Source organism: Rhizobium sp. P44RR-XXIV (assembly GCF_001999485.2).
GTDB lineage: Bacteria > Pseudomonadota > Alphaproteobacteria > Rhizobiales > Rhizobiaceae > Rhizobium.
The window spans coordinates 229,148-344,242 of the sequence record NZ_MPVZ02000028.1 but is presented as its reverse complement, the minus strand read 5'-3'; the positions used below and the strand labels follow the sequence as shown (position 1 = coordinate 344,242).

At 58.5% G+C, this 115,095-nt stretch carries 106 protein-coding genes, 1 other RNA gene, 4 pseudogenes and 1 riboswitch (2 of these 112 only partly in view); of the genes and pseudogenes, 33 read left to right on the top strand and 78 right to left on the bottom strand.

The window, feature by feature from the left end:
* The 9 genes and pseudogenes from BSK43_RS18770 to aqpZ form a co-directional block, all read right to left on the bottom strand.
* Positions 1–159, bottom strand: partial view of a serine hydrolase gene (locus BSK43_RS18770; RefSeq protein WP_246662634.1) — the 5' portion only. Its footprint begins 1,008 nt before the window's first position; only the first 159 of its 1,167 coding nucleotides appear in the window; the start codon lies at positions 157–159; its stop codon lies off the left edge, out of view.
* 174 nt (positions 160–333) lie between these two features.
* A pseudogene (recN, locus tag BSK43_RS18765) lies at positions 334–2,004 on the bottom strand (DNA repair protein RecN).
* A gap of 12 nt (positions 2,005–2,016) precedes the next feature.
* A complete protein-coding gene (locus BSK43_RS18760) occupies positions 2,017–2,886 on the bottom strand; it encodes an outer membrane protein assembly factor BamD (protein ID WP_205910640.1) in 870 nt (289 codons plus the stop codon).
* Between the two features lie 284 nt (positions 2,887–3,170).
* Positions 3,171–4,127 (bottom strand): UDP-3-O-acyl-N-acetylglucosamine deacetylase, encoded by a 957-nt coding sequence (gene lpxC / locus BSK43_RS18755; protein ID WP_077469037.1) that lies wholly within the window; start codon positions 4,125–4,127, stop codon positions 3,171–3,173.
* Between the two features lie 333 nt (positions 4,128–4,460).
* Positions 4,461–6,195, bottom strand: a pseudogene (gene ftsZ, locus BSK43_RS18750) (cell division protein FtsZ).
* A gap of 103 nt (positions 6,196–6,298) precedes the next feature.
* On the bottom strand, positions 6,299–7,630 hold the full coding sequence (gene ftsA, locus BSK43_RS18745) for a cell division protein FtsA (protein WP_068398421.1): 1,332 nt from the start codon (positions 7,628–7,630) through the stop codon (positions 6,299–6,301).
* The gene (locus BSK43_RS18740; protein WP_205910639.1) at positions 7,627–8,535 is read right to left on the bottom strand and encodes a cell division protein FtsQ/DivIB; all 909 of its coding nucleotides are present in this window, start codon (positions 8,533–8,535) and stop codon (positions 7,627–7,629) included. Before BSK43_RS18740 ends, ftsA begins: the two co-directional genes overlap by 4 nt.
* A gap of 11 nt (positions 8,536–8,546) precedes the next feature.
* On the bottom strand, positions 8,547–9,473 hold the full coding sequence (locus BSK43_RS18735) for a D-alanine--D-alanine ligase (protein WP_077469043.1): 927 nt from the start codon (positions 9,471–9,473) through the stop codon (positions 8,547–8,549).
* A 299-nt stretch (positions 9,474–9,772) separates the two neighbouring features.
* Positions 9,773–10,459: an aquaporin Z gene (gene aqpZ, locus BSK43_RS18730; RefSeq protein ID WP_077469044.1), complete on the bottom strand. Its 687-nt coding sequence runs from the start codon at positions 10,457–10,459 to the stop codon at positions 9,773–9,775.
* 255 nt (positions 10,460–10,714) lie between these two features.
* Between aqpZ and BSK43_RS18725 the strand changes: the two genes are divergently transcribed.
* Positions 10,715–12,046 (top strand): MFS transporter, encoded by a 1,332-nt coding sequence (locus tag BSK43_RS18725; RefSeq protein ID WP_068398409.1) that lies wholly within the window; start codon positions 10,715–10,717, stop codon positions 12,044–12,046.
* Positions 12,047–12,135: 89 nt separating this feature from the next.
* On the opposite strand, the gene murB is transcribed toward BSK43_RS18725, so the two are convergent.
* The 17 genes and pseudogenes from murB to BSK43_RS18640 all read right to left on the bottom strand — a co-directional run bounded on the left by murB (position 12,136) and on the right by BSK43_RS18640 (position 30,741).
* Complete coding sequence (murB, locus tag BSK43_RS18720; protein ID WP_077469046.1) at positions 12,136–13,110, bottom strand: UDP-N-acetylmuramate dehydrogenase; 975 nt, start codon at positions 13,108–13,110, stop codon at positions 12,136–12,138.
* Complete coding sequence (murC, locus tag BSK43_RS18715; protein ID WP_077469047.1) at positions 13,107–14,522, bottom strand: UDP-N-acetylmuramate--L-alanine ligase; 1,416 nt, start codon at positions 14,520–14,522, stop codon at positions 13,107–13,109. The genes murB and murC overlap by 4 nt, the downstream gene beginning before the upstream one ends.
* Positions 14,519–15,640: an undecaprenyldiphospho-muramoylpentapeptide beta-N-acetylglucosaminyltransferase gene (gene murG, locus BSK43_RS18710; protein ID WP_077469049.1), complete on the bottom strand. Its 1,122-nt coding sequence runs from the start codon at positions 15,638–15,640 to the stop codon at positions 14,519–14,521. The genes murC and murG overlap by 4 nt, the downstream gene beginning before the upstream one ends.
* Positions 15,641–15,822: 182 nt before the next feature.
* On the bottom strand, positions 15,823–16,977 hold the full coding sequence (gene ftsW, locus BSK43_RS18705) for a putative lipid II flippase FtsW (protein ID WP_077469050.1): 1,155 nt from the start codon (positions 16,975–16,977) through the stop codon (positions 15,823–15,825).
* 1 nt (position 16,978) lies between these two features.
* Positions 16,979–18,390: pseudogene (gene murD / locus BSK43_RS18700) on the bottom strand (UDP-N-acetylmuramoyl-L-alanine--D-glutamate ligase).
* 7 nt (positions 18,391–18,397) lie between these two features.
* A complete protein-coding gene (gene mraY, locus BSK43_RS18695; RefSeq protein ID WP_077469054.1) occupies positions 18,398–19,519 on the bottom strand; it encodes a phospho-N-acetylmuramoyl-pentapeptide-transferase in 1,122 nt (373 codons plus the stop codon).
* Between the two features lie 11 nt (positions 19,520–19,530).
* Entirely contained in the window at positions 19,531–20,991 is a 1,461-nt protein-coding gene (locus BSK43_RS18690) for a UDP-N-acetylmuramoylalanyl-D-glutamyl-2,6-diaminopimelate--D-alanyl-D-alanine ligase (RefSeq protein ID WP_077469055.1), read from the bottom strand.
* Positions 20,988–22,451, bottom strand: coding sequence for a UDP-N-acetylmuramoyl-L-alanyl-D-glutamate--2,6-diaminopimelate ligase (locus tag BSK43_RS18685; RefSeq protein ID WP_077469057.1), 1,464 nt, complete (start codon positions 22,449–22,451; stop codon positions 20,988–20,990). Before BSK43_RS18685 ends, BSK43_RS18690 begins: the two co-directional genes overlap by 4 nt.
* 65 nt (positions 22,452–22,516) lie before the next feature.
* A complete protein-coding gene (locus BSK43_RS18680) occupies positions 22,517–24,271 on the bottom strand; it encodes a penicillin-binding protein 2 (protein ID WP_077469059.1) in 1,755 nt (584 codons plus the stop codon).
* Complete coding sequence (locus BSK43_RS18675; RefSeq protein WP_077469061.1) at positions 24,271–24,795, bottom strand: hypothetical protein; 525 nt, start codon at positions 24,793–24,795, stop codon at positions 24,271–24,273. The genes BSK43_RS18680 and BSK43_RS18675 overlap by 1 nt, the downstream gene beginning before the upstream one ends.
* Position 24,796: 1 nt before the next feature.
* Complete coding sequence (rsmH, locus tag BSK43_RS18670) at positions 24,797–25,822, bottom strand: 16S rRNA (cytosine(1402)-N(4))-methyltransferase RsmH (protein WP_077469062.1); 1,026 nt, start codon at positions 25,820–25,822, stop codon at positions 24,797–24,799.
* 14 nt (positions 25,823–25,836) lie between these two features.
* The gene (gene mraZ, locus BSK43_RS18665; RefSeq protein ID WP_077469064.1) at positions 25,837–26,277 is read right to left on the bottom strand and encodes a division/cell wall cluster transcriptional repressor MraZ; all 441 of its coding nucleotides are present in this window, start codon (positions 26,275–26,277) and stop codon (positions 25,837–25,839) included.
* A 429-nt stretch (positions 26,278–26,706) separates the two neighbouring features.
* An RNA gene (gene rnpB / locus BSK43_RS18660) (RNase P RNA component class A) lies at positions 26,707–27,106 on the bottom strand.
* A 66-nt stretch (positions 27,107–27,172) separates the two neighbouring features.
* Positions 27,173–28,366: an FAD-binding oxidoreductase gene (locus BSK43_RS18655; protein ID WP_077469065.1), complete on the bottom strand. Its 1,194-nt coding sequence runs from the start codon at positions 28,364–28,366 to the stop codon at positions 27,173–27,175.
* A gap of 82 nt (positions 28,367–28,448) precedes the next feature.
* Entirely contained in the window at positions 28,449–29,006 is a 558-nt protein-coding gene (locus BSK43_RS18650) for a transglycosylase SLT domain-containing protein (RefSeq protein WP_077469067.1), read from the bottom strand.
* A 266-nt stretch (positions 29,007–29,272) separates the two neighbouring features.
* Positions 29,273–30,034, bottom strand: coding sequence for an N-acetylmuramoyl-L-alanine amidase (locus tag BSK43_RS18645; RefSeq protein WP_077469069.1), 762 nt, complete (start codon positions 30,032–30,034; stop codon positions 29,273–29,275).
* Complete coding sequence (locus tag BSK43_RS18640; RefSeq protein WP_068398364.1) at positions 30,031–30,741, bottom strand: DnaJ family molecular chaperone; 711 nt, start codon at positions 30,739–30,741, stop codon at positions 30,031–30,033. The genes BSK43_RS18645 and BSK43_RS18640 overlap by 4 nt, the downstream gene beginning before the upstream one ends.
* Before the next feature lie 288 nt (positions 30,742–31,029).
* Between BSK43_RS18640 and BSK43_RS18635 the strand changes: the two genes are divergently transcribed.
* The 3 genes from BSK43_RS18635 to BSK43_RS18625 all read left to right on the top strand — a co-directional run bounded on the left by BSK43_RS18635 (position 31,030) and on the right by BSK43_RS18625 (position 34,233).
* The gene (locus tag BSK43_RS18635; protein WP_077469071.1) at positions 31,030–32,241 is read left to right on the top strand and encodes a pyrophosphate--fructose-6-phosphate 1-phosphotransferase; all 1,212 of its coding nucleotides are present in this window, start codon (positions 31,030–31,032) and stop codon (positions 32,239–32,241) included.
* An 80-nt stretch (positions 32,242–32,321) separates the two neighbouring features.
* Positions 32,322–32,957, top strand: coding sequence for a LysE family translocator (locus BSK43_RS18630; protein ID WP_077469073.1), 636 nt, complete (start codon positions 32,322–32,324; stop codon positions 32,955–32,957).
* Between the two features lie 133 nt (positions 32,958–33,090).
* Entirely contained in the window at positions 33,091–34,233 is a 1,143-nt protein-coding gene (locus tag BSK43_RS18625; protein WP_077469075.1) for a lytic transglycosylase domain-containing protein, read from the top strand.
* Between the two features lie 28 nt (positions 34,234–34,261).
* Here BSK43_RS18625 and BSK43_RS18620 read toward each other — a convergent pair whose 3' ends face one another.
* Entirely contained in the window at positions 34,262–35,650 is a 1,389-nt protein-coding gene (locus BSK43_RS18620; protein ID WP_077469077.1) for a serine hydrolase, read from the bottom strand.
* Between the two features lie 191 nt (positions 35,651–35,841).
* On the opposite strand from BSK43_RS18620, the gene BSK43_RS18615 reads away from it, so the two are divergent.
* From BSK43_RS18615 to BSK43_RS18600, 4 genes are all read left to right on the top strand, one after another.
* Positions 35,842–37,089 carry a DUF3419 family protein gene (locus tag BSK43_RS18615; RefSeq protein ID WP_077469078.1) on the top strand — a complete coding sequence of 416 codons (1,248 nt, stop codon included), beginning with the start codon at positions 35,842–35,844 and terminating at the stop codon, positions 37,087–37,089.
* Between the two features lie 50 nt (positions 37,090–37,139).
* The gene (locus tag BSK43_RS18610) at positions 37,140–37,760 is read left to right on the top strand and encodes a class I SAM-dependent methyltransferase (RefSeq protein WP_205910660.1); all 621 of its coding nucleotides are present in this window, start codon (positions 37,140–37,142) and stop codon (positions 37,758–37,760) included.
* A gap of 214 nt (positions 37,761–37,974) precedes the next feature.
* Positions 37,975–38,772 (top strand): GH25 family lysozyme, encoded by a 798-nt coding sequence (locus BSK43_RS18605; protein WP_077469082.1) that lies wholly within the window; start codon positions 37,975–37,977, stop codon positions 38,770–38,772.
* Positions 38,773–38,845: 73 nt separating this feature from the next.
* Complete coding sequence (locus BSK43_RS18600) at positions 38,846–40,093, top strand: lytic murein transglycosylase (RefSeq protein ID WP_077469083.1); 1,248 nt, start codon at positions 38,846–38,848, stop codon at positions 40,091–40,093.
* A gap of 544 nt (positions 40,094–40,637) precedes the next feature.
* Here the strand turns inward: BSK43_RS18600 and metF are convergent.
* From metF to BSK43_RS18580, 4 genes are all read right to left on the bottom strand, one after another.
* Positions 40,638–41,540: a methylenetetrahydrofolate reductase [NAD(P)H] gene (metF, locus tag BSK43_RS18595; protein ID WP_077469087.1), complete on the bottom strand. Its 903-nt coding sequence runs from the start codon at positions 41,538–41,540 to the stop codon at positions 40,638–40,640.
* 1 nt (position 41,541) lies between these two features.
* On the bottom strand, positions 41,542–42,567 hold the full coding sequence (locus tag BSK43_RS18590) for a metalloregulator ArsR/SmtB family transcription factor (RefSeq protein ID WP_077469089.1): 1,026 nt from the start codon (positions 42,565–42,567) through the stop codon (positions 41,542–41,544).
* 190 nt (positions 42,568–42,757) lie between these two features.
* The gene (gene ettA, locus BSK43_RS18585) at positions 42,758–44,407 is read right to left on the bottom strand and encodes an energy-dependent translational throttle protein EttA (protein ID WP_068398331.1); all 1,650 of its coding nucleotides are present in this window, start codon (positions 44,405–44,407) and stop codon (positions 42,758–42,760) included.
* Positions 44,408–44,533: 126 nt separating this feature from the next.
* Positions 44,534–45,280 carry a ribonuclease gene (locus tag BSK43_RS18580; protein ID WP_077469091.1) on the bottom strand — a complete coding sequence of 249 codons (747 nt, stop codon included), beginning with the start codon at positions 45,278–45,280 and terminating at the stop codon, positions 44,534–44,536.
* A 164-nt stretch (positions 45,281–45,444) separates the two neighbouring features.
* Here BSK43_RS18580 and BSK43_RS18575 point away from each other — a divergent pair, with 164 nt between their 5' ends.
* The 4 genes from BSK43_RS18575 to BSK43_RS18560 are packed head-to-tail and all read left to right on the top strand — an operon-like array spanning position 45,445 to position 50,232.
* Positions 45,445–46,377: an alpha/beta hydrolase gene (locus BSK43_RS18575; RefSeq protein WP_077469093.1), complete on the top strand. Its 933-nt coding sequence runs from the start codon at positions 45,445–45,447 to the stop codon at positions 46,375–46,377.
* 19 nt (positions 46,378–46,396) lie between these two features.
* On the top strand, positions 46,397–47,356 hold the full coding sequence (locus BSK43_RS18570; RefSeq protein WP_077469095.1) for a DMT family transporter: 960 nt from the start codon (positions 46,397–46,399) through the stop codon (positions 47,354–47,356).
* Between the two features lie 18 nt (positions 47,357–47,374).
* Complete coding sequence (locus BSK43_RS18565; protein WP_077469097.1) at positions 47,375–48,577, top strand: CaiB/BaiF CoA-transferase family protein; 1,203 nt, start codon at positions 47,375–47,377, stop codon at positions 48,575–48,577.
* Complete coding sequence (locus BSK43_RS18560) at positions 48,574–50,232, top strand: thiamine pyrophosphate-binding protein (protein ID WP_077469099.1); 1,659 nt, start codon at positions 48,574–48,576, stop codon at positions 50,230–50,232. Before BSK43_RS18565 ends, BSK43_RS18560 begins: the two co-directional genes overlap by 4 nt.
* 39 nt (positions 50,233–50,271) lie before the next feature.
* Here the strand turns inward: BSK43_RS18560 and BSK43_RS18555 are convergent, their stop codons facing one another.
* The 3 genes from BSK43_RS18555 to BSK43_RS18545 all read right to left on the bottom strand — a co-directional run bounded on the left by BSK43_RS18555 (position 50,272) and on the right by BSK43_RS18545 (position 51,954).
* Positions 50,272–50,613 carry a RidA family protein gene (locus BSK43_RS18555; protein ID WP_077469101.1) on the bottom strand — a complete coding sequence of 114 codons (342 nt, stop codon included), beginning with the start codon at positions 50,611–50,613 and terminating at the stop codon, positions 50,272–50,274.
* 89 nt (positions 50,614–50,702) lie between these two features.
* The gene (locus BSK43_RS18550) at positions 50,703–51,041 is read right to left on the bottom strand and encodes a TIGR01244 family sulfur transferase (protein WP_077469103.1); all 339 of its coding nucleotides are present in this window, start codon (positions 51,039–51,041) and stop codon (positions 50,703–50,705) included.
* 73 nt (positions 51,042–51,114) lie between these two features.
* Positions 51,115–51,954 (bottom strand): DUF4432 family protein, encoded by an 840-nt coding sequence (locus BSK43_RS18545; protein ID WP_077469105.1) that lies wholly within the window; start codon positions 51,952–51,954, stop codon positions 51,115–51,117.
* Positions 51,955–52,170: 216 nt separating this feature from the next.
* On the opposite strand from BSK43_RS18545, the gene BSK43_RS18540 reads away from it, so the two are divergent.
* Complete coding sequence (locus tag BSK43_RS18540; protein WP_077469107.1) at positions 52,171–53,643, top strand: L,D-transpeptidase; 1,473 nt, start codon at positions 52,171–52,173, stop codon at positions 53,641–53,643.
* A 107-nt stretch (positions 53,644–53,750) separates the two neighbouring features.
* Here the strand turns inward: BSK43_RS18540 and BSK43_RS18535 are convergent, their stop codons facing one another.
* From BSK43_RS18535 to BSK43_RS18515, 5 genes are all read right to left on the bottom strand, one after another.
* On the bottom strand, positions 53,751–54,899 hold the full coding sequence (locus BSK43_RS18535) for an iron-containing alcohol dehydrogenase (RefSeq protein ID WP_077469109.1): 1,149 nt from the start codon (positions 54,897–54,899) through the stop codon (positions 53,751–53,753).
* Positions 54,896–56,281, bottom strand: coding sequence for an aldehyde dehydrogenase family protein (locus tag BSK43_RS18530; RefSeq protein ID WP_136687100.1), 1,386 nt, complete (start codon positions 56,279–56,281; stop codon positions 54,896–54,898). The genes BSK43_RS18535 and BSK43_RS18530 overlap by 4 nt, the downstream gene beginning before the upstream one ends.
* A 162-nt stretch (positions 56,282–56,443) precedes the next feature.
* Positions 56,444–57,814 (bottom strand): glutamine synthetase family protein, encoded by a 1,371-nt coding sequence (locus BSK43_RS18525; protein ID WP_077469111.1) that lies wholly within the window; start codon positions 57,812–57,814, stop codon positions 56,444–56,446.
* 125 nt (positions 57,815–57,939) lie between these two features.
* Positions 57,940–59,511 carry an amino acid permease gene (locus BSK43_RS18520; protein WP_077469113.1) on the bottom strand — a complete coding sequence of 524 codons (1,572 nt, stop codon included), beginning with the start codon at positions 59,509–59,511 and terminating at the stop codon, positions 57,940–57,942.
* 125 nt (positions 59,512–59,636) lie between these two features.
* Entirely contained in the window at positions 59,637–60,404 is a 768-nt protein-coding gene (locus BSK43_RS18515) for an N-formylglutamate amidohydrolase (protein ID WP_077469115.1), read from the bottom strand.
* A 180-nt stretch (positions 60,405–60,584) separates the two neighbouring features.
* Between BSK43_RS18515 and BSK43_RS18510 the strand changes: the two genes are divergently transcribed.
* The 7 genes from BSK43_RS18510 (at position 60,585) to BSK43_RS18480 (ending at position 66,796) form a co-directional block, all read left to right on the top strand.
* Positions 60,585–61,457: a MurR/RpiR family transcriptional regulator gene (locus BSK43_RS18510; protein ID WP_077469117.1), complete on the top strand. Its 873-nt coding sequence runs from the start codon at positions 60,585–60,587 to the stop codon at positions 61,455–61,457.
* A 187-nt stretch (positions 61,458–61,644) separates the two neighbouring features.
* Complete coding sequence (locus BSK43_RS18505) at positions 61,645–62,748, top strand: ABC transporter substrate-binding protein (protein WP_077469119.1); 1,104 nt, start codon at positions 61,645–61,647, stop codon at positions 62,746–62,748.
* 73 nt (positions 62,749–62,821) lie between these two features.
* A complete protein-coding gene (locus tag BSK43_RS18500; RefSeq protein ID WP_077469121.1) occupies positions 62,822–63,712 on the top strand; it encodes an ABC transporter permease subunit in 891 nt (296 codons plus the stop codon).
* The gene (locus tag BSK43_RS18495) at positions 63,709–64,497 is read left to right on the top strand and encodes an ABC transporter permease (protein WP_068398287.1); all 789 of its coding nucleotides are present in this window, start codon (positions 63,709–63,711) and stop codon (positions 64,495–64,497) included. Before BSK43_RS18500 ends, BSK43_RS18495 begins: the two co-directional genes overlap by 4 nt.
* 11 nt (positions 64,498–64,508) lie before the next feature.
* Positions 64,509–65,570, top strand: a complete 1,062-nt coding sequence (locus BSK43_RS18490) for an ABC transporter ATP-binding protein (protein WP_077469123.1) — start codon at positions 64,509–64,511, stop codon at positions 65,568–65,570.
* A gap of 106 nt (positions 65,571–65,676) precedes the next feature.
* A riboswitch (FMN riboswitch) is annotated at positions 65,677–65,821 on the top strand.
* A gap of 89 nt (positions 65,822–65,910) precedes the next feature.
* Positions 65,911–66,387, top strand: a complete 477-nt coding sequence (locus tag BSK43_RS18485) for a 6,7-dimethyl-8-ribityllumazine synthase (RefSeq protein WP_077469125.1) — start codon at positions 65,911–65,913, stop codon at positions 66,385–66,387.
* A 58-nt stretch (positions 66,388–66,445) separates the two neighbouring features.
* Entirely contained in the window at positions 66,446–66,796 is a 351-nt protein-coding gene (locus BSK43_RS18480) for a VOC family protein (protein WP_077469127.1), read from the top strand.
* Positions 66,797–66,801: 5 nt separating this feature from the next.
* Here the strand turns inward: BSK43_RS18480 and phnF are convergent, their stop codons facing one another.
* The 4 genes from phnF to BSK43_RS18460 all read right to left on the bottom strand — a co-directional run bounded on the left by phnF (position 66,802) and on the right by BSK43_RS18460 (position 69,253).
* Positions 66,802–67,530 (bottom strand): phosphonate metabolism transcriptional regulator PhnF, encoded by a 729-nt coding sequence (gene phnF, locus BSK43_RS18475; RefSeq protein ID WP_077469129.1) that lies wholly within the window; start codon positions 67,528–67,530, stop codon positions 66,802–66,804.
* A gap of 1 nt (position 67,531) precedes the next feature.
* Positions 67,532–68,218, bottom strand: a complete 687-nt coding sequence (locus BSK43_RS18470) for a methyltransferase domain-containing protein (protein WP_077469131.1) — start codon at positions 68,216–68,218, stop codon at positions 67,532–67,534.
* A gap of 113 nt (positions 68,219–68,331) precedes the next feature.
* Positions 68,332–68,727, bottom strand: coding sequence for a VOC family protein (locus BSK43_RS18465; RefSeq protein ID WP_077469133.1), 396 nt, complete (start codon positions 68,725–68,727; stop codon positions 68,332–68,334).
* A gap of 100 nt (positions 68,728–68,827) precedes the next feature.
* Positions 68,828–69,253 (bottom strand): tautomerase family protein, encoded by a 426-nt coding sequence (locus BSK43_RS18460; RefSeq protein ID WP_077469135.1) that lies wholly within the window; start codon positions 69,251–69,253, stop codon positions 68,828–68,830.
* Positions 69,254–69,373: 120 nt separating this feature from the next.
* Here BSK43_RS18460 and BSK43_RS18455 point away from each other — a divergent pair, with 120 nt between their 5' ends.
* Positions 69,374–69,979, top strand: coding sequence for a TetR/AcrR family transcriptional regulator (locus BSK43_RS18455; RefSeq protein WP_077469137.1), 606 nt, complete (start codon positions 69,374–69,376; stop codon positions 69,977–69,979).
* Between the two features lie 66 nt (positions 69,980–70,045).
* Here BSK43_RS18455 and BSK43_RS18450 read toward each other — a convergent pair whose 3' ends face one another.
* From BSK43_RS18450 to BSK43_RS18430, 5 genes are all read right to left on the bottom strand, one after another.
* Positions 70,046–71,050 carry an ATP-binding cassette domain-containing protein gene (locus tag BSK43_RS18450; RefSeq protein ID WP_077469139.1) on the bottom strand — a complete coding sequence of 335 codons (1,005 nt, stop codon included), beginning with the start codon at positions 71,048–71,050 and terminating at the stop codon, positions 70,046–70,048.
* A 12-nt stretch (positions 71,051–71,062) separates the two neighbouring features.
* Positions 71,063–72,127, bottom strand: a complete 1,065-nt coding sequence (locus BSK43_RS18445) for a Gfo/Idh/MocA family oxidoreductase (RefSeq protein ID WP_077469140.1) — start codon at positions 72,125–72,127, stop codon at positions 71,063–71,065.
* Positions 72,124–72,963, bottom strand: a complete 840-nt coding sequence (locus BSK43_RS18440) for a carbohydrate ABC transporter permease (RefSeq protein ID WP_068398258.1) — start codon at positions 72,961–72,963, stop codon at positions 72,124–72,126. The genes BSK43_RS18445 and BSK43_RS18440 overlap by 4 nt, the downstream gene beginning before the upstream one ends.
* A 12-nt stretch (positions 72,964–72,975) precedes the next feature.
* Positions 72,976–73,929, bottom strand: coding sequence for a sugar ABC transporter permease (locus BSK43_RS18435; protein ID WP_077469142.1), 954 nt, complete (start codon positions 73,927–73,929; stop codon positions 72,976–72,978).
* Positions 73,930–74,130: 201 nt separating this feature from the next.
* Positions 74,131–75,390, bottom strand: coding sequence for an ABC transporter substrate-binding protein (locus BSK43_RS18430; protein WP_077469144.1), 1,260 nt, complete (start codon positions 75,388–75,390; stop codon positions 74,131–74,133).
* Between the two features lie 544 nt (positions 75,391–75,934).
* Between BSK43_RS18430 and BSK43_RS18425 the strand changes: the two genes are divergently transcribed.
* Together BSK43_RS18425 and BSK43_RS18420 are read left to right on the top strand one after the other, a co-directional pair.
* On the top strand, positions 75,935–76,819 hold the full coding sequence (locus tag BSK43_RS18425) for an N-acetylglucosamine kinase (protein ID WP_077469146.1): 885 nt from the start codon (positions 75,935–75,937) through the stop codon (positions 76,817–76,819).
* The gene (locus BSK43_RS18420) at positions 76,816–77,580 is read left to right on the top strand and encodes a GntR family transcriptional regulator (RefSeq protein ID WP_077469148.1); all 765 of its coding nucleotides are present in this window, start codon (positions 76,816–76,818) and stop codon (positions 77,578–77,580) included. The genes BSK43_RS18425 and BSK43_RS18420 overlap by 4 nt, the downstream gene beginning before the upstream one ends.
* Positions 77,581–77,715: 135 nt before the next feature.
* On the opposite strand, the gene metH is transcribed toward BSK43_RS18420, so the two are convergent.
* The gene (metH, locus tag BSK43_RS18415) at positions 77,716–81,492 is read right to left on the bottom strand and encodes a methionine synthase (protein WP_077469150.1); all 3,777 of its coding nucleotides are present in this window, start codon (positions 81,490–81,492) and stop codon (positions 77,716–77,718) included.
* 263 nt (positions 81,493–81,755) lie between these two features.
* Between metH and BSK43_RS18410 the strand changes: the two genes are divergently transcribed.
* Positions 81,756–83,012 carry an AGE family epimerase/isomerase gene (locus tag BSK43_RS18410; RefSeq protein ID WP_077469378.1) on the top strand — a complete coding sequence of 419 codons (1,257 nt, stop codon included), beginning with the start codon at positions 81,756–81,758 and terminating at the stop codon, positions 83,010–83,012.
* A 49-nt stretch (positions 83,013–83,061) separates the two neighbouring features.
* On the opposite strand, the gene BSK43_RS18405 is transcribed toward BSK43_RS18410, so the two are convergent.
* Together BSK43_RS18405 and BSK43_RS18400 are read right to left on the bottom strand one after the other, a co-directional pair.
* On the bottom strand, positions 83,062–83,550 hold the full coding sequence (locus BSK43_RS18405; protein WP_077469152.1) for a heme-degrading domain-containing protein: 489 nt from the start codon (positions 83,548–83,550) through the stop codon (positions 83,062–83,064).
* Positions 83,551–83,609: 59 nt separating this feature from the next.
* Positions 83,610–84,548 carry an ATP-grasp fold amidoligase family protein gene (locus tag BSK43_RS18400; protein WP_077469379.1) on the bottom strand — a complete coding sequence of 313 codons (939 nt, stop codon included), beginning with the start codon at positions 84,546–84,548 and terminating at the stop codon, positions 83,610–83,612.
* A 92-nt stretch (positions 84,549–84,640) separates the two neighbouring features.
* Here BSK43_RS18400 and BSK43_RS18395 point away from each other — a divergent pair, with 92 nt between their 5' ends.
* Positions 84,641–86,149, top strand: a complete 1,509-nt coding sequence (locus BSK43_RS18395; protein ID WP_077469380.1) for an oligosaccharide flippase family protein — start codon at positions 84,641–84,643, stop codon at positions 86,147–86,149.
* A 5-nt stretch (positions 86,150–86,154) separates the two neighbouring features.
* Here BSK43_RS18395 and BSK43_RS18390 read toward each other — a convergent pair whose 3' ends face one another.
* The gene (locus BSK43_RS18390; protein WP_077469154.1) at positions 86,155–87,315 is read right to left on the bottom strand and encodes a polysaccharide biosynthesis protein GumK; all 1,161 of its coding nucleotides are present in this window, start codon (positions 87,313–87,315) and stop codon (positions 86,155–86,157) included.
* A 332-nt stretch (positions 87,316–87,647) separates the two neighbouring features.
* Here BSK43_RS18390 and BSK43_RS18385 point away from each other — a divergent pair.
* The 3 genes and pseudogenes from BSK43_RS18385 to BSK43_RS18375 all read left to right on the top strand — a co-directional run bounded on the left by BSK43_RS18385 (position 87,648) and on the right by BSK43_RS18375 (position 89,560).
* Positions 87,648–88,612: pseudogene (locus BSK43_RS18385) on the top strand (polysaccharide lyase).
* 135 nt (positions 88,613–88,747) lie between these two features.
* A complete protein-coding gene (locus BSK43_RS18380) occupies positions 88,748–89,044 on the top strand; it encodes a hypothetical protein (RefSeq protein ID WP_068398236.1) in 297 nt (98 codons plus the stop codon).
* Positions 89,045–89,353: 309 nt separating this feature from the next.
* Positions 89,354–89,560, top strand: coding sequence for a hypothetical protein (locus BSK43_RS18375; RefSeq protein WP_077469156.1), 207 nt, complete (start codon positions 89,354–89,356; stop codon positions 89,558–89,560).
* 62 nt (positions 89,561–89,622) lie between these two features.
* Here the strand turns inward: BSK43_RS18375 and BSK43_RS18370 are convergent, their stop codons facing one another.
* The 13 genes from BSK43_RS18370 to BSK43_RS18310 all read right to left on the bottom strand — a co-directional run bounded on the left by BSK43_RS18370 (position 89,623) and on the right by BSK43_RS18310 (position 104,165).
* Entirely contained in the window at positions 89,623–90,501 is an 879-nt protein-coding gene (locus BSK43_RS18370) for a TIM barrel protein (RefSeq protein ID WP_077469158.1), read from the bottom strand.
* 151 nt (positions 90,502–90,652) lie between these two features.
* Positions 90,653–90,982: a hypothetical protein gene (locus tag BSK43_RS18365; protein WP_077469160.1), complete on the bottom strand. Its 330-nt coding sequence runs from the start codon at positions 90,980–90,982 to the stop codon at positions 90,653–90,655.
* A 75-nt stretch (positions 90,983–91,057) separates the two neighbouring features.
* Complete coding sequence (locus BSK43_RS18360) at positions 91,058–91,309, bottom strand: hypothetical protein (RefSeq protein WP_077469162.1); 252 nt, start codon at positions 91,307–91,309, stop codon at positions 91,058–91,060.
* 209 nt (positions 91,310–91,518) lie between these two features.
* Positions 91,519–92,151, bottom strand: a complete 633-nt coding sequence (locus tag BSK43_RS18355; RefSeq protein WP_077469163.1) for a hypothetical protein — start codon at positions 92,149–92,151, stop codon at positions 91,519–91,521.
* Positions 92,152–92,433: 282 nt separating this feature from the next.
* Positions 92,434–93,090, bottom strand: a complete 657-nt coding sequence (locus BSK43_RS18350; RefSeq protein ID WP_077469165.1) for a DUF4376 domain-containing protein — start codon at positions 93,088–93,090, stop codon at positions 92,434–92,436.
* A gap of 16 nt (positions 93,091–93,106) precedes the next feature.
* On the bottom strand, positions 93,107–93,526 hold the full coding sequence (locus tag BSK43_RS18345; protein WP_077469167.1) for a hypothetical protein: 420 nt from the start codon (positions 93,524–93,526) through the stop codon (positions 93,107–93,109).
* Entirely contained in the window at positions 93,516–93,956 is a 441-nt protein-coding gene (locus BSK43_RS18340) for a hypothetical protein (protein ID WP_077469169.1), read from the bottom strand. The genes BSK43_RS18345 and BSK43_RS18340 overlap by 11 nt, the downstream gene beginning before the upstream one ends.
* A gap of 2 nt (positions 93,957–93,958) precedes the next feature.
* Positions 93,959–98,806 (bottom strand): phage tail protein, encoded by a 4,848-nt coding sequence (locus tag BSK43_RS35750; RefSeq protein WP_246662633.1) that lies wholly within the window; start codon positions 98,804–98,806, stop codon positions 93,959–93,961.
* A 17-nt stretch (positions 98,807–98,823) separates the two neighbouring features.
* Complete coding sequence (locus BSK43_RS35745) at positions 98,824–99,843, bottom strand: hypothetical protein (RefSeq protein ID WP_246662632.1); 1,020 nt, start codon at positions 99,841–99,843, stop codon at positions 98,824–98,826.
* Between the two features lie 101 nt (positions 99,844–99,944).
* Complete coding sequence (locus tag BSK43_RS18325) at positions 99,945–100,373, bottom strand: hypothetical protein (RefSeq protein WP_077469171.1); 429 nt, start codon at positions 100,371–100,373, stop codon at positions 99,945–99,947.
* Entirely contained in the window at positions 100,370–100,990 is a 621-nt protein-coding gene (locus tag BSK43_RS18320) for a hypothetical protein (protein ID WP_077469173.1), read from the bottom strand. The genes BSK43_RS18325 and BSK43_RS18320 overlap by 4 nt, the downstream gene beginning before the upstream one ends.
* A 3-nt stretch (positions 100,991–100,993) precedes the next feature.
* A complete protein-coding gene (locus tag BSK43_RS18315; protein WP_077469175.1) occupies positions 100,994–101,638 on the bottom strand; it encodes a hypothetical protein in 645 nt (214 codons plus the stop codon).
* A 112-nt stretch (positions 101,639–101,750) separates the two neighbouring features.
* Positions 101,751–104,165 carry a phage tail length tape measure family protein gene (locus BSK43_RS18310; protein ID WP_077469177.1) on the bottom strand — a complete coding sequence of 805 codons (2,415 nt, stop codon included), beginning with the start codon at positions 104,163–104,165 and terminating at the stop codon, positions 101,751–101,753.
* A gap of 590 nt (positions 104,166–104,755) precedes the next feature.
* Here BSK43_RS18310 and BSK43_RS18305 point away from each other — a divergent pair.
* The 5 genes from BSK43_RS18305 (at position 104,756) to BSK43_RS18285 (ending at position 107,215) form a co-directional block, all read left to right on the top strand.
* Positions 104,756–105,244, top strand: coding sequence for a hypothetical protein (locus tag BSK43_RS18305; RefSeq protein ID WP_077469181.1), 489 nt, complete (start codon positions 104,756–104,758; stop codon positions 105,242–105,244).
* A 218-nt stretch (positions 105,245–105,462) separates the two neighbouring features.
* On the top strand, positions 105,463–105,861 hold the full coding sequence (locus BSK43_RS18300) for a hypothetical protein (RefSeq protein ID WP_077469183.1): 399 nt from the start codon (positions 105,463–105,465) through the stop codon (positions 105,859–105,861).
* 131 nt (positions 105,862–105,992) lie between these two features.
* Positions 105,993–106,409, top strand: a complete 417-nt coding sequence (locus BSK43_RS18295; RefSeq protein ID WP_136687098.1) for a hypothetical protein — start codon at positions 105,993–105,995, stop codon at positions 106,407–106,409.
* A gap of 17 nt (positions 106,410–106,426) precedes the next feature.
* The gene (locus BSK43_RS18290) at positions 106,427–106,822 is read left to right on the top strand and encodes a hypothetical protein (protein ID WP_077469186.1); all 396 of its coding nucleotides are present in this window, start codon (positions 106,427–106,429) and stop codon (positions 106,820–106,822) included.
* 63 nt (positions 106,823–106,885) lie between these two features.
* Positions 106,886–107,215, top strand: a complete 330-nt coding sequence (locus tag BSK43_RS18285) for a hypothetical protein (protein ID WP_077469188.1) — start codon at positions 106,886–106,888, stop codon at positions 107,213–107,215.
* 72 nt (positions 107,216–107,287) lie between these two features.
* Here the strand turns inward: BSK43_RS18285 and BSK43_RS18280 are convergent, their stop codons facing one another.
* From BSK43_RS18280 to terL, 13 genes are all read right to left on the bottom strand, one after another.
* Positions 107,288–107,593, bottom strand: coding sequence for a hypothetical protein (locus BSK43_RS18280; protein WP_077469189.1), 306 nt, complete (start codon positions 107,591–107,593; stop codon positions 107,288–107,290).
* 23 nt (positions 107,594–107,616) lie between these two features.
* A complete protein-coding gene (locus BSK43_RS18275) occupies positions 107,617–108,018 on the bottom strand; it encodes a hypothetical protein (RefSeq protein ID WP_015340441.1) in 402 nt (133 codons plus the stop codon).
* Positions 108,019–108,101: 83 nt separating this feature from the next.
* Positions 108,102–108,587, bottom strand: a complete 486-nt coding sequence (locus BSK43_RS18270) for a hypothetical protein (RefSeq protein WP_077469191.1) — start codon at positions 108,585–108,587, stop codon at positions 108,102–108,104.
* 3 nt (positions 108,588–108,590) lie between these two features.
* Complete coding sequence (locus tag BSK43_RS18265; RefSeq protein ID WP_077469193.1) at positions 108,591–109,022, bottom strand: phage tail terminator-like protein; 432 nt, start codon at positions 109,020–109,022, stop codon at positions 108,591–108,593.
* Positions 109,023–109,059: 37 nt separating this feature from the next.
* Positions 109,060–109,452 carry a hypothetical protein gene (locus BSK43_RS18260; RefSeq protein WP_077469195.1) on the bottom strand — a complete coding sequence of 131 codons (393 nt, stop codon included), beginning with the start codon at positions 109,450–109,452 and terminating at the stop codon, positions 109,060–109,062.
* A 21-nt stretch (positions 109,453–109,473) separates the two neighbouring features.
* The gene (locus BSK43_RS18255; protein ID WP_077469197.1) at positions 109,474–109,701 is read right to left on the bottom strand and encodes a hypothetical protein; all 228 of its coding nucleotides are present in this window, start codon (positions 109,699–109,701) and stop codon (positions 109,474–109,476) included.
* A complete protein-coding gene (locus tag BSK43_RS18250) occupies positions 109,698–110,054 on the bottom strand; it encodes a hypothetical protein (RefSeq protein WP_077469199.1) in 357 nt (118 codons plus the stop codon). The genes BSK43_RS18255 and BSK43_RS18250 overlap by 4 nt, the downstream gene beginning before the upstream one ends.
* Positions 110,054–110,551, bottom strand: a complete 498-nt coding sequence (locus tag BSK43_RS18245) for a DnaT-like ssDNA-binding protein (protein WP_077469201.1) — start codon at positions 110,549–110,551, stop codon at positions 110,054–110,056. Before BSK43_RS18245 ends, BSK43_RS18250 begins: the two co-directional genes overlap by 1 nt.
* 70 nt (positions 110,552–110,621) lie before the next feature.
* Positions 110,622–111,590, bottom strand: a complete 969-nt coding sequence (locus BSK43_RS18240) for a DUF2184 domain-containing protein (protein WP_136687096.1) — start codon at positions 111,588–111,590, stop codon at positions 110,622–110,624.
* Positions 111,591–111,593: 3 nt separating this feature from the next.
* The gene (locus BSK43_RS18235; RefSeq protein WP_077469205.1) at positions 111,594–112,064 is read right to left on the bottom strand and encodes a DUF2190 family protein; all 471 of its coding nucleotides are present in this window, start codon (positions 112,062–112,064) and stop codon (positions 111,594–111,596) included.
* 27 nt (positions 112,065–112,091) lie between these two features.
* Positions 112,092–113,207 carry a DUF2213 domain-containing protein gene (locus tag BSK43_RS18230; protein WP_077469207.1) on the bottom strand — a complete coding sequence of 372 codons (1,116 nt, stop codon included), beginning with the start codon at positions 113,205–113,207 and terminating at the stop codon, positions 112,092–112,094.
* Positions 113,208–113,261: 54 nt separating this feature from the next.
* Positions 113,262–114,653 (bottom strand): phage portal protein, encoded by a 1,392-nt coding sequence (locus BSK43_RS18225; protein ID WP_077469209.1) that lies wholly within the window; start codon positions 114,651–114,653, stop codon positions 113,262–113,264.
* Positions 114,654–114,701: 48 nt separating this feature from the next.
* Positions 114,702–115,095 carry the end of a phage terminase large subunit gene (gene terL / locus BSK43_RS18220; RefSeq protein WP_205910637.1) on the bottom strand. The gene runs 1,091 nt beyond the window's last position, so the window shows 394 of its 1,485 coding nt (coding positions 1,092–1,485); its start codon lies off the right edge, out of view; it ends in the stop codon at positions 114,702–114,704.

Sequence of the window (115,095 nt, the reverse complement as noted above, 5' to 3'; positions counted from 1 at the left end):
CGATGGCTGTTCGGCGGCGGCTACCGTGTGCGTCGGCCAAAGTCGGTCCGCGTGCGTGTAATTGCCGACCATGTGGGGCTGGTCTTTGAACGGCAGACCGACGGGATAACCGAGCTTCTCGCCATAATCCGCAGCATCGGGCCCGGTCTGAGAAAACACGGGAACGGCCTTCGGTTGTGGCTGCAAAGACGCAGCACTTGCCTGAATGGAAAGTGCTCCAAAAAAGATGGCGACAATGCTGCCCCAAAGCCTCACGTAAAAACCCTTCTCAACAGAAATGCGACGTCGTCTAGCAAAGCCCGGTAACAGGCATTTGACGAATTATCCCGGCAATCAGCCGTTGCCAGCCAGCAGCCGCTTTGCAGCCGCCCTCGCCTCTTCCGTCACCGAAGCGCCTGCAAGCATGCGGGCGATTTCTTCAGTGCGATCCTTCGGCTCCATGGTCGCAACGCGTGTCGAGATCTTTTCCGAGCCATCCGCGATTGGCCCTTTGGAGATCAGGAGATGGGTCGCATCGCGCGCCGCGACTGCGGTGCATGGGTAACGGATAGCACCTGGACCCGATCGGAGAGCCGCTTCAGCCGCTGGCCGATGGCATCGGCCACCGCACCGCCAACACCGGTATCAATTTCGTCGAACACCAGGGTCGGCGCAGACGAGATCGGCAAGCGCCACTTTCAGCGCGAGCAGGAAACGCGACAGCTCGCCACCGGAAGCGACCTTGGTAATAGGGCCCGGACGCGTGCCCGGGTTGGTCTGAACGTGGAACTCGACCACATCGATACCGTCAGCCGTGCCGGCGTCCGGATCGCTGGTAATTTCCACCATGAAACGCGCCCGCTCAAGCTTCAGTGCCGGCAATTCCGCCATGACCGCGGCGGCAAGCGCCGCGCCAGCGTGATGACGCTTGTCGGATAGGCTGCGCGCAGCGGCATCGTAGTCCGCCTTGGCGACAGCCAGTTCGCTATCCAGGCGCGCCAGCCTTTCCTCGCCGGCATCGACATCGGCAAGATCGGAGATCATTCTCACGGCCAATGCCGGAAGCTCGCTGACCGGCACGGAATATTTGCGCGAGGCTCCCCGTAGCCCGAACAGACGTTCCTCGACCCGCTCCAGCTCCCGCGGATCATATTCGGTCTTGCGGAGTGCGGCCTCGACTTCCATCTGCGCATTGGAAAGCTGATCCAGCGCCGCATCAAGCAACGCTACGGTGTCTTCAAGCAGGCCCGGAGCCTCGTGGCTCTTGCGCTCCAGCCTTCGCACCAGCGAGGCGATATGCGGCACGGGAGACGCGTTGCCGTTCAGAAACTCGGAGGCTTCGGCAATATCGCCGGCAATGCGCTCGGCCTTCATCATCCGCGCGCGGCGTTCTGCCAGATCATCCTCTTCGCCATCCTGCGGTGAGAGCTTCTCGAGCTCCTCGACGGAAGCGCGCAGATAATCCGCCTCGCGCGCCGCCTTCTCCACCTGCTCACGCTGCTTCTTCAGCGTCCGCTCGGTATCGCGCCAAACCTTGTGAAGCCTGCCAACAACTTGGGTCTCTTCGGCGAGGCCCGCGAAGGCATCCAGCAGCATGCGATGCGCGTCGGTATCGACCAGCGCGCGGTCGTCATGCTGCCCATGAATTTCGACGAGGAGCTGGCCTACCTGGCGCATGAGCTGCACGCTCAGTGCCTGATCATTGACGAAGGCCTTGGTGCGGCCGTCGGCCGACTGGACGCGGCGAAAGATCAGGTCGCCATCGTCATCGATGCCATTGTCGCGCAGGAGCTTGCGGGCCGCATGCTGCGTGCCAACATCGAAGACCGCAGTCACCTGGCCGCGATCCTCTCCATGGCGCACGAGATCTCCATCGCCGCGCCCGCCAAGGGCCAGCGACAGACTATCAAGCAGAATGGATTTGCCTGCACCCGTTTCGCCGGTCAAAACCGAGAGACCGGACTCGAAGGCAAGATCCAGCCGCTCGATCAGAACGATATCGCGGATCGAAAGCTGGATCAGCATCTTCGCTCAATCTCACGTCCCAAGAAGAAGTTTCTTGCCCGCTCTGGAAATCCACGAACCGGAGTTCTCGCTCGGCTCCACGCCACCCTTCTTCAGCAGCTTGTAGGAATCGGCATACCAGCGGCTGTCCGGATAGTTGTGGCCGAGAACGGCAGCTGCCGTCTGCGCTTCCGGAACGATGCCCATCGCATAATAGGCTTCCACCAGGCGTGCCAGAGCTTCCTCGATCTGGTTCGTCGTGGGATATTGCTCCACGACGATGCGGAAGCGCGAAATGGCTGCAAGATAGTCCTTGCGCTCAAGATAGTAGCGTCCGACCTGCATTTCCTTGCCTGCGAGCTGATCCTTGGCAAAGCGGATCTTTTCCTGCGCGTCGCTGACATATTGCGACTTCGGATAGTTGTTGACGAGCTTGGTCATCGCCTCGATCGTCTGCGCCGCAGCACGCTGATCCTGCGTGACGTCGACGATCTGCTTGGCATAGGACGAACCGACCAGATACTGGACGTAATCGGCATCCTCGGAGCCCGGATACTGCTTCAGATAGCTGTTGCCCGTCTGCACGGCATCGTCATAGCGACCTGTGCGGTATTTCACGAAGGTGCTCATCACCATCGCCTTGCGCGCCCATTCCGAGAAGGGCTGCTGCTGGTTGATGGCGTCGAACTTCTTGCCCGCCTCCGTCATGTTGCCAGCCTTGATGTTGGCAAGGCCCTGATTGTAGAGCAATTCCGGCGGATCGGTCTCGACACCGAGCTTGGTGATGTCGATATCCTTTTTGGTGTTACAACCCGTCACCACCGCACCGGTACCAGCGAGGAGAAGCGATACGAGCAGAGCCCGTGCTGTGACATTCATGCTTTCAGACCTTGCAAAACCCATCGGATCACTGTCCCACTAGCCGTCGTTGCGGAGACGGCATTCTCTCGCTGGCGTTTCTAGCCGCAAAAACACCATCAGGGCAACGCATTGATGATGCATTAACGCATTTTTGTGGCAAAGACCGCATATCGGCAGGCTTAATCACTGTTTTGACAATGAATTCTTTCGTTGGACGGCCTGACTTCGATGTTGCACGCCGACGAAAAATAAACCTTGCGAATCTCTCGCCAAAAAAAAGCCGCTCCTCATCGGAGCGGCTAATTTTTTATCTCTGTTCCAAAAGATCACGCCGACCAGGGCGCAAATTCCGGCGCATTGACCGAAACGAAATCGCGGCTGTGAGCACGCTGGCGCGGCGCCGCAGTTTCGACGACATCATAGGCGCTCGCATCGCTGAGCAATGCCTTCAGTGCGTTCGCATTCATGCGGTGGCCACCGCGATAGGAACGGTAGTGGCCAATGAACTGTGCGCCGGCCAATGCCAGGTCGCCAACGGCATCCAGCGCCTTGTGACGAACGAATTCGTCCTTCGGGTAACGCAGGCCTTCGACGTTGATGACGGTGTTGTCGTCAGAGATGACGACGGAATTTTCCAGTGACGAACCCAGAGCGTGACCCGAAGCCCACAGAGGCTCGACATCGCGCATGAAGCCGAAGGTACGAGCACGCGACAATTCGGTCTTGAAGGTCTCGGCGGTCAGATCGCCTTCCCACTTCTGCCGACCGATGAGCGGGCATGCAAAATCGATCTCGATTTCGAATCGCGTGCCGTCATACGGACGAAATTCGCACCAGGAACCGCCAGCCTCGATACGAACCGGCTTGATGACCTTGATATAGCGGCGCTTGACGCCGAGCGACACGATACCGGCCTGCTCGATGGCTTCGATGAACGGATAGGAGCTGCCGTCCATGATCGGCATTTCAGCGCCGGTGACTTCGATAACGACGTTATCGAGGCCAATCGCGTAGATTGCCGCCATGACATGCTCAACCGTCGCAACCGAGCGCAGCGGCGAGAAGCCGAGGACAGTGCAGAGGTCCGTGTTGCCGACCTGCGAGGAAACCGCGCGCAGCTCCGTTACGTCACCATTGTCATGCTGACGCTGAAAAACGACACCGGTACCAGCTTCTGCGGGATATAAGGTGATCGACACATTGGCGCCGGAATGAACGCCTATACCTGAGAGTGTCACAGGATTTGCAATGGTGGTCTGAAAACCCAGCAATCCGATTGCCATATAAATTCTGCCTTCGTCTATCTGATCCAGGCTGGGGCGGTCATTCTTCGGACACTTACCCATATTGCCGGTTCAGTCTGTTAATCCTGCCGCGGGCGCCACATACATTCATCGACGAATGTGATTCCGCAGGCTTGCTTGTTCTCTACATACTCGCCGAGGCATCTCATTCCAAATCACTGTTTCTTTCGCTTTGTTACGAAAGCAGCTGATTGAATTTGCTGGATAATTTCAGATACGGCATCAAGTCTAAAATAAGGAAATCCGGAGCTTTTCAGCCCCGGATTTCGTCAGGATGGTTAGCAACCTATTAAAAGGCTGTCCAATGTCGGATCAGTTCGACTGGCGGCGCAGGAAGGCCGGAATTTCGAGCTGATCGTCTTCATGGCTTGCCATGCGTGCCGACGGAACCTGCCGGCCCTGGTCGTCGAGCTGGCCGCGACGCGGAGCGTAGAGGCTAGCTTCCGGCGAAGGCGCGCGGCGCTGCTGCGGAGCAGCAGTGTTGGTGGAAGCCATCATATCGTCGAACGCCGGGTCTTCTTCACGGCGGCCAAGCGAGTTGGTGATGCGCTTCAGCAGGCCCATCGGACCGCGCTCTTCGGCAGCCTGAGCGGCAACCGGCTGGGCACGATGTTCCATTTCAGCCTTAACCACCGGCGGGAAGTCCTCCACCTTCGGCATGCGGACCTGCTCAGGAGCCTGACGGATGATCGGCTGCTGATGCATGACCGGAGCCGGCTGCGGCTGAACTGGAGCCTGACGGACAGGCTGGGCTTCAGGCGCGGCTGCGAAGATGCGGCTCTGCGGACGGAAGTTGTCTTCCTGTGCTGCGGGCTGCTGCATGACCGGCTGCTGCTGGACATGAGCCTGGCGGGCCATCTGGATTTCCAGTTCGCGTTCGAGATCGGCTTCCGCCGCACGAATTCGTCTGCGCGACAGGATCCACGGTACGGGGAGCTGGAGCAGCGGCCGGTGCGGTGTAGGCCTGCGCGACATGGGCAGGCTGAGCTGCGGCCGCTGCCGGAGCGGCGGCCGCGGAAGGACGGATAGCCGGCTTTGCCACCGGGCGGAACTCCATGCCCCGGTCGGCTGCTTCGTTCATTGCGCGGTCGATACCGGTTGCAACGACGGAGACGCGGATGATGCCTTCAAGCGATTCGTCGAAGGTTGCGCCGAGGATGATGTTGGCGTCCGGGTCGACTTCTTCGCGAATACGGGTCGCGGCTTCATCGACTTCGAACAGGGTGAGGTCACGACCACCGGTGATCGAGATCAGCAGGCCCTGTGCGCCCTTCATCGAGGTTTCGTCGAGCAGCGGGTTGGCGATAGCGGCCTCAGCAGCCTGCATCGCACGGCCCTGGCCGGAAGCTTCGCCGGTACCCATCATCGCGCGGCCCATTTCGCGCATGACCGAACGAACGTCGGCGAAATCGAGGTTGATGAGACCTTCCTTCACCATCAGGTCGGTGATGCAGGCAACACCCGAATAAAGAACCTGGTCGGCCATCGAGAACGCGTCGGCGAAAGTCGTCTTGTCGTTGGCGATGCGGAACAGGTTCTGGTTCGGGATGACGATCAGTGTGTCGACCGACTTCTGCAGTTCCTGGATGCCCATCTCGGCGAGACGCATGCGGCGGCCGCCTTCGAAGTGAAAAGGCTTGGTGACCACGCCGACGGTCAGGATGCCCTTGTTGCGGGCTGCCTGTGCGACAACCGGAGCAGCACCCGTACCCGTGCCGCCGCCCATACCGGCGGTGACGAAGCACATATGCGTGCCGTTCAGATGATCGATGATCTCATCGATGCACTCTTCGGCAGCTGCACGGCCGACTTCCGGCTGCGAACCGGCGCCGAGACCTTCCGTGACGTTGACGCCGAGCTGGATGATCCGCTCCGCCTTCGTCATGGTCAGCGCCTGGGCATCAGTGTTGGCGACGACGAAATCGACGCCCTGCAAGCCTGCCGTGATCATGTTGTTGACGGCATTGCCGCCACCGCCACCAACACCGAACACGGTGATACGCGGCTTAAGCTCGGTGATATCTGGCTTATGCAGCTTGATAGTCATTGTACCCGTTCCTTCTCTTTATGGCCGCATCGCCACGCCGGCCAATTCACTCGATTTCACTTGCCTGACGCTTGCCCCGGGAAACATTCCCGGGATCAGGCACTCAAAAACTCTCTTTCAGCCATTGGCCGACGCGGCCGATGCGGCTGTTGTTCCCTCCAAGCGACGAGAGCAGTCCGCTGCTCGGCGCATGTGTCTCCATGTCTGCGACCTGAGGATAGATCATCAGGCCCACCGCCGTCGAAAAGGCCGGCCCCTTGGCCGCCGTCGGCAAGCCGGATACGCCCATGGGGCGACCGATGCGGACATTGCGGGCAAGAACACGACGCGCCACATCGGGCAGACCGGTCAACTGACTGGCACCGCCGGTCAGAACGACACGCTTGCCGACGATCGGGCTGAAGCCCGAGCGCTGAATGCGATCGCGAATCAGTTCGAGGGTCTCTTCGATACGGGCCTTGACGATGCGCGACACCAGAGCCTTCGGCACCTGTGTCGGCTGGTCACGCTCGTCTTCGCCGATCGGCGGGATGGAAATCAGTTCACGTTCATCCGAGGAGTTTGCCAGCGCCGAAGCGTGTACCACCTTCAGCCGCTCGGCATCCTCGATACGGGTCGAAAGACCACGCGCAAGGTCGGTGGTGACATGATGGCCGCCAAGGCTGACCGCGTCGGTATGTACCAGCTTACCCTCGGCAAAGACCGAAATCGTCGTCGTGCCACCACCCATGTCGATCGCAGCGCAGCCAAGCTCGACTTCGTCGTCGACGAGCGCGGCAAGGCCGCTGGCATAAGGTGTTGCCACCATGCCTTCCACCGAAAGGTGTGCACGATTGATGCAGAGTTCGAGGTTGCGCAAAGCTGCGCGCTCAGCCGTCACCACATGCATATCGACACCGAGCGCATCGCCGAACATTGCCAGCGGGTCGCGAATGCCGCGTTCGCCATCAAGCGAATAGCCCGTGGCCAGCGAATGCAACACGGCGCGCTCCTGGCGGATCGACTGCTGGCAGGCCGCAGCCAGAACCTTCTTGAGATCGTTGCTTTCGACTTCCTGGCCGCCCAGATCGATGGTCGCGGTATAGATATCGCTACCGAGCCGGCCGGCGGAAACATTGACGATCAGACTGTCGACGGTAAGGCCCGCCATGCGCTCGGCAGCATCGACCGAAAGCCGGACGACACTTTCCAATGCGTCGAGATCGGCGATGACGCCGGTCTTGATACCGCGGGAACGTTGATGGCCGATGCCGATGATCTCGATATTATGCGTGCGGTTCGGGAGAACCTGGCTCTCCTCGCGCGGCGTCAGCCGACCGATCATGCAGACGACCTTCGTCGAGCCGATGTCGAGGACCGACACGATATGCGATCGCTTCGAAGACAACGGCTTCAAGCGCGGCAGGCCGAAATGGGACGAACCGAATAAGCTCATGTATCCTGCCCTGCTTTCTTCAAAGCCTTGTTTCTCGCATCGACGGCGGCCTGGCGGCGAAGCGTTGCGTCCGGGGTCAATTCTATTGCGGTACGATCGTCGAGACGAAGATCGACGGCAGCGATATCGCGCTGCAGAAGGTTCTGATCCTTGTCGAGATCGATGAGCCGCGCGAGCGCGCCGTCGATATTATCTTCCGGCAATTTGATGATCACGCCACTATCGAGATACAGATCCCAGCGGCGTCCGGCGACGCGCACAAAGGCCTTCACATGGTTGCGAATGTCGGGCCACTTGGCAAAGACATCATCGACAGAAGCGGCGGCGGTTTCAGCATCGCGACCGACAAAGAGCGGCAGTTTTGCAAACTTGTTATCCCGCAGCGGCGCGATGACGCTGCCATCCTTCTGGATCAGGGAAAGCTCGGAACCATGCTGCCAGATGGCATAGGCCTTACGCTCCGTCAGCTTCACTTCGACAGTCTTCGGGTAGACCTTGCGAACCTGGACGGTCTGCACCCATGGCAGGTTCGCGATCTTCAGGCGTGCCGCATCGGCATCAAGCGCAACAAGCGATGTCGTGCCGTCGAGGCCGAGCAGCTGCAGGATCTCGATTTCCGACGTCTCGTCGTTACCGGAAACCTTGACATCTTCGATGGCGAAACCGGCCGCAGACGTCGTCGCTTCCGCAACGGCCTGACCATGCCCACCGACCGACATGCCGTAGAGGCCCGTAGCAGCAAACAGCAGCAGGGCGGAAACCGTACCTGTGTGATTGGGAATATTGACGCGCCCGGAGCCAAGGCTGACCAGGAAGCGCACGGCGCGACGAAGCGGGCGCGGCAGAACGAACGCATCCTCGACATCATCGATGGCGAGAGGGACGCGATGACGGGACCGCCTCATATTTTTGACCGTCAGCGCAAACAAGACGCGTCCTCCACCATCCACCGGAGAAATTCACCAAAAGAGTAGCCGGCATGAGCGGCCATTTCAGGCACCAGCGAGGTAGGGGTCATGCCGGGCTGGGTGTTAACCTCAAGCCAGACAAGTTCACCTTCTTCGGAAAAGCGATCATCGAAACGGAAGTCAGATCGACTGACGCCGCGGCAGCCGATAGCTTCATGCGCCCTTAACGATAATGTTTGTATCTTTTGGTAAAGATTCGGTGAAATTTCCGCCGGGAGGACATGTTTTGATCCACCTTTGGCGTACTTGGCATCATAATCATAGAAGCTGTGGCCGAGCGGCACGATCTCAGTGACCCCGAGAACCTTGCCACCCATAACGCCGCAAGTCAGCTCACGGCCATGAATATAGCGTTCGACGAGCACTTCATCGCCATAACGCCATTCCGAAGAGGTAACGATCTGCGGCGGATGCGTCTGATCTTCCTTGACGATCACGACACCGAAGCTCGATCCTTCGCGCACCGGCTTGACGACATAGGGCGGCTTCATCGGATGTTCGCCGACAATATCGAAACGATCCATGACAACTGAGCCGGCAACCGGAATGCCGGCAGCAGCAGCGACCGTCTTTGCCCGCGACTTATCCATCGCAAGAGCCGAAGCGAGCACGCCGGAATGAGTGTAAGGGATCTGCAGATATTCGAGGATGCCCTGAATGGTACCGTCCTCGCCGAAGGGGCCATGAAGAGCATTGAAGACAACTTCGGGCTTCAGTTCCGCCAAGCGGCTGGCGACGTCATGATCGACATCGACACGGGTGACCTCAAAGCCTTCGGCTTCAAGGGCGTCAGCGCATGCTTTCCCTGAGGAAAGGCTGACAGGCCTTTCCGAGGAAAATCCGCCCAAAAGGACAGCCACATGCTTGCCACCCATCAATACCCCCGGTCTCACGATCTCTGTTTTGCGGTTACTCAGCCTCGCCTAACAGCGATTCTAGCTCCGCTTTCAATAGGCCGATTAGAACGACATTAAGGTTAATGAAGCGTTTACTTTCGTTAACTTTCCGCCGCTCGGCCGACGATCGAATTATTCGAATCAAACCGACTTAAAGAATTCTGCCATTGGAATCAGAGCGTTGCTACTTTTGAAATATCTACATTTAGATTTTTTAAACAAAGAGGCCCGCACCGGACGTCCGATGCGGGCCTGAAAGCATTAAGACGACGCTGATCTCACTCGCTGTCGTCGACCAGTTTCCAGACAAGCCCGCCCAGCGCACCGCCGACGATTGGCGCAACCCAGAACAGCCAAAGCTGCTGCAGCGCCCAGCCACCGACGAACAGGGCCTGCCCTGTCGAACGGGCCGGATTGACAGAGGTGTTGGTGATCGGGATCGAGATCAGGTGGATCAAAGTCAACGTCAGGCCGATGGCGATTGGCGCGAAGCCGGCCGGCACCTTGCTGCTCGTCGAGCCGAGAATCACGACCAGGAAGAACAAGGTCAACACGATCTCGGCCACCAGTGCCGACACGAGCGAATAGCCGCCGGGCGAATGTTCGCCGTAGCCATTTGCGGCAAAGCCACCGAGCTGGAAGTCCGCCTTGCCGCTGGCGATCAGATAGAGCACGGCTGCCGCCACGATGGCACCGACAACCTGTGCCACGATATAAGGAATCAGTTGGCTACCGGGAAAGCGGCCAGCCACAGTCAATCCAACCGACACGGCTGGATTGAAATGCCCTCCCGATATCCCACCGACCGCATAGGCCATGGTCAAGACAGTTAAACCGAACGCGAAAGCAACACCTAGAAAACCGATACCGAGGCTCGGAAATGCGGCGGCGAATATTGCGCTGCCGCAACCGCCGAATACGAGCCAGAACGTCCCAAGAAACTCAGCGATAAGCTTTTTCTGCATGAAACCCTTCTCCTCTGCCCTCAACCGAGGCGAAAATCAGCAGTCCATGAAAAATGGTCCGGAAAAGACCCGCCGGAGACATCCCCACGCCCTGGCAAACGCTCGCCCAATTGCTCGCGAATCAACAATTACGGCTAAATAATAGCATGCAACCGTTGATTTCTTGCGCAGTTGGCGTTTGCGCTGATCAAAAATTACGCTAAGCACAGATTTTAGCCCCTAAGAAACCTTAACGTCATCTAAATTGGTGGGATTATGACTGACGCGATATCGCCTCTATCGCCGACCCCCTCGTCATCGAACAACGCCGCCGCGAATTCTCCGGCGCGTGTTCTGATCGCGAGCCTCATCGGCACAACGATCGAATTCTTCGATTTCTATGTTTATGCAACGGCGGCGGTCATCGTCTTCCCGAAGCTGTTCTTCCCGGCAAGCGATCCGACCTCGGCGACGCTGCAATCCTTCGCGACCTTCTCGATCGCTTTCTTTGCGCGCCCGATCGGAGCGATGATCTTCGGCCATTTCGGTGACCGCATCGGCCGTAAGGCGACGCTTGTCGCCGCCCTGCTCACCATGGGTCTGTCGACCGTCGTGATCGGCCTGCTTCCCACCTACGAATCGATCGGCGTTCTCGCCCCGATATTGCTGGCGCTTTGCCGTCTCGGCCAGGGTCTCGGCCTCGGCGGCGAATGGGGTGGCGCGGTGCTGCTTGCCACGGAGAATGCTCCGGAAGGCAAGCGCAGCTGGTATGCCATGTTCCCGCAGCTCGGCGCACCGATCGGCTTCATCCTCTCGGCAGGCCTTTTCCTGATCCTGCGCGAAAGCATGGCCGATACGGACTTCCTGAGCTTCGGCTGGCGTATCCCGTTCCTGATCAGCATCGTGCTGGTTGCAGTCGGCCTCTATGTCCGTCTGAAGATCACAGAAACCCCGGAATTCCAGCGTGCGATCGAAAAGGAAGAACGCGTTTCCGTTCCGATCGCCGTCATTTTCGGCTCGCACCTCCGCAGCCTTATTCTCGGCACCATCATCGCAGTCGCAACCTTCGTGTTGTTCTACCTGATGACGGCCTTCACGCTGAGCTGGGGCACCCGACCGGTGGGCACCGGCGCACTCCCGGCAGGCCTCGGCTATTCACAGGGTCAGTTCCTCGTCGTCCAGCTCGTCGGCGTTGTCTTCTTCGGCCTGATGATCCCGGTTTCCGGCCTGTTGTCCGACCGTTATTCGCGCCGGCTGGTCCTGATCCTCACGACCATCGGCATCCTCATTTTCGGCCTGTTCTATTCGTCGCTGCTCACCGCCGGCCTTGCGGGCGCGTTTGCCTGCTCGATCATCGGCCTGGCCTTGATGGGCTTCACCTACGGTCCGATCGGCGCTGCCCTGGCCGCGCCCTTCCCGACCACCGTGCGCTATACCGGTGCATCGATGACCTTCAATCTCGGCGGCATCGTCGGCGCGTCCCTGGCGCCTTACATCGCCACATGGCTCGCAACGACCTACGGCCTCGTCTATGTCGGCTACTATCTGGCAGCGGCCGCCCTGCTCTCGCTGATCGGCATCCTGCTGTCGGGCAACGACGAGATTTGAGGAATGTGAAATAACCAATTGAAAAGGCCGGGTTTTGACCCGGCCTTTTTCTTGAATCAATTTGTGAGCTGCGGACGGATCGAAGCGTCTTATTCCGTCGTCACGCCCTGGAAAGGCCGAACCTCGCGGCCGGGCATGAAGTGGCCGAGACGCTTGATTTCCCATTCCAACTTGACACCGGAATGTTCAAAAACCTCGCGGCGAACCTGCTCGCCGAGATATTCGAGATCGTAGCCTGTCGCTTGCTCCATGTTGATCATGAAATTGCAGTGCAATGACGACATCTGTGCACCGCCAATGACGAGACCGCGGCAACCTGCTTCATCGATCAACTTCCACGCCGAAAGACCTTCAGGATTCTTGAAGGTCGATCCGCCGGTCTTTTCGCGAATAGGCTGCACCGTCTCGCGATGCGCGCGTACCGCGTCCATCTCGGCACGGATCTTGGCCTTGTCCTCGGGATAGCCCTCGAACAGAACATGGGTAAAGATCAGATCTTCCGACGCATCGGAATGCCGATAGCTATAGCCCATCTCGGCATTGCTAAGCACGTGCTTCTCGCCCTTGCGGTCGACGGCATGCACCTCGATGAGACGCTCGCGCGTTTCGCCGCCATTGGCGCCGGCATTCATCCGTGCGGCGCCGCCGATTGTCCCCGGAATACCGTAATAGAAATGGAAGCCGCCGATGCTGTTATCCATGGCCATGGCGGCAACGTGCTTGTCCGGGCATATGGCGCCGGCCAAAATACGATTTTCGCCGGCAAGCTCGACGGAGCCGAAGCCCTTGGCGGAAAGTCGAAGCACGACCCCCGGAATACCTCCGTCGCGCACCAACAGATTCGACCCTACGCCAACAACCGTCAGCGGCACTTCTTCCGGAAGGATCTTCAGGAACGCGATCAGATCGTCCGTGTCGTGCGGCTGGAACATCAGCTCCGCCAATCCACCGGCGCGAAACCATGTGACGCGATCCATTGGCGCGTCCGGCGTCAGTCGACCCCTGATATCCTTTACACCGTCGCCGAGCGACGCCAGAAGCTTTTCCCCGTTTACCTGTTTCATGCGGACTTACCCGAGAGGCCTTCCAATTCCTTTGGCAATGACGCTGCCCAATATGTGATACTGCCAGCCCCCAACAAAACCACAAAATCACCCGGTTGCGCAATCTCTGCAACCATGGCGGCAAGATCTTCCTGAGATGATAGATAGCGCGCATCGCGATGGCCGTTGGCCTTGATTCGCGAAACGAGTGCCTGCGAATCAACGCCCTCGATTGGATCCTCACCGGCGGCATAGACGGGCGCCAGGAAAATGCTGTCGGCATCGTTGAAGCAGGCGGCGAATTCCTCGAACAGGCTCGACAGGCGCGTAAATCGATGTGGCTGATGCACCGCGATGACGCGGCCCTTGCAAGCCTCGCGCGCTGCCTTCAGCACCGCCTTGATCTCGACAGGGTGATGTCCGTAATCGTCGAAGATCTTTATACCGTTCCATTCACCGGTAAGCGTGAACCGACGCTTGACTCCGCCGAAGGAGGCCAATCCCTTGGCAATCGCCTCGCTGGAAATGCCGAGCCGATTGGCGACGGCAACTGCCGCTGTCGCATTGGAGATATTGTGGCGCCCAGGCATCGGCATGACGAGATCCTTGATGTGGATCACCTTGCCTGTACGGCGCCTGCGGATCTCGACGTCGAAGAGCGACCGCGTGCCATCGATGCGCACGTTCGAGAAACGCACATCCGCCTGCGGATTTTCACCATAGGTGATGACCTTTCGGTCCTCGATGCGTCCGACCAGCGACTGCACTTCCGGATGGTCGATGCAGAGAACGCCGAAGCCATAGAACGGCACGTTCTCGACGAACTGCCGGAAGGCAGCCCGCACGGCATCGAAATTGCCGTAATGGTCGAGATGTTCCGGATCGATATTGGTGACGACGGCGACATCGGCAGGCAACTTCAGGAAGGTGCCGTCCGATTCGTCGGCCTCGACCACCATCCATTCACCGGCACCCATACGCGCATTTGTGCCATAGGCGTTGATGATGCCGCCATTGATCACTGTGGGATCAAGACCGCCGGCTTCGAGAAGCGTGGCCACAAGCGATGTCGTCGTGGTCTTGCCATGCGTACCGCCAATGGCGATTGCGCTTCTGAAGCGCATGAGTTCGGCCAGCATTTCCGCACGCCGCACCACCGGCAGCAACTTTTCGCGCGCGGCGATGAGTTCCGGATTGTTCTTCTTGATAGCGGTGGAAACGACCACGACTTCGGCGTCGCCGAGATTTTCAGCCTTGTGACCGATATGGACCGGAATGCCCTTGTCGCGCAACCGCTGCACGTTTGCGCTTTCCGATTGATCGGATCCCTGAACACGATGACCGAGGTTATGCAAAACCTCGGCAATGCCGCTCATCCCGATACCGCCGATACCGATAAAATGCACAAGGCCGATTGCCTTCGGCAGCTTCATACGCCTGCCCCCTTGAATTGCTGAATTGAACGTCCGCCGGCAATAGCCTCAACCATGTCGGCGAGCAAGTTTGCCGCATCCGGCTTGCCGGCTTGCTTGGCGGCAGCGGCCATCTTGGCGAGTTTTTCCGGCATCGTCATCGAACCGCGAAGGATCGTCGAAAGCTTCTCCGGCGTCAGCTCCGATTGAACGATGACCTTGACACCACCGGTTGCGGCCAGCGCTGCTGCATTGGCTGCCTGATCGTGATCGAGCGCATGCGGATAAGGCACCAGGATCGCCGGGCGGCCGATGACGGCGAGCTCGGATACGGTCGAAGCACCAGAGCGGCAGAGAACCAGATGCGCAGCGCCGATACGCTCGGCCATATCATTGAAGAACGGCGCGACATCGGCGCCCATCTCCAACCTTCTGGTGCAGCTATTGACCGTCTCCATATCCTCGGGGCGCACCTGCTGCGTGATCCGCAGGCGCTTGCGCAGCGGCTCCTCCAACAGGCTGATGGCCGTCGGAACAGCCTTGGAGAAATATTGGGCACCCTGGCTGCCGCCGAAAACCACCAGATTGAACGGATCGTCCGGCCCCGAAGGCACATAAGGCTGTTTGGCTGCCTCGATGACGGCCGGGCGCACGGGGTTGCCGGTCGTGACAGTCTTCTCCGCAAAAGGTCCGTTGTCTGTCAGAAAGCCGCCGGCAATCGCCCGCACCCGCGTCGCCAGCATCTTGTTGGCGCGGCCCATGACGGCATTCTGCTCATGGAGCATGGACGGCACGCCCATGCGCGTGGCGGCCAGCAAAGGTGGAACAGTCGGATAGCCGCCAAAGCCGACAACGCAAACCGGCTTGATCCTCTGGATCAATTTGCGCGCGGCGCGCATGCCGGTCCACAGCGTCCACAGGGCACGCGCGACCTTCAGGGGATTCTTCGAGCCGATCGTTGCAGACGGCACGACATGGATCTCGTCGGCCGGAAACTTGCCGGCGTAGCGCTCAGCACGGCTGTCGGTGACGAGGTGCACGGAATAGCCGCGCTCCTTCAGCTTATAAGCCAGCGCTTCGGCCGGGAATACATGGCCGCCGGTTCCGCCGGCGGCAAGCAGGACAATGCCTTTACTCATAATTTTCGCTCCCGCGAACACCCCATTACTCGGGGCATCTCCCTAATATAGGAAGTCGCCACCACCGCGTCATCTGCGCGGACCAAACCCTCGTCATAGACCGCCACTCCAGGAAAAGCGACCGGAGATTGCACAGACGACGCGAGGTTTTGGGGATGGAATACAGGCAAATTCAAGACCGTTTACTCCGCGGGCAGTCCATGCGTCACGCGAAACAGGCTGCGATCCTGCGCGCGCTTTTCCGGACGATGGCGCGTCAGGGCCAGAATAAAGCCCGCAGTGACGCAGATCGCTGTCATGGACGAACCGCCATAAGAGATCAACGGCAAGGTCATGCCCTTGGCCGGCAGCAGCTGCAGGTTCACGCCGATATTGATGATCGACTGAATACCGATCTGCAGGACCAGGCCGGCGACGGCAAACCGGTTGAAGTCGTTCTTTTCCTTGTAGGCATGGGATAGGCCGCGAAGGACGAGGACGGCGAAAATGCTGACGAGCACCATGCAGAAGATGACGCCGAATTCCTCGGCCGCCACCGAGAAGATGAAGTCGGTATGGGCGTCCGGGATGATGCGCTTGACGATACCCTCGCCCGGACCGACGCCAAACCAGTTGCCGTGAATGATCGCTTCCTTGGCGGTGTCGACCTGGAACGTATCGCCCTCACCCGTCATGAATTTATTGACGCGCTGCGCCACGTGATCGAAGACATAATAGGCCGCGACAAAGCCACCTGCGCCAAGGCCGCCAAGGACGATGATCCATAGCCAGGGCATGCCGGCCATGAAAAACATGCCGCCCCATACTGCCGTCGTCAGGATCGTCTGACCAAGGTCCGGCTGGGCCACGAGCAGTGCGACGACGATGCCGAAGAGAATGATGGCGAAGAGATTGCCGGGGATCTCTGGCTGGCGCGCATGCTCGGCAAAAAGCCAGGCACAGACGACGACGAAGGCCGGCTTCATGAATTCCGACGGCTGGATCGACAGCGCCGCGATATTGACCCAGCGCCGCGAGCCCTTGACCTCGATGCCGAAGAACAGGGCAAAGAGCATCATCGCCAGTGAAACGACCAGCAGGATGACCGCCGTGCGCCTCACCTGCCGGGGCGTCATGAAGGAAATGCCGATCATCGCCGAAATCGCCGGGATCAGGAACAAGGCGTGGCGCTTGACGAAGTGGAAAGGTTCGAGCCCGATGCGCTCGGCAACCGCGGGCGAGGCCGCGAAGGAGAGCATGAAGCCGATACCGATCAGCAGGATGAAAAGTGCCAGGAAAACACGGTCGATGGTCCAGAACCATTCGGCCAAGGCCCCACGTTCAACGCGGCTTACCATATCATTTGCCTCCAGTTGCTGAACCGATCAGCATGGTGACGCCCTCAATCGCAGCCACATGGCTGACGAACGCGTCACCCCTGACCTCGAAATTCTTATACTGATCGAAGCTTGCGCAGGCCGGTGACAGCATTACCGCTGCGGATGGATGTTCGTCCTTGTCCGCATCGTTAGCTGCGTGCGCGACGGCACGCTCCAGCGTGTCTGAAATCTCGTAAGGCACTTGCTCGCCAAGCGTCGCCGCAAAGGCAGGCGCTGCCTCGCCGATCAGATAGGCTTTGGCGATGCGTGGGAAGAGCGGTGCGAGCGTCGTGATCCCACCTTCCTTTGGCAGGCCGCCTGCGATCCAGTAGATATTCTCGTAGCTCGAAAGCGCCGGTGCGGCTGCATCGGCATTGGTTGCCTTGGAGTCGTTGACGAAGACGACCCGACCGCGCTTGCCGACGGGCTGCATGCGATGCTTGAGACCGGGGAACGATTTCAAACCCGCGCGGATATCGTCGGGAGAAACGCCGACTGCCAGGCATGCGGCAATTGCCGCCGCGGCATTTTGAGCATTATGGCTGCCCCGCAACGTCTGGATTCCGTCGAGATCTGCGATCTCGGTCATTGCTCCGACCGATGCCTGCATGATGCGGCTGCCTTCGGCATAGAGACCATCCGCCAGCGCATGCCGACGGGAAATTCGGGTGACTTTGCTGCCCGCACGCTCAATGCGATCGGCAATCAGCGAAGAATGGCTGTCATCGATACCGACAATGGCGACACCGCTACCGGCAACCAACCTCTCTTTGATATCGGCATAATGCTGCATCGTGCCGTGCCGATCGAGATGATCGGGCGTCAGGTTCAGCAGGATACCGGCGGAAGGATTGAGCGTCGGCGCCAGATCGATCTGGTAGGAAGAGCATTCGACGACATAGAAGCGACCAGCCTTTGGCGGGTCGAGCGTCAGAATGGCCGTGCCGATATTGCCGCCAAGCTGCGTGTCGCGGCCGCTCGATTGCAGGATATGGGCAATCAGCGCCGTCGTCGTCGATTTGCCGTTGGTGCCGGTGATCGCGATGAACGGGCAGTCCGGCGCATGCGCGCGACGCTCCCTCACGAACAGCTCGACATCGCCTATGACTCGACGCCGGCAGCACGGGCAAGATCCACCGTCCAGTGCGGCTTCGGATGCGTCAGCGGCACGCCGGGCGACAAGACGAAAACCGATAGTCCGCTCCAGTCGATGGTTCTGAGATCGGCGACCGCTATTCCTTCCGCAGCCGCCTTGGCCACGCTGTCCGGATTGTCATCCCAGGCCGTGACCTCGGCGCCGCCCGCGACCAGCGCACGCGCCGTCGCAAAGCCGGAGCCGCCGAGGCCGAAAAGGGCGACCTTTTTTCCTTTTAGCGTGGTGATCGGGATCATCGACGCCTCACCGCAGCTTCAGGGTGGAGAGGCCGACCATGGCCAAGATGACCGCAACGATCCAGAACCGCACGACAACTTGACTCTCCGTCCAACCCTTCTTTTCGAAATGATGGTGGATCGGCGCCATCAGGAAGACGCGGCGTCTGGTCAGCTTGAAAAAGCCGACCTGGATGATGACTGAAAGCGCCTCAAGCACGAACAGACCGCCAATGATCGCCATAACGATCTCGTGCTTGGTGGCGACGGCAACCGAGCCGATCAGGCCGCCCAGCGCCAGCGAGCCGGTGTCACCCATGAAGATAGCAGCCGGCGGCGCATTGAACCAGAGAAAGCCGAGACCCGCACCGATAACTGCGCCGAGAACCACCGCCAACTCGCCCGTACCCGGCACGAAATTGATCGCCAGATAATCGGCGAAGACAAAGTTGCCGGCAAGATAAGCAATGACGCCGAAGGAAGCGGCCGCGATCATGACAGGCACGATCGCAAGCCCATCAAGACCATCCGTCAGGTTGACAGCATTACCGGCCGCGACGATGACGAAAGCGCCGAAGAACACGAAGAACATGCCGAGATTAAGCAGCAGGCTCTTGAAGAAGGGGAAGGCGATCGATGAGCCGAAGGTCGAGCCGGCAGGTCCGGAGGACAGCGCCGTGGTCATCATGAAATACACAGCGATAGCCGCGATGACGAATTCGATGCCGAGACGCGCGCGGCCGGAAAATCCCTTGTCGCTCTGCTTCGTCACCTTGAGATAGTCGTCGTAGAAACCGATTGCACCGAAGCCGAGGGTCACCAGCAAGGTGGCGACGACATAGACATTGGCAAGGTCGGCCCACAACAGCGACGAGACGACGATCCCCGCAAGGATCATCAGACCGCCCATGGTCGGTGTGCCGGCTTTCTTGAAGTGAGTCTGCGGACCGTCCGCGCGGATCGGCTGTCCCTTGCCCTGACGTACGCGTAGGGAGGAGATGATTCGCGGCCCGAAGAGGAAAACGATGAACGCAGACGTGAAGAGAGCGCCGCCGGTACGGAACGTGATGTATCTGAACAGATTGAGAAATCTGAAATGAGTACTGAAAAAATGAATATGGTCCGACAGTTCGGCTAGCCAGATCAGCATGCGAGCCCTTTCTAAAGCCCCTGATGGGTGTGAGTGCCCGTGTCGGAAAATGCGGGAAACTTGTCAAGCAAGCCCGCAACGATCTTTCCAAACCCCATTCCCAGCGACGATTTCACCATCAACACGTCGCCAGGGGCGACAGTATTGAGCGCAAATACCGAGAGTTCCTCCGTCGTCTCCCGATATTCGACATGAACACTTTCCGGCAGCTCATCCCTTAAAGCCGCCATCTCCGGACCCGCCAACCAGACATGCTCGATCCCGGCCGCCAGAAGCGGTCCGGCAAGGTTTGCATGTACACGCTGGGCATAATCCCCCATTTCCAACATATCGCCGAGAACAGCGATCCGCCTGCCCGTGCGACCACCGAAACCCGCATTCGGCGATGTCGTCGCCAGCAGCGCGATAGCCGCGCGCATGGATGCAGGATTGGCATTGTAGCTTTCGTCGATCAGCGTGAAGTAGCCGTTGCCGATCGCGCGCTTATGGCGCTGTCCCCTGCCCTTTTCCGGCTGCAGGTCTGCAAGCGCATCGATAGCCTTGTCGAGATCGGCCTCCACGAGCATGATAGCGCCGAGGACGGCAAGCGCGTTTTCGGCAATGTGACGGCCCGGTGCGCCGATTGCCACTTCCATGGTCTCGCCACCGATGGTCAGCCACAGCGTCGAATTTTCTTCCGAAGCGTTGAATTCAGCGAGACGAACATCGGCCTTGGCGTGCTGGCCGAAGCTGTGAATATGCTCGATACCGGCCGCAACCGCTGCCCGCTCCAGCATCTCGAACTGATCATTGTCGTGGTTGAGAATGGCATGACCGCCCGGCACGACGCCGTCAAAAATCTCCGCCTTGGCGGCTGCGATCTCCGTGATGCTGTTGAAATTGCCGAGATGCGCCGGTGCGATCGTGGTGATGATCGCCACATGCGGCTGCACCATCTTGACCAGAGGCCTGATTTCCTCGGGATGGTTCATGCCGATTTCGAAAACACCGAAGTCAGTATCCTCCGGCATGCGCGCAAGCGTCAGCGGAACACCCCAGTGATTGTTGAACGAGGCAACGGAGGCATGAACTTTACCCGAGGGTTCAAGCGTACGCCGCAGCATCTCCTTCGTCGTCGTCTTGCCGACGGAGCCGGTGACGGCAATGATCTTGGCCTGCGTCCGCTGACGGGCCGCGACGCCCAGCCGCGCCAGAGCCGCCAAGACATCCTCGACGACGACCTTCGGTACGGCCAGGCTGCCCATGGCCGGCAAACGCGCTTCGCTGATCACGATGAAGGCCGCGCCATTCGCCATGGCGATATTGGCATAGTCATGGCCGTCGACACGATCGCCCTTGATGGCAAAGAAAGCCTCGCCCGGCTTGATGGAACGACTGTCTATGGAAATGCCCGTAATGCCCTGAGGCAGCGTTCCTATGAAGCGGCCCGAGATTGCGGTGATCAGATCCTCAGTAGTCCATAGCCAGTTCAAGACTTCAATTCCTCCAATGCTTTGCGCAGTTCGGCGTGGTCCGAGAAAGGCAGCGTCACGCTGCCGATCGTCTGACCTTCCTCATGCCCCTTGCCGGCAACAATCAACGTATCGCCGGATTTTAGCATGCCGACCGCCTTGCGGATCGCCTCGGCACGATCGCCGATCTCCGTGGCGCAGGCAGCCGCAGCCATGATCTCCGCACGGATCGCAGCCGGATCTTCCGAACGCGGATTGTCATCGGTAACCACGACGACATCGGCGAGACGGCAGGCAATTTCGCCCATGATCGGGCGCTTGCCACGATCTCGGTCGCCACCGCAGCCAAAAACAACGATCACCCTGCCCGTCGTGAACGGCCGCACCGAATTCAGAACGTTTTCCAGTGCGTCCGGCTTGTGAGCATAGTCGACATAGGCCAAAGCGCCGTCGTGCGTATGGCCGACGAGCTCCAGACGCCCGGATGCACCGACAAGTTTCTCGAGCGCCGCCATCGCAACCGATGCAGCGACACCCGTTGAAATGGCAAGACCAGCCGCAACAAGCGCATTAGCGACCTGGAAGTCACCGGCCAGCGGAATATGGATCTCGAAAATCTCATCGCCGAAATGCACTTCGGCAATCTGCTTGTGGCGGAAATGCTCGACGCGCTTCAGTGTCAGAAAATCACCCTTGCGCCCGACCGTGCGCACATCCTGCCCGGCGTCGCGAGCGGCGGCAATCGCTTGGGCCGACCAGGCATCATCGGCAAAAATCACTGCGGGCGAGCCCTTCGGCAACAAATCCCTGAACAGCCGCATCTTCGCGGCCATGTAGTCCTCGACCGTTGGATGGTAGTCCATGTGGTCGCGACCGAGATTGGTGAAGGAAGCTGCGGCAAGCCTGACGCCGTCGAGGCGGAATTGATCGAGGCCGTGGCTGGATGCCTCCATGGCCGCGTGGGTCACGCCTTCATCGGCAAGTTCGGCAAGCAGTTCGTGCAGCGATGCCGGATCCGGCGTCGTCAGCGAACCATATTCATTGCGGATTGGTGAAACGACACCTGTCGTGCCGATCATTGCCGCCGGGTGACCGGCAAAAGCCCAGATCTGCCGCGTGAACGACGCGACGGAGGTCTTGCCGGCTGTGCCGGTTACCGCGACCATGGTTTCCGGCTGTCGCCCATAGAAGTGTGAGGCAGCTATCGCCAGAAAGCGGCGCGGCTCAGAAACCGATAGCAACGGCGCACCATTTACGGCGGCTCCGGCACCGGCGACGATAACGGAAGCTCCGCGTGAGATCGCATCGGCGATGAAGCTCGCGCCGTTTGCCTTCGTACCGGCGACGGCGACAAAGGCCATGCCCGGCGAGACGTTACGGCTGTCGGCGGAAATGCCGTTTATTTCGAGATCGCCAAGCGCTCCGCCAACCTGTGTGTTGATTTCCGGAAATCCATCTCCGGCGATATCCCGCAGTTTCATCGACTATACTTTTCGCTTTTGATCGACCCACCCTCTCGCGAATCGACCCGTGTATTCTTCCACGCTTAATAAGACGCCAGCAAGGCCGAGTCATCTTTTCCAAAACTGGGCTGCACCCCGAGAATCGGCGCCGAGCGGGCGACGATATCACGGGCGATCGGCAAGGCTGTGTATGCTGAAATCGTCCCGCCGCCGCGCTCGCCGCTCTTCGGCTCGTCAATAAAGGTCATGACGATGTATTGGGGATTGTCGATCGGAAACACCGCCATGAAGGTATTGAAGTTCAGCGTATTGGAATATCGGCCGTTGACCACCTTATCGGCCGTGCCAGTCTTGCTGCCGACATTGTAGCCGGGAACGCGGGCGTTACGACCCGAGCCCCTGGTGCCGTTGAATTCGAGCAGGTAGCGGATGTCATCGCTGGTGCTCTTCTTGACGACCATTCTGGCGATTGCGTCAGCCTGGTCGCGCGTGCGCGGCAGGAAGGTCGGCTCGATCAGCTTACCGCCATTGACGAGTGCCGCTCCCGCGACCGCTGTCTGCAGAGGTGTCGTGGAGACACCGTGACCGAAGGAGATCGTGATAGAATTGATCTTCTTCCAGACCCGTGGCTGCGACGGCATTTTCACCTCGGGCAATTCGGTCTGCATTTTCGAGAGCAGGCCGATGCGGGTGAGGAATTCCTTGTGACCATCGATACCGACGATATCGGCGATCTTGGCCGTGCCGATGTTCGAGGAGTACTGGAAAATTTCAGGAACGGTCAAAACGCGACGCTGGCCGTGGAAATCCTTGATGGTAAATCCGCCGATGCGGATCGGATTGGTGGCGTCAAAGGCATCGCGCAACGTCACCTTGCCGTCGTCGAGCGCCATGGCCATGGTGAAGGTCTTGAAGGTCGACCCCATTTCGAACGTGCCGTTCGTCATGCGGTTGAGCCAGCCTTCCGTGGCGCCTTCGTTGGGGTAGTTCGGATCGAAGTCGGGCGCCGAAGCCATGCCGAGAACCTCGCCCGTGTGGACGTCGAGTATCGCCGCGCCTGCACCCTTTGCCTGGAAATTCTTGACGGCGTTGACGACGGCATCGCGGACGATGCCCTGCACACGCAGATCGATCGAAAGCTTCACCGGCTGGAGGGGCTGGCTGTTGGTCATACCGGCGGCAGCAAGGTCGGCAAGTCCCTGATCGTCGATATATTTCTCCATGCCGGAAACACCGCGATTGTCGATGTTTACGTAGCCGAGAATATGGGGGGCGGTAGAGCCGCCCGGATAGAAGCGACGCTTCTCGGGGCGGAAGCCGATGCCGGGAATACCGAGCGCCAGAATCTGGCTCTGCTGCTTCGGCGTGAGCTGCCGGCGGAGCCAGGCAAAATGCGAGGTCTTGGCGGAAAGTTTCTTGTAGGTGGATTTCGCATCGAGATCCGGCAGAACCGTACGCAACTCCTCGACGGCTTCATCGGCGTCGATGATCTTGTTCGGCTCGGCAAACAGCGAGACGGTACGGATGTCGGTCGCCAACAGCGCGCCATTGCGGTCGACAATGTCAGGGCGCGAGGCCATCAGACGATCCGGCGGCAGGATGCTGGATGTGGTCTCCGGTGGCGTCATGGCGAACTGGGCGAGCCGGCCACCGATCACGCAATAGATGGCGATAAAGCTGCCCACCAACAGAACGACGCGGCTTCTGGCCTGATTGGATTTACGCTTGCGAGCCCCTTCGAACGTCGAACGGGAAGAGCGATCGTTCGGCCGATTGTTGCCGTCGGTGGAGAAGTGCGCCTTGCTCTTCAAGATCATGATGCGGGAGAGAAAAGACATTATTCCTCCACCGATCCGGTTGCGATATTGTCGACATCTGGCTTCTTGCGCTTGGCCAAAGCAGGCGACTTGGGTCGTGGCGCAGGGGCGGCTGCCACATCGGCGATAGCCTTCCTGATCTCCGCATCGGTCGTGTCACCGTTTTTCGATGCCACAACGGTATTGCCCTTGGAGCCGGTTGGCTTGCCGGTCTTGGCGCCATCCTTCGCATCCGCCACGATCGGCGGCGGCACCTGCGAGCGCAGCATCGGTAGCTCGCTTGGCTGAACGATCGCCGTCGAGAGGGTCGGCTGCAATTGAAGCTCGTTGCTGTAATTGTTGACGAGACGCTCGAGACGGTTCGGCTGCGAGACGAGCGCCCAGTCCGCCTTGAGGAGTTCGATCGTGTCCTTCTCAAGCTTGATATCGGCCTCGAGGCGATGAACCTCTTCCAGCTTCAGCTCGGCTCGGTGCTTGATCGTATAGGTCACGCTGGCCATCGCCGTCATGACGCCAATCAGCACGATGTCAAAAGTCTTCAGCATTTCACCCCCCGAGCTTTCCGAGACTGGCGAGATTGGGCAGATCGAAGATAGAAAGATCTGCAATCTCCGCCGGCGCCAACGTGCGAACCCCCGCCCGCAATTTGGCTGAGCGTGCGCGCGGATTGACCTCCGCCTCGGCATCGCTCGCAGAAATCATCGACTTGCCGACCGGCTCGAAAGTCGCCGGCCGCTCAGTTACAACAGGCATATGACGCGATCCGACGGCCCGGCCGGAGCGATCCGCAAAGAACTTCTTGACGATCCGGTCTTCCAGCGAATGAAAGGTCACAACGACGAGGCGGCCACCCGGCTTGAGCGCACGCTCGGCTGCAAACAGCGCCTGCGCCAACTCGCCAAGCTCATCATTGACGAAGATGCGCAGGGCCTGGAAAACCCGTGTGGCGGGATGGATCTTGTCCTTGGCCTTGCGCGGCGTCACGACCTCGATCAGACCGGCCAGATCGCGGGTGGTAACGAAAGGAGCCTCGGCGCGGCGCTTCTCGATCGCATGGGCGATGCGCGGCGCCTGTTTTTCCTCTCCCAGAAACACGAAGATGCGAATGAGATCGGCAAGCTTGGCGCGGTTGACGACATCGGCTGCCGAGACGCCGTTCGCTGACATGCGCATGTCGAGCGGCCCATTCTTGTTGAAGGAAAAACCGCGCTCCGCTTCATCGATCTGCATGGAGGAGACGCCGATATCGAGCACGACACCATCAAGCCCACCTTCCGGAGCATGATCTGCAAGCTGCGAAAACTGCGACTGAATGAGCTTAAGCCGGCCTGCATGGGCAGCGACAAGCGCCTGCCCCGCCGCAATCGCCGTCGGATCGCGATCAAGCGCGATCACATCGGCACCACCAGCCAGAATGGCCGAGGTATAACCGCCGGCCCCGAAGGTTCCGTCAAGAATGACCTTGCCTGGCACTGGGGCCAGCGCCTCAATCACTTCGGAAAGAAGAACCGGAATGTGGCGAACCGGTCCGCCATCGGCATCAGTAGAACCTCCGCCTGAATTCGCCGCCATTCCGTTTCCCCGCTCTATTCCGAGCGCCTGCCCGCCAGCCTGCGCTCCTCTCGTGCCTGCGCCTGCAAGGCCAGGAAAGCCTCCGGTCGCCATAATTGAAAATGATCCGCCCGTCCGACGAATGTCACATCGCCTGATATGCCGGTGAAGTCGCGGATGAAATCCGTAATCATCAACCGACCTTCCGCATCGAGCTTCACAAAGACCCCGCCCCCATGAATGAGGAGCGACATCTGGTTCGCCGCCGGCGAAAAAGGATCGTCCGCAGCAATCTGCCGCTCGAAACGATCGAGCAGATCGAGGCCGCCGACGCTGATCGCCGGGAACACAAAATCCTGGAAACAATAAAGCTCCTGGATATTGCGTTCGGCCAGCACGGAACGAAACGCCGCAGGCACGGAAACCCGCCCCTTGGCATCGATCCGGTTGGTCGCATTCGACAGGAAGCGGTTCATGACGCGAAACACCCGTCCCCCATGTTCCGCGAGCAATCATTCGCCCGCAGACACAGCCAAAATCGGACACAGCTTCGCAAGCCGAAAGAGCGAACACCCCTTCGACACCCCCGGAACGGGAGCAATCATGGCTTTGCGATGATTGGGCTCTGATTTGCCCGTATGCAGTGTTCTTTTGGGATACCATGGGACCATATGGGCGTCAATGGGATGAAGCCGCATCAGGCGCGGCCACAGCTTGAATATTCATAAGCCGTTAAGTTTAACGAAAGGTTAGGAATGCCTTCAGCCGACGTCCCGAAACGGATTGTTTTCACAGGCGAAAACTCTCACCGGCAATCGTTGGAAACCCCGGAAATCCAGGGCGTCCAAGCGCCCTCGGAAATATTTTCGGAGAGCAGAAAACGCCTTGTTGAAAGAGCGTGTTGATTTGCCAGTTGGCCTGTAAGCCGGGTTCTGTATGGCTCCGGCCGAAACCGGAACGTGGCAGCCATTCATCTGGGACGGCGCTTGCGCGACGCCTCTTGCAACCCACCCGGATGACCGGCCCGGAAACGGGCTGGAGCGCTTGCGCGCCCCGCGTCATCCCTATTCGGTTTTGCTCCCGGTGGGGTTTTCCGTGCCGTCGCTGTTTCCAGAGACGCGGTGGGCTCTTACCCCACCCTTTCACCCTTACCCGATCCTGAGACCGGGCGGTTTGCTTTCTGTGGCACTTTCCCTGAGGTTGCCCTCGCCGGACGTTATCCGGCACCGTGTTTCCGTGGAGCCCGGACTTTCCTCACCTCATCGTCTTTCGACATTGATGAAGCGCGGCTGCCCGGCCAACTGGCACTGGCTCATTAACCGAGACGGCTGGCAATTGCCACCGAAATATGTGGCGCCGCAGCGCTCGACATCAATTACGGAAATGCGCAGAGAAATCCGTGCTGTAGCCTTCGTCCTTGATTCGACCTTCAAGCAACAGCTCCGCTCCCAGCCGTCCGATCTCGTCCGAGCTCTTCGCGGCCGTGCCGCAACCGCCCGTCAAGACCGCAATACGCGGCGACGACGTGTAGCCGATCATCGGGTAGCCTGATGGAGAGTAGGAAACCGCGCAGGAATTGGTGAAGGCGGGCGGGCGGACAACGCTTGGAACGAGATCGTGGAATATCCGCACCAGATGCTCGCGTGCCTTGTCGCGACCGGCTGTGCGGAACCAGCTGCGCAATTCAGCTTCGGTTTCGAACTGCAGGTCATCCGGATCGCCGCCGATCTTGATGTAGTATTTGCCATCCGGGTAGAGGATCGGCGGCAGCATGTAGATGCTGTCGACGTCATCAGGCCTTACCGATATCAGCGACGGCATGCCGGAAAGTGCCTCTGCCTCTCCCTCGCTCACCTCGAAAAAGGTGACCGTGCGGCCATAAACCTTCATCTCAACAGGTCGCGGCAAGAGATTCTCGGCAATGGAGAATCCGCCGGCAGCCAGCAGCAACTTCTCCGCGCTGAATGTCGAGCCCTCTGCGGTGGTAACAACCGCCAGGCCATTCTCGTCGCGGATCGACTGGGCCGTCTGCTTGATGACCCGTGCTCCCGCCTTTTCCGCCAGCAGGGATTGCGCCTTCACCAGCCGCCGTGGGCTGATATGGCCGGCGCCGTGAGGCTCATAGACCCCTTCGCTTGCGGGTGCGAACGAGAAAAACGGAAACTTGGCCTGGAGCCCGGCATCGTCGAAAATCTCGGACTGAACGCCCAGCCGCCCTGCAGCGTCAACGACGTCACCGACATAATCATTGTCGCCGCCCCGCTTCGGTCCTGCCACCAGGCAACCGACGGGAGCATAGAACTGGATGCCGCTATCCCGTTCGATTTCCGCATAACGGCTGATCGAACGGTTCGCGAGGCGAGCCCAATCGGTATCGGGATCAATGGTGCGGGTAATGCGGCCTTCGTCATAGTGGCTGCCGAAGACGCCCTGATGGCTGGCGCGATCCTCGGGCTCGTCCGGCCCGATAACCGCAATGCCATCCGTTTGCCTCGCGAGATGACGGGCAGCAGCAGCTCCCATCATGCCCCGGCCGACGACGATGAATCTGAAATCCGCTGCCATGCTATGTCCCTCGCAAATCACTGCGGGTTCGATAACATGGAAAACAAGGCCACCCTACGCGCAATGCGGATAGGATCGCATGTCAATCCAGAAGCGCCAAGACCTTGCCGCAATAGCGCTTCGAGATCGGGTTCATCCGCGTCGCGCCATGGCCGGCATTGTATTTGAGGATGGTATTGCAGGTAGCACCGCCACCGAGATTCTGCGCCATGGCGAGATATTTCATGCCGAACTTGATGTTCGTCTCGGGATCGTAGAGCCCCTTGGTGCGCCCCGAATAGCCCATCAGCCGGGCAGTCGCCGGCTTGATCTGCATCAGGCCGATTTCTCCAGCGCTCCCGCGCGTCTTTGCATTGAAATTGCTTTCAATCTGGATGACCGCGGTCGCCAATTCAACCGCCACGCCATTCTGCTTGGCATATTTGGCAATCAGTGCGGAGTAGCCATTCTGCCGGACGAAGGAATTTTCTACCTGCCGTAATTCGGCGGGAACATTCGGGACCGGAAAGCCGGTGGTGCGGCTGACGGTCTTGAGCGGAACCGTTCGCTGCTTCGCATCACGCTGGCCTGCGAAGGCAGAATCATTCCCTACGAGCAGCACGCCAACGCATGCTGCAGCCGCAACAATCAAATTTTTCATGTAGTCTTTTGTCTCCAGGCGCGGGACCGCGGACAGCTTCAAGCCGTCACGTCCGGCTGGAGGCAAAAAGAGCCGCCGGAGTGCACAGTCCCCATTAGTCGTTACGACCACGCGACACACAAAACCAAACTGCGCGGCCGCCGTTTAGCGAGCGTGGTTAGACCAGTGCAATGCGGAGATAATAGGGAAATGATGTGGCGCAGCAGGGGGTTACGCGGTTTTCGACTTATAGCCGGCTATGGATATTGCCGCCCTCGGCCACTTTCTTATGAGAAACGAGGCAATGCCGACAGAAGGCGGTGAAGCGTATCGATCGTCGAAAAATCGGCGATACCGTCGACGCGTTCAGGACGGAAATGGCGCTGGAAAGCCTCCACTTCTCCCTTCAGCTTTTCCGAGAATTCGCCTGTGATTTCAGTTCCGTACCCATAGAGCGACAGCATGGACTGCAGGGCCTCGATAGGCTGCCCTACATCCCCCTTCTGGAAAAACCGTCCGCCCGTGATCGGCGTCGGTTCCACCCAGTGCCCGACACCTGCCGCAGCCAGCCGAGCCCAAGGAAATTTCTCGCCCGGATCGACCTTGCGTACAGGGGCGACATCGGAGTGTCCAAGCACCCGTTCAGGCGCGATTGCCCAGCGTTGGCCGCAATCGCGACACAGTTCGATGACCGCTTCGATCTGCGCATCAGGGAATTCAGGCAGCCCGCCGGGATGGCCGGCATTGGCGATTTCAATGCCGATCGACAGCGAGTTTATATCAGCCTCGCCGTGCCATGCGCTCTTGCCTGCATGCCAGGCGCGGCGCTCTTCCGGCACGAGCTGCATGACCCGCCCGTCCTCGAAGATGAAATAATGGCTCGATACCTGGCTCTCGCTCCGACAGAGCCAATCCAGAGCACCTTCCGCAGTTCCCATGCCGGTGTAATGCAGAAGGATGATCTCGGGTTTGCGCCCATCCTGCCGCTCGCCATGGTTCGGCGACGGCTGTACCTTGGCGCCCGCAAAGTCGGCCGGGAATGCACTCATGCCGCGCGGCGTTCTTTCTCGATCTCGGCGTAAGCCGCATTCAGGGCCGCCATGCGCTCATTGGCTATGGCCTGGAACTCTTCCGGCACGCCGCGCGAATAGAGGCGGTCTGGATGGTTCTCATAGACGAGACCATGATACCGGCGACGGATCGTCGGAAAATCGTCCTGACGCGATACGCCCAGCACCCTGTAGGGGTCACGGCCACCGGCAATCACGTGGCGAGCCATGATCTGGTCGAACCGCTCTTCGCTCATATGGAATATCTGGGCGACATGCTGCAGGAAGGCCATCTCACTTTCGTGGATCAGCCCGTCGGCCTTGGCGATATGGAACAGACCGTCGAGCACGTCTTCCAGTACCGGGCAATCCTTGGTGCAGGTCTCGCAAAGGGTCGAGAGCCGCTCCGCATAGGCCTCGTAGCCAGCCACATCCTGCCGAGCAAGATTGTAAAGCCGGGCAACGTTTTTGGCCTGATCCGGCGGGAACTCGAAGATCTCGCGAAACGCATTGACCTCCTTTTCCGTCACCACGCCGTCTGCCTTCGCCATCTTGGCAGAAAGCGCGATGATTGCGACGGAAAATGCCACTTTGCGGCGCGTTTCAGGATCACCCTCGAACACGGTGCGAATAGCTTCGACCACCGCCGACAGGGCATTGCCGGCAGTGCTACCGATAGCATTCAGCAATTTTTCCCAAAACGACATATATAGTCCAAACGGCTCCGTAAACAGTAGAATACCTTGATCAAATAATGGTTGCCATTGCAAGCTGTCCATTCGTCGCAAGGCCGAAAACACTTTTCACAATTTGGTAACGATAGCGTATTCTGCGCCTGCGTTCCTCGACCCGATGCGAGCGCATGCAACCGCGCTTGAGGGGCGAAACAAACCGCGGATTTCGTAAATTCTTTACTTTACAGCCATGCACACCTGTCGCATCCATTCCCACGGCAACCATCGAAATGAAGCAGCTTGACTGCAAGGAGGATCTCCATGGCCAAACAAAAAGTCGCAATGCTCACCGCCGGTGGATTGGCGCCCTGCCTGTCCTCAGCCGTTGGAGGGCTGATCCAGCGCTATACCGACGTGGCGCCGGATCTCGACATGATAGCCTATCGTTCTGGCTACCAGGGAGTTCTGCTGGCCGACAGCATCGCGGTGACACCGGCCATGCGCGAGCGCGCCCACCTTCTGCATCGCTATGGCGGTTCGCCGATCGGCAACAGCCGCGTAAAACTCACCAATGCCGCCGACTGCGTCAAGCGTGGCCTGGTCAAGGAAGGTGAAAACCCGCTGCGCGTCGCAGCCGAACGCCTCGCATCCGATGGCGTCACCATTCTTCATACGATCGGCGGTGACGACACCAATACGACTGCGGCCGATCTCGCCGCCTATCTCGGCGCCAACGGCTACGATCTGACCGTGGTTGGCCTGCCGAAAACGGTCGACAACGACGTCGTGCCGATCCGCCAGTCTCTCGGCGCCTGGACGGCAGCCGAAGTCGGCGCGCATTTCTTTGACAATGTCAGCAACGAACAGACCGCAGCGCCTCGCACCTTGGTCATCCATGAAGTGATGGGACGCCACTGTGGCTGGCTGACGGCAGCCACTGCCCGCGCCTATATCCAGAAGACCAGCGCCAACGAGTATGTCGATGGCTTCATGATGAATGCCCAGATGAAGAGCATCGACGGCCTCTATCTGCCCGAACTGGACTTCGACATCGAAGGAGAAGGCGAGCGCCTGCGGACCATCATGGAAAAGACCGGCCAGGTAACGCTGTTCGTATCGGAAGGCGCGGCGCTTGACGCCATTGTCGCCGAACGCGAAGCCGCTGGCGAAACCATCAAGCGTGATGCCTTCGGCCACGTGAAGATCGACACCATCAATGTCGGTGGCTGGTTCCAGAAGCAATTTGCCTCGATCATCGGTGCCGAGCGTTCGATGGTGCAGAAGTCGGGCTACTTTGCCCGCTCGGCTCCCGCCAACGGCGACGATCTCCGCCTGATCCAGGGCATGGTCGATCTCGCAGTCGAAAGCGCGCTCAACAAGGTATCCGGCGTTACCGGCCATGACGAGAGCCAGGGCGGCAAGCTGCGCGTCATCGAATTCCCCCGCATCAAGGGCGGCAAGGCATTCGATATCTCACAAAAGTGGTTCGCCGATGTGATGGGCCATATCGGACAAAAATACGCGCAAGCCTGATGGATTGCTAATCTACCGGATTGACGGATCGTAAATCCGATGTCTTTGCTGGCGGCGAAATAGGAATAGGGGAGGATTCCATGTCCATCGAAACCTGGCTCGCTTTCGCCGCCGCATCCTGCATTATGCTGGCCATTCCGGGTCCAACCATTCTCCTTGTCATCTCTTATGCCCTTGGCCATGGCCGAAAGACGGCGCTGGCGACCGTTACCGGCGTGACGCTCGGCGACTTCACGGCGATGACTGCTTCCCTTGCCGGTCTTGGCGCTGTCCTCGCTGCCTCGGCATCGTTGTTCACGATTCTCAAGCTCATCGGCGCGGCCTATCTCGTCTTCCTCGGAATCAAGCTTTGGCGAGCCCCGATCGTGACCGGGCCGATGGGCGATAACGACAATCTCCCTGAGGAAAAACCGTTAAAGATTATGTTGCACGCCTACGTTGTGACAGCCCTAAATCCAAAGAGTATCGTCTTCTTCGTCGCTTTCGTGCCGCAGTTCCTCGACATGTCGAAGCCATTTCTTGAGCAAACGCTTATTTTGGAGGCAACCTTCCTTACTCTGGCGGCATTGAATTCGCTGGTTTACGTCTTTGTCGCCGACATGGCGCGCGGGTTTATCCGCAAGGCAAGCGTGCAACGCGCTGTGAACAGAACGGGCGGAACCCTGTTGATTGCGGCCGGCGCGGTGACCGCCGGATACCGCCGAATGGCTGCTTGAGGCCGGCCAGGGTTGCGGCGCGATCACGGATAGGTTAATGGGGATTCATAATTTTATCGATCCTGTGACCGAATTGTGTGTCCTGTGACCGAATTGCATCGCAGATAGGTTTGGTTTTTTCGAAAGTGACAGAATGGTAGCGATCGGATTTCCCAGCCTGAAGCGCAGCGTTGCCGTATCGGCAATGATGTGCGGCGCTCTTGCCGGGTGTGCAAGCACTCAGCAGCAGACGTCTCAGGCAGATCTCCCGTCGGCACACACCAACGTGCCGCATCCGAATACGAGCCTGACCGCTAGTGGCGCAACTGCGCCTGCCGGCGGTGTAGCAATGGCCGCAGTTAACCCTGGTTTCATCGGGCCGCACCAGCCACAGCAGATAGCAATGGTAAAGTCCGGCCGAGTTACGGCCGGTACAGTAAACCAGCAGCAGATCGACGCCGCGCAGTCCCGTTTCGGCCAGCCCACGGTAGCAGCGGCAAACGCTCCCAACGATGGAGCCGTTGCCATCGCCGCAGCGACAGGCGCTCCTGCAGCCAATACGACTGCAGCCGCCGCTTATGCCGCGTCCGATGCGTCGCTTGTTCCTTCAGTCGTTGCGATCCCGATGCCCAATCCGGCGCGTCCCGGCGATGCCGCGCTCATGCCGGTATCCGGTTCAGTTGTACAGGCAGAGCCCATCATTCCGATGACATCGGATGTCAGCGCCATTCAGGTCGCGGTGCCAACGCCCCGCCCCGATTCCGTAGCTCAGGCCGAGGTAGCCTTCGCAACGCCGGCACAGATCGGTCTCCTGCGCTATGCAGATAACCGCCCGCACTACGATTTCAATTTCGACAGCACCGGGCCCACGGTCGTTCCGGCTGTCATGACCACCCAGAATTATGACTCTGACGTGCCGGCTGCCGAAAAGAGCTACGTCTCGCGGCTCATTCAGAAATACGCGAAGATTTACGAGATCCCGGAATCACTGATCCATCGCGTCGTTCACCGCGAGAGCCGCTACAATCCGAAAGCCTATAACAGGGCCGGCTATTTCGGCCTGATGCAGATCAAATACAACACCGCTAAGTCAATGGGCTACGAGGGACCGGCATCCGGCCTGCTCGATGCCGAGACGAACATCAAATACGCCGCCAAATATCTGCGCGGTGCCTGGATGACGGCCGACAGCAAGGCTGAAAACAAGGAAGCCAATGCCGTCCAGCTCTACGCCCGCGGCTATTACTACGACGCCAAGCGTAAGGGCCTGAGCGACGTCGCCAACGGCAACTATTGAATTTTCCAGAAGAGCTACGAAGCCGGCCCTAGTTCGAGGCCGGCTTTATTACATCCATGATCCGCTTCACTAGGATTTGCGGACGATAATCGGCCCAGGTCGGTGTCAGTCCCATGCGCACTACGACCAGATTGGCTGAGGGAACGATGGTGACAGTCTGGCCGTCGTGACCGGTCATCCAGAACGTATCCGCCGGCAGGCCGAACTGCGCATTTGAGCCGCCTGGACCTGCAAGCCAGGCCTGAACCTGCGAATACACGCCTTCGGAAGCCGTTGTCGGCGTGCGCATTGCACCAACGAAGCCTTCAGGTAGAAGACGACTTCCCTTCCAGACACCATCCTGGAGCAGGAACTGGCCGAAGCGCGCCCAGTCTCGAGCATTGGCATAGAGATAGGAGCTGCCGACGAAGGTTCCGCGCTCGTCGGCTTCGAATACCGCGCTATGCATACCGAGCGGCCCAAAGAGCGCCTCGCGCGGATAGGCTATCGCCGTACTCAAATTTGGAAGGCGGTTCATCCAGATCCGTGAAAGCAGCGTAGCAGTGCCGCTAGAATAGCTGAAACGCTCTCCGGGGGCCGCAACCTGGCGCGCATTGGCGACGATACTTGTCGTATCCGGATCGAGGTAGAGCATCCGGGTCACATCGGAAACACTGCCATAGGACTCGTTGAAAGCAAGACCGCTCTCCATGGCAAGGAGATCGCTGAGCTTGATGTCCTTGCGCGCATCGTCGCTCCATTGCGCAAGGAGATTTTGGTCATCGAAAGACATGCGGCCAGTCAGCATGAGGCGGCCGATGATGGCGGCATTGACCGTTTTGGTCATCGACCAGCCAATCAGGGGCGTTGTCTTGCTGAAGCCGTCGCCATAGGCCTCGGCAACGATATGCCCATCCTTGACGACGACGATCGCACGCATGGCCGGACCGGCTAGATCCGGATTGGTCACTATGTTGCCGAGCTTGGTGCCCTGCTCGTCCTGGCCGAGATTGACCGTGTCTCCATCCGGCCAAAGCGCATCGCTCTTCGGCGCCTTGATCTTGTTGAGGAAGACGGCGCTGCGTGCTGCCTGCAGATCACCGTCGGGCACAGCGGTGCAGCCGAGCGCTCCGCGATAGAGCGCATAATTGGGCGCAAACATCCCGAGGAAACGCGCTCTGACCACCCCCTCGTCACGATCGACAGAAACCCGGATGAGTTTCAATGCCGGATTTCCGGGAGCCTGCACATCATCGGCCAGCACATGATCCGGGTCCCGCTTGGCGACAAAGGTGTTCGAGCAGACAATCTTGGCGGCATAGCCATCACCGACCCTGAGCAGCTCCGGCGGATAGACGGACAGCCAGACGGCTCCGCCTGCGACAATGATCAGCAGCAAAACAACAAGTGCCCCGATCACTCTCGAAATCAAACGCATATTACATACCCTCCTAAAGGTACGCGGAGACAATCAGGAAACGCTGCAAGATGAAAGACCTATCGTCACCGAGGCTTCTCAAATAGGTGCGACAGCCCGTTTGCGCCAGATATACCAACAAGTCACGTCATCAGACTGTAGCATTGCCGCGTTACACGCCCTGAACCTTAAAAATCGGTAGCAAGACTCAGATGACGGAATTCGCCCCGGATGCCGGTCTCCAGAAGAACCGGAAACTCAAGGACGCTCTCCTACAGCACAAGGCGCTGTCGAAAGCAGGCTTCTCGGAGCGTCTTTTCGGGATGCTGTTTTCGGGCCTCGTCTATCCTCAGATCTGGGAAGATCCGGATGTCGACATGCAGGCGATGGAGCTTCAGTCGCATCATCGCATCGTGACGATCGGTTCGGGCGGCTGCAACATGCTCGCCTACCTCTCGCAGAGCCCCGCCTCGATCGATGTCGTTGACCTCAACCGTCACCATATCGCCTTGAACAAGCTGAAGCTCGCGGCCTTCCGGCTGCTGCCCGGCCACACCGATCTGGTGCGCTTCTTCGCGACGCCGGGTGTTCCCGCCAACAGCCACGCCTTTGATCAGTTCATCGCACCGCGGCTTGATGCTGCGACGGCATCCTACTGGGATGGCCGCGATCTTTACGGCCGCCGCCGCGTCACGGTCTTCAACCGCAACATCTACAAGACCGGCCTCCTCGGCCGTTTCATTGGCGCAGCCCATGTGCTGGCGCGCCTGCATGGCGTGCGCCTGGCCAAGATGACGGAAGCCCGCACGCTGCGCGAACAACGCCAGTTCTTCGAAAACGAGATCGCTCCGATCTTCGATCGGCCGGCGGTGCGCTGGTTGCTCGGCCGCAAGAGCTCGCTCTTCGGTCTCGGCATCCCGCCGCAGCAATATGACGAGCTAGCAAGCCTTGCCGGCGACGATTCCATCTCAGCTGTGCTGAAGCATCGCCTGGAAAAGCTCGCCTGTCATTTCCCGATGCGCGACAATTACTTCGCCTGGCAGGCCTTCGCACGCCGTTATGCAGGTCAGCATCAGGGGCCCCTGCCCACCTATCTGAAGCCGGAGCATTATGCTGCGATCCGCGCCAATGCCGACCGCGTCGACGTGCATCATGCCAACTTCACCGAGCTGCTCGCTTCCAAGCCCGCCGCCTCGCGCGACCGTTACATCCTGCTCGATGCCCAAGATTGGATGACCGACGAACAGCTCAACAGCCTCTGGGCGGAAATCACCCGCACGGCCCGCGAAGGCGCCCGCGTTATCTTCCGCACCGCCGCTGAAAAGAGCATCATCGAGGGCCGCCTGTCTCCGGCCATCCGTGACCAGTGGGTCTATTTCGAAGAACGCTCGCAGGAGCTTAACGCACTCGATCGTTCGGCCATCTACGGTGGCTTCCACATCTATGGGAAAAAAGCGTGAGCCAGGCGGACACCGGTATCGAAACCAGTTCCAACAATCATGCCAGGTTGATGGACGGCATGTACCGTTATCAGCGCCACATCTATGACCTGACCCGTAAATACTACCTGTTCGGGCGCGATCGCACCATCGCTCACCTGAACGTGCCCGACAGCGGCTCTCTGCTGGAAGTCGGTTGCGGCACGGGCCGCAATATGCTGCTGGCCTATCGCCGCTTTCCTTCCGCGAAACTCTATGGTCTGGACATCTCGCAGGAGATGTTGATCTCGGCACGCAGCAATTTTCGCGGCCTGAAGCAGATGCCTGATTTTCGCGTTGCCGACGCCACGGCCTTTTCGCCCGCCGACTTCGATGCTGCCGGCTTTGATCGCGTGATGGTTTCCTACGCGCTGTCGATGATCCCGGACTGGAAGAGCGCAATCGATGCATCACTCGATGCCGTCGCGCCGGGTGGTGAACTCCACATCGTCGATTTCGGCCAGCAGGAAGGCTTGCCGGACTGGTTCCAGACCCTCCTCAAAGGCTGGCTGAGGAAGTTTCACGTCACTCCCCGCGCCGATCTCCTCACCGTTCTGGAAGAAAAAGCTAAAGCACGCGGCATGTCGCTCAAGACCGAAAAAATCGGCCGGGGCTACGCCTGGCGAGCCGTTGTCACCAAGTACGCCGCTTGAACACCGGGCGATTTCAGCGCAAAATCCATCCACACCATGTCGCAAGCATAAGAATTTGCTTGAAGATAACGCATTTTTTACGTTGATATGGTGAATAAAGTGGCAAGATCGGCTGCAAACAGCATGGTCCGCCGCTCTTCTGGATTCTCGGGGACCATGTTGCGGAAGCCAAATCTTGGGGCAGCCAGGTCACTCGCGTCATAACGGGATAAACATGCGCCGACTTTTGTTGTGCCTACTGCCGCTCGCCTTTTTCTTGAATGGCTGCACGACGGGCTATGACGCCCTATCGACGACATCCATTGCCAAGACCAGGTTCAGCGATACCAAGCCGCAGGATTTCGGCCGCGACCATCCTGGGCGCCATCCCATCCACGGTATCGATATTTCCAAATATCAGGGCGATATCGATTGGCAAGCCGTCAAGTCCTCCGGCGTCGCCTTTGCCTTCATCAAGGCGACGGAAGGCAAGGATCGGATCGATCCGCGCTTTACCGAATATTGGCGCCAAGCTGCTGCTGCGGGACTTCTTCATACCGCCTATCATTTCTACTATTTCTGCTCTACCGCTGACGATCAGGCAGACTGGTTCATCCGCAACGTACCGAAGGACGCGACAATGCTTCCGCCGGTCATCGATGTCGAATGGAATCCCAGCTCCCCGACCTGCCGTACCAGACCGGCCCCCGAAACGGTGCGGACGGAAATGAAGCGCTTTATGGACCGCCTCGAAGCCTATTACGGCAAGCGCCCGATCATCTACACTTCGGTTGACTTCCATCGCGAAAATCTCGCCGGTTATTTCAAGGATTACCACTTCTGGGTCCGCTCGGTCGCAAAGCATCCGAGGGAGATTTACGCGGACCGTGAGTGGGCCTTCTGGCAGTATACATCCACCGGTGTCATCCCCGGCATCAAGGGGCCAATGGATATCAATGTGTTTGCCGGTTCCGAACAGAACTGGCACAACTGGGTGGCAGCAGTACAGAAGCAAGGAAATTCTTCAGACTGAGACCAGTTCTCTCTTGCTTATGTCACAATCTTCTGTGAAAGCGACCCTATTCTATGACCAAAGAGGATCGCTCATGGACCGTCACACCATTCGACGCAGCGCGCTCGCGTTGATCTTCGCCTCAGCTGTCGCCGGCACGGCGATTGCTCAGAGTGCCGCTCCGGCCACCGTGCCGCCCGCAAGCAGCGACGCTACTCCCAAAGCGGCCTGCGGCGGCGATCTTGCGGCCTTTCTGGCTGGAGTGAAAACCGAGGCGATTGCCGATGGCGCAGACGCCGCGTCCGCGGATAAAGCGCTGGCCGGCGCGCAGATCGACCAGAAGGTCCTCGCCATGGACCGTGGCGGCCAGAGCGTATTCCGCCAGACCTTCCTCGAGTTCTCGCAGCGCACCGTCAGCCAGGGCCGCCTCGATATCGGCCGCCAGAAGATGAAGCAGTATGCCGACGTCTTTGCCAAGGCTGAACAGGACTATGGCGTTCCTCCCGGCGTCATTACGACCTACTGGGCCATGGAGACGGACTTCGGCGTTGTTCAGGGCAATTTCAACACCCGTAACGCCCTGGTTACCCTCGCTCATGATTGCCGCCGGCCGGAATTCTTCCGTCCGCGCCTGATCGCATTTATCAAAATGGTTCAGCATGGCGACGCCGATCCGGCAACAACGGCTGGTGCGTGGGCTGGAGAAATCGGCCAAACGCAGATGCTGCCGCCCTCGATCATTGAATACGGCACTGACGGCGACGGCGACGGTCATGTCAACCTAAAGACCAGCGCGCCCGACGTTATCCTGACCACGGCGAAATTTCTTCAAAGTCTCGGTTTCATCCGCGATCAACCCTGGTTGCAGGAAGTCTCGGTTCCCGACAACCTGCCCTGGGAAAAATCCGGCATTGGCGGCACGCTGACGGCTGGCGATTGGTTCAAGCTCGGTGTCAAGCCGCGCGACGGCAATACGAAATTTGCCTCGCTGCCGGCTGCACTCATCATGCCGCAGGGCCGTAAAGGCCCCACCTTCCTGACCTATCCGAACTACAACGCCTTCCTTGGATGGAACCAGTCGTTCATCTACACGACATCGGCCGCCTATTTCGCCACCCGTTTTGCCGGCGCTCCCCCCTACAACAAGGGTACGCCTGAGCCAGGTCTGAACGACGTCGACATGAAGGCGCTTCAAACCAAGCTCGTGGCGCGTGGCTACGATGTCGGCAAGATCGACGGCATTCTCGGCTCCGGCACCCGCATCGCCATCCAGAAGGAACAGTTCCGCCTCGGCATGCCCGCAGACGGCTGGGCGACCTCGGCACTGCTCAACGCTCTCTGAGCCTACCTGTATCTTGATCGAAAAGGCGGCCACGAGCCGCCTTTTTTGTTTGTCATCTCATCACTCGTCTTCGGCGAACGGCTCCGGGCATGGGGAGGCTGATTGCCCATCGAGGCGCGGCCTTACAGCGAAAATTTGTGATCTGCGGCCGAAATCGGATGATGTGTTAACACTTATTCACAACCGAACCGAGCAGGAGACGGTGCCATTTTTGCGCTAAAAATCAAGCATTTGCGACGGCACAGTGATTCAAAATGCAAACGGCATATCGCGCCGCAGCATCGAATTTACTTTTCAAGCGACACATTTTCGACATAAAATTTACCGGCTGACTAAGGAGGAAGACATGGGATTGACGCGATCCATCAACGTCCTGGTGGTCGGTGCGGCCTTCGTTTTCGTCGTAACGATGCTCTTCATCTGACGACGGGGCGAAACCCACAGGCTACCCAACTCCGAAAGCTAACAAAACATCTATTCCATTAGAAAAGCGCATGCCCGAGACGGACATGCGCTTTTTCATGCATTCGTTTCGATCGCTATTTCAGGCCGCAGCGCCGGCGCGCGCATCCACCCTGCGCTGAAGCCCCAGGCGCTCCAGGACGGCGGAGACGAGCGGTGAGCGGTTCATCGTATAGAGATGAAATTCGTGAATGCCCCGGCGCATCAGATCCTGGATCTGCTCTGCGGCCACATCGGCGGCAACGCTGGCGCGCTCATCGGTATTTTCGTCGAGACCCTCAAAACGCTGATCGAGCGCCACCGGAATGCTGGTGCCGCAAGCGCCAGCGAAGCGCTTCAGCTGCGTCAGGTTCTGGATCGGCATGATGCCGGGAACCACCGGAATCGCGATGCCGGCAGCACGAACACGATCATGATAGCGCTCGAAGGCGTCATTATCGAAGAAGAACTGTGTCAGGGCACGATCGGCACCGTTGTCGGCCTTGCGCTTCAGCATATCGATGTCGGCTGCGGTGTCGCGGCTCTCGGGATGCTTTTCCGGATAGGCGGAGACGGAGATATCGAAATCGCCGCGCTCGCGCAACGCCGCCACCAGATCGGCTGCGTTAGCATAGCCGCCCGGATGCGGTTGATAGGCGGAGCCGACACCACCGGGCGGATCGCCGCGCAAGGCAACAAAACGGCGAACGCCGGTAGCGAGAAACTCGTCGATGACCCGATGCGTGTCCTCACGGGTCGCGCCGACGCAGGTCAGATGCGACGCAGTCGTGAACGGCGTCTCGTGGATCATCTTGCGCACGGCCGAAAGGGTCGGCGCCTTGGTAGACCCGCCTGCCCCGTAGGTCACCGAAACGAATTCGGGCTCCCAATCGCTAAGGTCCGCAACCGTATTCCACAGTTGCTGCTCGGCCTCTTCCGACTTCGGCGGAAAGAACTCGAAGGAAATGCGGATGCCGCTCTGGCTGTTTTCGGATTTCGAAGACATGTCAAACTCTCCCGGCAAGAATGGGGGACGACTGGTGGCCCTGGTCGGAGGCGATCAACAGCCGCGGGTCGCGCGCCAGCCAGATCGTGACGGTCAGCATCTGGCCGCTCTCCCTCCCCGAATGAAGATCCTGCACCTGCTCGACATCGAGCCCCGCCAATTTCAGCCAATCGGATATGGTCTGATGCGAGAAGCCGAGACGCAGATGCGCATGTTCGTCACGCAGATATTCAAGCCCGTGCGGCGCAAGATCGATAATGACAAGCCGGCCGCCGGGCCGCAGCATTCGCGCCGCCTCCGCAACAGCGATCTCGGGCTGATCAAGGAAGTGCAGCACCTGATGAATGGTGATCAGATCGAAATCCTGCTGCTCGAGCGGCAGGTTGAAAATGTCGCCGTGGCGTACAGAAGCAGCCGTGATGTTGGAGCGATCGAGATTGGCACGCGCCACGGCAAGCATATCGCGGCTGGCGTCGATACCGACGGCGCGCCGATAATGACCTGCCAAAAGCTGCAGCATGCGCCCGGTGCCTGTGCCGAGGTCGAGAAACGAGTCGATCGGCTGTGGGCCAATCAGATCGATCAGCACCTTGTCGACATCTTCGTCGGCGGCATGCAGGCGGCGCAGCTCGTCCCACTCGGCGGCATTGCGGCTGAAATAGGCCTGCGCACGCTCGGCACGGACGCGCTTGACGGCAGAAAGGCGCTCTCCGTCACGCAGCAGAACCGCATCCTTTTCCGCGGTGTGACGCAGAAGTGTGCGCGCCAGCGTGACGGCCTTGCCTTCCTGCTTCAAGCGGAAATAGGCCCAGGCGCCTTCCTGATAACGATCGATCAGGCCGGCCTCGCCGAGCAGCTTCAGATGCCTGGAGATGCGGGGCTGCGACTGGCCGAGAATTTCGGTAAGATCGGTGACAGTGAGGTCGCTGGCGACGAGCAGCGCCATCAGACGCAGCCGCGTCGGCTCGCCGACCGCCTTCAGTACGTCCACAACATCGTCCAAGCCGAGCTTCACCAGATCCGTCATTCGACACCCAATCAAGATATAAAGATATCTTTATGTGATTTGGGCGCATTCTGCAAGAGCCAATCGGCAACCGAGCTCGTTCGACGTCGGAAATCTGTTAATTTCTGCCGAGAACGGAACATCGGATTTCACCGCCAGATAAACAAAAACCCCGGACAAGCCGGGGTTTTCGAAGAGCGGAAACAAGAGCTTATCGCGTCAGTCTCTTGTAGGTGACGCGGCTCGGATTGATGCTGTCGACGCCGAGGCGGCGCATCTTGTCCTGTTCGTAATCCTCGAAGTTACCTTCGAACCATTCGACATGGCTGTCGCCTTCGAAAGCGAGGATATGCGTCGCCAGACGGTCGAGGAACATGCGATCGTGGCTGATGATAACAGCGCAGCCGGCGAAGTTTTCGAGAGCGATCTCGAGTGCGCCCAGCGTTTCCGTATCAAGGTCGTTGGTCGGTTCGTCGAGGAGCAGCACATTGCCGCCGGCCTTCAGCATCTTGGCAAGATGCACGCGGTTGCGCTGGCCGCCCGAGAGGTTGCCGACCTTCTGTTGCTGATCGCCGCCCTTGAAGTTGAAGGTTGCGCAATAGGCGCGCGAATTCATTTCATACTTGCCGAGCTTGATGACTTCGGCACCGCCGGAGATTTCCTCCCAGACGGTCTTGTTGCCATCCAGTGCATCGCGGCTCTGGTCGACATAACCGAGGTGAACGGTGTCGCCGATGCGGATAGAACCGCTATCCGGCTTTTCCTGGCCGGTGATCATGCGGAAGAGCGTCGTCTTGCCGGCGCCGTTCGCACCGATCACGCCGACGATGCCGCCGGGCGGCAGCTTCAGCGACAGGTCTTCGATCAACACGCGGTCGCCATAACCCTTGGTGATGCCTTCCATTTCGATGACCACCTGGCCGAGACGCTCGCCGACCGGAATGATGATCTGCGCATCGCCGGGACGCTGGTTCTCGGCGGCATCGACCAACTCGTCATAGGCGCGGATACGAGCCTTGGACTTCGACTGGCGGGCCTTCGGGCTGGACGCGATCCATTCCTGTTCGCGCGCGATCGCCTTCTGACGACCGGCTTCTTCGCGGCCTTCCTGCTGCATGCGCTTTGCCTTGGCCAGCAGGTACGAGGAGTAGTTGCCCTCGTAAGGAATGCCGCGACCGCGGTCGAGTTCGAGGATCCAGCCGGTGACGTTATCCAGGAAGTAGCGATCGTGGGTGATCATCAGCACGGCGCCCGGATAGGCACGCAGGTGCTTTTCCAGCCAGGCGATGGTTTCGGCGTCGAGGTGGTTGGTCGGTTCGTCAAGCAGCAGCACGTCGGGCTGCGACAGCAGCAGCTTGCACAAGGCAAGACGGCGACGCTCGCCGCCCGAAAGCTTGGTGACGTCAGCATCGCCGGGCGGGCAACGCAGCGCATCCATCGCCATTTCAACCTGGCTTTCGAGATCCCAGAGGTTCTGGCTGTCGATGATATCCTGGAGCTTGGCGCCCTCTTCCGCCGTCTCGTCAGAATAGTTCATCATCAGTTCGTTATAGCGATTGAGAACGTCGGTCTTGGCCGCGACGCCTTCCATGACGTTTTCGAGCGCCGTCTTCGTAGGATCGAGGTGCGGCTCCTGTGCCAGATATCCGATGGTAGCGCCTTCGGCCAACCAGGCTTCGCCGGTATATTCCTTGTCGAGACCGGCCATGATGCGCAGTACAGTCGACTTACCCGCACCGTTCGGGCCGAGAATACCGATCTTGGCGTCGGGGTAGAAGGAGAGATGAATATTCTCCAGGATTTTCTTGGCGCCATAGGCCTTATTCAGACCGGCCATATGATAAATGAACTGACGTGCCATAGCTTGGGTTACTCCACGGGCGGATAACATTGCGAATTGTGCCGCTATGTAGGCGAAACCCCGCCCTCGGGCAACGGCGAAACCTTATCCGAGGGCATTTATCCGCGTCACAAAGGCCGGAATAAGTCAGAAACCGGCTGCATCCACCACGCCGCGATCGCAGCCGAACGCCGTACTGCCGGCACCCTGGATCAGTTTTGCGAGCCGAGGCTCGTTGCCCTGTTGCTGATCGAGAGCGTCTTCGGAGAGACCGATCGTCAGTTCCGAGATCATCCTGACATTGCCGACGCGACGGCAGCTCATCTTGATGCGCGCATTGGCACCCTCGCCGAAGCTCTGGTCGAAAGCGGCCTTGATGCTTTCCGCATCCAGTTCCTTGCCGATATTCTGAGCGAAAAGTTCACGCACGGCGGATGCGTTGAGCTCGTTGATCAGGCCCGCGGCGGTCGAGAAGTAATCGTCGGCACTAAGCTTCGTGCAGGTGCCGTGCTTGATCCACTCGTGACGCTCGAGGCCCGATTGCGTACCCGGCATCACCTTGTCGAGCTTCGCCTTAACGTCTTGCGACAGCTGCACCGCCGGCAGATCCTTCCAATCGCTGCTGCGATCCGCCTGCTTCAGATCATCCGAAACGTCGCAATATTCCTGCCGCATCGGCCAGAGGCCATGTAGCGAGAAATTCGTGGCATCGTGATTGCTCGACGACTGGTTCCGACATTCCGCCTTCTTCTGGTTCGTCGCACAAAATGCCGGCTCCCAGCTTGCCGCCAGGATGAAGCGTGTCCGCCCCCGGCTGTGCTCCTGCGCCACTGCGCTCGCGACTGTCCCGACCGAAAGGAGCACAACCGCAAATATCCGAAGCAAATGCTTCATTCCACGCCTCCAACTAGAACATTATAGGAACAAATAAGCAGTTTGCTTTTGCGCATGCAACCCTGAATCACGGGGCTCGAAAGATTTATTTCTGTGGGCTTCGATGACTGTCCATTGCAATCACCAGGATGATAACCTCTCGTCCGATTGGGGAGGAACCATGCATGTTCGCCGAAACGCAACGCCTGCAAAGTCCGACGGGCGCGACGATTGCCTATCATCATTCGCCGGCGAAGGGCGAGGCGCGCGGAATCCTTCTCATATCCCATGGCCTTGCCGAACATTCGCGCCGCTATGAAGCTTTCGCCGATGCCATGGCCACCCAGGGCTTCCATGTCTATGCCCACGATCACCGCGGCCATGGCGAAACGGTTGCCGTCGATGCGCCTATCGGCCGTTTCGCCCGGCGAAATGGCGTCGATCAGGTCATGGCAGATGTACTTGCCATGAGAGAGCTCGCCGCAACCACTTATCCGGGCCGGCCGATCATCCTGTTCGGTCATTCCATGGGTGGATTGATCAGCCTCAATACAGCTGTCACCTATCCGGATAAATTCGATGCCGTCACTGTCTGGAATTCGAATTTCCATCCGGGCCTCGCCGGCCGCGCCGCCCAGCTCATCTTGAAGACCGAACGCATGTTCAAGGGGTCGGACGTTCCAAGCGGGCCACTGCCAAAACTGACCTTCGGCGCCTGGGGCAAATTCATCCCGAACCGCCGCACCGAGTTCGATTGGCTGTCGCGCATCCCCGAACAGGTGGACAAGTACATCGCCGATCCACTCTGCGGCTTCGATGCATCCGTTTCGCTCTGGCTTGATATATTCGAACTCAGCTTTCGCGCCCCGCAAAAGGCCTATCTCGACCAGCTGCGGCACGACATGCCGATCCATCTCATCGGCGGCGGCAAGGACCCGGCGACAGACAACGGAAAAGCAATTTCCTGGCTGTCAAATCATTTGAAAAACGCCGGCTTCTCTCATATTACAACCAAGATCCACCCGGACATGCGGCACGAGACGCTGAACGAAATCGGTGCCGACCAAGCCATTGCCGACTTTGCTAACTGGTGCAAAGAGGTCGCGGCAAGGAACTGATTCTCAAAGGAACTCTCCAATGAATGCCAACAGCGGCTCCTCGCTTCGATTGCCGCAATCGGAGCTGACGTTCGGCCTGTTGATGATGTTCCTCTCCGTCGTCCTCTCGCCGATCATGGACATCTTCTCCAAACTCGCGGCAACCACCATTCCGCCGGCCGAAGTCACCGCCGCACGCTTCATCTTTCAGTCGCTCTTTGCCCTGCCGATGATGGCCGTGCGCGGACAGTGGGGCGTATGGTCATGGCGCCAAAGCGGCGTGCACGCGCTCCGCGCTGCGCTTTTGACGCTGTCCATGGTCTCGTTCGTGACTGCGCTGCAGGTCATGGAAGTGGCCGATGCCATCGCCATCTTTTTCGTCGAGCCGATGATGCTGACCATTTTGAGCAGCATCTTCCTCAAGGAAACCATCGGCTGGCGCCGTTACACAGCCTGTGCCGTCGGCTTCCTTGGCGCCATGCTCATCATCCAGCCAAGCTTTCAGGAGGTGGGCTTCGTTGCCCTTTTGCCCGTCGTCACCGCGCTCTGCGTTGCAGTTTACGTGATGATCACGCGCGTCGTGTCCCACCGCGAAGACGCGTGGCCCATGCAGTTCCAAACAGGCATATTGGGCACCGGCCTCAGCCTGATCCTGCTTGGCATCGGGAAGGCGACGAGATCCGCAATCCTTCATCCGGTTATTCCGGATCTGACGGCGATGCTCTATTTGCTCGGCGTTGGCGTCACGGCAGCGGCCTCGGGCATTCTTACGGTCTATGCCTATCGCGCTGTCCAGGCTTCGAAGCTCGCGCCCCTGCAATATTTCGAAATCATCTCGGCGACGATCTTCGGCTGGGTGGTGTTCCATAACTTTCCGGATGCGATCAAATGGCTCGGCATCCTCATCATTATGGGTTCCGGGCTCTATATCCTCTGGCGCGAGCAGCGCTTTGCTTCCAAGCCCGTATCCGATACATCTGAAACAGCATTCACGCCCTAAGCGAGAGAGCGGATCGACATGACGGACCAGAAAACCAAGAAACCTCCGCTTTCCGGTATTCGTGTCATCGAGCTTGCCCGCGTCCTTGCAGGCCCCTGGGCGGGCCAGATGCTGGCCGATCTCGGCGCTGACGTCATTAAGGTGGAAAATCCGGACGGAGGCGACGACACCCGCCAATGGGGCCCTCCCTTCGTTGAGGGCAAGGATGGCGAAAACCTATCCGCCGCCTATTATCATTCTGCCAATCGCGGCAAGCGCTCCATCACAGCCGATCTTAGGACTGAGGAAGGACAGGAGCTGGTACGCCGGCTAGTCAAGACAGCCGACGTCGTCATCGAAAACTTCAAGCTCGGCGGCCTGATCAAATACGGCCTCGACTATGAAAGCCTGAAAAAGATCAATCCGAGGATCGTCTACTGCTCGATCACCGGCTTCGGACAGACCGGCCCCTATGCCGGCCTGGCAGGCTATGACTATATCGTCCAGGGCATGTCCGGTTTCATGTCGATCACCGGCGAGCCGGAGGGGCAGCCAGTCAAGGCAGGCGTTGCGATTGCCGACATCTTCACCGGCATCTATGCCGTCTCGGCGATCGAGGCGGCACTGATACACGCACTAAAGACGGGCGAAGGCCAGCTCGTCGACATGGCCCTGCTTGACGTGCAATCGGCCGTTCTTGCCAATCAGAACATGAACTATCTGATCTCGGGAAAGCCACCTGTCCGCCTAGGCAATGCCCATCCCAACATCTCGCCCTACGAAGTCGTTCCCACCGCCGATGGCTACCTCATTCTGGCTGTGGGCAATGACGGGCAGTTCCGCCGCCTCTGCGCAATCCTTGGCCTCGATAGCCAGGCCGACGACGAGCGCTACGCAACTAACAAGGCTCGCGTCGCCCATCGCAACGACGTTCGCGCATTCATATCGGCAAGGACGCTGACCTGGAACAAATCGGATCTGCTGAAGATCTGTGAGGATAATGCCGTTCCGGCCGGCGCGATCAATACGATCGAGGATATGTTCGCCGATCCGCAGATCAAAGCGCGCGGCCTGCGCATCGATCTCGAGGATGCGGCCGGCACCATGATCCCAAGCGTGCGTACGCCGATCGTGCTTTCCGAGACGCCGTTGGCCTATTCACGGCCAAGCCCGCGTCTTGGCGAACATCAGGAGGAGGTTCTGGCCGAATTGGCCGAACTGGAGGGGAAGGCGAAGATATGAAACGAACGGGCGGTCAACTCATCGTCGAAGCTTTGAAGGCCAATGACGTCAAGCGCATTTCCTGCGTACCCGGCGAGAGCTTTCTTGCCGTGCTCGATGCTTTGCATGACAGCGACATCAAGGTCCTCGTCTGCCGTCAGGAGGGTGGTGCGGCGATGATGGCGGATGCCTGGGGGCGCCTGACGGGAGAGCCGGGCATCTGCATGGTCACCCGCGGCCCCGGAGCCACCAATGCCTCCGCTGGCCTCCATATTGCTCGTCAGGATTCAATCCCGATGATCCTCTTCATCGGCCAGGTGCAGCGCGATGCCCGAGAACGCGAGGCGTTTCAGGAAGTGGAGTTCCGCCGCGCCCTTACCGAATATGCGAAATGGGTCGGAGAGATCGACGATGCCGCCCGTATTCCGGAATTCGTCACCCGCGCCTTCGCTGTGGCGACATCGGGCCGACCCGGCCCGGTCGTGCTGACCTTGCCCGAGGACATGCTGCGCGATGAAGTCGAAGCGCCAGACGCAAGGCAGTATGTGCCTGTCGCCGCGCATCCCGGCCGCAGCCAGCTCGCCGACTTCAATCAACGCCTCCTTAGGGCTGAACGCCCGATGGTCATTCTCGGCGGCACGCGCTGGGATGAGGATTCCGTTGCCGGAATCCGGCAGTTTTCCGAGCGTTTCAAACTGCCGGTCGGCTGCTCCTTCCGCCGCCAGATGCTGTTCGATCATCTGCATCCGAACTATGCCGGCGACGTCGGGATCGGCATCAATCCGGCGCTCGCCAAGGAAATCAAGGAGGCGGATCTGCTCATCCTTCTGGGCGGTCGTCTCTCCGAAATGCCCTCCTCTGGCTATACGCTGGTCGATATCCCCTACCCGCGCCAGCAACTCGTCCATGTCTATCCCGATCCGTCCGAGCTCGGTCGGGTCTACCGTCCGGACCTGGCGATCTGCGCCAGCCCTGACGATTTCGTCGCAGCTCTCGCCGATCTGGATGCACCGAGCGAACCACGCTGGGCCGAGCGCACCGAACGCATGCACGCCGCCTATCTCGCCTGGTCAAAGACGCCGGAGAAAAGCCCCGGAGCGGTTCACATGGGCCGCATCATGGATTGGATCGAGGCCAACACGCCTGATGATGCGATCTTCACCAACGGCGCCGGCAATTACGCGACCTGGCTGCATCGCTTTCACCGTTTCCGCCGCTTCAACACGCAGGCGGCCCCCGCCTCCGGGTCGATGGGCTATGGCTTACCGGCAGCGGTTGCCGCCAAACAGCTGTTTCCGCAGCGTGAGGTGATCTGCTTTGCCGGCGATGGCTGTTTCATGATGCACGGTCAGGAGTTTGCGACCGCCGTCCAATATGATCTGCCGCTGATCGCGCTCGTTATCAACAACGGCATGTACGGCACCATCCGCATGCATCAGGAGCGGGAATATCCCGGTCGTGTCAGCGCGACGGCGCTCAGAAACCCTGACTTTGCCGCCCTCGCCCGCGCCTATGGCGGCCACGGCGAAACCGTGAAGGCGACGGAAGAATTCGGCCCGGCATTCGAGCGGGCCCGCGCCAGCGGCAAGCCGGCAATCATCGAGATCGCGCTCGATCCCGAAGCGATCACGCCCTCGCGCACCCTGACGGAAATCGCCCAAACGAAAGGCGGGTGAGCGCGAGCCCACCGGCCTTCCAAAACATGCTGCCTCGACTTAGAGCGCGGCCGTCACGATGAATTCGACCTTGTACTTCGGCGCGGCAAGCTTGGCTTCGCTGGTCGCACGAGCCGGTGTATTAGCCGGATCGACCCAGGCTTCCCAGGCAGCGTTCATTTCTGCGAAATAGGAAATGTCCGAGAGGTAGATGAGCGTCTGCAGGATCTTCGACTTGCTGGAGCCGGCTGCTGCGAGCAGACGATCAACTTCAGCCAGTGCCGACTTGCACTGATCGGTGACGCTTTCGCCTTCGCCAACCTGGCCGGCGAGATAGGCGGTGTTGCCGTGAATGACAGCGCCGCTCATGCGGGCGCCAACGTCGATACGCTTGATGCTCATGGTTTTCTCCTGATGTTGTTCTGAGGCAAATGAGCGAAAAGCACGGCTTGTGGCCGGCCCTTCTATCTCAAGATTGGAAATACGCCCGATCAGCCGCGGATATGATGCGTCTTCTGATAGATCGCCGTCGAGCGCGCGCCGGAGCGGCAATAGCCAAGCATCGGCCGCGGGAATTCGTCCAGCGCATCGACCATGCCCTGCACGGCCTCTTCGGTGACGCCCATGGGGCCGACGGGCACGTGGGTGATCTCGAGACCGAGTTCCTTGGCACGGGCCTCGATGGCGCCAAACGGCGTCTGATCCGGGCTCTCACCATCCGGGCGATGGCAGACGAGAGACTTGAAACCCAGGGCCTTGATCTGGTCGAGATCCTCTAAGGTGATCTGGCCGGACACCGAGTATTCATCGTCGATCGGGCGGATATCCATGCTTCATGTCCTCTCTAAAACCGAGGGCCTTGATCTACGCCGCGACAGGGCGAGCGTCAACCGCTGGACACCCTCAAACGAAGGCAAAGTTGAGCATGAAATTGCGGGCTTCGCCGGGCTGGAGAATATTGAATTCGCCCGCTTCCTCCAGCTCCGCGCGCGAGACCCAGCGATGCGAAACGGGCTCGATGCCCAGAACATCCGCCGGTGCGCGTTGATTGCGCCAGACCTGCAGGAACGGCAGCGTGTCGGTGCCGAACCGCACCCTCAATGTCTTGCCGCCAGTGGCTGCGATCGGACCGAGGCGGACCTCCGCCCAGTCCTCGCCCTTCTCCAGAGCCGGCACACAGAAAATGCCACCCAGCTCATCGCCGAAGGTCCAGGGAAAGCCGCCATTCTCCAGCATTTGGCCCGACAGTCGGGTGCCGTCGTCAAACCATTTGCCGCCGACATTCATGTGATACATCAGGAAGACCGGCATCGCCTCTGAACTCGTATTGACGACGCGATCGGCAAGAGAGACCTCACCGGTGGCACCATCGATCCGCCAGAGGCGCTCCAGCCTCGCCGTTCGTCCCTCTGCGGTAATAACGTCGATGTCCGCTCGGCACTCGGCATTGCCGTTCTCGAACTTGGTCCAGAGAATTTTGGCGGGATGAGACGCTAGGGAACCATGCAGCGGATAGCGTTTGCCCTCATAAGCTCCCGACATCGGTTCGGGATGGCGGATGTGATCCGGCCCGCAGGTGAAGAGGAAACCTTCTACGGAATGGCTGATCCGCGGATCGCCGTCGTCGGGAACGGCGCGTCCGGGCGCCAGATTGTTGCCCTCGACGATGCAGGCGCCGATATCCAGCACGGAGCCTTCGTCCAGCGTCAATTTCGGCCCTTTGGCCGCGGAAAAATCGATCATTACCCAAAATCCTCCCTGGTCGGCGCTACCCTCTGGCGTTGTTCCATAATGGCGAGCGGCGCAAATAAACGGTGATTTGGCTTACCGAATGTTAACTTGAAGCCTTGATCACGGAATTTTTTATATTTTATTCAGCATGATAATCTAAATTTCCATACTGGCGTCAAATTTGCCATGTGTGAGTCAGCCGAACTACCATCCAAGGATTCGACAGACGTGAACCGGTTCGTGAAATTGAGTTTTACCCTGGCAATGGCTGCCACCGTGTCCGCGCTCGCGCTCAGTGACGCGCAGGCACAATACTATCGCAGCGGAAGCCGCGATACGGTTCTCGTCACGCCCGATGGCCGTATTATCGATCAATACCCCTCTGGGGGTGGATATGCCATGGCCCGCGACGGTCGCGGCCGGCGCGTTCTCATCGACAGCTACGGCAATGTGGTCGCCACGGAGATGCGGGCAAGCACCTATTATCCGCGCGCACCGGGCCGCGATGCCAATGGCGATAACGGATATGGCAGCGGCAACCGCTATGGCGATACGCAGCTGTCCAACAATGGCGGCGGTTATCAGGACTATCGTCAGTATCGCAACGATGGCTATGGCAATGGCGACGGATACGCCGACAACGGCTATGACCAACAGGACCGCAATGTCGTGACTGGCGGCATTCCGCGCGATGGCGATATCCAACGTCAGCCGCTCGACAACCAGCCACTTCCGGGCGCCAAAGGCCAGCAGGCGAATCCGGGCGGCAATGATTACGCGTCGATAGATCCGCAGCAGGAAACACCTGACATCGTCCGCAAGCCGCCAGCCGAACCGGTGATAAACCTCAAGGGCAAATCGAAGATGGAGATCACCGCGCTGGAGGTCTTCCTGTCTCGCCAGGGCATTTCGCCCGGCGCAATCGATGGCCGCATGGGCGCGAACGTCACCAAGGCTGTTTATGCTTATCAGCAGATGACCGGGCAGACGCTCGATCCGAAAAACACCGACGCGATCCTCGAACAGTTGCGGATGTCCGGCGGAATGCCGATCATCAACTACACGATCACGGCCGCCGATGCGGCCGGCCCCTATGTCGCATCGATCCCCGAGGATTATGCGGCAAAATCGCAGATGCCATCGCTTGGCTATACGTCGACGACGGAAATGCTGGCCGAACGCTTCCACATGGATGAAGGCTATCTGAAGGAACTCAATCCCGGTGTCGACTTCACCGTACCGGGTAATACGATCAAGGTCGTCAACACCGGCCCTGCCAGAACCGGTACGGTCGCGAAGATTCTCGCAGACAAGGGCCGCAAGCAGGTTTTCGCCTATGATGCCAATGGCACGCTGATCGCGGCCTATCCGGCAAGTATCGGCTCGACCGACACGCCCTCGCCCTCCGGCACGGTAACGGTCGAACGTGTCGCCTTCAATCCCGGCTATACATACAACCCGAAGATCAACTTCCAGCAGGGCGCCAACGACAAGGTCCTCAACATTCCGCCTGGCCCGAACGGCCCGGTCGGCACCGTCTGGATGGCCCTGTCGAAGCCGACCTACGGTATCCACGGCACGCCAGAACCCTCGAAGATCGGTAAGTCGCAGAGCCACGGCTGCGTTCGTCTCACCAATTGGGACGCGACCGAACTCGCCAAGATGGTCAAGCCAGGCGTCGTCGTCGAATTCGTTGACTGATTGCAGATGACATTTACGAAAAAAGCCGCTGGATGAGCCCATCCGGCGGCTTTTTTATTTCGCTAACTGATGCGCCGCAATTCAAGCGCAGCACATCAATGGCTTTTTCAGAAGCAATCGCGGAACAATGCCTTGGTGTTTTCCAGCGTCAACGGCACCGGATTGCCACCGGCGCTTGGATCTTCGATCGCCATCGCCGAGAGCTCATCGATCCGGTCGGGCGCAATACCCATGGCCGAGAGGCTTTCGGGAACGCCGAGTTCGGCGCGCAATTGCAGCACGTAATCATAAAAGCCGTCGAACCCGCTCGAAATGCCGAGATAGGCTGCAGCACGGGCAATCTTCTCCTCGATGGCCTTGCGGTTGAAGCGCAGGACGGCTGGCATGACGACGGCATTGGTCATGCCGTGATGGGTGTTGTAGACAGCGCCGATCGGGTGCGACAGTGCGTGAATAGCGCCAAGACCCTTCTGGAAGGCGACAGCACCCATGGCGGCAGCGCTCATCATATTGGCGCGGGCTTCAAGATCGGTTCCTTCGCGATAGGCGCGTGGCAGGAATTCCTTGACCAAACGCATGCCTTCCAGCGCGATACCGGCCGACATCGGATGATAGAAAGGCGAGGAATAGGCTTCCAGGCAATGGGCAAACGCATCCATGCCGGTACCGGCCGTGATGACCTTCGGCATGCCCACGGTCAGTTCCGTATCGGCGATGACGACGCCCGGAAGGAACTTCGGATGGAAGATAATCTTCTTCACATGCGTGGCGGAATTGGTGATGACGCTGGCGCGACCGACTTCAGAGCCGGTGCCCGCGGTGGTCGGCACGGCAACGATCGGGGCAATGCCCTCGACGCTGGCGCGGGTCCACCAGTCGCCGATATCTTCGAAATCCCATACCGGCCGGGTCTGGCCGACCATGAAGGCGACGCACTTGCCGAGATCGAGACCGGAGCCGCCGCCAAAAGCGACAACGCCATCATGGCCGCCATCCTTGAAAGCCTTGACGCCGGCTTCGAGGTTTTTCTCATTCGGGTTCGGATCGACGTCGGCGAAAATGGCGCGGCCGAGGCCGGCATCTTCCAGAATGTCGAGCGCGGTCTTGGTGATCGCCATCGAGGCAAGCCCCCGGTCCGTGACCAGGAGCGGCTTCTTCATGCCCAGGCTCTTGCAGGCGTCCGCCAGTTCCTTGATCCGGCCGCGGCCGAGCTTGAAGGCGTTCGGATAGCTCCAATTGGCTGAGATATTGCTCATGCTGTTACTTTCTTCAGGTGATAGGATTTCGGACGGGTCAGATTGTGGAAGCCGATGATCGACAGCGAGCCGCCGCGACCGGTTTCCTTGACACCGGTCCAGCAAAGCGCCGGATCAAGATAGTCGGCACGGTTCATGAAGACGGTGCCGGTTTCGATCTCGCGGCCGATGCGCGAGGCGCGTTCGACATCCTTGGTCCAGAGCGAGGCCGTCAGGCCATAGGGGCTGTCATTCATCAGCTCCAGTGCCTCGGCATCGCTCTTCACCTTCATGATGCCGACGGCCGGACCAAAGGTCTCCTCGCGCATGAAGGCCATCGAATGATCGACATTGACGAGGATCTGCGGTGCGAGATAGGCGCCGCCGTCGTCGGCCGGGAACAGCTTGGGATCGACCAGCGCCTTGGCGCCCTTCGCAACCGCATCGGCGATCTGCTCGCGCACGACCTTGGCGAAGCGCTTATGCGCCATCGGTCCGAGCGACGTTTCCGGATCGAGCGGATTACCGAGCTTGTAGTTCGAAACCCAGGCAACGGACTTCTCGACGAAGCTGTCGTACAGCGACTCGTGCACATAGATGCGCTCGATACCGCAGCAGCACTGGCCGGAATTGAAGGTCGCGCCATCCATCAGTGTGTCGACGGCGGCGTCAAGATCGGCGTCTTCCATCACATAGCCCGGATCCTTGCCGCCGAGTTCAAGCCCGAGGCTGGTGAAGGTGCCGGCGGCAGCGCGCTCGATGGAGCGGCCGCCTTCGACGGAGCCGGTGAAATTGACGAAATTGAAGCTGCCGGCAGCAATCAGTGCCGAGGTCGTTTCGTGATCGAGGAAAACGTTCTGGAAGACGTCAGCGGGAACGCCTGCCTCGACGAACGCCTGTACCAGCCGCTCGCCGACCAACAGCGTCTGGCTCGCATGCTTGAGGATCACGGTATTGCCGGCCATCAGCGCCGGCGCGATCGTGTTGATCGCCGTCATATAGGGGTAGTTCCAGGGAGCAATGACAAAGACGACGCCATGTGCTTCACGCTCGATGCGCCGCGCGAAATTCGCGCTGTCTTCGACAACCAGCGGCGCAAGCGCATCGGCGGCGATAGAGGCAACATAGTTAGAGCGCTCGTTGAAGCCGCGATATTCGCCGCCATACTTGATCGGCCGGCCCATCTGCCAGGTAAGCTCCGGCACGACGACATCGGCCATCTCATTGAGACGGGCGGTGCCCTTCAGCACGAGCTGGACACGATCTTCGAGCGGGCGGCGAGCCCAATCCTTTTGCGCCTTGCGGGCGCGGGCCACCACTTCTTTGGCCGCATCCAGCGACAAGGCCGGACGTTCAGCATAAACCTCTCCGTTCACCGGGGAGACGCATGTGATCATGGTCATGATCGAATTCCTGTTTTCATCGCCAACAATTTGATTATCCGATGCTTCACAGCCCGTCGCCTGCACCATTGCTTAGAGGCAAAAGACAGACGTGCGGAGCATCCTCATGCCCCTACCCGACCATAGAATGAAAATCGGGCAGAAGGCAGATCGCAAGCAGCCTTACGCCCTTTCGAATCCGCGCGCCACTTCCCAATCGGTGATGCGACGATCGTACTCTTCCTGCTCCCATTCGGCAGCGCGGGTGTAGTGATCGATGACATCGTCGCCGAAAGCAGCACGCAGCATCTTCGAATTGGCAAGGGCCTCGGTCGCACCGCGCAGCGTGCGCGGTATCTCGCGAACTTCGCGCGCGCCATAGGCATCCCCGACAAACGGCGCTTCCAGTTCGAGCTTGTTTTCGATGCCATTAAGACCGGCAGCGATCAAAGCGGCGAACGCCAGATAAGGGTTAAGGTCGGAGCCGCCGACGCGGCATTCGATGCGGATGCCCTTGGTCTCGGCGCCGCACAGGCGATAACCGGCCGTGCGATTATCCGTGCTCCAGATCGCCTTGGTGGGCGCAAAAGTGCCGGCAACGAAGCGCTTGTAGGAATTGATGTAGGGCGCCAGGAAATAGGTGATTTCGCTGGCATGGTTCAAAAGACCGGCGACATAGTGCTTCATCAGCGGCGTCATGCCGTGTTCCTGCTCCTTGTCGAAGAACAGCGGCGTCTTGCCATCGGCGCTCCAGAGCGACTGATGGATATGCGACGAGCTGCCGGCGGCGCTGTAGTTCCACTTTGCCAGGAAGGTGATGGCCTTGCCCTTCGACCAGGCAATTTCCTTGCAGCCATTCTTGATGATCGTATGGCGGTCGGCCATGGTCAGGGCGTCGGCATAGCGCACGTTGATTTCCTCCTGGCCGGCCGAGGCCTCGCCCTTGGAGTTCTCGACCGGGATTTCGGCGCCCTGCAGCCCCTTGCGGATCGCCCGCATCACATCCTCTTCCTTGGTGGTCTGGAAGATGTGATAGTCCTCGTTGTAGCCGCTGACGAGATTGAGGTTGCGGTAGCCGGATTCGCGAGCACTGTCATAGCTCTGGTCGAACAGGAAGAATTCAAGCTCCGAGGCCATGTAGGCCTTCATGCCCATCGCCTCAAGGCGCTTGATCTGCTTTTTCAGGATCGCGCGCGGCGAATGCGCCACTTCTTCATGCGTGTGATGATCAAGCACGTCGCACAGCACCAACGCCGTGCCTTCCAACCATGGAATTCGACGAAGCGTCGCAAGATCGGGCTTCATCGTATAGTCGCCATAGCCCTTTTCCCAGCTGGTCGACTTGTAGCCGGAGACGGTTTCCATCTCGATGTCGGTCGCCTGCAGATAGTTGCAGCTATGCGTTTCCTTCCAGGCGCTTTCGACGAAGAATTCCGCCTGGAAGCGCTTCCCCATCAAGCGGCCCTGCATATCCACCTGGCATGCCAGAACCGTGTCGATGCGCCCTTCGGCCACATCCTTCTTGAGGTCGTCGAACGTATAGCTAGTGGTCATGATTAATCCGCCTGAAAGATAGAAGAGTGATCGGCCGGAGCGCTGCGGGACATATTACCTAAGCCGCTCGTCAAGTTGGATGGGGCCGCGACAGCGGCCCCCGCCGGATCGATGATATCTGAGGATCACGTCTCGCCGACGGCCCGTTCGGCGGCAGCAATATCGGCCTGACGCTTGGCAATCATGTCGCCAATCGGCGGCCCCTGGAAACGACGCTTTTCAAAGGCGAACCAAACGATCGCGGTCAGCACCAGGAAGCCAATCGTAATGTAAAGCGCCCATTCATTCGGTGGCTGCACACCAATGATGAAGATGATCGCCATGGCAAGGATCACGAGAACCGAGACCACCTTGTAGAGGCCGATACCCATGTTCCATGGCCCCATTTTCGGCCATTTCGCAGTTCCGATCGCCTTGATGCCGAGTACGATCGGCACGGTGAAGGAGAGGAAAAGGAAGATGACCGTGCACGACACGACGATGGTATAGGCCGAGGAGCCGGCGATCGTGACGAGCGACGCACCCCAGACGAACAGCACGGCAAGAACCGCAGCCGTCCAGATAGCGACGGAAGGCGTCCTGAACTTCGGGCTGACGCTGGCAAGCGCCTTCGAAAACGGCAGGCCGCCATCGCGCGAGAAGGCATAGATCATGCGCGAAGCCGATGTCACGGTCGCAAGACCGCACAGGAGCTGCGAGATGAAGATCGCCACGTAGAGTATATTGGCGACGACAGGATTGGTGATGCTGTTGATCGTCCAGAAGAAGACGTTCCAGCCCTGCTTCGAGGCTTCGTTCATGTCCGGTATCGCCAGCAGGAAGGCGAGCAACATGATATAGCCGAAGAAAGAGGACCACCAGACCGAGGAAACCATGCCGCGCGGCACCGAGCTGGATGCCTTGACGGTTTCTTCGGAGGTATGCGCCGAGGCATCGTAACCGGTGATCGTGTAGATCGGCAGCAACAGGCCAAGGGCGAAGACGTACCAGATATTCTCCATCTTCGGCCAGACCGATGAATCACCTTCCGGCGTGCCGGAGTAGTTGGTGAACGTCCAGATGCGGCTGATATCCCAGCTCTTGACGCCGATGAGGCAAACGATGGTCAACGCGATCGCGGCAGCGAAGATCAGGTAGCCGGACATATCCGTCAGCTTTGCCGTCAGCTTGATGCCGAAGTGGTTGATCAGGGCTTGCAGCCCGGTGATGACGGCAACGAAGATGATCTGGTTGGCAAAACCCGCCGATGTATTCGTGTCGACGGCAATGCCGAACCAGCTGGCGATGGAGCCGCTGAAGAAGCCCCATGTCCCGACGTTGATCGCACCGAGAACAGTGATCAGGCCGAGCAGATTGAGCCACGCCGTCAGCCAGCCGGTGAAGCGGTTACCGAGGATCGAACCCCAGTGATAAAGGCCGCCGGCAGTCGGATAGGCCGACGAAATCTGCGCCATGGAGAGAGCGAAAACGCCGGAAATCAGGCAGCCGAGCGGCCAGCCGATGCCGATGGCGGCACCGCCGGCGCCCGATGTCGCCTGCGCGAGCGAATTGATACCACCCGATAGAATGCAGATGATGGAGAAGGAAATGGCGAAATTCGAAAACGAACTCATGCGCCGTTCCAGCTCCTGGGCGTAGCCCATGGAGTGCAGGATATGCACATCCTGCTTCTTGTCTAAGTCTGTATATTCCGGCATGTCACTCCCCTAAAGCCCTGTCGTCCGCGGGATTGCGGAGAACCATGTGCACTGAGCGGCCCGCCTTTCGGCACGCCGCCTTGATCGCAGTTGAACTGCTCCCCGGGGTCTTTTTCTTTTTATGCTCAGGCTTCCAGACTGCTCTGGAGAAGCCCAGTCAGATAATCGGCCACGACCCCTTGGCCGACGTCGTACTGGATGAGGTCGTTGCGGACCTCTATCATTACGTTATGCAAACCATTGGCGATCCCATGCAGCTTCAGCGTATGGGTGACACCATCTTCAGGCCCGTAAGGTTGGTTACGTTCAGTCTGATAAAGCGGCGCTTCAGCCGCTGCGTCCAGCATGCGATCGGCCAGCCAATGGTCCTCGTCATGCAGAATGCCAAGCTCCACAGCACGCGGCTTGCCGTTATAGATCGGCGTGAAGCTGTGGATTGTCACGATCACGGTTTTTTGTCCGCGCGCCGCCCTTTCTTTCAGCAGTGACCGGATACGGTCATGAAACGGGATATAAAGGCCCTCCGTACGCGCCTGCCGACCCGCCTCGTCCAGGCGCTGATTGCCCGGAATTATATAGATCTCGCTCGTCTCCGGCATGGCGCCGGCGCTTTCCGGCGGGCGATTGCAGTCATAGATCAGCCGTGAGAAGCGCTGATAGACCAGGGTCGCATCGAGACCTGACGAAATCTTCTTTGCAACCGCGAGTGCGCCCGGATCCCAGGCGATATGGCTGGAAAGCGCCTCGGCGGAGAGCCCCAGGTCTCCGAACCGCTCGGGCAAGGCGCGGGAAGCATGTTCGCAAATGATAAAAATCGCACTGCTTCCGTGCGGCCTTTCGACCGCAACACAATCACCGTCCGCCTTCGTCAAAATGCCTTGCTGTGCAAGCATCCGGGACGCCCCATCGCCGATTAATAAAATGTTTATAAGAAAAGAATTCTTCAGGTTTTGGTCGGTGTCAACCCGAAACTGAAATTATTTCTTCATTTGTGACATTGACTCGAAATGTGACAGCGTTGTTATATCCTCGCAGGAGACTGGCATAAGACCGTCCCGGGGAGCAAAAATCGAGTGAACAATGCGTCGAAGACAGTTTCTGACGTGATCAACGCGCGCTTTGACACGCTGACGCGTGCCGAAAAGCAGCTGGCTAAGAGTCTGCTCGACAACTACCCTGTTTCGGGTTTGGGCAGCATCACGACAGTCGCGGAGAATGCCCGCGTATCCACGCCGACCGTGGCGCGCATGGTTCAGAAACTCGGATACAAGGGCTACCCGGACTTCCAATCCCATCTTCATCAGGAGGTCGAGGCGACGATCTCCAACCCACTGACAAAGCATGATCGCTGGGCATCGAATGCGCCAGGCACCCATATTCTCAATCGCTTCGCCGATGCCATTACGAATAATCTCCGCCAGACGCTTTCCGATATCGACGCCGCGACGTTCGACGGCGTTGCAGCCCTGCTGTCCGAACGCAAACGCGGGCTCTATTTCGTCGGCGGTCGCATCACCGGCGCGCTTGCCGAGTATTTCTTCACCCACATGCAGGTCATCCGCCCCAATACGACGCTACTCTCCTCCAATTCCAGCACCTGGCCGCAATATGTGTTGAATATGAATCCGGGCGATCTGCTCGTGATCTTCGATATCAGGCGTTACGAGCAGGAAATGGTCAATCTGGCCGACGCCGCCCGCCGTCGCGGCGCGGAGATCATCGTCTTCACCGATCAATGGGTAACGCCGGCGGCCAAGCACGCCAAGCACACTTTCCGCGTGCAAATCGAGGCGCCGTCGGCCTGGGATTCATCGGTCGTCACGCTCTTCATCGTCGAAGCCCTGATCGAAGCCGTGCAAAGTCTGACCTGGGACGAGACGAGCGAGCGCATGAAAACGCTCGAAGGTCTTTTCGAGCAAACGCAGCTGTTCCGCAAACTGAACTAGAGGGAACGAAGCCACGAAAATACATGGGGGTGACGCGGTGAGAAATGCAGCAGCTGTCACACTTGGCGATTAGAAGCAAAATCATGCGTGTTTACTGTAAACGCAATGCTTTGAAGCCGTCACACAACCTTCATGCAACGTCATTAACAGCAACGCCAGCACTGAAAACCCTAAAGGAGGAAATGCAGTGATCTCTAAAATTCATCGTCTTCTGGCAGTCTCCACTGCGATGCTCGTCGCTTCGACGGCTATTGCGGCCGCAGAACCGAGCGCCGATCTTATCGCTGCCGCCAAGAAGGAAGGCACGCTGACCACGATCGCCCTGCCCCACAACTGGTGCGGTTATGGCGACCTGATCGCTGCGTTCAAGGCGAAGTACGGCATCGAAGTCAACGAACTGAACCCAGACGCCGGTTCGGGCGATGAAGTTGAAGCCATCCGCGCCAACAAGGGCAACACCGGCCCCCAGGCTCCTGACGTCATCGACGTCGGTCTCTCCTTCGGCCCGACCGCCAAGAAGGAAGGCCTGCTGCAGCCTTACAAGGTTTCGACCTGGGACTCCATTCCGGACAGCGCCAAGGATGCCGAAGGCTACTGGTATGGCGATTATTACGGCGTTCTCTCCTTCGTCTCCAACAAGGACGTCGTAAAGAACCCGCCGAAGGATTGGGCTGACCTGCAGAAGCCGGAATACGCCAACACCGTTTCGCTCGCTGGCGATCCGCGCACCTCGAACCAGGCTGTCCAGGCTGTTTACGCCGCTGGTCTCGCTGCTGGCGAGAAGGATGCCACCAAGGTCGGCGCTGCTGGTCTCGACTACTTCGCCAAGCTCAACAAGGCTGGCAATTTCGTTCCGGTTATCGGCAAGTCTGCATCGCTCGCTCAGGGCGCAACGCCGATCGTCGTCGCCTGGGACTACAACGGCCTTTCCTGGCGTGACAGCCTGAATGGCAACCCGCCGGTAGACGTCACTGTTCCGGCTTCGGGCGTTATCGCAGGCGTCTACGTCCAGGCGATCTCGGCCTACGCTCCGCATCCGAATGCTGCCAAGCTCTGGATGGAATTCCTGTACTCCGACGAAGGTCAGATTGGTTGGCTGAAGGGCTATTGCCACCCGATCCGCTTCAACGACCTGGCGAAGAACAAGAAGGTTCCGCAGGAACTTCTCGACAAGCTGCCGCCGGCTGCTGCCTACGAAAAGGCTGTCTTCCCGACGCTCGATGAGCAGGATGCCGGCAAGGCCGCCATCACCACCAAGTGGGATTCTGTCGTCGGTTCGAACGTACAGTAATCAAACCTGACACGACCTCCCCGCTTAGGCGGGGAGGTTTTCCGTTTTTTTGACGCCGCGGATTGGGCCAATCATGAGCATCGTCACGACATCAACGATCAGTTCTCCTCCCCTGATCAGCAAGCGCGTGGTTGTTGACTGGCTGGGCATTGCGCCCTTCCTGATCTTCGCGCTGCTGTTTCTGATTTTCCCGACAGTCTACCTCGTCGCCGGCGCTTTTCTGACGCCCGACGGAAGCTTTACGTTCAAGAATATCGGCGATCTGTTCACGCCGACGATCATGAGCGCCTACTGGATCAGTATCAAGATTTCGGTCGTGTCAGCCCTCGGCGGTGCGATCATAGGCTTCTATCTCGCTTGGGCGCTGGTGCTTGGCGGCCTCCCCACATGGCTCCGCCATGCTTTCCTGACCTTCTCGGGCGTCGCGTCTAATTTCGCCGGCGTGCCGCTGGCATTCTCGTTCATCGCAACGTTAGGCCGTCAGGGTCTTGTTACCGTGTTGCTCGCTCATTTCGGTTTCAATCTTTATTCGACCGGCTTCAATCTTCTGAGCTTCATCGGCCTTACCATCACCTACATGTACTTCCAGATCCCGCTGATGGTGCTGATCATCACGCCGGCACTCGATGGCATGAAGAAGGAATGGCGCGAAGCTGCCTCCATTCTCGGGGCGACCAACAAGCAATATTGGTTCATGGTCGCGCTGCCGATCCTGTGGCCCAGCCTGCTTGGCACAACGCTGCTGCTATTCGCCAATTCCTTTGGCGCCATCGCGACGGCAATCGCGCTCACCGGCAGCTCATTGAATATCGTTCCGATCGTGCTCTACGCGCAAATCCGCGGCGACGTGCTGCACAACGCCAATCTCGGCTATGCGCTGGCACTGGGCATGATCGTCATCACCGGTATTTCGAACGTCATCTATATCTTGATGCGCATGCGCGCTGAACGGTGGCAAAAATGAAGCTGCAAAAATTCTTTGCCTGGATCGCGGTCGCCATCGGGCTCATCTACTTCATCGTGCCGCTTATCGGTACCCTGGAATTTTCGCTGCGCATGCGGCGCAACGCCTACAGCTTCGACGCCTATGCCTCGGTCTTTTCGGACTTCGGCTTTTTGGTCGCCTTCGGCTTCTCCATGCTGATGGCGCTTCTGACCATCATCTTCGGCATGCTGCTTGTCGTGCCGACGGCCTATTGGGTGCGGCTGCGACTGCCTCAGCTCCGCCCGATCGTAGAATTCATCACGCTGATGCCGCTGGTCATTCCCGCCATCGTCATCGTCTTCGGCTATCTCCGCCTCTACAATTCGTCGTCGATCCTGCCGCTGACCGGCTATAACGCCACGACGAACATTCTGCTTGTCTGTTCCTACATTGTATTATCCCTGCCCTATATGTATCGTTCAGTGGATACGGCGATGCGCACCATCGATATCGGCACGCTGACAGAGGCAGCCGAAAGCCTTGGTGCAAAATGGACAACGATCATGTTCAAATGCATCTTTCCAAATGTCATGAGCGGTGTGCTTTCCGGGGCTTTCATCACCCTCGCGATCGTCATGGGCGAATTCACCATGGCATCACTGCTCAATCGTCCAGCGTTTGGGCCCTACATGCAGCTCGTCGGCGCGAACAAGGCCTATGAGCCGTCGGCCTTGGCGATCATCGCGCTTGCTGTGACCTGGCTTAGCATGGCCCTCCTCCAGCTGGTCTCCCGTTTCTCAAAATCCGCTCCGATTAAGGCGTAAGGTTCCCCACTATGGCTTTTCTCGAACTGACCCACATCAAGAAGTCCTTCGGCGACATTCACGTCGTCCATGATTTCAATATGCAAATCGAGAAGGGGGAATTCATCTCCTTCCTCGGGCCTTCGGGCTGCGGCAAGACGACCGTGCTGCGCATGATAGCCGGCTTCGAAACGCCGACGGCCGGCTCGCTCACGATCAACGGCAAGGATCAGCGGGCGCTGAAGCCCAACCAGCGCAATATCGGCATGGTGTTCCAGGCCTATGCGCTGTTTCCGAACATGACGGTACATGACAACGTCGCCTTCGGTCTCAAGGTTGCCGGCATGGCCAAGCCCGAGATCGACAAGCGCGTCAAGGAAATGCTTGCTCTCATCAAGCTCGATCATCTGGCCGGGCGCTTTCCGTATCAGATGTCCGGCGGCCAACAGCAGCGCGTGGCACTTGCCCGCGCCATCGCCGTCAAGCCGCAGGTTCTCCTGCTCGACGAACCGCTGTCCGCACTGGACGCGAAGATCCGTGTATCGTTGCGCGAAGAAATCCGCGCCATTCAACAACAGCTCGGCATCACCACCGTCTTCGTGACACACGATCAGGAAGAAGCGCTTTCGATCTCCGACCGTATCGTCGTCATGAATGCCGGCCGCGCCGATCAGATCGGCACGCCCTTCGAAATCTACAATACCCCGGCCACCCGTTTCGTCGCGTCATTCGTCGGCACGCTGAACCTGATCGAAGGCAAGGTCGTCGATCCCGATAGCAACCGCATCTTGATCGGCGATCAGGGCGTGACCCTGAAACAGTCGGTCACGGCCTACAAGCCGGGCGACACCGTATCCCTCGCCTTGCGTCCGGAAGCCGGCTCGCTGGCCGAATCGGCAAAGGGCGATACCGCGCTGACGGGTGAAGTTTCCTCGGCCCACTTCCTGGGCTCGGTCATCCGCACCCGCATGAACGTCGCGGGGAATACGATTTCCTTCGATATGTTCAACAGCCCCGGCATGCTGCCCCCAAGCGTCGGCGAAAAGGTCACGCTGCGCTTCGCTTCATCCGATCTGCTGGTCATTCAGGACTGAGAATATGCCCTGTACGGCAGGGCAATTTTGGAAAACTATTCGCCAACGCCGGGCCAAAAGCCCGGCGTTTTTCTTTGATTTCCCTGCTGAAATGGATTTATAGTTCACTCGTTCTCAGGGCGGGGTGGAATTCCCCACCGGCGGTATGGGGGTCTTCCCCGAGCCCGCGAGCGCCTCCCGGTTTCGGAAGGGTCAGCAGATCCGGTGAGAGGCCGGAGCCGACGGTATAGTCCGGATGGAAGAGGGCAAGCAGGTCGCATCCTTCTCGACGAGAGGAGTGTTGCGTGCCTGCGTGTTCGCCCAAGGGATATTTGATACCAACCCTTGAAAGGCACAATTCATGACCATTTCTATCTCCACTCAGCCGAGCCGCATTGCGATCATTCGGGCTCGCTGGCACGCCGATATCGTTGATCGCTCCGTGGATTCCTTCGTTGCCGAATGGCAGACGACGGAAGGAGCATCGCCTATCGACATCTTCGATGTACCGGGCGCACTGGAAATTCCGCTGCATGCACAGACGCTCGCCCGCAACGGCCGTTATTCCGCGATTATCGCCACCGCTTTCGTTGTCGACGGCGGCATCTATCGCCACGAATTCGTTGCCAACACGGTTCTCGATGCCATGATGCGCGTACAGCTCGACACCGGCGTGCCGGTCCTCTCCGCCGTTCTGACGCCGCATCACTTCCAGGAATCGGAAGCCCACATCCAGTTCTTCAAGGAGCACTTCATCCTCAAGGGTCGCGAAGTGGCAAGCGCCTGCCGGCATTTGCTCAATGAGCGCGCCAAGCTGCTGCCATCGGTCACGGTCTGAGCTAGCATGATGGAGGCGCGGCAATGAGCCCGCCTCCATTTCTCAAGGGACAAATTCAGTGACCGTTCTGCGCATCATCCCCAACCTGCCCGCCGCCGATCCCGCCAGCGCGCGCCTTTTCTACAACGAATTGCTCGGCCTCGACATCGTCATGGATCACGGCTGGATCCTGACCTTCGCATCCGAATCGGCAACGGTTCCGCAGATCAGCGTTGCGAGCGAAGGCGGCTCGGGCACGATCGTCCCCGATCTCTCGATCGAGGTTGACGATGTCGACGCGCTTTATCAGCGTGCCACGAAAATGGGCTTCGGCATCCTCTATGACCTTACGGACGAGCCGTGGGGCGTTCGACGCTTCTATGTCCGCGACCCCTTCGGCAAGATCGTCAACATCCTCTCACATCGCTAGGCAGGTTATCGCAGTTCGGCATTGAATATCACGCGATCTGCAGACCACATCGACTCCGAAAACGCGATGGGGACACCATCCATATCAACATCCACCTTGCGGGTGATGAGCAACGGCACCGATTTCGGTTGTCTCAGCAGCCGCGCTTCCTCGGCCGTCGGCATCCGCGCCTCGATCTCGGTCGACAATCGCTCATAATCGGTAATGCCATAGCTCGCGAGCGCCGCCGTGATCGTCGGATGCAGCAATCGCGCCTTGTCGAAATCCGGAAAGCGCTCCGCGGGATAATAGGTGTCACCGAGTTCCACAGGAACACCATCGGCAGTCATGACGCCGCGCCGATGGATGACGAGCGCACCGACCACCAGCTTCAGGTATGGCGCAACACGTTCTGTCGCTGGCAGGATTTCATGGGCCAGTAACTCGCCACCAGGCTCGAAGCCCTGCTCGATGAGGTTCTTATGGAAACGGGTGCGCTTCGAGAGCGTATAATCGAGCACGCCCTTATGAACGAAGGTTCCCCGCCCCTGCTCGGCGCGAACCAACCCACGCTGCTCCAGATGCCCAAGGGCCTGGCGGACGGTGAACCGGCTGACGCCGAAGCGCTCCATCAGCTCGGGTTCGGTCGGCAATCTCGCTCCCGGAGCCAGAGTCCCGGCGGCAATATCAGCCGCCAGGATTTCGCCGATCTGATGCCAGAGGGCGCTGCCGCCCTTTCGGTCAATCGTTTCCATCTCAGACGCGCTTTTCGAGGCGGAACAGCAGCTTGTATTCGGCCGGATAGCTCAGCGCATCGAGAATGCTCGGATAGTATTTCCGGTCTTTCGTCGCGCGGACGAAGCCGTCATAGCCGAAACGCCTCATGGAAACATCGAAGCCGGCAGCGGCAAAGGCTTCGATGTAATCCTGCGGCGAGCGATCCTGTACCGGCGCATTGCTGTTGCCACCGATCAGCTCGCGCCATTTCGGCCAGAGCGGCATTTCGTTGTGGCATCCAGTGACCGCATAATAGACGCCACCATTGCGCATCACCTGAAACATCTGCTCGGCATGCTGCCGAAGCTCCGGCAGCAGATAGACGACCTCGTAGCTGAAGGCCACATCGAAGCTATCGATAAAGGGAGAAAGGTCGGTCGTGACATGAAACTGCAGCGGCATATTGCCGACGGCAGCAACGGCGGCTGCGACAGATTCCGAGGCAATATCAATGCCGACACCACGGCGGAACGGTCGCATGGCGTGCAGCAGTCTTAAAAAGCCGCCACGATTGCAGCCGAAATCGAGGACGGATTTCGACGAGAAATCCCGCTCCGGCACCGTCTCGATGAAATGCCGCCAGTAAGGACTATGCGATTCCGCCATCGAGATATCGCCCTGCGGCTCTGTATGCCAAGTTGCATAGATGGATGCTGCGTTTGTCATGATCTGCTCGCCGTTGGAGTGGACTGACCCCGTGATAGCGCAGTCTCATGACAATCACATGAATTCGTCCGGACGACCGGACTATTTATCACCCTTCCACATCGACCAGCCGGTCACTGGGCGCAATCCACCATCCATTGGACGCCGAAGCGATCTGTCAGCTTGCCGTAATAGCTGCCCCACGGCTGGACAGCGAGCGGCGTCGTCACTCGACCGCCCTCGGCCAATCCGGCAAAAATCCTGTCGGTGCTCTCACGCGTATCCATGACAAGCATATGGGCGGACCCGCGCATCGGTTCGGCATCGTGATTGTCGGACGCGAAAAACAACACGCCAGGCCCTTCGAAGCGCGCATGCATCACCATACCTCGCATCGAATCGTCAGCGAGCGGCATCCCATCGGCACCGTGTCGGATCAGGAGCGTGATCCGGCCAAGGCCACAGGAGGTATAAAAGGCAAGCGCCTCCTCACAATGCGTGGTGAAGAACAAATAATTGGCGAGTTGCATGTCTTGCTTCCCTCTTGCAGTCGGACCGCAGCGAGTTCGCACGCGTCGGCCCGACACTTTAGAAAACTCTGCCATTCAGGCAGTAATCACCCGATGTTACCTAGGCAGCGGCAGCATCTTGAATGGCGCCAACCAGATCGGCATTGCTGTAGCTATGCCCTGCAATGCCCCAAGCCCCCTCCGGCGCATAGACTATGTTGGACCAGATGTGCTCGCGCTTGATCCGTCCTTCGGCAACTCGCTCGACGACTTCGGTTGCCTTCTCGATAAAGGCGCGTTTGGCCTCGGCCGTTGCCAACGCGATCTCGGGCAGCTTGAGTTCGATGAAGGCCGCCGCAACCGGCCTTCCCGCGGCCAGAACATGCTCGGCTGGAAGCACATTGATCGTGCCGATGACATTGGCCGTCATGAAGGCATTGCCGGTCAAGCCGGCGACATCGAGGACCGCATCCGTCAATCCGGCAAAAGCTCGCGCCTGTGCTTCGGACGAAAGCAGGCCTTCGGGTACGGTAAGGGTAATGGGCATGGGGTATCTCCTTGTTGGACCTGTGATGGCATTTGATATATACCGATCACTCTTTAACGATACACACCGATCACTCTCTATGCAAGCTATAAAGAGTAATCACTCTCAATGGAGACAGCAATGCGCTATAGCGCCGAACATAAGGAAGAAACCCGGACGCGGGTCGTCGCGGCCGCAGGGCAGGTATTTCGAAAGGAAGGCTATGGCGGCGCGGGTATCGATGCGCTGACAAAAGCTGCCGGCGTTACCAATGGCGCCTTCTATGGACACTTCAAGTCCAAGAGCGAGGCGTTTCGCACCGCCCTCGTGGAGGGATTGGAAGAGCTGCGCCAAGCAATCTTGGCACTCAGGCAAAACCAGCCGAAAGACTGGCTAAAGGCGCTCGCCAGCTTCTATCTCGGCTACAAGCGGACCTGCGATCTCGGTGACAGCTGCACGCTGCCCAGCCTTTCACCCGATGTGATGCGCGCCGACGAGGAAACGCGCCGCGTCTATACAGTGGAGCTCAGAAAACTCATTGCAGACGTCGCCGCCGGTCTGCCGGAAAGCAGGAGTTCAACCGAAATAGCGGCCGAGGATCGCGCCATCGTTCTCCTGGCAACGCTGAGCGGTGGCCTGACGCTTGCTCGCGCCGTCTCCGACCCGGTCCTTTCGGTCCACATTGCCGAGGTCATCGAGCGAGCCGCTTTGACGGCAGGCAATCCCTCACGCTCGCATGAAGAATAACGATATAGTTCACACGACCGCGGGCGGTTGAGACGAAGCCCATGGCTTCGTCTCAACGGGACCAGTTTATGCCCGGATCGCCTTGTTGTCCGGATCGAAGCGATGCATGTGGCTGGTATCCGGCGTCGCATAAACCATTTCGTCCGGCTCGTATTGATGCTCGCCGAAGAGACGCACGGTCAGAAGACCGGTGACATCGGATTCGAGATAGATGATCGTGTCGGCGCCGAGGTGTTCGACGTGAATGACCTTGGCCGACCAGGTACCCTGCTCGCGCGACAATGTAATATGTTCGGGACGGATACCAACGGTCTTGGCCCCGCTATCCTCGAGCTTCTCCGCCGCAACGAAATTCATCTGTGGCGAACCGATGAAACCGGCAACGAAGACATTGGCTGGCCTGTTGTAAAGCTCCATTGGCGAGCCGATCTGCTCGATCGCGCCGGCATTGAGCACGACGATCTTGTCGGCAAGCGTCATCGCCTCGACCTGATCATGGGTGACATAGATCATCGTCGCCTTGAGGCTACGGTGCAGCCGCGCGATTTCCAGACGCGTCTGCACGCGCAAGGCCGCATCGAGGTTCGACAGCGGTTCGTCAAAGAGAAAGAGCTCCGGTTCGCGCACGATGGCGCGGCCGATGGCGACGCGCTGGCGCTGGCCGCCGGAAAGCTCGGCCGGGCGACGCGCCAGATAAGGCTCGAGCGACAGCATGCCGGATGCCTTGCCGACGCGGCTTTCGATCTCGTCTTTCGCAGTGCCGGCCTGCTTCAGGCCCAGGCCCATATTGTCCTTCACGGTCAGGTGCGGATAGAGCGCGTAGGACTGAAAGACCATGGAGATACCACGCTTTGCCGGCGGGGTTACGGTCACGTCCTCGCCGTTGATCAGCACAGTCCCCGACGTCACGTCTTCAAGACCGGCAATGCTGCGCAAGAGGGTCGACTTGCCGCAACCCGAAGGGCCGACGAAGATGACGAACTCGCCATCCTGCACTTCGAGGTCGATACCCTTCAGCACATCATGCTTGCCATAGGCCTTGCGGATGGATTTCAGTTGAAGCGATCCCACAGTCTCTTATCCTTACAAATAAACGGGCTTGCCGGTGCGCACGCTCTCGTCTGCCGCAAGGCAGATACGCAGCGATTGAACGGCATCGGCCATATGGCGATTGAGGTCGATATCCTCGCGGATGGCCTTGAGCATAAAGGCCTGCTCGAAATCGCAGAGCTCCTGATGGCCAGGTTCGCCATCCATATGCAGATCGCGATCCGGCCGGATGAATTGGCCGCCTGGTCCCGTCTCGGCATTGTGCAGCCGAATGACGGATGTCTTCGTGTGCATGTCGATATCATCGGACTTGGCATTCTGATCCATGACGATCGAGACCGAGCCGTTCGGCGACATCACGTCCTTCACGAAGAAGGCCGTCTCTGAAATCATCGGTCCCCAGGCAGCCTCGTACCAACCGACGGAACCGTCCTCGAAAATCACCTGCAGATGGCCGTAATTATACATGTCCGGCTTGATCTCCTGCGACAGCCGCAGGCCCATGCCACGCACCTCGACAGGCTTGGCGTCGGTGATCTGGCACATGACGTCGACATAATGCACGCCGCAATCGACGATCGGCGACGTGTTTTGCATCAGCGCCTTGTGCGTCTCCCAGGTCGGGCCGCTCGATTGCTGATTGAGGTTCATGCGGAAGACAAAGGGGCCGCCAAGGTTACGGGCCTCGGCAATCAGCCGCATCCATGATGGGTGGTGGCGCAGGATATAGCCGATCGTCAGCTTCTTGCCGGCCTTCTTGGCAGCCGCGACGACCCGCTCGGCATCTTCGACCGTCGTGGCCAACGGCTTCTCGACAAAGACGTGGCAGCCCGCTTCGAAGGCCATGACGGCGAAATCGGCATGGCTGTCGGAATAGGTGTTGATGGAGCAGAGGTCCGGCTTCAGCTCCTTCAACGCCGTCTCGAAATCCGTATGGATCGTATATCCCCGCAATTCCTCAGGCAGCTCCCGCCTGGAGCGGTTGACGAGACCGACAATCTCGAAGCCGGGATTGTTGTGATAGGCGAGCGCATGGCTGCGGCCCATATTGCCAAGGCCGGCGACGAGAACGCGGATCGGCTTTTCGGATACGCTCACTTGACTGCTCCAGACGTAATGCCACGAATAAGTTGGCGCGAAAATATAACGTAGAGGACGAGGATCGGCAGGATGGCGAGCGTCAGAGCCGCCAGCACGGCGTTCCAGTTCGTGACGAACTGTCCGATGAAGATCTGGGATCCAAGCGTCACGGTCTTTGTCGCTTCGCTCGGTGCCAGGATCAGCGGGAACCAGAGGTCATTCCAGATCGGGATCATGGTGAAGACCGCGACCGTCGCCATTGCCGGGCGAACCAGTGGCAGGACCAGACGGAAGAAGATGGAATATTCGCTAAGACCGTCGATACGACCGGCATTCTTCAAGTCGTCGGAAACGGTTCGCATGAATTCCGAGAGGATGAAGATCGCCAGGGGCAGGCCCTGTGCCGTGTAGACGAGGATCAGCGCCGTCAGCGTATTGACGAGGCCGGCGGCAACCATTCCCTGCAGGATGGCAACCGTACCAAGGCGGATCGGGATCATGATGCCGATCGCCAGATAAAGACCCATCACCGTATTGCCGCGGAAGCGATATTCCGACAGCGCAAAAGCTGCCATCGCGCCGAACAGTAGCGTGAGGATGATCGATACGATCGTCACCACGAAGCTGTTCTGGAAATAGGTCAGGAAATCCCCCTGCTTCAGAACCGTGTCATAACCGATCATGCTGAATGAGGATGGCGTCGGCAGGCTCAAGGGTGCACGGAAGATCGACGCACGATCCTTGAAGGAGTTGATGACTGTCAGGAACACCGGAAATAGCGCAACAAGCGTGTAGGCGATCAACGCCAGATGCACGAAGCCGGTGCGGACAAGGGAAGTGCGCGCCTTGGACATGGTCGCCTCTCCTCAGAACTGGTAGCGACGGATGCGCCGCTGGACGATGAAAAGATAGAATGAAACGCCGGCCAGGATGATCAGGAACATCACCGTCGCGATGGTGGCGCCCATCGAGCGATCCCCGAGCTGCAGCTGGAAGCCGAAGAAGACGCGATAGAGAAGCGTGCCGAGAATATCGGTGGAGCCATCAGGCCCCGCCAACGCCCCCTGCACGGTATAGACCAGATCGAATGCGTTGAAATTGCCGACGAAGGTCAGGATCGAAATGATACCGATCGCCGGCAGCACCAGCGGCAGCTTGATCTTCCAGAACTGGCTCCAGCCGGTAATGCCGTCGCATTCGGCAGCTTCGATGACCTCCTCTGGAATATTGAGCAGGGCGGCGTAGATCAGCATCATCGGGATGCCGACATATTGCCAGACCGAGATCAGCGCGACGGTAATAAGCGCCGTACTTGGCCGGCCGAGCCAAGGCGCAAAGAACGACTTCAGGCCGATCATGCTCAGCAGCTCGGGTGCAACGCCCCACAGCGGAGATAGGATCAGCTTCCAGATGAAGCCGACGACGACAAAGGAAAGTAGCGTTGGCAGGAAAATGGCGGTGCGGTAGAAGGCGACAAACCGCAACCTCGGCAGAGACAGCAGCGCAGCCAGCGCGACACCGATCGGATTCTGCACGCACATATGGATGGCGAAGAAGATCAGGTTGTTGCGTAGCGCATTCCAGAAATCATGCGACCAGCGTTCGTCGCCGAACAATACCCTGAAGTTGTTCAGGCCGACGAAGGCGGGTTGATTGTCAACAACGTTGTAGAGCGACAGCCGCAGCGTCTCGATCAGAGGCAGGATCATGACCGCCGTATAGACGACGACAGCCGGGAAAAGGAAAACGAGGATATGCCAGCGCGTGGAACGCCTGATCGGCTTGACCTCGGCAATATAGGACGTGTCAGCGTCGCTCATGGCTTTCTGCCTGTTCTTGTTGGCTGCATGATGAGACGGCAGCTCTAAGGTTCAAATCCACCCGTTGCCCCGGTCTGCGGCCGGATCGAAACGACGTCGGGTGTGTCGCAATGCAATGGCGATATGATCGCCAATCCGATTATCCATCACAAGAAAAAAGGGCGAGGAGCCCGATGGCCCCTCGCCCGTATTACACAATGATCACTTGGCCGGCTTGTACCAGCTGTCGAGACCCTTCTGCAGCTTTACGCCAGCCTGCTCCGGCGTATCCGTGCCGTTGATCACGTTGGCGGATTCGGTCCAGGTTTCGTTTTCCAGGTTCGGCGTGCCGCGCGACAGGATCTGATACGTGGAGCGAACGGTCGACTTGTGATCGCCACGCCAGGACACGAACTCCTGTGCGAGCGCATCGCTCATCTTCACCGGATGCGAATTCAGGCTGAAGAAGCCCGGCAGCGAATTGGCATAGATGGTGGCGAATTCGTCGGAAGCGACCCAGCTCAGGAACTTCTTGGCTTCTTCCTGATGTGCGCTCTTCGCATTCAGGCCGACGCCGATATCCGGATGATCCGAGATGTAGCCGGTATCGCCAGCCTTTGCGACCGGCGGCGGGAAGGCACCCATCTTGAACTGCGCCTGGGTGTTGAACAGAGCGATTTCCCAGGAACCGGCCGGGTAGATGGCGGCCTTGCCGAGCGTGAAGAGGTTCTGGCTGTCAGCATAACCCTGCGCTTCGAAACCATCGCCGAGATAAGGCTTCCACTTGGCGAGTTCCTTGTAAGGATCGACCCAGGCGGCATCCGTCAGCTTTTCCTTGCCGGAAATAAGAGCCTCGCGGCCCTCCTCACCCTTCCAGTAGTTCGGGCCGATGTTCTGATAGCCCATGGTTGCGGCTTCCCACAGATCCTTGGTGCCCATGGCCATCGGAATGTAGGTTCCGTCAGCCTTGATCTTGTCAAGAACGGCAAAGAAGTCATCGCGCGTCGCCGGGACCTTCAGGCCAAGCTTGTCAAAGGCATCCTTGTTGTAGATGAAGCCGTGGATGACCGAAGCCATCGGCACGCAGAAGGTGGACTTGCCGTCGTCCGTGGACCATGCAGCCTTGGCGACTGCCGAGAAATTCTCGATGCCCGGCAGGCTGGTGAGGTCGGCAAGATGCTTCTTGTTGAAGAGGTCGAGCGAGGCGTCGAACGGGCGGCAAGTGATGATGTCGCCTGCGGAACCGGCATCGAGCTTGGCATTCAGCGATGCGTTATATTCGGTCGGAGCCGTCGGCGAGAAAACGATCTTGATGCCCGGATTCTTGGCTTCGAAAGCCGGGATGATCTTGTCCTGCCAGATCTGCAGGTCATCGTTACGCCAGCTCTCCACGGTCAGCGTTACATCAGCTGCGTGCGCAAAGCCGACTGACGTCAGCAGGCTGGATGCAAGCAGCAAGCCTTTCAGAACGTTGGTTTTCATTTCCCTCTCCTGTTTTCCGCGCCTGTATGCCAAGGCGCTGTTCTCGATCCGAAAATCCGCTGGCCTGTCCAATAAATGGCCAGCGCTCCATAGGGATCGCCAGTTCTGCCGATCCCTCATGCACAAGGCTTCAGAGGCATTTGCCCGATTGGCCCGATCAATTGCTTCCCGCCCTCAAAGAGCGGAAACGCTGCAAGAACTACGCGGGAAATTCATGACGAACGCCGAAACGAGGATCCTCCTGATCCAAATGGCTTCGGACAACGACGAGGTGCACGTCTTTTTTACCACCTACCGGCTGTTGTTATTCTGCCGGTTCCGCCGATGTCTGTTCGCATTGTTCCCTTGAAGCGAATTAAGTCCAAAAAAATACCAATTGTCCAGCCGATTTTAACACTCAACCATAAAAAGAGCAGGCAAAAAAATTTTATCCATAAATTTCAAAGCGATATCAGCGCGCAAAAATGAGCGTATTGCCTATTGGTAAATGGTATTTTTTTGGTATTGTATAAAAAAGCGGGAATGGACGGCATCCGGAGGCATGATGGGGCAGTTTGCAATAGGCATCGACGGAGGCGGAACGAACTGCCGCGCAGCCGTAATTGATGGAGCGGGGCAAATTCTCGGCACCGGCAAAGCCGGCGCTGCCAACATTCTATCCGACCTGGAAAACTCCCTGATCAATATCGTGGCATCTGCCCGCCAGGCACTGGCAAGCGCGGGGCTGGATCCGGAACTGGCTCAAGAATTACCCGCATTGATCGGCACGGCCGGCGCCAATGTCGGCAACTATGGAAAACGGGTGGAGAGCGCTCTTCCTTTCGCGAGTTCGCGCGTGGTCACTGATGCGACTATCGCGCTTCAAGGCGCACTTGGGGATGCTGACGGAATCATCGGCGCCTTTGGCACCGGCTCGGTCTACAACGCTCGTCACAAAGATAGAATCTGGGGGATTGGTGGCTGGGGCTTCGTCGTCGGGGATCAGGCAAGCGGTGCCCGCCTCGGCCGCGATCTGCTCGAACGCGCACTTCTGGCACATGATCGAGTGATTGCGGGATCACCGCTGACAGATGCGGTCATGGCCGAATATGGCGGTGACCCCGAGCAGATCGTCGAATTTGCCCACGCATCGAAGCCAAAAGACTTTGCTCGCTATGCGCCGATGGTGTTCGAACATGCCGGCGCGAATGACGCAGTCGCCGTCGAGATCGTCAGGACGGCAGCCAAAGCGATAACTGAAAGCCTGGATGCGCTGCTTTGGCCCGAATGCCCTTCGATCTGCCTTCTCGGCGGCATGGCCCAGGCCTATCGTCCCTGGCTCGACGCACGCCACAAGACGCTTCTCGCCGAACCCAGGGGTGATGTGCTACGCGGAGCGGTGGAACTGGCGGCAAAACTGCTGCGGGATGGGGAGGAAAATAGAGGATGACCGAGGATCTGAGCGCCATCTTCTCGCCGGAACGCCTGTCGGGCGGCGGCACGGGACCGCTCTATGTCAAACTGCGACGGACACTTGAGGACGCCGTAAAGGTCGGAAGGTTGAAGCACGGCGACGCTCTGCCGCCCGAGCGCGATATCGCCGAATTCGCCGCCGTCAGCCGCGTCACCGTGCGCAAGGCAATTGATGATCTCGTCGCCGAGGGAATTCTGGTGCGCCGCCACGGATCCGGCACCTTCGTCACAAAGCCGGTCTCGAAAGTCGAACAGCGGCTATCACAGCTCACCTCATTCACCGAAGATATGGCCCGACGCGGGATGACCGCGCGTTCGGAATGGCTGCACAAGGGCATCCATACACCCTCACCCGACGAGATGATGATCCTGGGCCTTGCCGCCGACACCAAGGTGTCGCGGCTGAGTCGCCTGCGCATTGCCGACGACCAACCGTTGGCTATCGAACATGCCAGCGTCTCGGGTGAGTTTTTGCCGGATCCGTCGATCGTGACGACATCGCTTTATGCGGAACTGGAAAAGCGGCAAGTCCGCCCGGTGCGGGCGGTACAGCGCATATCGGCAACCAACATGAAGGAATCGGATGCGGGTCTGCTTGGCGTTCCCGTCGGAGCCGCCGGTCTTTCGATCGAGCGCATTTCCTATCTCGGCTCGGGCCGGGCCGTGGAATTCACCAGATCGCTCTATCGGGGGGACGCCTACGACTTCGTCGCGGAACTGACGATCGGCGCGACGTAACATCATCCAGCAAAGCGGGAAACTTACATTCATTATCAGATGGATATCGCCGCAGAATGAATCAAACTGCGACGATATCGGCATAAGGAATCCGCCTCTCAGCGAAACGCTCCAAAGCCTTGAATCGACTCGCTATTACGCCGCGTCGTCGACCACCGCCTCGACCTTGGCCGGCACATAGTTTAGCACCGGACCCAGCCAACGCTCCACTTCCTCGACCGGCATGCTCTTGCGGCTCGCATAGTCTTCGACCTGATCGCGCTCGACCTTGGCCACGCCGAAATAGTAGGAGTCGGGATGGGCAATGTAGATGCCCGAGACGGACGATCCGGGCCACATCGCATAGCTCTCCGTAAGCCTGACGCCAGCAGCCTCTTCGGCATCCAGCAGCCGGAAAAGCGTTTCCTTTTCCGTGTGATCGGGCTGGGCCGGATAGCCAGGCGCCGGACGGATACCGGCATAGGCTTCGGAAACAAGCTCTTCGGTGGAAAAGTTTTCCTCCGTGGCATAGCCCCAGAATTCACGCCGCACCCGCTCGTGCATCCGCTCGGCGAAGGCTTCTGCAAAGCGATCGGCAAGCGCCTTCACCAGGATAGACGAATAGTCGTCATTGGCGCGTTCGAAGCGTTCGGCAATGGCCACTTCCTCGATACCAGCCGTGACCACGAAGCCGCCGACATAATCGCCTACACCGCTCGAGATCGGTGCAACGAAGTCCGACAGAGCGACATTGGGGCGGCCATCCCGCTTCGACAGTTGCTGGCGCAGCGTATAGAAAGTCGCAAGCTCCTGCGAGCGGCCCTCATCCGTAAACAGCCTGATATCGTCGCCAACGGCACCGGCCGGCCAGAAGCCGATAACGGCGCGGGGACGGAACCAGTTTTCTGCGGTGATCTTTTCAAGCATTGCCTGAGCATCGCTATACAGCTGCCGAGCCGCCTCACCCTGTTTCTCGTCTTCAAGGATTGCCGGGAAGCGCCCCTTCAATTCCCAGGTCTGGAAGAACGGCGTCCAGTCGATATATTTGGCAAGCTCCGCCAGATCGTAATTCTCGAATATCTTCGTGCCAAAGAACTGCGGCTTGACCGGCTCGTAGCCCTTCCAGTCGACCTTATGGGCATTTTCGCGTGCTCGTGCGATCGGCAGGCGCACCTTCTCCGCCTCACTGCGAGCGTGAGCCGCCGCGACCTTGGCATATTCTGCCCTGATGGTATCGACATAGCCCTGCCTCGCCTCGGGCGAGAGCAACGCCGAGACGACGCCGACAGCACGGCTGGCGTCGGTCACATAGACCGTCTGCCCCTTCTCGTAACGCGGATGGATCTTCACGGCCGTATGCACGCGACTGGTCGTCGCCCCGCCGATCAGCAATGGAATATCAAAGCCCTGCCGCTCCATTTCCGAAGCGACATGCACCATTTCATCCAGCGAAGGCGTGATCAGGCCGGAGAGACCGATAATATCCACCTTCTCGGCAATTGCCGTTTCGAGAATCTTCGTCGCCGGCACCATTACGCCGAGATCGATGATCTCGTAGTTGTTGCAGGCAAGCACGACGCCGACGATGTTCTTGCCGATATCGTGCACATCGCCCTTGACGGTCGCCATCAGCACCTTGCCTGCAGCTTGACGTCCGCTGCTGTCGCCATTAGCGAGCTTTTCCGCCTCCATGTGGGGCAGCAGTACCGCGACGGCCTGCTTCATGACGCGTGCGGACTTGACGACCTGCGGCAGAAACATCTTACCCGAGCCGAACAGATCGCCAACGACATTCATGCCGGCCATCAGCGGTCCTTCGATAACATGCAGGGGTCGTTCGACCGTTAGACGCGCCTCTTCGGTATCCGCCTCGATGTATTCGGTGATGCCGTTGACGAGCGCATGCTCCAGCCGCTTGGCGACCGGCCATTCGCGCCAGGAAAGATCCTGCGTTTTGGCTTCCTTGCTGCCGGTACCGCGGAAGCGTTCGGCAATATCGAGCAACCGCTCGGTGCCATCCGGCCGGCGGTTCAAGACCACGTCCTCACAGGCCTCCCGCAGTTCGGGATCGATATTGTCATAAACGGCGAGCTGACCAGCATTGACGATGCCCATGTCCATACCCGCCTGAATGGCGTGGTAGAGGAATACGGCATGCATCGCTTCGCGAACCGGCTCATTGCCTCGGAACGAGAAGGACAGGTTCGAGACACCACCGGAGATATGAACCAAAGGCATGGTCTTGCGGATTGTCCGCGTCGCCTCGATGAAGTCGACGCCGTAATTGTTGTGTTCCTCGATGCCGGTCGCGACAGCGAAGATATTCGGATCGAAGATGATATCTTCGGGCTGCAGCCCCGCCGTTTCCGTCAACAGCTTGTAGGCACGCGAGCAGATCTCGACCTTGCGCTCATAGCTGTCTGCTTGGCCCTGCTCATCGAAGGCCATCACCACGACGGCGGCGCCGTACATGCGCATCAGGCGAGCTTGCTTGAGAAAATTCTCCTCGCCTTCCTTGAGCGAGATCGAATTGACGATCGGCTTACCCTGCACGCATTTCAGGCCTGCCTCAATGATCGAGAATTTCGAGCTGTCGATCATGACGGGAACGCGGGCTATGTCGGGTTCAGCAGCGATCAAGTTCAAAAACTCGACCATCGCCCTTTCGGAATCGATCAGACCTTCATCCATGTTGATGTCGATGACTTGCGCACCGTTCTCGACCTGGTCGCGAGCAACAGCGAGCGCAGCCGTATAATCGGCATTGGTGATCAGCTTGCGGAATTTAGCCGAGCCGGTGACGTTGGTGCGCTCACCGACGTTGACGAAAGGGATATCCTTGGTCAGCTCGAACGGTTCGAGACCCGAAAGCGACATGAAGGGACGGTGTTCGGCAAGCTGGCGCGGCGGATATTTCGATACCGCCTCGGCGATCGCGGCAATGTGCTCTGGCGTCGAGCCGCAGCAGCCACCGACGATATTGACGAGACCTTCGCGGGCGAACTCCTCGACTTGCGCAGCCATCATCTCGGGCGTTTCGTCATACTGACCGAATTCGTTCGGCAGACCGGCATTCGGATAGGCACAAATAAATGTGTCAGCAGTGGCCGAAAGTTCCTGCAGGTGCGGCCGCATCGCATTGGCGCCGAGGGCGCAATTGAGGCCGACGGTAAAGGGGCTGGCATGGCGCACGGAATTCCAGAACGCCGACGGCGTCTGTCCTGACAATGTCCGACCGGAAAGATCCGTGATCGTGCCGGAAATCATGACAGGCAAATGGATGCCCTTGGCCTCGAAGCGCTCCTCGCAGGCGAAGATAGCCGCCTTGGCGTTGAGCGTATCGAAAATCGTCTCGATCAGGATGATGTCGGCGCCGCCATCGATCAGGCCATCGATCTGCTCGCCATAGGCCAACCGCAGATCGTCAAAGCTGACGGCGCGGTAACCGGGATTGTTGACGTCAGGGGAGATCGAAGCTGTGCGGTTGGTCGGACCAATGGCGCCGGCAACGAAGCGGCGCTTGCCGTCTTCTCGCTCGGCACGAATCGCGGCGCGACGCACGATCTCGGCGCCTTCTTTATTCAGATCGTAAACCGCACCTTCCATCGCGTAGTCGGCCTGCGCGATGCTGGTCGACGAGAAGGTGTTGGTTTCCAGAATATCGGCGCCAGCCTTGGCATAACGGTAATGGATTTCTTCGATCGCATCCGGCTGGGTCAGGATAAGAAGGTCGTTGTTACCCTTCTGATGACAGGCGCAGCCGATAAAGCGGTGACCGCGAAACTGATCCTCATCGAAGCCGAGACCCTGGATCTGCGTACCCATGGCGCCATCCAGCACGAGAATCCGCTCGCTCGCCGCTTTTCGCAGAGCTGCGAATATTTCGTTGCCATCACGCTTCGCCGTCTCGGGACCAAAAAGATTGTCTAACATAAGCGAATTCCTCTGGCCTGATTGCGACTCCGCAACCAGATCACATAAAGATATCTTTATGTCAACATATCTATGCTCTTGTTAGACGGAGCGCAAGCACGCCGCTTCTATAGTTTGTAACCTTTTCGGAAAATGCAAACGGGACGAATGGCCAGTTGCCCATGGACAACGCAGGGACAGCGACACAGTTTCATCCATTACGCCATGACAGCGCTTTCGACCGGCGCTATACGGCTTTTGGAAAAGAATCCCAGGAGGACGGCATGAACATACAGGTTGAACCGGCAACGCTTGGAAACTGGAATACGCGCGCCTATCACCGGCGCTGGCTGCTGGATCAGGCGAGCGCCCTTTTTGATTTCTTCCAGTATCGCGCCGTCAATCCCAAGGGCGGTTTTTTCGATATGAACGATGCCGGAAAGCCGCTCGATGCAACCAATCCGGTGCGCGGAATCCATTCGACAGCTCGTATGGTGCATTGCTTCTCCATCGGATCGCTGCTCGGCCGCCCTGGCGCCAATGAGATTGTCGACCACGGAATGAACTATCTGTGGAACCACCATCGCGATACGACGCATGGCGGCTACGTCTGGTCGCTCAACAATGATGGTCCGGTCGATTCCAGCAAGCAGGGCTATGGTCACGCATTCGTGCTGCTTGCCGCCTCCTCCGCCAAGACGATCGGCCACCCTCTGGCTGACGGCATGCTTGCCGACGTGACTGAAATTCTGAATACGAAGTTCTGGGAGGAAAAACACGGCGCAATTGCCGAGGAATTCAACCAGGATTGGTCGCCGATCGATGGAGGTACCTATCGCGGCCAGAATTCCAACATGCACCTGACGGAAGCTCTGATGGCCGCTTTCGAGGCGACAGGAGATAAGTCCTATCTCGAAAAGGCTGAAAGCATCGCCGATCTGGTCATCCGCCGCTCGGCGGGTTCGGTCGGCTGGCGCGTCGCAGAGCACTTCAATACCAACTGGGTGCTCGACAAGAATTATCGCGGCAATGAGATGTTCCGCCCATCCGGTACGACGCCGGGCCATTGGCTGGAGTGGGCTCGCCTCATCCTGCAGCTTTGGTCACTGGGCGGAAAACGCCATGACTGGATGCCAGAGGCCGCAAAGGGCCTCTTCTCGCAATCCATGGCTCTGGGCTGGGACAATGAAAAAGGCGGCTTTTTCTACACTCTCGATTGGGACGATGTTGCCGCCAAGCGCAACAAGCTCTGGTGGCCGGCCTGCGAGGGTGCGGGTGCCGCTCACTATCTCAATGAGCACGTTCCCAGCGATTTCCACGAAGAAAGCTATCGCAAGATTTGGAGTGTGATCGGCCAGGCCTTCATCGATCGCACCAATGGCGGATGGCATGAAGAACTGACGGAAGATCTCGTTCCGGCTCACACGCTATTCCCCGGGAAGGGTGACATCTACCACGCGCTTCAGGCCTGCTTGATTCCCCTGTTCCCGGCAACCGGCAGCTTGACCAAGGTCATCGCAGAGGCGGGAGGCGACATCTGAGACTACAGGCGGCGCCTCGCCTCAAGCTTGGAGCCGCCTGCGACCTGTCTTACGAGAGGCTAAGGTTGTGAAGTTCGTGGCCGAGCGTCAGCGCCAGCGCCTCGACAACAAGATTGTGGTCTTCACGCTGAGGGAGGCCAGAAACCGTCACGGCGCCGATGCAGCCGGTGCCGTTGACGAAAATGGGGAAACTGCCACCGGATGCGGCGTAATCGGAGCTGGAAAGTCCGTTCTGCTCAATGGTCTTCCCCTGCTGCTCAAGCCGCAAGGTGCTGGCATAGCTGCTGCGGAAATAGCGCAGCACCATATTGCGCTTGCGGCGTATCCAATTGGAATTGTCGGGCGTAGATCCGGGCAAGGCGATGTAAAAAACCGGCATGGAGTGTAGCGTGATGTCGATGGCGACACCCAGATTACGCTCACTGGCAAGATCACGCAGCAATTTGCCGAGTACCCAGGCGGTGGAGAGGTCGAAGGCGTCGAAGCGCAGCGTCTCCTCTTGCAGCGCGATGCGAGTGAGGTCCTGGTCGATCGTCATGGAAAACCTTTCCTAAAATTGGATCGGCCTATCAAACGCGGAGAGAGTGATTTGTCCACCTATCTCTTTGGTATTTCGAAACCAAGCTGCCACTTCTGGCCGATCGATAGATCGTAATCTTCCGGCTCAAGCGCTTCGAAACCTCCACCCGGGTAAAAGGTCAATTCACCGACGCGAACCCACTCCGCCGACGCATAGAGATCGACGCGAACGAAATCGATATCATGGGCCACAGCTTCAGCAATGCGGATCATCTCGTCGAGCTGCGGTGGGCGGGCGACATCGCCGGGATAGAGGCCAAGATAGTCCCGATCATAGAACGGAAGCTTTTGCCAATCGGGCGTATAATTGCAGGAATAGCCCCGACCATTCTCGCGTATGTCGATCTCGATATGGGAAACCTTGCCGTTGAATGTGAATAGCCGATAGTCCCAGGGCACACGACCATCAACGAGCAGCATGCTTTCAATCAAAATCCGAGGTTGGATTTCACTGTAAGCCCACTCCCTATTGTAGGAAGCGTGGTCGATTGCCAGCCAATTGGCTGAAGGATTGTGTTCAAGGAGCTGATCGACATCGGCCTCTCCGTAAAGAAACCGCCCCACCCCGCTCGCATGCGTAGGCTTCACAACCGCCGGCAAAGAAATAGTAGACCAATCGACTGTGGCCAGATCCGTGCCCACCCAAAGCGTCGGGATGACATACTGGCTCCCTAATCTTTCGGCGATCAGCACTTTGGCCTCAGCCTTATCGACGAAACGCGGAAAGAGCGGATTGCGGTCGTAAAGCTTCCTGGCTTGGATCTTCTCGGTAAGGGTCTGGGGCGATGTCAGATTGGGGAATCTGCCTCGGATCGCACGGTATTTCAGCGCGCAGTAGGGTCTATCCGGCAGCGGCGACATGACTCGCCATAGAAGATTGCGCGCCCGCTCGCGCAATCCCTTCTGCAGATATCCGGGAATGAGAAATCCATCCCTGTCACCGCTTCTATCTGTCATGGCAGCCATCTTGAATCTCAACTAGAGCGCAAGTGAAAATTATCAGCCGCCCTTTAACACAAGGTTATGTGGCAGGCTTCAAGATGGGTCCCATGAGTGCATCTGCATCGAATCTTCTGAGAAGTTCGCTGATCAGCCTGGCAGCGACGTCGATCTCGTTGTTGGCCGGTTTCGCAAGCAGCGTCATCGCCGCCCGCCTGCTCGGCCCAGCAGGTTCGGGCAAAGTCGCCTATGCGATATGGATCGCGACCTCTGCCGCAGCATTGGCGGATATGGGGTTGCCGCAGATCTTGCTGCGCAATACAGGCGGCCTTTCGGGTAACGGCGAGCTATGGAAGGCACTGGTACGCACGGCACTGCGCAGCTTCATGATTTCGGTTGGGATGATAACGGCAGCCATATTGGCCTTTGCCGCTATTACCTACGTTCAACGCGATGCGCGGCATGCCTGGTTCTGGATCGTCACAGGGTCTTTGTTCCTAAGCTATGCATTTCACGTCTTTTCCACGGCAATCGCACGTGGGAGAAACCAGTTCGGACAGACCGCTCGTACGACTGTTCTCGGCGGCGCCTTGCAGATACCACTGGTTTTCGTCGGAGCCTGGTTGCTTGGCCCCACCGGCGCCCTGATCGGATATATCGCCCGCTATCTGCCTCAGGCGTTGAAATTGCGGGGCTATGTCGATCGCAACATCAAGCCTTTACATCAGGCTTTGACCCCGGAAATGCGGCATTATGGCCGCTATATATGGTTGAGCGATCTTATCGAAATTCTGGTTCTCTCGCGTATCGAGTTCCTGTTTCTCGGCGTCTTTCTATCCCCGACCAGCATCGGATACTTCGCGGCGGCCCTCGGCCTTGCTGGCTTGATCGAACAGGTCATGCTCCAGATTTCACCCGCGCTGATCGTCAACTTCACAGAAGCCCATGCAAAAAACGATCGCCACATGCTTAATGCTGCATATGGACGCGTTATTCGCATCGTCGCCTTGATCATGCTGCCCATCAGCTTTGGCGGCGCCGCCATCACGCCCGATCTCCTGCCTCTCATATTTGGCGACGCCTTCGGGCCTGCAGTACCCGCTGCAGCCACCCTGCTCGCCTTTGTCTGGCTTGCGGGCCTGTCTGTTATTGCCTGGGGCGTAATCGGTGCGGCAGGCCGGAGCGGCCTTTTGCTGCGGGTGCAGATCATCAGCGGTATATTGACGATATTGTTGCTGGCGGTTCTTGTCCCGCGGGTGGGCCTGGAGGGCGCCGCTCTTGCGCGCGCGACGATTGTGACGCTGACCTTCACCCTACTCGGCTGGACCGCCTGGAAATATGTCCAGGTCGCGGTTCCCATGACGGCGTTGGCGAAGACGATGCTTGCTGCATTTCTTTGCGCAGCGGCTGCGAGCGTCGGCATCTACTATCTCGATGGGATAGCAGCGATCGCCACCGCCGTTCCCGCCGGAGCAATCGCCTATATGTTAGCAATCCGCTTCCTGCGCTTGGTAAGCCCTGACGACGTACAGATCCTGATGGATACAGTTGGTGGAAAATTGAATGGTGTGTTGCGCCTTTTCGCCACCAGATTGTTCAATTTCCTGGCACCAGGCTGAGCCAGTCACGGCGCATCAAAAGCCACCGCCAACGTCTGTCGAGCGACTTCATCCCAAGTCATTATTCCATCTCGAAACGTCGGCGAACGCTGCATCGTCAGCGCCGCATCGATCTTCTCCCGCCAAGCATCCTCGCCATCGAGACGATAAGAAATGCCGTTGGCCCGGGCAAAAGGTACGAGATCAGGCAGCAGAATTGGGAGGCCGCAATAACTATACTGCGCCAGCTTCAAACTCGATTCCGCGAGATAAACTTCATCAGCCTTCAGACGATAAGCGGCGATGCCGAAATCGGCATGCTGTAGATAGGGTATGATGCTTTCAAAGTCTCTCTCGCCATAGATAATGACATTTGGTGGCGCCCAACCGCTCCACGTCGCACCGAATACATGGAAATTCACATCCGCGGCCGCGGCAGCCATTGCCGCAATCGAGGCCTGATCAAAAAGCATATTCCCGATGGAAACGGCATTGCGGCTGCCGGGCTGATATGGGGAGGGTTGCTCTCGATCAAACAGAGCGGCATCAACGCCTTGTGGAATGACTTTCACGTGCCCCCCTGGCGGAAGCAAAGCTCCCAGCCGTTCCGAAGGAACGCAAACAGCATCGAAGCGCCCAATCTCAGTCGTCTGAATATTCTGGAGCGCCGGCGCGGCGCCGATGCTCTTCAGCAAGTCACGACAAAAATATAGAGTGCGCGCCTTCGAATTGAGTCTCTTGATGTGACGAAAGAATGCGAGTGCGGAGCCGCTTTCAATCAACACCAGATCCGCTTTGACTATAGCGCGGCGGGCAAAGCTCGGGAGGTAGCCGCCATACAGCCAGAACAATGCCGCATTTGCCGCATTCAGGAAACGATTGTTCGAGCTGAACGCATGCAAGGGCGGAAGATAGGCACCCGCGTTCAAATTGGCGCTGATTGGCTGAAAGCGGTTCCCCTGGTCTTGCGACAGGGCACGAAAGCGCGGGCGATCCTTGAGCAGAGTGAGCCAGCTGTGACCTATCGTCAAAAAATGGACGTTATGCCCCTGCTCTGCCCAGCGGGATGCGATGAAGTGGATTGATGCCTTGCGATAGCCGCGCAGAAATACATGCGACGTCAGAATAACGATATTTCGTCTTGGCTCGGCCCTATTGCCGACCAGCTCTGCGTTTCCATTTGCCAAAGGTAGTCCCCAACAGCGACCCTTAGCCGGTTTTTCATGACCGACATCGAAACATCGATAGGGCTGCGGCGGCGAACAATCATGTCCGGGGCGCTGGTAGCCGCAGCCAAAGCCCATTCCGCAGGGATATGAACCTCAAAGCGTCTAACAGGCGGTTAAAGCTGAGCTATCAGGTATGATAGCTCGTTGAATAAATATTTTGAGATGACGTAAAAGCGACCAGGATTAAGACGAATGCATAAAGAGGCAATATGACAGCCGCGCTTGCCTGCGAGAAGCGAACAGGTCATTGATAACGCTCTGCGAATAGCCCGCCAAAGGAATATCCCAGCATGAAGGCAAAATACGCGCTGCCCGCCATCCTGGCTTGCACATGCGCCGCGACACCAGCTTTGGCCGATGACCCAGCCCAATTGGTGCTGCGCGATAGCTTCGATGGCAAGGACTTCGCACCCTCTGGCCATCTTTATTATCGTGAGAATTCCGAGCAGAAGGCTGGAACGGTCGAATTCCAGTCAGAAGTGAAACGCTCGGGCACCGGAGCACTGAAACTCAGCGTCAAACCACTTTGCGCATCAGGCCAAGCGAACTGCAGCGAGAGAGCGGAAATATGGGAACGGACCAAGTATCGCGTGCCCTACAATCAAGGGGTTTGGTACGGCTTTGCCGTGAAATTTGCCGACCCAATCCCTTCGGGAGACCATCGTTATCTTATTGCCCAATGGAAGCGGGAAATCGGGCCGAAAGCCAAAGGTGATTTCAGCCCGTTCCTGGCGTTACGGCTTAACAACGGCAAGCTCTTTGCCACCGTCGAAACCAATTATGTTGCTCCGGCCGCCAACAAGGACAAAAATAATAGCAAGGCCTGCAACGACAGCGAGACGCCCGTCTGGTTTCGTCCCGAAACCAATCAGATGCGCGCGCTGGTCGCCACCGACAACAATTGGAGCGCGGGTGACGGCGAAGAATTTACGGGCTGCACGAGTGCCATTACTGTAATAGACCGAGGAAATAAACTACCAGAACCCAGCTCAGGCTGGATTGACTTCGCCATCTACAGTAAACCGGGCCCGATGGCTCTGGCCATATCGAGATATTCGCAAATAATAAATGGATTGTAACGGTATCCGGCCACATTGGACATAACGACCATGGGCTCGGCAAGAATCAATACTTCAAATTTGGACCCTATCGCGCCGCCGACACAACGGTCTGGACTTTATATTATGATGATTTTCGCCGATCACCCCGCTGTGCGGATGTATTGGGAGACTCCAACCTTTGCCCAATGAAATAATCGGCATACGACGGCAGGTTGTTTGCCAATAGCGATGGTAAAAGGGCGCCGCGGAAAACTGCAGTTTTTTATGAAATCGGCTGAACCTTTTCGCTTCTTGTTGGTTATCTCTTTTCGTGAAGGAGGCCACCCAAAATGCTTACTACCCATCGCGACTGCAAGCATCACGTAAAGAGAAACGCGATTCCATCTCTCGGCGAAATAGAGGGTCGTGTCGCTGTCCTTGAAATCGTTGCGCAATCCGCCTTGACCCATGTCTTCGATGAAGGCGAGGTCGATATCGACGCAGTGCTGTTGGTGCAAATCCGCAAAGCTATGCATCGCAAATGTACGGAGTTGAAGCTGGACGGCGAAGATACCGCATCAGCACTTTCCTACGCGGAGGAGCTGATCGAAGCTGCTGTGAAGGCTTCGCATCCAACCCATCAATGATGCCTTCTGGGCCAAGATTTGTATTGTCTCTCATGGTTGCGCTAGCACTTACGCTGGGCGTTCTTCTGTTTGTGGCTCCGCATGATTCAAGAGAAAAATTTACGCCTCCACCCCCAGCCACTACGCATCGCGGCTAGCAGCAATGTGCCATAAAGAAACCATGTCGCATTAAGAGACACGGGATCTGTATCATCTCAGGCTGGCGTTAACGTCCAGCGATGAAGGCGATTGCAAATTTCAAGAATAAAAGCAGTGTTCGCCATACCTGCCCCGGCTCGAGCCAAGCCCCAACCAAGAATGGTGTAGCGAATGTCTATGATGGTCACCGCCCCTTTTTATCCTGACGACATCGATGTTCTCGCAAGCGCCCTTTTCGCTTGGTGTGCCGAACGCAGCATCAGATTGCAGAGCCAAGAGGGCCTGTCCGCAGCCAATGTGGCCATAAATCTTTACAATGCGGGCTACCAAACACAGGATCAGCTTCTTGGCGCCCTGCATAGTTATGAATTTCACTAGCGTTTAGCCAGGGAAATCCCGTTATTGTCCGTGGAAGATTGCGATGGAGCGCTAAAGGCTCGTCAAGCGGTGCCTGCGGTCGGCCTGGTCTTCTCCTTGCTCTCAAGAACGCTCGCTATGCATGCCCGCTCTTCGAGAATCCCGGACCACTCATCTTCATGATACCGTGAATCATAGATGAGCGTGAAAGGACCGCGATAACCCGCGGCCTCAGACAGCTCGACGCAGCGCACATAGTCGTCCACATCAAGACCGGAAGCGGAATAACGTCCTTTCGCATGGCAGAGCTCAGCTCGTGCCATGATCATTGCCAGGTCTTCATACTTGCCGTCACGCTCCCAATTTCCAAAATCACCGTTGAGCCCGACTTTGCCGTCCAGCGCATCGAGAACACGATTGACTTCCGCAGGCCGAGGAAGCAGATCGAACCAATTTTCTATAACCAGACGGACACCTGCCGCCGAGGTAGGTTCGGCGAGCTTGCGCAGATAAGTTTCGGCCCGGGTCAGGGCCATATCGGTCGGCTGAGCTTTCCCGGCAATGACACGCATGTTCTGGGCTCCAAGAGCCGCAGCTGTATCGATCCAGCCCGCCATCCATTCAGCATCGCGCTGCGCGGTATCCGGATCGCTAAGGTCCCCATCTTCGACCAGCAGCGTTTGGATTTTCACGCCAGCCTCTTGTGCGGCTCTGCGAAATTCGCCGATATAGTCGGGAGAGCGGCTCGGCAAATGGAAAGAGCAAATCTCTAGCCGAAACACGCCATGTTCAGCGCATTGCCGCGGCAGATCCATCAATTCGAGGCTTCCCTCCCCGTAAGTCGGCTGACGGTTCGGCTGCGCGTTGTTTGCCGGCGTATAGGGATAAGTGCTGCCTAGCGCCCGATGCAACGACCAGCTCGAAACAGCAAAACGATCGGCGAACTTAACCACCAGGGTCATCTCGGCTTTTCCTCCCTATACCGCATGCCTGTATATGGACGGAAAAGCCCAATCGAATGCAACCAATAAAAAAGCGAAATCTCAAGATCGAAGATTTGCCTTCATGATCTGCCCGACTTCGCACGAAAATCCGCCAAGAGTGGATGAGGTATCAGGACATTCCTCGGCCACCTTTTACCCATCGAGAAATGGCATCAAAAACCAGATCGGCAATCCACATGGCGCACACGCCCACCACAAAAGCTGTAGCGTTCATGGCGGCGACATCTTCCTGAGGCAAAGGCCAATTAATGGCTCGCAGATAAAAAAGTGCCGGCTCTGTCAGATAAGTCGCTGCCAGAGCCCCACAGATCGGCGAGGCGACAATTTCGCGTGTCGTGTAGTGACGTCTGGAAAGGCCCCGCAGGATGCCGCCTGAAAGGCCGGCGATGACGACCCCGGCTTTGATGCCCAATGCATCCAGAAATTCGTGAATCGTCATTGCTTCTCTCGGTCAAATTTTTGTGGACTGAAAATTGGATGCTTGTTCGGTCGAAACATCCAGCAGCAATCGGCCCTATTTGCCAACGGGCGGCTGAGGCTTGATCAATCCGGCAACGCCGTCCCGCATAATATTGACAGCAATCTTCAACGCACTCAGGCCCGCGACCGCAGCGGCGGTGTAACCGGGACCGATGAAAGATTGCGAACATTCCAATATGCCGTCAGTCAGCTGAGTGCAGCCGGTTGCCAATAGAATGGCGACCAACAACGCCGACAAGGTGATCAGAACATTTAGAACATTGTGTAACATATTCGTGTTGAACATCTTTTTTCCTTTTTGGAAGGGTCGCAAAGCGCCCGCAGTCAGCCGGCGTTGACAGGTATGCTGCCGGCTCAAAGCGGTGGCGACGATTTACGCCGGCCTATGTCGATTGAAGGGGTAATGAGGGGGAGATCGCGTGAAGACACTCGGGATTCAGACGCCAGTGGTGGTTTGATACCTCGAGAGAGTCTGCTCAATCACACCGCAAGAAATCACCGAGCCGCCTCAACGACCGCGGCAAATTTTTTGGCGTAACCGGCAATGTCTGCTGCACGATCCGTGCCATTGATAATTTTTCGCGCGCCGATCCAGTCGGTCACCGTAGCGCTAAAATAGTCGGCAAGCTTTTTGCCCGTAAAACGGCCATTGATCATGCCGTCGAAAAGGATTTCGATGGCCTTGACCGGATCAATTGCCATATCCGGATTGTCAACAATGCCGTATTTCGCGTAATTGTCCCGTCCGGTTATCTGCACCAAACCGCGACCACGGTAACGCCATCCGTCACCACTGGCCTCGTCTCGATTGCCCATCCGATTTGCATAGGCGCGATTTGCTATTCTTGGCGGCTGACGAGCACAAACAGCAGCCTGCGCAGCAGTGAAGTATTTGGGGAATGTCGCCTGCAGTCCAGCCACCGAGTAGTTCAGATTTTCCGAGACAGCGCACATCGTACCGCCAGTCTCGTGATAAACGGTCGCCAGCATGTAGGCCAACCAACGGCTATCGAACGGCTGCACCTTCCACGCACAGAGAATTGCCTCAATGCCCCTGACTTGAGTCGCCGAAAGCCTCCCTTCGAACAACGATAAACGCACAGCCGCAAAGAACTTCGCGTGCTCCATATAATTTTCCTTTGAAGAGATATCTCGCCCGTACACAGCACTCCTTGACCAAGCCAGGATACTTTATGTCAGAGTCTCAGCTTCTGGAGGCAGCCACTGCAATGCGAATGCAGCTCATGCTGGTCGCATCAAGCGTATGAATGTTTGCCGATATCGGTCGTTGCCGATTCTTGGAGAGCAGAAGTATTCCGTTGTTGAAACACTAAGCTGCGCCCGAGACGGGAAAGTTGTGCGTGAGCCGAAATCTCGGATTGTCTATTCAAGGGCTCGTTGGAAAAACCACTAGGCCATAGCCCTAGAGGGCCAGGCATAGGCATCGATTTCCGCGATCGTGGTGATCGTGCCGGCAATGATCTGCTTGTTGACTTCGCCCTCGGCCGCAAAGCTCGCCTGCACATGTGCACCGACCATATTGGCGATCGCCGTCATCTGCGCAGCTGTCAGCTCGACAAAACCCGCTGCCGTCTTGAACTTCACGAGCACGTCCGAGTTTGCCTGCACATAGTTATAGGCTCCAGTTATCAACGACTGGCTGGCCCGATCGGTCATAACCCGCATGCCGTCGATGACGATGCCGCCTGTCTCGATGGCGTAACGCTTGGTCGCTGCATAGGCATAGAGATCGACGGGAACCGGCTCTGGAGACCAACTGGCGACGACGGCCAAAAGGCTGCCGGGTGTCTCGGGCCAATCCTCGGCCGGGTTAACCAGGGCGGCTTCCTTGTTGCTTAGCTGATCAAGAATGGCCTCCCTGTCGGCCGCATCCAGCCCTGAGGTGATCTTGGCGGCAAGGGCCAGCCAGAAATCAGGCACATTGTAGATCTGCTGTCGGCCGAGCCAGAAGGCAACGCAGGCCATCCAGCGATCAGCCTTGTTCTCCGATCGGCCGGCGAGCAGCGCCTCGACCATCGGTTCATACATGCTGTCAATGCGGTACATGGCAGTCCTTTCTGCGTTAGGTTTGAGCAAAGATGCGAACGGCCCGCCAATCGATCTCAGCGGCGGCACGGATTTCGGGAGCAGTTTTGGCGGCGGCCAGGGCGGCGTTTGCCGATCGGCGAAGGGCTTCAATCATCTGCGATCCGGCCGCCCAATGTTGGTCGCGTGTTAGAATCTCGACAGCTTTTTCGAAACGGCTAACGCCATGTTCGGCGGCCTCGACAGTGATCTGCGAAGTCTCGCCTTCGGGTACATTCGCACCCTGCTGCCGATCGGCAACGATCAACTGCGCCTCGCGAAGCTTCATCGCATAGACGGCCTCCTGGCCGGGGATGACGGTGATGAACATCACGCGGGCCATCCTGACCTGTCGATCGATGTTGGTCTGCGCCTGGACACGCTCCAGAGTGAGATCAGCGGCGATGCTAAACAGCATGGATAGTCACCTCGAAATCATAAAAGGCGGCGGGCGCCAGGAAGCGAAACTGGTGGTCACCGAAAACGTCAGTCGCAAACTCAAAGAGATGGTCCTCAATCACGACGATGTCTCCGTCGTGATTGACTGATGTGCCGGCCGGCACGGCAAAGCTCGCCTTGTCCGCGCCATCGGCCCGAATGGTGTATTCGGTGACATCAAGCGCGACGCCCTTGGCGGTTATGATGCCGTCAAGGACATAGCAATGGGCGTCGATATCGAGCCGGTATTGCTCGGCAGGAACTTCCATCGTTCTGCAGCCAGGATAGACGGCGGCGAAAGTTTCTAGGTGCTGGCGCTGAATAGCCCCGGATTGTCTTATCTGCCCGTCTGTTCGAACGGTGATGAACTTGACAATCTGCCCCCGATCGGAAGGTTTGTCGTCTACCATGATTACCTCTTGTACGATGAAGCCGCGATATTGCTTTCGGCCCATCCGATCGTGTTGCCAGGATTGTTGATCTGCATCGTGTAGACGTGCCAGCCAGCACCGGGAGCGTCATAGAAACCGGAAATGCCGACCCATCCAGCCGTGTAAGTTTCACTCGACGTGCCGCCGTTGCCACCACCACTCACAACCGTTCGCACGACAGGCAAGTAGTAGACCTGGGAGAAAATGGCCAAACCGTTTCGGAAAATGTTAAGGCCCACAGCCTGCGAGTTCTGTGCGCCGCCACTCTTGTTGATCTGGGCAATAGCCATGCAATCAACGACGACGCGGCCATCACCCGCAACGGTGACACCACACGAGACGAGGTTGAACGGGTTGCCGTTACTACTAACATTCTGGACACCGGCGACGCGGCCAACACCTGTATCGGTGCATGCGCCAGCCTGGATGTTGGAGGTGCCGACCTGCAATGTGCCGATGACGGCCGAGCTAATATTTACTGAGCCGAGGTTAGCGGTGATAGCGTCTAAGCTATTGACTGCTATCTTATTTGCAGTGACTGAACCGTCCACAATCAGCTCGGCCGAGACGGCTCGGCGCATGACGGGCTTCGACCAGAAACAGGCATTGCCGGTGCCGGCCGTCTTGTCGACTTGCAGCAGCATGGCAAGCTTCGTGAAGCCGCTCGGGACCGAGTATCTTCCCTGCAGTCGCGTCCATCCGTTCTTAACGTTCGTCCCGGCCACGACGTTAAAACCCCAAGCGCCCGAAGGCGTCTGCACGGCGGCATAAATGCTAGCCGGGTTGGGATCGATATTGTAGACCCACACGTCGAAGGCGTAGATCTCGCTCGATGTCACAACGACAAAATTTGATCTGGCGCAATCCCGGCCGAGGGATTGCAGAACATATCCAGCTGCGTCTCCCGAGGCGGTGTCGAGATAGAAAGACTGCGTATTTTGCGTTGCCCAGCCGTCGAGCGTGCCGGTCTGCCAGCCGTTATCGGCCATGTTGGAGAAATCGGTTAGGACCAGTTGCTTCGCTGTGATGGCATTCGCCGCGATCTGGCCCGCACCGATCGTGTTGGCGGCCAACTTGTCTCCGGTGATCGTGCCGCCCGCGATCGTCGTGGCCGTAACCGCGCCGGCCGCGATCGTGCCAGCGATGACCGCATTCACAGCGATCTTGCCCGCCGTCACAGCGTTCGCGGCAATCTTATCGGCCGTCACGGCGTTAGCGACAATATTGCCACCAGCGATCATCGTGACGCCGCCATCGCTCCATGGGCTAGGCTCGGTTTGATTGGGATTTGCTTCGCCAAAGTACATGCGGGTCAGCCACAGAAGACTATCGTTCTGACCAGCAACAGTCCCCTTCATTCGGAAAAAGACGATCGCCCTGGCCGCGTTCGCGGGCATCTGGTATTTGCCCCAGAAGCGCTGGTAGTTCGCGAGGCTTTTCTGCGGATCAATATTCTGGGCCGCAGGGAAAACTCCCCAACTGGGATAGGCGAGAAGACCGCCGTTGGCGTCGTACACCCCGAGGTAGGGTTGCACTCCGTTGCAGCGATGGCCGAGATAGTAAACGGACAGCTCGTACCAGCCATTTGGCCTGACAGCGAACTGCTGACCAGTCCCATCGGCTTTGTAAGAGGTCACGCCATATTCGAAGCCCTGATCACCATTGTTCTGTCGAATTTCGATAGCGCCGGGAACGGGAGCATATGTGTCCGCGCGCAGAGAGAGCGTGAACCTGGAGGCAGAATTCGACCATTCAGGACCCCATCCCGTGAGGCCGGCAGACAGATCTGAGTTAGAAAGATAGTTGCCGCCATTACCGATCGCTAGAGCTTGTGTCGAAACAGATCCCGCTGCCAGCTTATCAGCCGTAATTGCGCCCGTTGCGATTTGCGCCGCCGACACAGCGCCGGCCGAGATCGTGCCGACCGTGATGGCATTGGCAGCGATCTTATCGGCGGTGACTGCGCCATCAACAATGAGGTTGCCGCCGCTTTTACGCTGGCAGGAAACGAACCCGATCTGGTAACTACCGGCACCCGTAAGCGTGCTGGTAGGAACGAGGTCGACCCATGCCCACACAACCCCGGCGGGGACGGTGATGCTGGTGTTATACTCTGTATAAGTGGTTGGTGTTGTCGTCGGGACGGTAACCCCGATGGCGGTCAGAAATGTGATCTTATCTGATCCCATGAAGCGCATGCGGCAGGAGACGGAATCCGAAGGCGCACCCGTCCGCTTCGCAAATGTCTGCAAAAAATATTGCTCCCCCGGAATAACCGGGAAGATGTTGGCGTTCCTGTTGAAGGTGAATATCGCTGGCGCTGCGATGTTCAGGTAATTGCTACCCGCATATGCGTTGCTGGCGTCGGTTATGACGCTTAGACCGACGGTGAGCCCCCAAGAGGTCGCACCAAATGCGAAATTCGGGTTCTCCACGCGATTGGTCATGTCGGCAATTACAAGCTTGTCAGCCGTAATGGCATTTGCGGCGATGTTGACCGCAGATATCGCGTTAGCGGCCACTTTCGAAGCCGAGATCGCCCCATCAACAATTAGTTCCGCACCGGAGGCACGGCGCATCACAGGCTTTGACCACGCAACACTCTTTTCTATCGGAACATTCGAGCCGGATGCCCGGGTGTTATACAGGAGCAGAGCGCACTTGGTGACGCCGGCAGGAACGATCGCCTGTCCACTGATCTTTGCCCAGGCATTTGTGGTCGCGGTCGTGGCAACATAAGTGTTAGCAATATTGACGTTGTTTACATCAAAACCAGCGAGCCAGATCGAAACCTGACTGGATAGGTCATTGTTCTGCGCCCAAGCTTCGAGATAATAAACATCTCCCGGCGAACATGCGACCAACGATGAAAGCGCTTGCCAGCCACCGTTGCCGGACCGCATGTAGTAGCCAGATGCAGCCCCTTCGCCGTTAGAATTGGCATAGGCAAGTTGCCCATACACCTGCCAGCCAGACAAATTGCCCTGCTGCCAGCCATTATCGGCGATGTTCGAGAAGTCGGTGAGAACGAGCTGTTTGGCACTGATCGAGTTCGCCGCGATCTGATTCGCACCTATCGCGCCGGCCGCGATCTGGCCAGCGGTAATGCTGTTGGCAGCGATCTTATCGGTGGTAATGGCGCCCGCCGCGATCGTATTGGCGGTGATCGCGCCGGCGGCGAGCTTGGGCGTCGAAATCACACCATCAGAGATCTGCGTTCCGACAATTTGGCCGGCGATGTCACCAGCCGCCGTCGCCGCCGTCCAGACGGTGCCGGTATAACGATAGAGCTTGTCATCCGTGGTCAGATAGACGGTGCGCCCTTCGATATTGCCCGAGGTCGGTAAGCTTGCAACGATCTCAACCGGCCGTATGCCGGATGCGAATTTGGTGGCATCGACAGCATTGGCGGCGAGTTTGGTGGCACTCACCGAACCATCGGCAATTTTACTGACATCAACCGCCAGAGCCGCAAGCTTATTGCCCGTGATAGCATTGTCGGCGATCTGGGAGCCGGTGAGCGTCCCGTTGACGTCTACGGCCGCAACGGCAGCTGTCCATGCACCATTGTGATAGCGATAGAGCTTGCCATCCGTCGTCAGAAAAACCTGCCGCCCTTCGAGATTATCTGTCGTCGGCAGAGTGGCCACCACCTCCACGGCCTTGATACTGCTGGCAAGGTTGGTCGCGTCCACCGCCCCCTGACCAAGCTTGGCGGCGGTCACGGCGCCGTCGGCCAGTTTCGCAGAAATGACGGCGCCACTTGCCAGTACATCAGCCGTGACGGCGGCCACCTGAAGCTTCGCCGTCGAAACGGCCTGATTGGCGAGCTTCAAGTTGTCGACAGCTTCGTCCATGATCTTGGCTGCAGACACGGCCGCGTCCGCGATTTTGGATTGGACGATCGCGCCGTCGAGGACGTCGGCCGCTTGAATGAGCACATTCGGCGTCTTGACGGTCAGCCACGCCGACCAATCGGTTGCCCGGTTCGACTGCGGGATATAACGGCCCCGTGCCTCGTACTCTACGTTTGGCAGCGTCCATTGGCCGGAAAGCTGCCAGGAATAGGGCAAGGCATAGGGATTGCTGTCGCTGTCGAAAACCACATCGCCACTGGCCTTGACACGAACCTGCACCCACACGCCCCTGACGTCATCAAGATCCGGCGCGCAGCTGATCCTGATTGCAGGGCGCCGATCGATACCGCCGGCGTCCTTGATGGTCGAAGGCTCTACAGTCCAGCCGATCATCGGCTGTGAGGGCGGTGTGATGGGGCCAAGCCAGCCAATGGCGGTCGGCAATTGCAAACCGGGATGCCAGTCATAGTCAGCCGGATCAACTTCCTTCAAGGTAACGACGATCAGGAAACTGGGCTGCGGCTCGACTTTGACGACAAGAAATTTCTTCTCATCATAACCGTTGCGAGCCGATGACCACGAAACGACATCGTTTGGTTCCAGCGGATAGGCGTCAGGCGGCAGCGATATCTGATGGACGCGAAAACGCCGGTAGTCCTGGATCATCGCCAGGCCGACACGCTGCACCTGATTGGCAAAGGGTACGGCAAGAAGCTGAATTTCGGCCGGCAGGCGCCGATTGCCATCCTGCCCTTCGAGATCGGCATTGTATCGACCGGGCGCATCCTTTGTCGCCCACTTTTCCGCCGGCTCGGGATAGGTCGCTTCGATAGCGTTGTAAGTCGCCGACAGGGACGGGAATGGCTGGAAATCCTGCTCTTCCGTAACGACGATATCATCATCCGTGAAGGAGTAGACCGCGCCGCCCGGCGAGCCCACGAGCATCTTGAAGATGCCGCCGACTTCGGCCATGCGGCCGTTGCAGCCTTTCAGCAGTTCGGAAACGGCATCGAGCGGCTCCTGGTCACACTGGACATCGTAGCCGGCGCGAAAAGCCGCTCGCTACCGCCGCCGTCGAGCGGAACGGACGCGTCGCAGGCATTGGCTGCGGCCATCCAGTTTGCCGCGGGCAGGCAGAAAGCGCCGATATTCTGGCCGCCATAGACCCATTCCGGCCCATAATAGACGCCGCGAGCGAGGTTATAGACCATAATGGCCGGATTGGCGCTCGGCTCCCATGTCGAGGGATCAGCCCATCGATGCCCGCCATTGCCGCCGACCGACGAATCCTTGCGGACGTCGTAAAGTGGCAGCGGATGCGGCTCGAAAAGGCCGGCGGGAACACCCTTGAAGAGATCGCTGTTGTAGCGCGAGGTCAGGATAACGATCTGGCAGCCACGCCCGATCATGGTCGGCCGCCACGGACGCTCGCCATGGGCGCCGAACTTCGCCATCAGGAAAGGATCGGGCGCCGTTTGCGTGCCATCGAGAAACTTGATCCAGAGATAGTCCTTGTTCTTGACGCGATATTGCAGCACCGGGAAGCCGCGCCCGTCGGGATGTGGCTGATCCCAGAGGACGCCGACCTTCTGGTCGTCGATCCAGACGCTGGTCAGGCCGCGCTCGCCGGCACGGTTGGGAAGACTACCGACCTCGATGACATCGGTGAAATAGGCATTCGGCGTCTTGCCGTCGTCTCCCCAGGTACCGGCATACTTGCGCTTGCCGGCGGTCGCGTAGCTGCCGATGATGAAGGACATCGCATGATCGTCCCCCATGCTGATCTCGAGCTTGGTGCCGACCGGCTGCGGCTGATCCTTCTTCGCCAGCGCCTTTTCGATCAGCGATAAGCCGATATTGAGGGCTACGGTCAGAAACAGTTTGCCGATGGCGCCGATTGGTAAAAGTTGCGCGATCACGCCAATGGCGGCGACCAGAGGGCCGGCATGCGCCGCATCCGCCATCAGCCAGAAGCCGAGGACGTTCAGAAGCAGGATGAGATATTTCATGGATCGGACGACCTCGATTGGCGCGCGGGAAAGGGTCGTCGCAGCCAAAGCCGCGCCGACATGTCACCGGTCATAGATAAAATGGATGGCGTATCGCCGGCCTAGCCGACCTTGAAGGCGCGCTTGGCGTCGAGCAGATCGACGGTGCCAAGCCCGCTCTCGCGCAGCACGAAGATGCGCTCGCCGTTGACCACGCCGAGGGCATAGCCGAAGGGGCCTTCATGCGGGACGGCGGCGATGTCGCCGATATGGGCTTCGCTCGGATGGATCTCCGGCAACATGCTGCCGACGAGATCGGCGAGGTTGTCGAAGCCCGCCGCCTTCATGGTCTTCAGCGCGCCGGCGGCGGTCGAATACTCCCCGCGAAACTGGGCGGCGCAGTCGACGCCGGTGATTGCCAGCACGAGATTGCCGGCAAGGCCCGGGCCGCAATCATGGCTACCCCAGGCGAAGGGCGTGCGCTTCAGCCGATCGATCTCGGCGACGAAACGGGCGCGCCAGTTCTTGACCCTGACAAGATCGCTGTTCATTTCTGCCCCCAGGGGATCTGCCAATTGGCGACGGTGCTGGAATAAAGGCCGAATTCATCGCCGCTACGGCGCTTCTGGCCTTCATAGGAGGATTTGGCCGGGTTGGTGCGCTCCAGCATGGCGATCGCGGCGGAGATGGCGGAGATTTCGATATCGCCATCCTGCCCCACGGCCGGCGTCTTCACCGGCGCGCCATCTGCAATGCCGAGAAAGGCGATTTCCGGCGCCGCACTTGGCAGGCGCGTGCCAGTATCGAATGTCATGTCGTGAATTTCGATCGGCGCCAGCCGCAGATCGTAGCCGCGCACGAGCTGCTGCACGGCGGGCGCGATCTGGCCGATGGTGATGGTTACGGTCTGGATCGTCAGATCGGCGGTGCGCGGGATCGGGCTCACCTGCAGATTGAGGCCACCATAATAGGTCCGCGCCTCCGGCAGACCGGTGATGCCCGAGGTGACGGTGATGTTGATGTCGTCGTCGCCGGTCCACAGGCCGATCGAGGCGGGCGCGCCGCTGGCGAGATCCTTGCCGGTGATCCAGACGAAACGACGGGGCACGAGCCCCTTGTCGCGCGCGCCGGTCAGCGCCGCGAAGAAGGCAGAGGTGATGTTCTTCATCGTCTATTTCTTCTGGATGATCTTGAAGGTGGCGCCCGAGGTGATCGGACCGTTGGCTGTGCCGGGATTGTGGCTGCCCGGCATGACCAGGCATTTGCAGGCCGGCAGCAGCAGGGTTACGCCGAGACCGGCAGCAAAGCCCGCCGGCAGATGCGGGAAGACGCCGAAGACGGGCGTGATCCCCTGCCCGCTGGCACCAACCGTTTCCGAGACTTCGAGAAAGGCATAGCGGCCGCCATAGCCGACCTGCATTTTGTCGCCGACCGTCAGCCGATAGCCCGCCGGCAGGCCCTTGAGGCTGAGCGAGGCATTGTCGTCGCCGAGCGCCGCGATGCTGACGGCAGCGCTCCCGAGCTTCGTCCCGTCGGGGTCGGCCTGCGGATATTTCGACAGCGGATCATAAAGAAAAAGCGCCTCCTGGGCGCCGTGTAGCTTGCGGATGCGGGCGGCGATCTGTTTCGCCTCCGCATTGTACATGTCGGCCAGCGTCACCGTGCCGGTCCAGAGCGGTGGCGCCAGCTCCGCCTGCCAGACCCGGCCATCGCCGGAGCCGGAAAGCTCGTCATTGCGCTGAATGTCCCAGACGATGCTGGAGATCTTCAGAAGATCGGCAAAGGCCGGCAGGCTATAGGGATAGGAAACGGCCATCAGCGCCTCCGGGGATTGCGGTTGATCTGCGCGACGCGATCGGGAAGCTGCTGATTGAAATCATTCAGCCCCTGCCGCGTCGAACTCTGCGCTTCCGATTGCGCGACATTCTTCACATAGGCCTTGAGATTGCGTCCTCATCGACGGAAACGCCGACCGTGACATGCACGCCGGAAGCGGAACCGGAGGCATCGTTCTGGTTATCGGCCCGGAGGCGACGGATGGGAACGGAAGCATCCGGCTGCGCCCGCAGCAATTGCGGCCCGCCCTCGCCGACCACGCCGCCATCGGCATAGCCACGCCGCCCAAGCCGCATCGCCTCGACAACGCCGACACCGCCCGCCCGGGCAATATCCTTCTGGCTCCAGACGACCTCGCCGGCATGAACGATGCCGGCCGGCTCATAGGTGGTGCCAGGACCAGTATAGCCGCCCTCTGCCCATCCAGCGGATAGAGCGCTGAAGGGATCGAAACCGGAGGTGGGCACGGTTGCATTCGAGCCGATGTTGAAACCACCGCCGCCGCCAAATCCAAAAAGGTTTGAGAAGAAGCCGCCAATACCGCCGCCACTCGCCGCACCGTTAACCTTGAACAGACTATCCAGAACATCATTGAGAAGCTTATCTGCAATCTTGTTCAGCGCATTCACAGCAGCCGTGCTGAAAGACTTCCAGAAGGATTCGCCATTCTTCAAGCCGCTTTTGAGATCTGAGATGAAGCCCTTCGTGAGATCCTTGGCAAAGTCCATCGCCTCTCGGGCGCTCTTTGTTGCCGCCTCGACGGACGCCATCTCTGCCGCCAGACCACCGAGCTCCGTCTTCTGCTCAGGCGTGAGCGCGATGTTCTTCTCCTGAGCCTTGTTCAACAACTCGGTTTCATAGCGCATTTTTGCTGCGGCCTGTTCCGTCATGCCAAGCGCTGCTTGTTCCTGTTTGAGCGAGGTAATGCGCTTGTTGGCGTCGGCGACAATATCGCCAAAAGTAGCGGACTTGGCTGCTTCGGCTCTGTAACTCGCTCCGCCACCGCTCGTATTGTTGCCGTTGGCAAAATTACTCGAAACGACCGGCATTCCATACTGCTCTCTTTGCCTCTTCAAATTAGCGGCAAGATCATCGTCGTAACCAAAACGAACCCTCCAGTTATTTGCTTGCAACATCTCCTCGTTGCTAAGAGTCTTTGGCGGGGGCGGAGGCGGATTGCGGCTAGATTTCAGAACGACAGCATTCTGCATCTCTTGTAGTTTAGCCTTCGTGGTGAGTGCTGCCAAACCAAGGCGACCAATTTCAGACAAAAGCGGTGAAAGATCCGGATGAGCTTGGCTCAGCTCAAGAATTGCTTTCTTCAATTCGTCAGCCGAGGTCTGGCCGGCTTGCATGTTTCGGCGCAAATCATCGAGGGCTTGCTGCGTACTCTGCAGCTTGCTTGTTCCAAAAGGGTTGACCTCGTTGATCTTATCTTGCATCTTCGAGAACGATCTTGCGACTAAATCGGTCTTGCCGCTAACTCCGCCCAAGCTTTGCTCAGCATTCACAGCGTCGATAATCAGTGCTCGTAATCGCACTGAAGCATCCCTCGTTAGCTGACCGGATTGCGCAAGCTGCGCAATCTTCTCATTAAATTCGACAAATCTAGGTGATTGGGCTTTGATGGAGTCACCAAGCTCTTCTATGGCCTTTCTGGCAGGATCAAATGCCCCTGCCTGCATAGTGCCGTCGAAGCTCATTGGTCTCGTCATATAGTCAATGTAGGCCTCGTAACTAAGATTATCGTATGCTTTTTTGGATTCGGCCATAATCCTCTTTTGAGCGGCATCTTTATCATCCGCCATTTCCTCATTCGAGAGGGCTAAACTTTTTTCGGCATATTTCTTTTGTTTATCAATAGCCTGTTGGTATGCAGGGCCGAGTGACGAGATATGATCGGCGTGCTGTTTAAGAATATCGTTTACGCTTTTTATATCGCGTCCCGTATTCATGAAATACTGTATGCCCACCGCCGCAGCAGTGGTTAAAACCTGGGCTACAAGGCTTACGGGATTGAGCATTGATAAAAATGCTTTGCCCAATCCACTAACGATACCAGTAAGCCCCCCCGCTCCACTGAGCATTTCGCCCAATTTTCCGCCTTGTTGAAGGCCGATCATAAATGGGGAGTCGCCACTTGCCATTCGGGTGCCCATTTCAATGAGGACATCCTTCAATTCTTTCGCCTTTATGCCCACCGCCGCGATTGAATTCTGGTTGCTCTGGCTTTGAGCATTCATTCCAGTAAGCGAACCCGCAACCTTGTCGACAGCGCCAGCTGTAGAAGAACAACTGTTCCTCCATTCTATCATGCTAGCCGTCGCCTTACCGATGGCTCCTGCGCTTGCAGCCGCCTTGCCACTTAGCGTACCAATCGCGCGAGCCGATGCCCCTACTGCCGACTCCACCTTGTCGGCCGCAACGGCAACACGATTCATCCCTGTGGCGACCTGATCGGCGCCAACAGTCGTAAATTTTATACCCAAAGTAGCAATATCCGTCACTGGCGTACCTTTTCAAAACATGCGAAATACAACCCAAACTTTGATCGGGGGATTTCGTGGACAGATTGTGGAGATTGGCCGGCGTGGCTCTTTTGCTATCGTTGTTGACTAGTTGTGATCTTTTCGACGCCAAAATCGTCACAGCGTGTGAAAGCGTCCTCAAGGGTAGGCTTCGGTCACCGTCGGAATACAAACGGATCGAAATCACACGGTCCGAAGAAGTCATTGGCCGCGCAGAGTACAAACACCTCTTCGGCAGCAAAGGTTCTCCTGCGCTCCAGGCAGTCACGATGGACGATTTTGACAGCGGTGCGGCAAAGCCTATGCGGTATATTCTTCAGATAAGTTACGACGCACCAAACGCCTACGGTACACCAATTCGTGGCGTCTCCAGGTGCGAATACGCAAGTGCATTTGGGGGCGATTCGACGGTTAATGAGTTCGTCGTGAGTATCGATGGCGATACCGAGATGGAATGGCGGAACAAGCAGCGTTAATATGAGAATAAATCGAAAGTTGCAGCATGGGTCACTGGCATACCTTTTGAGTAGATGGCAAAAATCAACCGTTGGGGGTACTCGGGGGATTCCATGAAGCTAATTTCAAATGTTGTGGCCATGTCGTTTTTGCTGCCACTTTTAAGCGGTTGCGATTTTTTCGATTCCAAGCTTGTCACCGCCTGCGAAGCAATTCTCAAAGAACGCCTGATCTCGCCGTCGGAATACAGACGCATCAAGGTTTCTGAACTCGAGGGGTTAGACCTCGATAGAACGCAGCTAGAAGGTTATCTTCTGGCACGGCAGCGTGCATCCAGGTCTTCAGGCCACCCAACCCCCGTGGACGACGCTTCGATTAAGGACGATCTAAGGTCATATGATGATGGCCAATTGAAACCAATTTTGTACAATGCTTCAATAGTTTATGAAGCATTCAACGCATATAAAATTCCCGTGAGATACATCGCCAATTGCGCGTATTTGGGCACGAATGGAGATTCGTCCAACGTCTGGGAATACCGCGTTACGGTTGATGAAAAAACTAGCACGGAATGGCTTTTCAGCAAGGCGAAGAGATATTGAGCGCGCAATGAACTACGGTGACAATGCACTCAATAGATTCCAGATCTAACCAACACAACCAATGGCCCGTCTCGCTCGTGTCGTCATCCCTGATGTCCCACCTCGGAAACGCTAGAAATAGCAACCACAAGACTTAGCGTAGCAACGTCCGTCATAGGCTTTCCTTTTGTTTGAATTGTACGCTATCGTCTTATGGTTGATTCAACCGGGGGTATTTTATGCGCGTGTTTTTATTTATAGCGGCATTCATGGTCGCGAGTAGTGTCTATGCGGAGGACGCTGACGAAACGGCAGCTAAGGAACTGATTACGCAAGCGATGGACTATTTGAATATTGCCTATGCTTGCCAAGACGCAATTGGCGTCTCCTATTTTGACCTTGCGCGAGAGAGAACAGTACAAGCGTTTGTTTTCCTAGGCGCGATAGGTAGCCCTGACGCCATTCGCAATTCGCAAGTTAGTGCGGCGAAGATTGTCGATGAATCGATAGAAATCATTCGTCGGAAATCTACGAAATTTTCAACAGCAGCGGCAGGAAAATGTCTCGAGGAATTGCAAGCAGCTCAAACGCGGATGGATATGTCGCTCTTAAAATTCAAAATAACCGCTCATCGGTAGCGGAGGTTTGCGACCGGTTCGGTAATCAATATCGCAACATCTATTACTGGCATCCCTTTCAAAACCATGCGAAATACAACCCTGCGCTTTGAATGGGGGATTTCGTGATTAGATTGTGGAGATTGGTCAGCGTGGCTTTTTTGCTGCCAGCCATTGGCGGCTGTAGCTCTTCTGAATCGAAATTGGTGACCGTGTGCGAAGAGGTTTTGAAACTGAGACTTTTAGCGCCAGCAGGATACAAGCGGGTCGAAATCAAAGAATCCAACGAGCCTCTCAACCGCGCCGACTACAAACGCTATTTGGCGGGAGACGAATATGGGCCGCTCATCCAGGGAGCCAGGATGAAAGATTTTGACCAAGGCCGGGTAAAACCTCTGATGTTTGAGGTTCTTATAACTTACGATGCTCCTAACGCTTATGGCACACCAATTCGCAGCACCTCCAGATGTCAATATCCAACTGACAATGAAGACACCTCCAGAGCGGACCGTCTCTACGTAATGGTTGACGGCAAAACGAACGCAGAGTGGTTAGAGACGCAGCGTTAATAAGAGCGGCAGCGACAATGAAGCCTCAACTACTTCTGACTGCATTCTTCGCGTGCACAATCATCACCCAAGCCTTGGCTGACGACGAGCACAAGCGTCTCCAGCTGACCGGTAAAGTCATCGATGGTGTGAACGTGAGTTTCATGATTGCTTATCAATGCCGAGATGTGCTTGGCACGACATATTACAACGCAATTCGGACGTATGCCGAGAAGGCTTTTCAGCAAATCGGCTTGTCACCGGAAATGGCGGCACAACGAGTCAACAGACTTGAAAAGTTTATCGAGAGCGAAAACAAACCCGGCCGGAAGGAGGGTATCGAGGGATGCGTGTGGAATATTTCAACCGTAAACCACGACCTGCAGACCGCACAAAAGAACTATATCGATTTTACGCACCCTAAAAATCCATAGGCTAAGGCTGAGCACATTGGTTTACCTACTTCAAAGCAAGAATAAATCGAAATAGGAGGTTTCATGAAGCTGCCCTGTGTCATCGCTACATTGCTGGCTGCGTTGTTTTTTACAAGCGCAAATGCGACGGGCGATGATAAACAGAATACGAACGCTTCATCACGCAGAATCATCGACCAATCTTTACACAAACTGACCATAGCTTACGCATGCCGTGACGTATTCGGAGCCGACCTTTACCCATTGGTCCGCGAGGAGGAGAAATCCAAATTGAAAGCGATCGGTGCTCCCTCTAAGGCTATTGCCGATATGCTAAACAATTTAGAGAAGATTCTTCAATCAACCGATGCAATCGGGAGGATTGACTCTGACGAATGCTTTACAGGACGATAAAGGGATCGAAACTGGTAGTTTTCGGGTGTTTTCCAGTGGTATTTTGTACATACGGTTAAGTGCGCGAGATAGCTACCCCGCCTCCCGCGCCCTGATCGCCTCTGTCTCCTCCTCCACCGCTTGGCAATAGCGCCCGTCCATCGCCTTCAGCACGGCGATGTCCTCGCGGCGCAGGAGGTTACCGGTCAGTTGCAGCCAGGCCAGCATTTCCTGATGGGAGAGCGGCGCCGGGCCGGAAAAGCCGGGAGCCTGCGCCGAACGCAGGTCCCAAAACCAGTCCCAGAGCGCATGGCCGGCCTCCGGCACCTCGGCCTCCGGGCTGATAAGCTCAAAGGCCTCGTTGCGCTCGCGCCGGGTCTCGCCGTTTGTATCGCGCACGCAATCATAGCGCGCAACGATCCCTACGGCTTCTGAAAGCCCTTCGGCAAGCTCTTCATAAAATTTGCGCGGTCCTCCGAGGCGCCGGCCACCTGATCGTAGATCCAGCCGGCGTCCTCGACGACTTCGCGGGCCTTCTCGAAGGAGAGCACCGGCTGCTCGCCCTTCCACTGCTGCTCGCCCCAGCTCCAGGAAGCGATGGCGGCGGCGGCCTTGTCGAGATATTCGGCCTCGACCTTGCTGGTGGTCAGCTTCTTCTTGCGGCTGGCGAGAAAGCGGTCGCTATGCTGGCGAACGATCTTTTTCACCTCGTTGCTCTCGGCCGAGCGGATCATGAAGGAGATGCCGAGCGGCTCCTCGGTGGCCGGATGCAGGAGCTGCAGCTCGAAGAGATCTTCGGAATTGACGAGACTGGAGATATCCAAGGAAACACCTTATCGGTTGGGACATATTCGAGTGGCCGCGCGCCGCAGGAGGGCGACGCGCGCAAGGTTCCGAAAGATCGCGCTTACGGCGTGGTGACGGGGTCGATGCGGATCGGCAGCTGGTTGAGGCCGATCTTGAACTTCTCCAGATCGAAATCGTCGGAGCCGCCGCCGGGATAGAGCGGGCCGGAAACGACACCGCGCGAATAGAAGACCGTGTTGGTCTTGCCCTGCGGCGCGTCATTGCGCTCGACCTTGATCGCCATGTTATTGATGTTCAGCGGATCGCCGAAGGCGCGCAGAATGTCCTGGCCGGGATCGTCGGCGATGGAGGCGACTTCGAGCTCCGGGTCGCCGGCGTTGGAAACGCCCTTCTGCTTCTGCTGCACCGGCTCATCCAGCGTATTGTAGTTGTTGATGGTGGATTCCGAGCCGAAATCGCCCACCTTGCCGACCTTGCCCACCTGCACCCAGGTCAGCGCGGCATAGGCCGTGGCCGTCAGGTCGGTATTCTGGGGCGTCTCGCATACGTAGACTTTCGAGCCCTTCTTCGTGCTTTTGTTCGCCATGGATCATGTCTCCGGTTCAAAGGCGGTGTAGGGAATGGTGACCGGTATCTGCACGCGGTCATCCTCTTGGATCGGGCCTGCGGCCCACGGCTCGCCACTGATCGTGATCTTCACGCCAGAGGCAAACAGCGTCTTGTTGTTGAAGTGGTCGATGACCAGGCCGGCGGCATCGAGTGGCTTGATCAGCCCGCCGCCGGCCTTCCAATAGACGGAAACCTGCAGAAGCCCGAGCTTCTGCTGCGGATCGTCGCCAAGCGTCACCTGCCGGGGGCGGTTGGGCAGGAAGCTGACGGCCAGATAGTTATCCGGCTTAGCTTGCCCCACCGGCGGAAAGGCAATGCCCGGCAGCGCCACCGGCAATGGCGGCTGAAATTGGAGCGCTGCCAGATGATCCAGCAGTGCCGCCAGAATGATAGCGTCCGTCGCCGTCGCCATGTGTCACCCATGTCTATGATGTTGAAATTTCGAGGGATCAGTCCGTCGTGTCGCGCGCGGCGCTCGCGACGATGTCGGGCCATGCCTGTGCCGCAAGCCGCACCATGCCCTGCCCCGCCTGCCCATCCTTGCCATATTCGACTTCGGCAGCATGCGGCGCGGTGAAACCCATATGGATCATGCCGCCCAACGGCACGCCTAGACCGGCCAGATTGACCGGCTGGCCTTCATTGGATTCCTCCGCATCCCCGCTTTGCCGTGGCGGGGCTGAGACCCGGAAGGAATTAACAAGTTCGCCGGAGGCTACAGGCGTTGCCTCGACGATCGCCTCGGCCAGCCGTTGCGTGGAGAGGCTCACCACCTCTTCCATGCGGCGCTTGGTCCGCTCGGCCCACGCGGCGATATCAGTAGAGAAATTCGAGGAAGCCATGTCGATTGCCCCTTGATAGGGTTATGCATCATCGGCGGCGTCGCCAGGTGAAGAGCCACGCCGCTCGAAATTCAAAAGGGTAAGATGGCCATAACGGGCACGAGCCGCAGATTTGGCGGTTCGGGATTCGGCTTTCATCCCACCGCTCTTTTCAATCCCCGGCAACGGTGAAACCCGGTTGAGCAGCAGGATGACGCGCGCCAGCAGCCAAAGCGTCAGGATCGTCTTGAAACGCAGGAGCGCCGTCATCGCCGCACCTGCAGTTGCCAAAACACGACAGTCCCACCCGGCGATAGCGGCTGGATATCAATGATCGCATGCTCGACGCCGCCGATTAGCACCCTGTCCGCCAGCGTCGGAGTAACCGAAAGCCCCTCGGTCGAGAGATAAACCATGCGATCGCCGCGCTGGATCAGCGTGTCGGCGACATGCGCCTGGGATTGGTCGAGATCGACGAGCGAACACGGAAAGTCCTCGCACGTCTGCACGGGATCGTAATCCGGCCCGGCACTCGTAATGCGCCGCAGAACGGCTTTCTGGCCGAATTTGGCGATCAGCCGCTCGGCGGTCGCCCGCCCCTTGCTGTAATCGAAAGTGTCCATCACACCACCAGAATGCCCGGCAGCACCGGGCGCAGGAGAGGATAAAGCAGCCCGTCGAGCATGGTCAGAACCGGCTTTGCGGAGGCGATCATGTCGTCGCTCGTGCCGGCAACGGCATATTCCGTCTCCAGCGGTCCCACCTTCTCGCGCTTCACCGTTCGAGCCGCAACGATGACGGGCGTCAGGCTGCCCGGCTCGGAAAGCTCAAGCGCTGCGGCCTCATAAGCCGCATAGGTCACGGCCAGCGGCAATGTGCTCTCGGTGATCGGCTCGCCGTTGACCGTCATGGCTTCACTGCGAGGCCAGGAGAGTGGTTGATCATAGCCGCCGGCCCGTCTTCCGGTGAATCTCGGCTCGTAGAGAGCATCGATCGCCTGAGATCCGCGCACCAGCGCCGCCAGGCGATCACCATCACTGGCCGCGGCCCAGGCCGCCTTGCCGCGATCGGCACAATAGGCATCGGCGGCAGCAAGCGTGCCGTAAAGGGATGCGGACATGAAGGCTCCGATGTCGATCGTTGGGGAAAATACCCTCTCCCCGCATGAAGCGGAGAGAGGGAGTTCAGCATCAGGCAGCAGTGATCTCGTCGCCATAGGCCATGGCCGCCGGCAGGCGCATTTCGGTGCCGCCGGTGCGGGCGATGATGCCGGTCTCGAAGCTCATGATCGACTTCTGCGCGGCTGCAGCACGCCGGCGCGGCATCGGCAGATGGAAGCGCAGCACCTCCGGGTCACGGCGGTAGACAACCATGCGGCCGCCGCCATCCTGCGAGGCCGTCGCCAACTCGCGCAGCGGCTGGATATCGAGCGGCTGCCCTGTCTCGGCGGTGTAGACGTTGCCGCGCCGCAGGAATTCCAGCACCGTGATGTAACCGTCACCATCGGCAAGGCGTTTGGTGGCGATCAGGCGGAAGGCTTCCGGCGGCAGACGCAGGCTGTCGACCCACTCGACCTCGCCGGTCCTCTTGCGCACGCCGCCGATAAGATCGTTGACGTCGCGCAGGATCTGATCGGCCGTCTTGGCAGACCAGTTGGTCGAGCCGCCTGTGCCATCGGCAGCGACATCGACGCGCGACACCTTCGGATCGTTGACGAAACCGGTCCAGCCCTTTTCCGTCGAGCCGGTCATGGCGACGGAATTGAGCAGGCGCTCGATCTTATCGGCGGCGAAAATGGCATTGGAGGCGTTGAGATCGAGATTATAGAGTGCGGCCTGATTGACTTCCTCGAGGTTCCATTCCCAGCCGGAGCCGATCATCGCAAAATCATGGCTGGCGCTGTCGCGCGTCGACTGGTTGAACGGCATGTCCGTACCGGCGGCCGAGAGGAACTTCGCCTCGCCGGCGCTGTCGACGGTGAAGAAGGTCGTGCCGGCAGCCCATTCATTGCCCTCGGTGACGACAGGCACATGCAGGCCGTAATTGAAGGTCGGATAGCGCCGCTGGTAGATGCGCGTCTCGATATTGCGGCCCTGCGCGATCACGAAGGAATAGGCCGCCTGGGCATCGGCGAAATGCTGTCGAACGAATTGGTTCATGGATTAGGCGCTCCTGTGCTTGAGCGAGATCTCGACGATGTCGCCGTTGCTGCCGCTCGTGTCGAAGAAACAATCGGGAATAGGGCCGACGATGCCGGTGCCGGCAGCGTTGACGTAAGCGTCGGTCGTCGGATTGTAGTAGACGGCATCACCGTCCAAGACCGCGCCGCCCGCTCGCACATACATCTGACCGGCGGTCAGGAATGCGCCGGTGACGAATTGGGCATAGCCGCCGGCCGGAGCCACATCGGGCAGCACGTTCGGCGTCAGCACTGCGATACCGATGAACTTGCCGCCCGCGGCAAAGGGCGCAACGCCATGATCGGCAAGGCCGCGCTGGACGGGCTGGCCGAACTTGATACCAGCAGCGTTCTCCACGGTGCGGCTGATCTTGTTGGCGTGTTCCTCCGAAGCGATCTGCCCGTGCAGGCCCTTCCGAGAAGCGTTTCCATAGGTGGTCTGATAAGTCGCCATTGAAGCGTCTCCTTTTCGTTGACCTGGTTAGGTGGGATTGGCGGCCAGATGCGCGGACTGGAGGTCGCGGACCATGGCGGCATAGGCGTTAAAGGCTGGGGACGCCGACGTTTGCGCGGAGGTGATCCCGTCCTTGACCGCATCGGCAAAGCGATCGGGCTTATCGCGCAGACCCTCGGCCAACATGTCGAAACGCGCGTCGATATAGGCGTCCGATCGGCCCTGTACGGCGCCCTCGCCTGCCTTGGCGATAACGACAGCCTTGCGGATCGCCGCATCGGTGAGGCCTGTCGTCTTGATATTGCCAGCGATCGTCCTGGCGAGGCCGATCAAGTCGGCACGCGCCTCGGCCTTCCGATCGATTTCGGCATCGCTGGGCTTGACGGATTTGAGCGCATCAAGCTCCGCGTCGCGTACGGCCACGGCCTTCTGGTGCGCGGCCTCCATATCGGAAAGCCGTTGCTGCAGCGTCGTGATGATCTCCGCGACCTGATCGCTGACCTCGATATCGATGCCGTCAATCATGATTGTCTTCGTGGGCATCATTCCTTCCTTGCTTTGCTTGTCATCGGAATGGGAGCGTGGGGCTGCGAGAGGAGAGCAGCCCCACGGTGCCGCTGCGTCGCCGATGCGGACTTTCGAGCCCGCTCGGCCACGGCGCACAATGGCGATATGATTGATGCGAATATTTCGCTGAATGGCGTCATAGGCTTCGCCTGCAGGCGTGATGCCCGCGGTGAAATCGACATCGCAGATGTAGCCGGCGGAAAGCTCCTGCTTGCCACTTTCGATGTCCTGAATGGCCGCTTCATCGCTGACCATCAGCGGCACGCGGAGGAAAATCCCTTCCCCGGCGATCTCGTCACCGGTCTGGCCGACCGAATACTTCTTCCAGTTCTCCGACGTGACCATTTCCGGCGGATGGTCGTTTGTCACCGGCCGGTGAGCGGCACTTTTGAGCGTATCGTTGGAAAAGACTTCGGCTCCGGGCCGATAGATCCGCACGGTGCGCATCTCGGGCCTGCCTATCTCGGCGCCGCTGTAGCTTTGAATGCCCGTGCGGGCGATCCGGGCGTCGGCGACAAGATAGCCGTCCCCGGTCCGTCGCGTTCCCGCGACGGTTACGGTGTCAGTGAAGTTCATATTGGGATTTCTCCTGGTCGGAGCCGACTGAGGTTTAGAGTAAGGAGTTGCTGCCTATGATGCAGCTGGATTTGCCGCTGGCTGCTCGAACACGGCATTGGGTCCATCGGTCGGAGCGGAAGCCGGTTTGGGCTGATTGGGCTTTTCCGATTGATCAGGCGTCTTGATCGCCGCCTCTAATCCGGGTAGCGATCCGTCCTCGACGAAAGCATTCACCAACGCTTCAGAGAGCGCTTCTCGCGCGATGATCTCCTCACCGGCGGCAGATCCGAACAAGGCGCGTGCGGCATCCGCCTTCGTCTTGAATATGTCGGCGCGCTCCTTCTCGCTCATCTGCTCCAGGGGCGCCCATGTGGAGAAGACGGCAGGGTCGCGAGCGCCAGTGGCTGAACGAATAAGGCACTCGTCCAGCCGCACCAGCGCGGGCGTATAGTCCAGCTCCTGGATCGCCTGGATGCGGTCGTGGTAATTCTTCATGTCGGCCGTGCCGGTCGCATTCAGCCCGACCGGCGACTGGCCGAGCAAGCGCGTCACAGGGATATCGGCCGCACCGGCGACGATCTGCATGAAAGCCATCAGAATATCGGTGAGGCCCGCGAGCGACGCGCTCTTGCTGTCATAGTCTTCTTCGGCATCGAGGATGAGCGTGCCGTTGATGCCTTTGATGGTGTTGGCGAGCGCATACCGGCGCAGAACGGCGTCTTCATAGGCCTGATTGCCGATATTGGCGGAAAACTGCGGTACCTTGATAATGTCGATCTTCGCCTCGAAGACGAGGCTGGCGATATTAGCTGCCGTGCTGTCCGCATTCTTGATCGCATCGAATGTCGCCGCCAGCACACTTTCCCCCCAGGCATGACTGTCCATCCCGCCGAATTCTTCGTTCGGCATCATGGCCCCCTTGAAGGCGACCAGCCTCGACGGATGGATAATCACCTGCATCCCGTTGGCGCCGGTGAGCGTGTAGAATTTCGGTTTGCCGTACCACTCGGAAGCCGGATCGCCGTCCACATCGCCGGCGGCAAGCTGACGACGCGTGAGCACGGTCAGATGCTTGAGGCCGCCTCTGCCAAACGCCTTGACATCAAGCGGCAATGCTGGATCGGAGTCATCGACACCGATGAACAGCGCAGCGCCACCGAAGAGACGCGCCTTCGTGGACGCCTCCAGCACCTTGCCGCGCAGATTGAGGCGGCGCTCTTCCGCCTCGATCAAACCGATCTGATCGCCTGCAGCCTGCCAGTTTCGCCATTTTCGGCAGCTATCCAGCGCCGGTATATCGACGATCTTACGCGGCAGCCACGCGCCACGATAGGCGGCGACAATCTGCTCGTCTGTCAGGATCGGTTGCGCATAGAAGACCGAAGCCGCCTTGTCCCTCTCCGTTCCCATGCGGGATGCAAGGCTCACCAATCCGTCGCGAACCATCGAGAATACCTGCCCCATGGATTGTCCTTTGATATCGATGTGATGAAGAGACCCGCGTTTGCGGGCCTAGAAATTCTTGAAGCTGAAGGAAGAATTCAGCGCGAGTTCGTTCAGAGCATCGGCAAAAGCATCCACCTGGTCGTCGAATTGCGCGTTCGGAAAGGCGCAGAGCTCATCCAGAAATGATTCGTTCCAGTCGCCACGCAGTAGCTTGACGTTTCCAGCTTCCGCCTGTGCCGATGCCGGCTTGGCTCGCGTAGCCTTGTCACCGGTCGCGGACAAAACCCTGATCGGGAAGCCGGCCAGCAACTTGATCTTGGTTTCCGCATCAGCCTTGCCCGCCGCACCCGGATCTTGCGGCATACGGATCGTCACCGTCGGCCCATCCTGTGATGCCATGTTCTTCAGATTGCGCTCGACCTCTGCCGGCGACCAGCGGCCACGAGCGATCGTCTCGACG

Excerpts from the sequence above, each read along its gene's own strand:
- BSK43_RS18230 (WP_077469207.1), bottom strand. The coding sequence starts at position 113,207 with ATGAACTTCACTGACACCGTAACCGTCGCGGGAACGCGACGGACCGGG.
- BSK43_RS18735 (WP_077469043.1), bottom strand. The coding sequence starts at position 9,473 with ATGGGTGGCAAGCATGTGGCTGTCCTTTTGGGCGGATTTTCCTCGGAA.
- BSK43_RS18590 (WP_077469089.1), bottom strand. The coding sequence starts at position 42,567 with ATGACGGATCTGGTGAAGCTCGGCTTGGACGATGTTGTGGACGTACTG.
- murG (WP_077469049.1), bottom strand. The coding sequence starts at position 15,640 with ATGAGTAAAGGCATTGTCCTGCTTGCCGCCGGCGGAACCGGCGGCCAT.
- BSK43_RS18625 (WP_077469075.1), top strand. The coding sequence starts at position 33,091 with ATGGTAGCGATCGGATTTCCCAGCCTGAAGCGCAGCGTTGCCGTATCG.
- BSK43_RS18240 (WP_136687096.1), bottom strand. The coding sequence starts at position 111,590 with ATGAACCAATTCGTTCGACAGCATTTCGCCGATGCCCAGGCGGCCTAT.
- BSK43_RS18325 (WP_077469171.1), bottom strand. The coding sequence starts at position 100,373 with ATGAACAGCGATCTTGTCAGGGTCAAGAACTGGCGCGCCCGTTTCGTC.
- BSK43_RS18270 (WP_077469191.1), bottom strand. The coding sequence starts at position 108,587 with ATGGCGAACAAAAGCACGAAGAAGGGCTCGAAAGTCTACGTATGCGAG.
- BSK43_RS18435 (WP_077469142.1), bottom strand. The coding sequence starts at position 73,929 with ATGAGCGACGCTGACACGTCCTATATTGCCGAGGTCAAGCCGATCAGG.
- BSK43_RS18485 (WP_077469125.1), top strand. The coding sequence starts at position 65,911 with ATGACCATTTCTATCTCCACTCAGCCGAGCCGCATTGCGATCATTCGG.
- BSK43_RS18245 (WP_077469201.1), bottom strand. The coding sequence starts at position 110,551 with ATGTCCGCATCCCTTTACGGCACGCTTGCTGCCGCCGATGCCTATTGT.
- BSK43_RS18605 (WP_077469082.1), top strand. The coding sequence starts at position 37,975 with ATGCGCCGACTTTTGTTGTGCCTACTGCCGCTCGCCTTTTTCTTGAAT.
- BSK43_RS18285 (WP_077469188.1), top strand. The coding sequence starts at position 106,886 with ATGAAGCTGCCCTGTGTCATCGCTACATTGCTGGCTGCGTTGTTTTTT.
- murC (WP_077469047.1), bottom strand. The coding sequence starts at position 14,522 with ATGAAGCTGCCGAAGGCAATCGGCCTTGTGCATTTTATCGGTATCGGC.
- BSK43_RS18460 (WP_077469135.1), bottom strand. The coding sequence starts at position 69,253 with ATGCCCATTACCCTTACCGTACCCGAAGGCCTGCTTTCGTCCGAAGCA.
- BSK43_RS18500 (WP_077469121.1), top strand. The coding sequence starts at position 62,822 with ATGAGCATCGTCACGACATCAACGATCAGTTCTCCTCCCCTGATCAGC.
- BSK43_RS18355 (WP_077469163.1), bottom strand. The coding sequence starts at position 92,151 with ATGGAGCACGCGAAGTTCTTTGCGGCTGTGCGTTTATCGTTGTTCGAA.
- BSK43_RS18620 (WP_077469077.1), bottom strand. The coding sequence starts at position 35,650 with ATGCGTTTGATTTCGAGAGTGATCGGGGCACTTGTTGTTTTGCTGCTG.
- BSK43_RS18410 (WP_077469378.1), top strand. The coding sequence starts at position 81,756 with ATGAACATACAGGTTGAACCGGCAACGCTTGGAAACTGGAATACGCGC.
- BSK43_RS18360 (WP_077469162.1), bottom strand. The coding sequence starts at position 91,309 with ATGTTCAACACGAATATGTTACACAATGTTCTAAATGTTCTGATCACC.
- BSK43_RS18615 (WP_077469078.1), top strand. The coding sequence starts at position 35,842 with ATGACGGAATTCGCCCCGGATGCCGGTCTCCAGAAGAACCGGAAACTC.
- mraY (WP_077469054.1), bottom strand. The coding sequence starts at position 19,519 with ATGCTGATCTGGCTAGCCGAACTGTCGGACCATATTCATTTTTTCAGT.
- BSK43_RS18235 (WP_077469205.1), bottom strand. The coding sequence starts at position 112,064 with ATGGCGACTTATCAGACCACCTATGGAAACGCTTCTCGGAAGGGCCTG.
- BSK43_RS18255 (WP_077469197.1), bottom strand. The coding sequence starts at position 109,701 with ATGACGGCGCTCCTGCGTTTCAAGACGATCCTGACGCTTTGGCTGCTG.
- BSK43_RS18340 (WP_077469169.1), bottom strand. The coding sequence starts at position 93,956 with ATGGTAGACGACAAACCTTCCGATCGGGGGCAGATTGTCAAGTTCATC.
- BSK43_RS35745 (WP_246662632.1), bottom strand. The coding sequence starts at position 99,843 with ATGAAATATCTCATCCTGCTTCTGAACGTCCTCGGCTTCTGGCTGATG.
- BSK43_RS18550 (WP_077469103.1), bottom strand. The coding sequence starts at position 51,041 with ATGGATATCCGCCCGATCGACGATGAATACTCGGTGTCCGGCCAGATC.
- BSK43_RS18380 (WP_068398236.1), top strand. The coding sequence starts at position 88,748 with ATGCTTACTACCCATCGCGACTGCAAGCATCACGTAAAGAGAAACGCG.
- BSK43_RS18225 (WP_077469209.1), bottom strand. The coding sequence starts at position 114,653 with ATGGGGCAGGTATTCTCGATGGTTCGCGACGGATTGGTGAGCCTTGCA.
- BSK43_RS18365 (WP_077469160.1), bottom strand. The coding sequence starts at position 90,982 with ATGACGATTCACGAATTTCTGGATGCATTGGGCATCAAAGCCGGGGTC.
- BSK43_RS18290 (WP_077469186.1), top strand. The coding sequence starts at position 106,427 with ATGAAGCCTCAACTACTTCTGACTGCATTCTTCGCGTGCACAATCATC.
- BSK43_RS18465 (WP_077469133.1), bottom strand. The coding sequence starts at position 68,727 with ATGCAACTCGCCAATTATTTGTTCTTCACCACGCATTGTGAGGAGGCG.
- BSK43_RS18320 (WP_077469173.1), bottom strand. The coding sequence starts at position 100,990 with ATGAAGAACATCACCTCTGCCTTCTTCGCGGCGCTGACCGGCGCGCGC.
- BSK43_RS18395 (WP_077469380.1), top strand. The coding sequence starts at position 84,641 with ATGAGTGCATCTGCATCGAATCTTCTGAGAAGTTCGCTGATCAGCCTG.
- BSK43_RS18420 (WP_077469148.1), top strand. The coding sequence starts at position 76,816 with ATGACCGAGGATCTGAGCGCCATCTTCTCGCCGGAACGCCTGTCGGGC.
- BSK43_RS18305 (WP_077469181.1), top strand. The coding sequence starts at position 104,756 with ATGAAGCTAATTTCAAATGTTGTGGCCATGTCGTTTTTGCTGCCACTT.
- metF (WP_077469087.1), bottom strand. The coding sequence starts at position 41,540 with ATGTCTTCGAAATCCGAAAACAGCCAGAGCGGCATCCGCATTTCCTTC.
- BSK43_RS18555 (WP_077469101.1), bottom strand. The coding sequence starts at position 50,613 with ATGAGCATCAAGCGTATCGACGTTGGCGCCCGCATGAGCGGCGCTGTC.
- lpxC (WP_077469037.1), bottom strand. The coding sequence starts at position 4,127 with ATGGCAATCGGATTGCTGGGTTTTCAGACCACCATTGCAAATCCTGTG.
- BSK43_RS18440 (WP_068398258.1), bottom strand. The coding sequence starts at position 72,963 with ATGTCCAAGGCGCGCACTTCCCTTGTCCGCACCGGCTTCGTGCATCTG.
- BSK43_RS18250 (WP_077469199.1), bottom strand. The coding sequence starts at position 110,054 with ATGGACACTTTCGATTACAGCAAGGGGCGGGCGACCGCCGAGCGGCTG.
- BSK43_RS18600 (WP_077469083.1), top strand. The coding sequence starts at position 38,846 with ATGGACCGTCACACCATTCGACGCAGCGCGCTCGCGTTGATCTTCGCC.
- BSK43_RS18515 (WP_077469115.1), bottom strand. The coding sequence starts at position 60,404 with ATGCTTGCACAGCAAGGCATTTTGACGAAGGCGGACGGTGATTGTGTT.
- BSK43_RS18400 (WP_077469379.1), bottom strand. The coding sequence starts at position 84,548 with ATGACAGATAGAAGCGGTGACAGGGATGGATTTCTCATTCCCGGATAT.
- BSK43_RS18370 (WP_077469158.1), bottom strand. The coding sequence starts at position 90,501 with ATGACCCTGGTGGTTAAGTTCGCCGATCGTTTTGCTGTTTCGAGCTGG.
- ftsW (WP_077469050.1), bottom strand. The coding sequence starts at position 16,977 with ATGGTAAGCCGCGTTGAACGTGGGGCCTTGGCCGAATGGTTCTGGACC.
- BSK43_RS18685 (WP_077469057.1), bottom strand. The coding sequence starts at position 22,451 with ATGAAACTGCGGGATATCGCCGGAGATGGATTTCCGGAAATCAACACA.
- BSK43_RS18525 (WP_077469111.1), bottom strand. The coding sequence starts at position 57,814 with ATGACCACTAGCTATACGTTCGACGACCTCAAGAAGGATGTGGCCGAA.
- rsmH (WP_077469062.1), bottom strand. The coding sequence starts at position 25,822 with ATGGCGGCGAATTCAGGCGGAGGTTCTACTGATGCCGATGGCGGACCG.
- murB (WP_077469046.1), bottom strand. The coding sequence starts at position 13,110 with ATGAAACAGGTAAACGGGGAAAAGCTTCTGGCGTCGCTCGGCGACGGT.
- BSK43_RS18405 (WP_077469152.1), bottom strand. The coding sequence starts at position 83,550 with ATGACGATCGACCAGGACCTCACTCGCATCGCGCTGCAAGAGGAGACG.
- BSK43_RS18640 (WP_068398364.1), bottom strand. The coding sequence starts at position 30,741 with ATGTCGTTTTGGGAAAAATTGCTGAATGCTATCGGTAGCACTGCCGGC.
- BSK43_RS18300 (WP_077469183.1), top strand. The coding sequence starts at position 105,463 with ATGCGCGTGTTTTTATTTATAGCGGCATTCATGGTCGCGAGTAGTGTC.
- BSK43_RS18560 (WP_077469099.1), top strand. The coding sequence starts at position 48,574 with ATGAAACGAACGGGCGGTCAACTCATCGTCGAAGCTTTGAAGGCCAAT.
- BSK43_RS18495 (WP_068398287.1), top strand. The coding sequence starts at position 63,709 with ATGAAGCTGCAAAAATTCTTTGCCTGGATCGCGGTCGCCATCGGGCTC.
- BSK43_RS18760 (WP_205910640.1), bottom strand. The coding sequence starts at position 2,886 with ATGGGTTTTGCAAGGTCTGAAAGCATGAATGTCACAGCACGGGCTCTG.
- BSK43_RS18575 (WP_077469093.1), top strand. The coding sequence starts at position 45,445 with ATGTTCGCCGAAACGCAACGCCTGCAAAGTCCGACGGGCGCGACGATT.
- BSK43_RS18315 (WP_077469175.1), bottom strand. The coding sequence starts at position 101,638 with ATGGCCGTTTCCTATCCCTATAGCCTGCCGGCCTTTGCCGATCTTCTG.
- BSK43_RS18455 (WP_077469137.1), top strand. The coding sequence starts at position 69,374 with ATGCGCTATAGCGCCGAACATAAGGAAGAAACCCGGACGCGGGTCGTC.
- BSK43_RS18610 (WP_205910660.1), top strand. The coding sequence starts at position 37,140 with ATGGACGGCATGTACCGTTATCAGCGCCACATCTATGACCTGACCCGT.
- BSK43_RS18645 (WP_077469069.1), bottom strand. The coding sequence starts at position 30,034 with ATGAGTGCATTCCCGGCCGACTTTGCGGGCGCCAAGGTACAGCCGTCG.
- BSK43_RS18565 (WP_077469097.1), top strand. The coding sequence starts at position 47,375 with ATGACGGACCAGAAAACCAAGAAACCTCCGCTTTCCGGTATTCGTGTC.
- mraZ (WP_077469064.1), bottom strand. The coding sequence starts at position 26,277 with ATGAACCGCTTCCTGTCGAATGCGACCAACCGGATCGATGCCAAGGGG.
- BSK43_RS18265 (WP_077469193.1), bottom strand. The coding sequence starts at position 109,022 with ATGGCGACGGCGACGGACGCTATCATTCTGGCGGCACTGCTGGATCAT.
- BSK43_RS18630 (WP_077469073.1), top strand. The coding sequence starts at position 32,322 with ATGTCCATCGAAACCTGGCTCGCTTTCGCCGCCGCATCCTGCATTATG.
- BSK43_RS18490 (WP_077469123.1), top strand. The coding sequence starts at position 64,509 with ATGGCTTTTCTCGAACTGACCCACATCAAGAAGTCCTTCGGCGACATT.
- BSK43_RS18520 (WP_077469113.1), bottom strand. The coding sequence starts at position 59,511 with ATGCCGGAATATACAGACTTAGACAAGAAGCAGGATGTGCATATCCTG.
- metH (WP_077469150.1), bottom strand. The coding sequence starts at position 81,492 with ATGTTAGACAATCTTTTTGGTCCCGAGACGGCGAAGCGTGATGGCAAC.
- BSK43_RS18725 (WP_068398409.1), top strand. The coding sequence starts at position 10,715 with ATGACTGACGCGATATCGCCTCTATCGCCGACCCCCTCGTCATCGAAC.
- BSK43_RS18635 (WP_077469071.1), top strand. The coding sequence starts at position 31,030 with ATGGCCAAACAAAAAGTCGCAATGCTCACCGCCGGTGGATTGGCGCCC.
- BSK43_RS18530 (WP_136687100.1), bottom strand. The coding sequence starts at position 56,281 with ATGACCATGATCACATGCGTCTCCCCGGTGAACGGAGAGGTTTATGCT.
- phnF (WP_077469129.1), bottom strand. The coding sequence starts at position 67,530 with ATGGAAACGATTGACCGAAAGGGCGGCAGCGCCCTCTGGCATCAGATC.
- BSK43_RS18570 (WP_077469095.1), top strand. The coding sequence starts at position 46,397 with ATGAATGCCAACAGCGGCTCCTCGCTTCGATTGCCGCAATCGGAGCTG.
- BSK43_RS18425 (WP_077469146.1), top strand. The coding sequence starts at position 75,935 with ATGGGGCAGTTTGCAATAGGCATCGACGGAGGCGGAACGAACTGCCGC.
- aqpZ (WP_077469044.1), bottom strand. The coding sequence starts at position 10,459 with ATGCAGAAAAAGCTTATCGCTGAGTTTCTTGGGACGTTCTGGCTCGTA.
- BSK43_RS18675 (WP_077469061.1), bottom strand. The coding sequence starts at position 24,795 with ATGCTGAAGACTTTTGACATCGTGCTGATTGGCGTCATGACGGCGATG.
- BSK43_RS18375 (WP_077469156.1), top strand. The coding sequence starts at position 89,354 with ATGTCTATGATGGTCACCGCCCCTTTTTATCCTGACGACATCGATGTT.
- BSK43_RS18740 (WP_205910639.1), bottom strand. The coding sequence starts at position 8,535 with ATGAGGCGGTCCCGTCATCGCGTCCCTCTCGCCATCGATGATGTCGAG.
- BSK43_RS18470 (WP_077469131.1), bottom strand. The coding sequence starts at position 68,218 with ATGACAAACGCAGCATCCATCTATGCAACTTGGCATACAGAGCCGCAG.
- BSK43_RS18535 (WP_077469109.1), bottom strand. The coding sequence starts at position 54,899 with ATGAGCAATATCTCAGCCAATTGGAGCTATCCGAACGCCTTCAAGCTC.
- BSK43_RS18345 (WP_077469167.1), bottom strand. The coding sequence starts at position 93,526 with ATGCTGTTTAGCATCGCCGCTGATCTCACTCTGGAGCGTGTCCAGGCG.
- BSK43_RS18680 (WP_077469059.1), bottom strand. The coding sequence starts at position 24,271 with ATGTCTTTTCTCTCCCGCATCATGATCTTGAAGAGCAAGGCGCACTTC.
- BSK43_RS18430 (WP_077469144.1), bottom strand. The coding sequence starts at position 75,390 with ATGAAAACCAACGTTCTGAAAGGCTTGCTGCTTGCATCCAGCCTGCTG.
- BSK43_RS18580 (WP_077469091.1), bottom strand. The coding sequence starts at position 45,280 with ATGAAGCATTTGCTTCGGATATTTGCGGTTGTGCTCCTTTCGGTCGGG.
- BSK43_RS18350 (WP_077469165.1), bottom strand. The coding sequence starts at position 93,090 with ATGTACCGCATTGACAGCATGTATGAACCGATGGTCGAGGCGCTGCTC.
- BSK43_RS18655 (WP_077469065.1), bottom strand. The coding sequence starts at position 28,366 with ATGGCAGCGGATTTCAGATTCATCGTCGTCGGCCGGGGCATGATGGGA.
- BSK43_RS35750 (WP_246662633.1), bottom strand. The coding sequence starts at position 98,806 with ATGGCCGAAGTCGGCGGCATCTTCAAGATGCTCGTGGGCTCGCCGGGC.
- BSK43_RS18650 (WP_077469067.1), bottom strand. The coding sequence starts at position 29,006 with ATGAAAAATTTGATTGTTGCGGCTGCAGCATGCGTTGGCGTGCTGCTC.
- ettA (WP_068398331.1), bottom strand. The coding sequence starts at position 44,407 with ATGGCACGTCAGTTCATTTATCATATGGCCGGTCTGAATAAGGCCTAT.
- ftsA (WP_068398421.1), bottom strand. The coding sequence starts at position 7,630 with ATGAGCTTATTCGGTTCGTCCCATTTCGGCCTGCCGCGCTTGAAGCCG.
- BSK43_RS18260 (WP_077469195.1), bottom strand. The coding sequence starts at position 109,452 with ATGGCTTCCTCGAATTTCTCTACTGATATCGCCGCGTGGGCCGAGCGG.
- BSK43_RS18545 (WP_077469105.1), bottom strand. The coding sequence starts at position 51,954 with ATGATCGATTTTTCCGCGGCCAAAGGGCCGAAATTGACGCTGGACGAA.